106 protein-coding genes and 2 tRNA genes (1 of these 108 running past the window's edge) are annotated in these 112,134 nt (G+C 65.0%); 36 read left to right on the forward strand and 72 right to left on the reverse strand.

The window, feature by feature from the left end:
- Positions 1 to 94: 94 nt before the first annotated feature.
- From prfA to ACF8ML_RS03165, 4 genes are all read left to right on the forward strand, one after another.
- Positions 95 to 1,177, forward strand: coding sequence for a peptide chain release factor 1 (prfA, locus tag ACF8ML_RS03150; RefSeq protein WP_016445657.1), 1,083 nt, complete (start codon positions 95 to 97; stop codon positions 1,175 to 1,177).
- Positions 1,178 to 1,187: 10 nt separating this feature from the next.
- Entirely contained in the window at positions 1,188 to 2,045 is an 858-nt protein-coding gene (gene prmC, locus ACF8ML_RS03155) for a peptide chain release factor N(5)-glutamine methyltransferase (RefSeq protein WP_016445656.1), read from the forward strand.
- Between the two features lie 116 nt (positions 2,046 to 2,161).
- Entirely contained in the window at positions 2,162 to 2,485 is a 324-nt protein-coding gene (grxD, locus tag ACF8ML_RS03160) for a Grx4 family monothiol glutaredoxin (RefSeq protein WP_012207276.1), read from the forward strand.
- 212 nt (positions 2,486 to 2,697) lie between these two features.
- Positions 2,698 to 4,071, forward strand: coding sequence for a hemolysin family protein (locus ACF8ML_RS03165; protein WP_016445655.1), 1,374 nt, complete (start codon positions 2,698 to 2,700; stop codon positions 4,069 to 4,071).
- A 52-nt stretch (positions 4,072 to 4,123) separates the two neighbouring features.
- On the opposite strand, the gene ACF8ML_RS03170 is transcribed toward ACF8ML_RS03165, so the two are convergent.
- Together ACF8ML_RS03170 and ACF8ML_RS03175 are read right to left on the reverse strand one after the other, a co-directional pair.
- Positions 4,124 to 4,777: a lytic transglycosylase domain-containing protein gene (locus tag ACF8ML_RS03170; RefSeq protein ID WP_016445654.1), complete on the reverse strand. Its 654-nt coding sequence runs from the start codon at positions 4,775 to 4,777 to the stop codon at positions 4,124 to 4,126.
- Positions 4,774 to 6,519 (reverse strand): proline--tRNA ligase, encoded by a 1,746-nt coding sequence (locus ACF8ML_RS03175; protein WP_034364041.1) that lies wholly within the window; start codon positions 6,517 to 6,519, stop codon positions 4,774 to 4,776. The genes ACF8ML_RS03170 and ACF8ML_RS03175 overlap by 4 nt, the downstream gene beginning before the upstream one ends.
- A gap of 93 nt (positions 6,520 to 6,612) precedes the next feature.
- Between ACF8ML_RS03175 and ACF8ML_RS03180 the strand changes: the two genes are divergently transcribed.
- Positions 6,613 to 7,299 (forward strand): RNA pyrophosphohydrolase, encoded by a 687-nt coding sequence (locus ACF8ML_RS03180; RefSeq protein ID WP_016445652.1) that lies wholly within the window; start codon positions 6,613 to 6,615, stop codon positions 7,297 to 7,299.
- 71 nt (positions 7,300 to 7,370) lie between these two features.
- Here the strand turns inward: ACF8ML_RS03180 and proB are convergent, their stop codons facing one another.
- From proB to rplU, 4 genes are all read right to left on the reverse strand, one after another.
- Complete coding sequence (gene proB / locus ACF8ML_RS03185; RefSeq protein ID WP_016445651.1) at positions 7,371 to 8,519, reverse strand: glutamate 5-kinase; 1,149 nt, start codon at positions 8,517 to 8,519, stop codon at positions 7,371 to 7,373.
- Positions 8,520 to 8,602: 83 nt separating this feature from the next.
- On the reverse strand, positions 8,603 to 9,718 hold the full coding sequence (gene cgtA, locus ACF8ML_RS03190) for an Obg family GTPase CgtA (protein WP_016451026.1): 1,116 nt from the start codon (positions 9,716 to 9,718) through the stop codon (positions 8,603 to 8,605).
- A gap of 149 nt (positions 9,719 to 9,867) precedes the next feature.
- On the reverse strand, positions 9,868 to 10,125 hold the full coding sequence (rpmA, locus tag ACF8ML_RS03195; RefSeq protein WP_012207283.1) for a 50S ribosomal protein L27: 258 nt from the start codon (positions 10,123 to 10,125) through the stop codon (positions 9,868 to 9,870).
- 15 nt (positions 10,126 to 10,140) lie between these two features.
- The gene (gene rplU, locus ACF8ML_RS03200; protein WP_012207284.1) at positions 10,141 to 10,452 is read right to left on the reverse strand and encodes a 50S ribosomal protein L21; all 312 of its coding nucleotides are present in this window, start codon (positions 10,450 to 10,452) and stop codon (positions 10,141 to 10,143) included.
- A gap of 230 nt (positions 10,453 to 10,682) precedes the next feature.
- Here rplU and ACF8ML_RS03205 point away from each other — a divergent pair, with 230 nt between their 5' ends.
- The 8 genes from ACF8ML_RS03205 to ACF8ML_RS03240 all read left to right on the forward strand — a co-directional run bounded on the left by ACF8ML_RS03205 (position 10,683) and on the right by ACF8ML_RS03240 (position 17,492).
- Positions 10,683 to 11,612, forward strand: a complete 930-nt coding sequence (locus tag ACF8ML_RS03205) for a polyprenyl synthetase family protein (protein ID WP_043789750.1) — start codon at positions 10,683 to 10,685, stop codon at positions 11,610 to 11,612.
- Between the two features lie 31 nt (positions 11,613 to 11,643).
- Positions 11,644 to 11,720, forward strand: a tRNA-Pro gene (locus ACF8ML_RS03210).
- A 128-nt stretch (positions 11,721 to 11,848) separates the two neighbouring features.
- Positions 11,849 to 13,591 carry a type IV-A pilus assembly ATPase PilB gene (pilB, locus tag ACF8ML_RS03215; RefSeq protein ID WP_034364744.1) on the forward strand — a complete coding sequence of 581 codons (1,743 nt, stop codon included), beginning with the start codon at positions 11,849 to 11,851 and terminating at the stop codon, positions 13,589 to 13,591.
- A gap of 38 nt (positions 13,592 to 13,629) precedes the next feature.
- Complete coding sequence (locus tag ACF8ML_RS03220; RefSeq protein WP_047326532.1) at positions 13,630 to 14,847, forward strand: type II secretion system F family protein; 1,218 nt, start codon at positions 13,630 to 13,632, stop codon at positions 14,845 to 14,847.
- Entirely contained in the window at positions 14,847 to 15,740 is an 894-nt protein-coding gene (locus ACF8ML_RS03225) for a prepilin peptidase (RefSeq protein WP_392406262.1), read from the forward strand. The genes ACF8ML_RS03220 and ACF8ML_RS03225 overlap by 1 nt, the downstream gene beginning before the upstream one ends.
- A 14-nt stretch (positions 15,741 to 15,754) precedes the next feature.
- Positions 15,755 to 16,393, forward strand: a complete 639-nt coding sequence (gene coaE / locus ACF8ML_RS03230; protein ID WP_016445608.1) for a dephospho-CoA kinase — start codon at positions 15,755 to 15,757, stop codon at positions 16,391 to 16,393.
- Between the two features lie 89 nt (positions 16,394 to 16,482).
- Complete coding sequence (zapD, locus tag ACF8ML_RS03235; protein ID WP_016445607.1) at positions 16,483 to 17,238, forward strand: cell division protein ZapD; 756 nt, start codon at positions 16,483 to 16,485, stop codon at positions 17,236 to 17,238.
- Positions 17,238 to 17,492, forward strand: a complete 255-nt coding sequence (locus tag ACF8ML_RS03240) for a DNA gyrase inhibitor YacG (RefSeq protein WP_016451023.1) — start codon at positions 17,238 to 17,240, stop codon at positions 17,490 to 17,492. The genes zapD and ACF8ML_RS03240 overlap by 1 nt, the downstream gene beginning before the upstream one ends.
- A 10-nt stretch (positions 17,493 to 17,502) precedes the next feature.
- Here ACF8ML_RS03240 and ACF8ML_RS03245 read toward each other — a convergent pair whose 3' ends face one another.
- From ACF8ML_RS03245 to secA, 4 genes are all read right to left on the reverse strand, one after another.
- Positions 17,503 to 18,009 (reverse strand): (deoxy)nucleoside triphosphate pyrophosphohydrolase, encoded by a 507-nt coding sequence (locus tag ACF8ML_RS03245; protein WP_016445605.1) that lies wholly within the window; start codon positions 18,007 to 18,009, stop codon positions 17,503 to 17,505.
- A gap of 50 nt (positions 18,010 to 18,059) precedes the next feature.
- A complete protein-coding gene (locus ACF8ML_RS03250; protein WP_046238482.1) occupies positions 18,060 to 19,016 on the reverse strand; it encodes an ATP-binding protein in 957 nt (318 codons plus the stop codon).
- A 165-nt stretch (positions 19,017 to 19,181) separates the two neighbouring features.
- Entirely contained in the window at positions 19,182 to 20,414 is a 1,233-nt protein-coding gene (argJ, locus tag ACF8ML_RS03255; RefSeq protein WP_017405522.1) for a bifunctional glutamate N-acetyltransferase/amino-acid acetyltransferase ArgJ, read from the reverse strand.
- A gap of 150 nt (positions 20,415 to 20,564) precedes the next feature.
- Complete coding sequence (gene secA / locus ACF8ML_RS03260; RefSeq protein ID WP_016451020.1) at positions 20,565 to 23,312, reverse strand: preprotein translocase subunit SecA; 2,748 nt, start codon at positions 23,310 to 23,312, stop codon at positions 20,565 to 20,567.
- 310 nt (positions 23,313 to 23,622) lie between these two features.
- Between secA and ACF8ML_RS03265 the strand changes: the two genes are divergently transcribed.
- Positions 23,623 to 23,928, forward strand: a complete 306-nt coding sequence (locus ACF8ML_RS03265) for a hypothetical protein (protein ID WP_017405521.1) — start codon at positions 23,623 to 23,625, stop codon at positions 23,926 to 23,928.
- Between the two features lie 69 nt (positions 23,929 to 23,997).
- Here ACF8ML_RS03265 and ACF8ML_RS03270 read toward each other — a convergent pair.
- From ACF8ML_RS03270 to petA, 6 genes are all read right to left on the reverse strand, one after another.
- A tRNA-Thr gene (locus ACF8ML_RS03270) sits at positions 23,998 to 24,073 on the reverse strand.
- A gap of 99 nt (positions 24,074 to 24,172) precedes the next feature.
- Complete coding sequence (locus tag ACF8ML_RS03275) at positions 24,173 to 24,703, reverse strand: ClpXP protease specificity-enhancing factor (protein WP_392406264.1); 531 nt, start codon at positions 24,701 to 24,703, stop codon at positions 24,173 to 24,175.
- A gap of 110 nt (positions 24,704 to 24,813) precedes the next feature.
- Entirely contained in the window at positions 24,814 to 25,425 is a 612-nt protein-coding gene (locus tag ACF8ML_RS03280) for a glutathione S-transferase N-terminal domain-containing protein (RefSeq protein WP_012207298.1), read from the reverse strand.
- A 104-nt stretch (positions 25,426 to 25,529) separates the two neighbouring features.
- A complete protein-coding gene (locus tag ACF8ML_RS03285) occupies positions 25,530 to 26,285 on the reverse strand; it encodes a cytochrome c1 (RefSeq protein ID WP_016445599.1) in 756 nt (251 codons plus the stop codon).
- A gap of 17 nt (positions 26,286 to 26,302) precedes the next feature.
- The gene (locus tag ACF8ML_RS03290) at positions 26,303 to 27,718 is read right to left on the reverse strand and encodes a cytochrome bc complex cytochrome b subunit (protein ID WP_016451018.1); all 1,416 of its coding nucleotides are present in this window, start codon (positions 27,716 to 27,718) and stop codon (positions 26,303 to 26,305) included.
- Between the two features lie 14 nt (positions 27,719 to 27,732).
- Complete coding sequence (gene petA / locus ACF8ML_RS03295; protein ID WP_016445597.1) at positions 27,733 to 28,329, reverse strand: ubiquinol-cytochrome c reductase iron-sulfur subunit; 597 nt, start codon at positions 28,327 to 28,329, stop codon at positions 27,733 to 27,735.
- A 149-nt stretch (positions 28,330 to 28,478) separates the two neighbouring features.
- Between petA and mscL the strand changes: the two genes are divergently transcribed.
- Positions 28,479 to 28,907, forward strand: coding sequence for a large conductance mechanosensitive channel protein MscL (mscL, locus tag ACF8ML_RS03300; RefSeq protein ID WP_012207302.1), 429 nt, complete (start codon positions 28,479 to 28,481; stop codon positions 28,905 to 28,907).
- A 92-nt stretch (positions 28,908 to 28,999) separates the two neighbouring features.
- On the opposite strand, the gene pdxA is transcribed toward mscL, so the two are convergent.
- The 3 genes from pdxA to ACF8ML_RS03315 form a co-directional block, all read right to left on the reverse strand.
- Positions 29,000 to 30,061 (reverse strand): 4-hydroxythreonine-4-phosphate dehydrogenase PdxA, encoded by a 1,062-nt coding sequence (gene pdxA, locus ACF8ML_RS03305; RefSeq protein ID WP_047326529.1) that lies wholly within the window; start codon positions 30,059 to 30,061, stop codon positions 29,000 to 29,002.
- Between the two features lie 101 nt (positions 30,062 to 30,162).
- A complete protein-coding gene (locus ACF8ML_RS03310) occupies positions 30,163 to 30,924 on the reverse strand; it encodes a Nif3-like dinuclear metal center hexameric protein (protein ID WP_016445595.1) in 762 nt (253 codons plus the stop codon).
- A gap of 73 nt (positions 30,925 to 30,997) precedes the next feature.
- Positions 30,998 to 32,323 (reverse strand): MFS transporter, encoded by a 1,326-nt coding sequence (locus tag ACF8ML_RS03315; protein ID WP_016445594.1) that lies wholly within the window; start codon positions 32,321 to 32,323, stop codon positions 30,998 to 31,000.
- A gap of 299 nt (positions 32,324 to 32,622) precedes the next feature.
- On the opposite strand from ACF8ML_RS03315, the gene ACF8ML_RS03320 reads away from it, so the two are divergent.
- Positions 32,623 to 33,774: a S1C family serine protease gene (locus tag ACF8ML_RS03320; RefSeq protein WP_034364763.1), complete on the forward strand. Its 1,152-nt coding sequence runs from the start codon at positions 32,623 to 32,625 to the stop codon at positions 33,772 to 33,774.
- Between the two features lie 71 nt (positions 33,775 to 33,845).
- Here the strand turns inward: ACF8ML_RS03320 and ACF8ML_RS03325 are convergent, their stop codons facing one another.
- On the reverse strand, positions 33,846 to 34,748 hold the full coding sequence (locus ACF8ML_RS03325; RefSeq protein WP_235434586.1) for a D-hexose-6-phosphate mutarotase: 903 nt from the start codon (positions 34,746 to 34,748) through the stop codon (positions 33,846 to 33,848).
- A gap of 85 nt (positions 34,749 to 34,833) precedes the next feature.
- Here ACF8ML_RS03325 and ACF8ML_RS03330 point away from each other — a divergent pair, with 85 nt between their 5' ends.
- Positions 34,834 to 36,018: a spherulation-specific family 4 protein gene (locus ACF8ML_RS03330; protein ID WP_047326526.1), complete on the forward strand. Its 1,185-nt coding sequence runs from the start codon at positions 34,834 to 34,836 to the stop codon at positions 36,016 to 36,018.
- A gap of 85 nt (positions 36,019 to 36,103) precedes the next feature.
- Here the strand turns inward: ACF8ML_RS03330 and hisA are convergent, their stop codons facing one another.
- The 28 genes from hisA to ACF8ML_RS03470 all read right to left on the reverse strand — a co-directional run bounded on the left by hisA (position 36,104) and on the right by ACF8ML_RS03470 (position 65,077).
- On the reverse strand, positions 36,104 to 36,844 hold the full coding sequence (gene hisA, locus ACF8ML_RS03335) for a 1-(5-phosphoribosyl)-5-[(5-phosphoribosylamino)methylideneamino]imidazole-4-carboxamide isomerase (protein ID WP_016445590.1): 741 nt from the start codon (positions 36,842 to 36,844) through the stop codon (positions 36,104 to 36,106).
- A gap of 61 nt (positions 36,845 to 36,905) precedes the next feature.
- Entirely contained in the window at positions 36,906 to 37,574 is a 669-nt protein-coding gene (gene hisH / locus ACF8ML_RS03340; protein WP_017405475.1) for an imidazole glycerol phosphate synthase subunit HisH, read from the reverse strand.
- A gap of 81 nt (positions 37,575 to 37,655) precedes the next feature.
- Positions 37,656 to 38,261, reverse strand: a complete 606-nt coding sequence (gene hisB, locus ACF8ML_RS03345) for an imidazoleglycerol-phosphate dehydratase HisB (RefSeq protein ID WP_016445588.1) — start codon at positions 38,259 to 38,261, stop codon at positions 37,656 to 37,658.
- The gene (gene hisC, locus ACF8ML_RS03350; RefSeq protein ID WP_016445587.1) at positions 38,258 to 39,382 is read right to left on the reverse strand and encodes a histidinol-phosphate transaminase; all 1,125 of its coding nucleotides are present in this window, start codon (positions 39,380 to 39,382) and stop codon (positions 38,258 to 38,260) included. Before hisC ends, hisB begins: the two co-directional genes overlap by 4 nt.
- A 53-nt stretch (positions 39,383 to 39,435) precedes the next feature.
- Positions 39,436 to 39,873, reverse strand: a complete 438-nt coding sequence (locus tag ACF8ML_RS03355; RefSeq protein ID WP_017405473.1) for a PIN domain-containing protein — start codon at positions 39,871 to 39,873, stop codon at positions 39,436 to 39,438.
- Complete coding sequence (locus ACF8ML_RS03360; RefSeq protein ID WP_174538854.1) at positions 39,870 to 40,175, reverse strand: hypothetical protein; 306 nt, start codon at positions 40,173 to 40,175, stop codon at positions 39,870 to 39,872. Before ACF8ML_RS03360 ends, ACF8ML_RS03355 begins: the two co-directional genes overlap by 4 nt.
- A gap of 77 nt (positions 40,176 to 40,252) precedes the next feature.
- Positions 40,253 to 41,569 (reverse strand): histidinol dehydrogenase, encoded by a 1,317-nt coding sequence (hisD, locus tag ACF8ML_RS03365; RefSeq protein ID WP_034364866.1) that lies wholly within the window; start codon positions 41,567 to 41,569, stop codon positions 40,253 to 40,255.
- A gap of 13 nt (positions 41,570 to 41,582) precedes the next feature.
- Positions 41,583 to 42,227 carry an ATP phosphoribosyltransferase gene (gene hisG, locus ACF8ML_RS03370; RefSeq protein WP_017405470.1) on the reverse strand — a complete coding sequence of 215 codons (645 nt, stop codon included), beginning with the start codon at positions 42,225 to 42,227 and terminating at the stop codon, positions 41,583 to 41,585.
- Positions 42,224 to 43,492 (reverse strand): UDP-N-acetylglucosamine 1-carboxyvinyltransferase, encoded by a 1,269-nt coding sequence (gene murA, locus ACF8ML_RS03375; RefSeq protein ID WP_203400438.1) that lies wholly within the window; start codon positions 43,490 to 43,492, stop codon positions 42,224 to 42,226. Before murA ends, hisG begins: the two co-directional genes overlap by 4 nt.
- A gap of 104 nt (positions 43,493 to 43,596) precedes the next feature.
- Positions 43,597 to 43,845, reverse strand: coding sequence for a BolA family protein (locus tag ACF8ML_RS03380; protein ID WP_012207326.1), 249 nt, complete (start codon positions 43,843 to 43,845; stop codon positions 43,597 to 43,599).
- Positions 43,846 to 43,971: 126 nt separating this feature from the next.
- Positions 43,972 to 44,727: an ABC transporter permease gene (locus ACF8ML_RS03385; protein WP_016445581.1), complete on the reverse strand. Its 756-nt coding sequence runs from the start codon at positions 44,725 to 44,727 to the stop codon at positions 43,972 to 43,974.
- Positions 44,724 to 45,653 carry an ABC transporter ATP-binding protein gene (locus ACF8ML_RS03390; RefSeq protein ID WP_013800798.1) on the reverse strand — a complete coding sequence of 310 codons (930 nt, stop codon included), beginning with the start codon at positions 45,651 to 45,653 and terminating at the stop codon, positions 44,724 to 44,726. Before ACF8ML_RS03390 ends, ACF8ML_RS03385 begins: the two co-directional genes overlap by 4 nt.
- Positions 45,654 to 45,726: 73 nt before the next feature.
- The gene (locus ACF8ML_RS03395) at positions 45,727 to 46,014 is read right to left on the reverse strand and encodes a lipid asymmetry maintenance protein MlaB (RefSeq protein ID WP_016445580.1); all 288 of its coding nucleotides are present in this window, start codon (positions 46,012 to 46,014) and stop codon (positions 45,727 to 45,729) included.
- A gap of 20 nt (positions 46,015 to 46,034) precedes the next feature.
- A complete protein-coding gene (locus tag ACF8ML_RS03400; protein WP_392406268.1) occupies positions 46,035 to 46,676 on the reverse strand; it encodes a phospholipid-binding protein MlaC in 642 nt (213 codons plus the stop codon).
- Between the two features lie 115 nt (positions 46,677 to 46,791).
- The gene (locus ACF8ML_RS03405; RefSeq protein ID WP_047326525.1) at positions 46,792 to 47,592 is read right to left on the reverse strand and encodes a VacJ family lipoprotein; all 801 of its coding nucleotides are present in this window, start codon (positions 47,590 to 47,592) and stop codon (positions 46,792 to 46,794) included.
- Positions 47,589 to 48,074 (reverse strand): outer membrane lipid asymmetry maintenance protein MlaD, encoded by a 486-nt coding sequence (mlaD, locus tag ACF8ML_RS03410; RefSeq protein WP_016445577.1) that lies wholly within the window; start codon positions 48,072 to 48,074, stop codon positions 47,589 to 47,591. Before mlaD ends, ACF8ML_RS03405 begins: the two co-directional genes overlap by 4 nt.
- 43 nt (positions 48,075 to 48,117) lie before the next feature.
- Positions 48,118 to 48,900, reverse strand: a complete 783-nt coding sequence (mlaE, locus tag ACF8ML_RS03415) for a lipid asymmetry maintenance ABC transporter permease subunit MlaE (protein ID WP_016445576.1) — start codon at positions 48,898 to 48,900, stop codon at positions 48,118 to 48,120.
- Positions 48,897 to 49,736: an ABC transporter ATP-binding protein gene (locus tag ACF8ML_RS03420; protein ID WP_154833601.1), complete on the reverse strand. Its 840-nt coding sequence runs from the start codon at positions 49,734 to 49,736 to the stop codon at positions 48,897 to 48,899. Before ACF8ML_RS03420 ends, mlaE begins: the two co-directional genes overlap by 4 nt.
- Before the next feature lie 218 nt (positions 49,737 to 49,954).
- Positions 49,955 to 50,743 carry an amino acid ABC transporter ATP-binding protein gene (locus ACF8ML_RS03425; protein WP_392406271.1) on the reverse strand — a complete coding sequence of 263 codons (789 nt, stop codon included), beginning with the start codon at positions 50,741 to 50,743 and terminating at the stop codon, positions 49,955 to 49,957.
- A complete protein-coding gene (locus ACF8ML_RS03430; RefSeq protein WP_012207336.1) occupies positions 50,724 to 51,377 on the reverse strand; it encodes an amino acid ABC transporter permease in 654 nt (217 codons plus the stop codon). Before ACF8ML_RS03430 ends, ACF8ML_RS03425 begins: the two co-directional genes overlap by 20 nt.
- A 131-nt stretch (positions 51,378 to 51,508) precedes the next feature.
- Positions 51,509 to 52,315 (reverse strand): amino acid ABC transporter substrate-binding protein, encoded by an 807-nt coding sequence (locus tag ACF8ML_RS03435; protein ID WP_016445573.1) that lies wholly within the window; start codon positions 52,313 to 52,315, stop codon positions 51,509 to 51,511.
- 208 nt (positions 52,316 to 52,523) lie between these two features.
- Positions 52,524 to 53,897: an exopolysaccharide Pel transporter PelG gene (pelG, locus tag ACF8ML_RS03440; protein WP_016445572.1), complete on the reverse strand. Its 1,374-nt coding sequence runs from the start codon at positions 53,895 to 53,897 to the stop codon at positions 52,524 to 52,526.
- Positions 53,897 to 55,453 carry a GT4 family glycosyltransferase PelF gene (gene pelF / locus ACF8ML_RS03445; protein ID WP_203400437.1) on the reverse strand — a complete coding sequence of 519 codons (1,557 nt, stop codon included), beginning with the start codon at positions 55,451 to 55,453 and terminating at the stop codon, positions 53,897 to 53,899. Before pelF ends, pelG begins: the two co-directional genes overlap by 1 nt.
- Entirely contained in the window at positions 55,450 to 56,472 is a 1,023-nt protein-coding gene (locus ACF8ML_RS03450) for a hypothetical protein (protein ID WP_016445570.1), read from the reverse strand. The genes pelF and ACF8ML_RS03450 overlap by 4 nt, the downstream gene beginning before the upstream one ends.
- Positions 56,465 to 57,844, reverse strand: coding sequence for a PelD GGDEF domain-containing protein (locus ACF8ML_RS03455; protein WP_392406275.1), 1,380 nt, complete (start codon positions 57,842 to 57,844; stop codon positions 56,465 to 56,467). Before ACF8ML_RS03455 ends, ACF8ML_RS03450 begins: the two co-directional genes overlap by 8 nt.
- Positions 57,845 to 57,866: 22 nt before the next feature.
- Positions 57,867 to 58,418 carry a hypothetical protein gene (locus ACF8ML_RS03460; protein ID WP_016445568.1) on the reverse strand — a complete coding sequence of 184 codons (552 nt, stop codon included), beginning with the start codon at positions 58,416 to 58,418 and terminating at the stop codon, positions 57,867 to 57,869.
- 25 nt (positions 58,419 to 58,443) lie between these two features.
- Entirely contained in the window at positions 58,444 to 62,292 is a 3,849-nt protein-coding gene (locus ACF8ML_RS03465) for a tetratricopeptide repeat protein (protein WP_392406277.1), read from the reverse strand.
- Complete coding sequence (locus ACF8ML_RS03470; protein WP_392406278.1) at positions 62,258 to 65,077, reverse strand: bifunctional glycoside hydrolase 114/ polysaccharide deacetylase family protein; 2,820 nt, start codon at positions 65,075 to 65,077, stop codon at positions 62,258 to 62,260. Before ACF8ML_RS03470 ends, ACF8ML_RS03465 begins: the two co-directional genes overlap by 35 nt.
- Positions 65,078 to 65,311: 234 nt before the next feature.
- On the opposite strand from ACF8ML_RS03470, the gene galE reads away from it, so the two are divergent.
- From galE to tatC, 10 genes are all read left to right on the forward strand, one after another.
- Positions 65,312 to 66,322: a UDP-glucose 4-epimerase GalE gene (gene galE, locus ACF8ML_RS03475; RefSeq protein ID WP_392406280.1), complete on the forward strand. Its 1,011-nt coding sequence runs from the start codon at positions 65,312 to 65,314 to the stop codon at positions 66,320 to 66,322.
- A 76-nt stretch (positions 66,323 to 66,398) separates the two neighbouring features.
- Complete coding sequence (gene hisF, locus ACF8ML_RS03480; RefSeq protein WP_013800786.1) at positions 66,399 to 67,199, forward strand: imidazole glycerol phosphate synthase subunit HisF; 801 nt, start codon at positions 66,399 to 66,401, stop codon at positions 67,197 to 67,199.
- Positions 67,200 to 67,443: 244 nt separating this feature from the next.
- Positions 67,444 to 67,842: a phosphoribosyl-AMP cyclohydrolase gene (hisI, locus tag ACF8ML_RS03485; protein ID WP_174538852.1), complete on the forward strand. Its 399-nt coding sequence runs from the start codon at positions 67,444 to 67,446 to the stop codon at positions 67,840 to 67,842.
- A complete protein-coding gene (locus ACF8ML_RS03490) occupies positions 67,839 to 68,252 on the forward strand; it encodes a phosphoribosyl-ATP diphosphatase (RefSeq protein ID WP_016445563.1) in 414 nt (137 codons plus the stop codon). The genes hisI and ACF8ML_RS03490 overlap by 4 nt, the downstream gene beginning before the upstream one ends.
- Entirely contained in the window at positions 68,249 to 68,641 is a 393-nt protein-coding gene (locus ACF8ML_RS03495) for a membrane protein (RefSeq protein ID WP_013800783.1), read from the forward strand. The genes ACF8ML_RS03490 and ACF8ML_RS03495 overlap by 4 nt, the downstream gene beginning before the upstream one ends.
- Before the next feature lie 19 nt (positions 68,642 to 68,660).
- On the forward strand, positions 68,661 to 69,692 hold the full coding sequence (locus ACF8ML_RS03500) for a patatin-like phospholipase family protein (RefSeq protein WP_046239365.1): 1,032 nt from the start codon (positions 68,661 to 68,663) through the stop codon (positions 69,690 to 69,692).
- A gap of 42 nt (positions 69,693 to 69,734) precedes the next feature.
- Positions 69,735 to 70,097 carry a histidine triad nucleotide-binding protein gene (locus ACF8ML_RS03505; protein WP_016445561.1) on the forward strand — a complete coding sequence of 121 codons (363 nt, stop codon included), beginning with the start codon at positions 69,735 to 69,737 and terminating at the stop codon, positions 70,095 to 70,097.
- A gap of 155 nt (positions 70,098 to 70,252) precedes the next feature.
- A complete protein-coding gene (gene tatA / locus ACF8ML_RS03510) occupies positions 70,253 to 70,492 on the forward strand; it encodes a Sec-independent protein translocase subunit TatA (RefSeq protein ID WP_016445560.1) in 240 nt (79 codons plus the stop codon).
- Between the two features lie 21 nt (positions 70,493 to 70,513).
- A complete protein-coding gene (gene tatB / locus ACF8ML_RS03515; protein ID WP_016445559.1) occupies positions 70,514 to 71,011 on the forward strand; it encodes a Sec-independent protein translocase protein TatB in 498 nt (165 codons plus the stop codon).
- A gap of 150 nt (positions 71,012 to 71,161) precedes the next feature.
- Complete coding sequence (gene tatC, locus ACF8ML_RS03520) at positions 71,162 to 71,986, forward strand: twin-arginine translocase subunit TatC (protein WP_017406166.1); 825 nt, start codon at positions 71,162 to 71,164, stop codon at positions 71,984 to 71,986.
- A gap of 195 nt (positions 71,987 to 72,181) precedes the next feature.
- Here tatC and ACF8ML_RS03525 read toward each other — a convergent pair whose 3' ends face one another.
- From ACF8ML_RS03525 to ACF8ML_RS03540, 4 genes are all read right to left on the reverse strand, one after another.
- Positions 72,182 to 73,657, reverse strand: a complete 1,476-nt coding sequence (locus ACF8ML_RS03525; protein ID WP_016445557.1) for a glutamate synthase subunit beta — start codon at positions 73,655 to 73,657, stop codon at positions 72,182 to 72,184.
- 69 nt (positions 73,658 to 73,726) lie between these two features.
- Entirely contained in the window at positions 73,727 to 78,457 is a 4,731-nt protein-coding gene (locus ACF8ML_RS03530) for a glutamate synthase-related protein (RefSeq protein WP_392406286.1), read from the reverse strand.
- 188 nt (positions 78,458 to 78,645) lie between these two features.
- Positions 78,646 to 79,356 (reverse strand): transposase, encoded by a 711-nt coding sequence (locus ACF8ML_RS03535; protein WP_016445555.1) that lies wholly within the window; start codon positions 79,354 to 79,356, stop codon positions 78,646 to 78,648.
- Between the two features lie 90 nt (positions 79,357 to 79,446).
- The gene (locus ACF8ML_RS03540) at positions 79,447 to 80,286 is read right to left on the reverse strand and encodes an IclR family transcriptional regulator C-terminal domain-containing protein (RefSeq protein ID WP_046239363.1); all 840 of its coding nucleotides are present in this window, start codon (positions 80,284 to 80,286) and stop codon (positions 79,447 to 79,449) included.
- Positions 80,287 to 80,372: 86 nt separating this feature from the next.
- On the opposite strand from ACF8ML_RS03540, the gene ACF8ML_RS03545 reads away from it, so the two are divergent.
- The 5 genes from ACF8ML_RS03545 to ACF8ML_RS03565 all read left to right on the forward strand — a co-directional run bounded on the left by ACF8ML_RS03545 (position 80,373) and on the right by ACF8ML_RS03565 (position 84,974).
- Positions 80,373 to 81,074, forward strand: a complete 702-nt coding sequence (locus ACF8ML_RS03545) for a 3-oxoacid CoA-transferase subunit A (RefSeq protein WP_012207359.1) — start codon at positions 80,373 to 80,375, stop codon at positions 81,072 to 81,074.
- A gap of 26 nt (positions 81,075 to 81,100) precedes the next feature.
- Positions 81,101 to 81,760 (forward strand): 3-oxoacid CoA-transferase subunit B, encoded by a 660-nt coding sequence (locus ACF8ML_RS03550; protein ID WP_026062883.1) that lies wholly within the window; start codon positions 81,101 to 81,103, stop codon positions 81,758 to 81,760.
- Positions 81,761 to 81,831: 71 nt separating this feature from the next.
- On the forward strand, positions 81,832 to 83,043 hold the full coding sequence (gene pcaF / locus ACF8ML_RS03555; RefSeq protein WP_012207361.1) for a 3-oxoadipyl-CoA thiolase: 1,212 nt from the start codon (positions 81,832 to 81,834) through the stop codon (positions 83,041 to 83,043).
- Between the two features lie 7 nt (positions 83,044 to 83,050).
- On the forward strand, positions 83,051 to 83,791 hold the full coding sequence (locus tag ACF8ML_RS03560; RefSeq protein ID WP_392406289.1) for an SDR family NAD(P)-dependent oxidoreductase: 741 nt from the start codon (positions 83,051 to 83,053) through the stop codon (positions 83,789 to 83,791).
- 175 nt (positions 83,792 to 83,966) lie between these two features.
- A complete protein-coding gene (locus ACF8ML_RS03565; RefSeq protein WP_016445552.1) occupies positions 83,967 to 84,974 on the forward strand; it encodes a tripartite tricarboxylate transporter substrate binding protein in 1,008 nt (335 codons plus the stop codon).
- 196 nt (positions 84,975 to 85,170) lie between these two features.
- Here ACF8ML_RS03565 and ACF8ML_RS03570 read toward each other — a convergent pair whose 3' ends face one another.
- From ACF8ML_RS03570 to ACF8ML_RS03580, 3 genes are all read right to left on the reverse strand, one after another.
- The gene (locus tag ACF8ML_RS03570; RefSeq protein WP_392406291.1) at positions 85,171 to 85,965 is read right to left on the reverse strand and encodes a hypothetical protein; all 795 of its coding nucleotides are present in this window, start codon (positions 85,963 to 85,965) and stop codon (positions 85,171 to 85,173) included.
- 95 nt (positions 85,966 to 86,060) lie between these two features.
- Positions 86,061 to 87,578, reverse strand: a complete 1,518-nt coding sequence (locus ACF8ML_RS03575) for an alkaline phosphatase (RefSeq protein ID WP_016445550.1) — start codon at positions 87,576 to 87,578, stop codon at positions 86,061 to 86,063.
- A 38-nt stretch (positions 87,579 to 87,616) separates the two neighbouring features.
- Positions 87,617 to 89,029, reverse strand: coding sequence for an alkaline phosphatase (locus ACF8ML_RS03580; RefSeq protein ID WP_126310919.1), 1,413 nt, complete (start codon positions 89,027 to 89,029; stop codon positions 87,617 to 87,619).
- A gap of 194 nt (positions 89,030 to 89,223) precedes the next feature.
- Here ACF8ML_RS03580 and ACF8ML_RS03585 point away from each other — a divergent pair, with 194 nt between their 5' ends.
- Positions 89,224 to 90,336 carry an MBL fold metallo-hydrolase gene (locus ACF8ML_RS03585; RefSeq protein ID WP_392406292.1) on the forward strand — a complete coding sequence of 371 codons (1,113 nt, stop codon included), beginning with the start codon at positions 89,224 to 89,226 and terminating at the stop codon, positions 90,334 to 90,336.
- Positions 90,337 to 90,390: 54 nt separating this feature from the next.
- On the opposite strand, the gene ACF8ML_RS03590 is transcribed toward ACF8ML_RS03585, so the two are convergent.
- The 12 genes from ACF8ML_RS03590 to ACF8ML_RS03645 all read right to left on the reverse strand — a co-directional run bounded on the left by ACF8ML_RS03590 (position 90,391) and on the right by ACF8ML_RS03645 (position 103,468).
- Entirely contained in the window at positions 90,391 to 91,944 is a 1,554-nt protein-coding gene (locus tag ACF8ML_RS03590; RefSeq protein ID WP_080945260.1) for a PQQ-binding-like beta-propeller repeat protein, read from the reverse strand.
- A 153-nt stretch (positions 91,945 to 92,097) separates the two neighbouring features.
- The gene (locus ACF8ML_RS03595) at positions 92,098 to 92,979 is read right to left on the reverse strand and encodes a class I SAM-dependent methyltransferase (protein ID WP_392406293.1); all 882 of its coding nucleotides are present in this window, start codon (positions 92,977 to 92,979) and stop codon (positions 92,098 to 92,100) included.
- Positions 92,976 to 93,596 carry a DUF1415 domain-containing protein gene (locus tag ACF8ML_RS03600; protein ID WP_016445546.1) on the reverse strand — a complete coding sequence of 207 codons (621 nt, stop codon included), beginning with the start codon at positions 93,594 to 93,596 and terminating at the stop codon, positions 92,976 to 92,978. Before ACF8ML_RS03600 ends, ACF8ML_RS03595 begins: the two co-directional genes overlap by 4 nt.
- A gap of 138 nt (positions 93,597 to 93,734) precedes the next feature.
- Entirely contained in the window at positions 93,735 to 94,913 is a 1,179-nt protein-coding gene (locus ACF8ML_RS03605) for a deoxyguanosinetriphosphate triphosphohydrolase (protein WP_034364810.1), read from the reverse strand.
- Positions 94,914 to 94,978: 65 nt separating this feature from the next.
- Positions 94,979 to 96,097 carry a 3-dehydroquinate synthase gene (aroB, locus tag ACF8ML_RS03610; protein WP_047326517.1) on the reverse strand — a complete coding sequence of 373 codons (1,119 nt, stop codon included), beginning with the start codon at positions 96,095 to 96,097 and terminating at the stop codon, positions 94,979 to 94,981.
- Positions 96,098 to 96,226: 129 nt separating this feature from the next.
- Positions 96,227 to 96,772, reverse strand: coding sequence for a shikimate kinase (locus ACF8ML_RS03615; protein ID WP_200903729.1), 546 nt, complete (start codon positions 96,770 to 96,772; stop codon positions 96,227 to 96,229).
- An 8-nt stretch (positions 96,773 to 96,780) separates the two neighbouring features.
- Positions 96,781 to 98,211: a hypothetical protein gene (locus tag ACF8ML_RS03620; RefSeq protein WP_152683533.1), complete on the reverse strand. Its 1,431-nt coding sequence runs from the start codon at positions 98,209 to 98,211 to the stop codon at positions 96,781 to 96,783.
- A 203-nt stretch (positions 98,212 to 98,414) separates the two neighbouring features.
- Positions 98,415 to 100,562 (reverse strand): type IV pilus secretin PilQ, encoded by a 2,148-nt coding sequence (gene pilQ, locus ACF8ML_RS03625; RefSeq protein WP_080945259.1) that lies wholly within the window; start codon positions 100,560 to 100,562, stop codon positions 98,415 to 98,417.
- On the reverse strand, positions 100,559 to 101,107 hold the full coding sequence (locus ACF8ML_RS03630; RefSeq protein WP_392406297.1) for a pilus assembly protein PilP: 549 nt from the start codon (positions 101,105 to 101,107) through the stop codon (positions 100,559 to 100,561). The genes pilQ and ACF8ML_RS03630 overlap by 4 nt, the downstream gene beginning before the upstream one ends.
- Positions 101,104 to 101,781, reverse strand: a complete 678-nt coding sequence (locus ACF8ML_RS03635; protein WP_017406659.1) for a type 4a pilus biogenesis protein PilO — start codon at positions 101,779 to 101,781, stop codon at positions 101,104 to 101,106. Before ACF8ML_RS03635 ends, ACF8ML_RS03630 begins: the two co-directional genes overlap by 4 nt.
- Complete coding sequence (locus ACF8ML_RS03640) at positions 101,781 to 102,392, reverse strand: PilN domain-containing protein (protein WP_047326515.1); 612 nt, start codon at positions 102,390 to 102,392, stop codon at positions 101,781 to 101,783. The genes ACF8ML_RS03635 and ACF8ML_RS03640 overlap by 1 nt, the downstream gene beginning before the upstream one ends.
- Complete coding sequence (locus ACF8ML_RS03645; RefSeq protein WP_047473589.1) at positions 102,389 to 103,468, reverse strand: pilus assembly protein PilM; 1,080 nt, start codon at positions 103,466 to 103,468, stop codon at positions 102,389 to 102,391. Before ACF8ML_RS03645 ends, ACF8ML_RS03640 begins: the two co-directional genes overlap by 4 nt.
- Before the next feature lie 371 nt (positions 103,469 to 103,839).
- Between ACF8ML_RS03645 and ACF8ML_RS03650 the strand changes: the two genes are divergently transcribed.
- A complete protein-coding gene (locus tag ACF8ML_RS03650; protein WP_017406662.1) occupies positions 103,840 to 106,164 on the forward strand; it encodes a penicillin-binding protein 1A in 2,325 nt (774 codons plus the stop codon).
- Between the two features lie 70 nt (positions 106,165 to 106,234).
- Here ACF8ML_RS03650 and cyaY read toward each other — a convergent pair whose 3' ends face one another.
- Positions 106,235 to 106,573, reverse strand: coding sequence for an iron donor protein CyaY (cyaY, locus tag ACF8ML_RS03655; protein ID WP_017406663.1), 339 nt, complete (start codon positions 106,571 to 106,573; stop codon positions 106,235 to 106,237).
- Between the two features lie 12 nt (positions 106,574 to 106,585).
- Here cyaY and ACF8ML_RS03660 point away from each other — a divergent pair, with 12 nt between their 5' ends.
- Both ACF8ML_RS03660 and ACF8ML_RS03665 read left to right on the forward strand, forming a co-directional pair.
- Positions 106,586 to 106,867 carry a lipoprotein gene (locus ACF8ML_RS03660; RefSeq protein ID WP_082254145.1) on the forward strand — a complete coding sequence of 94 codons (282 nt, stop codon included), beginning with the start codon at positions 106,586 to 106,588 and terminating at the stop codon, positions 106,865 to 106,867.
- Positions 106,868 to 106,958: 91 nt separating this feature from the next.
- Entirely contained in the window at positions 106,959 to 107,786 is an 828-nt protein-coding gene (locus ACF8ML_RS03665; RefSeq protein WP_012207382.1) for an MBL fold metallo-hydrolase, read from the forward strand.
- On the opposite strand, the gene ACF8ML_RS03670 is transcribed toward ACF8ML_RS03665, so the two are convergent.
- From ACF8ML_RS03670 to ACF8ML_RS03685, 4 genes are all read right to left on the reverse strand, one after another.
- On the reverse strand, positions 107,783 to 108,403 hold the full coding sequence (locus tag ACF8ML_RS03670; protein ID WP_392406300.1) for a sulfite oxidase heme-binding subunit YedZ: 621 nt from the start codon (positions 108,401 to 108,403) through the stop codon (positions 107,783 to 107,785). The two genes, ACF8ML_RS03665 and ACF8ML_RS03670, sit on opposite strands and share 4 nt — an antisense overlap.
- A 13-nt stretch (positions 108,404 to 108,416) precedes the next feature.
- Positions 108,417 to 109,397 (reverse strand): protein-methionine-sulfoxide reductase catalytic subunit MsrP, encoded by a 981-nt coding sequence (gene msrP / locus ACF8ML_RS03675; protein WP_016445533.1) that lies wholly within the window; start codon positions 109,395 to 109,397, stop codon positions 108,417 to 108,419.
- A 192-nt stretch (positions 109,398 to 109,589) separates the two neighbouring features.
- Positions 109,590 to 110,927 (reverse strand): c-type cytochrome biogenesis protein CcsB, encoded by a 1,338-nt coding sequence (gene ccsB / locus ACF8ML_RS03680; protein WP_392406302.1) that lies wholly within the window; start codon positions 110,925 to 110,927, stop codon positions 109,590 to 109,592.
- Positions 110,924 to 112,134 carry the 3' portion of a cytochrome c biogenesis protein ResB gene (locus ACF8ML_RS03685; RefSeq protein WP_047326511.1) on the reverse strand. It continues 973 nt past the right edge of the window, so the window shows 1,211 of its 2,184 coding nt (coding positions 974-2,184); its start codon lies beyond the right edge, outside the window; the stop codon is at positions 110,924 to 110,926. Before ACF8ML_RS03685 ends, ccsB begins: the two co-directional genes overlap by 4 nt.

The raw sequence follows: 112,134 nt of genomic DNA on the forward strand, positions 1-112,134 counted from the left end.
CCGCGGGTCTCTGGCGCCTCGGCCCACTTCCGGCCACCTCGTTCCCCCGCCGCAGCGCTGCCCCGCGCAGCCCTTCGCACCATCGCCTCACACCATGCAAGACTTTCTGCGCCAACAACTGGAGCGCTACGCCCAGCGCCTTGAAGAACTCGACTTCCTGCTCTCGCGCGAAGACATCATGGGCGACATGAAGCAGTACCGTGCCATCTCGCGCGAGCATGCCGATGTGACGGCCATTGCCGGCCGCTATGCACGCTACCGCCAGCGCGAGGCCGATCTGGCCTCTGCCAGGGACATGCTGGATGATCCCGACATGGAGGAAATGGCGCGCGAGGAAATCTCCGGCGCAGAGATCGAACTGGTGCAGCTGGAAGATGAACTGCAGCGCCTGCTCCTGCCCAAGGACCCCGACGACGCGCGCAACGCCTACCTGGAAATCCGCGCGGGCACGGGCGGCGATGAATCTGCCCTGTTCGCAGGCGATCTGGCACGCATGTACACGCGCCACTGCGACGCCGTGGGCTGGAAGGTCGAGATCATGAGCGCCAACGAAAGCGAGCTGGGCGGCTACAAGGAAGTGGTGCTGCGCGTGGAAGGCACCGACGTCTATGGCCGCCTGCGCTTCGAATCCGGCGGCCACCGCGTGCAGCGCGTGCCTGCCACCGAGACCCAGGGCCGCATCCACACCAGTGCCTGCACCGTGGCCGTCATGCCCGAGCCCGACGAAACCCAGGCCATCACGCTCAACCCGGCCGACCTGCGCATCGACACCTTCCGTGCCAGCGGCGCCGGAGGCCAGCACATCAACAAGACCGACTCGGCCGTGCGCGTGGTCCACCTGCCCACGGGCATCGTCGCCGAGTGCCAGGACGGCCGCAGCCAGCACAGCAACAAGGCCAAGGCCCTGCAGGTGCTGCAGGCGCGCCTGCAGGAAAAAGAGCGCAGCGAGCGCGAGGCCAAGGAGGCCGCGCTGCGCAAGGGCCTGATCGGCAGCGGCGACCGCAGCGACCGCATCCGCACCTACAACTTCCCCCAGGGCCGGCTCACCGACCACCGCATCAACCTCACCATCTACAAGCTGCTGGCCGTGATGGAAGGCGACCTGGGCGACGTGCTCGACGCGCTGCAGGCCGCACGCGAGGCCGAACTGCTGGCCGAGCTGCAGGTCAACAGCTGAGGCGCGGGCCATGGCCAACCTACCCACCATCAAAGAGGCTCTGCAGCACTCCCAGGCCCAGGGGCTTGCGCGCATCGACGCGCAAATGCTGCTGCTGCATGTGCTCGGACGCCAGGCCGGCGGCCGCGCCTGGCTGCTCACCCACGACGGGGACGCGCTGACCGCGCCCCAGGCCGGCGTCTATGCCGCGCTGTGCACACGCCGACTGAGCGGGGAGCCCGTCGCCTACCTGGTGGGCCACAAGGAGTTCTACGGGCTGGATCTGGCCGTGGACGCACGCGTGCTCGACCCTCGCCCCGATACCGAAACCCTGGTGGACTGGGCGCTGGAGCTGATACCCGCCCAGGCCCCGAGCGGCCCCGCATGCCGTGTGGCGGATCTGGGCACCGGCAGCGGAGCGATTGCCCTGGCCCTGCAGAGCCAGCGTCCCGGCGCCACCGTGTGGGCCGTGGATGCCAGTGCCGACGCGCTGGCCGTGGCCAGCGCCAATGCCACGCGCCTGCAGCTGGGCGTGCGGTTTGCGCATGGCAGCTGGCTGGAGCCGCTGGCAGGCCAGGCGCCGTTCAACCTCATCGTCAGCAATCCGCCCTATATCCGCGACGACGATCCGCACTTGCTGGCGTTGGAGCATGAGCCGCTGTCGGCTCTGGCCAGCGGCGCCGATGGCCTGTCCGACATCCGCGCCATCGTCGCGCAGGCGCCTGCGCTGCTGGCCAGCGGCGGCTGGCTGCTGCTCGAGCATGGCTGGGACCAGGCCGATGCCGTGGCCACCCTGCTGCGCAGCGCCGGCTTTGAGAGCGTGCAACACCGCCACGACCTGGGCGGCATCGCCCGCTGCACGGGCGGGCAATGGACAGCGCAAGCCTGAGCTCGGGTCCGGGCGCAGCATTCCCGCATGCTTTCAAAGTCCGCGCCGAGAGTGAAATAATCCCATCCATGCCGCCGCGCCTGCGGCGCCCACCACGACCCCGGAGCACCACACAGATGAGCGACACCCAGCAACGCATCGACCAACTGGTCAAAAGCAACAACATCCTGCTGTTCATGAAGGGCAGCGCCAGCTTTCCCATGTGCGGTTTCTCGGGCCGCGCCATCCAGATTCTCAAGGCCTGCGGCGTGGAGACCAAGGACATCTCCACCGTCAACGTGCTCGAGGACCAGGAAATCCGCCAGGGCATCAAGGACTACAGCAACTGGCCCACGATCCCCCAGCTCTACGTGCAGGGCGAGTTCATCGGCGGCTCGGACATCATGATGGAGATGTACGAATCCGGCGAGTTGCAGCAGCTGCTGGCACCCAAGGCCTGAGTTCGTAGGCTTGCGACTCGCGCGCAGCAACCCGCCTGCGCCCGCTGCTGCGCAGAATCAAGCCACCTTCGGGTGGCTTTTTTTCGCCCGTGCCGGACTGCCAGCGCACTGCCCGGGCATGCCACAAGGCCAGGGGCATGTGATGTGTGGTCGAATGGACACATCTTTCACATCCGGAAAACCGCGCCTGCGCCCGCTTCTCCGCCTTGCCTATGAGTCTGTCCCAAAGTCTGCTGTTGATCGTCGCACTGATACTGACCAGTGCCTTCTTCTCCGTGGCCGAGATCTCGCTGGCCGCCTCGCGGCGCCTGCGGCTTCGGCAGATGGCGGAGGACGGGGAGCCACGCGCCGAACAGGTCATGAAGATGCAGGCCCAGCCGGGCGAGTACTTCACGGTCACGCAGATTGGGCTGAATGCCGTCGCCATCCTGGGCGGCGTGGTGGGCGAAGGGGCATTGACGCCCTATCTGGCCGAATTGCTCATGCTCTGGCTGCCCGAGAGCCGGGCACAGACCGTGGGCTTTCTGCTCTCGTTCGCCACCGTCACCTCGCTGTTCATCCTCTTTGCCGACCTGCTGCCCAAGCGCCTGAGCATGGCCGAGCCCGAAGCCCTGGCCATCCGCGTGCTGCGCCCCATGCTCTGGTGCATGGCCGTGCTCAAGCCCCTGGTCTGGTGCTTCAACCACCTGGCGGACGCCGTTGCCAAGCTCTTAGGCCTGCCCACGGTGCGCGACGACCGCATCACGCACGAAGACATCCTGGCCATGACCGAAGCTGGCGCGCGCGCCGGCGTGCTGGCCGCGAAGGAGCAGCAGGTGATCGCCAACCTGTTCGAGCTGGACTCGCGCACCATCGGCTCGGCCATGACGCAGCGCGACCGCATCGCCTACTTCCACCGTGACGACCCCGACGAACTGATCCGGGTCCGCATTGCCGAAGAACCTTTTTCCACCTACCCCGTCTGCGATGGCGACATCGACCACATCGTCGGCTATGTCGATGCCAAGGACCTTTTCCAGCGCGCGCTGAACAACCAGCCCCTGTCGCTCATGGACGACTCCCTGGTCCACAAGGTGCTGGTCGTGCCGGACCGCCTGACGCTGGCCGAGGTGCTGGAGCAGTTTCGCCAGGTGCATGAGGACTTTGCCGTCATCGTCAACGAATACAGCCTGGTGGTCGGCGTGGTCACGCTCAATGACGTGATGAGCACGGTGATGGGCGGCCTGGTCAGCCCGGGCGACGAGGAGCAGATCCTGCGCCGCGACGAGAACTCTTGGCTGATCGACGGCGTCACGCCGGTCGAGGATGTGATGCAGGCCCTGGAACTCGACGAGCTGCCCCACGCCGAGGACTACGAGACCCTGGGCGGCTTCCTCATGGTGATGCTGCGCCGCATTCCCAGGCGCACCGACACCGTGCAATGGGGCGGCTACCGTTTCGAGGTCATGGACGTGGACAGCTACCGCATCGACCAGGTGCTGGTCACGCGCATGTCCGCCAGCAGCCCGGCCGCGCCGCCCAACGCCGGCGACACGGCAGCGGCCGTGGCCAAGGTATCCAGCATGTCGTCGGAGACGTCGTCCTGACGGGCAACGCAGAACAGCAGCCGCGCAGCCGCTCGGCGGCGCTTCGCGGCCCTCAAGCCGAGCGCGAGGGCTCTATCTCCCAGCGCCGCTGCGCAGCGAACACCGCATTCGGGTACTGGGGCTGTCCCCGGCTGCCGTTGTAGCGGCCCAGCGCCATGTAGGCATCGCCTTTTTCGCGGTCCAGATAGTGGCGCAGGATCACGCAGCCAAAGCGCAGATTGGTCTGCATGTGAAACAGCTTGCCGATGTCTCCATCGCCGATCAGCCGCATCCAGAACGGCATGATCTGCATGTAGCCGCGTGCACCCACGCTGGAGATGGCGAACTTGCGGAACGCGCTCTCCACCTGCACCAGCCCCATCACCAGAGAGACTTCCAGGCCGGCACGCTTGGACTCGTACCAGACGGTTTGCAGGAACTCCAGCCTCGTCGCCAGCTCCGGCTTGCGCGAACGCAGGCGCTCGCTGCTGGCCGTGAGCCAGCGAAGGTAGTCCAGCCGGGCCTCGGTGGAGGCAAAGCGCAGCTCGGGCGGCGCCGATCCAGTGACGGCGGAACTCAGCGCAGTGCGCACCGAATCGGCCAGCGGCTCCTCCAGCTGGCCACCGGCCCAGGCGGGCGCGGCCAGCCCGCCGAGCAGCGGTGCCGAGCCCAGCGAAGCCGCCAGGCGCAGGCAATCGCGTCGCGTCACCACGGGCGCCTGGCTCACAGGCCCAGCCTTTGCTTGAGATGGCCCAGCACATCGGCGGCGGCCAGCTTGGTCGCTTCCGTGTCGCGGCGATGCTGGTACTCGAGCTGTCCTTCCTTGAGGCCCCGGTCGGACAGCACCACGCGGTGCGGCACGCCAATCAGCTCCCAGTCGGCAAACATGGCGCCCGGACGTTCGCCACGATCGTCCAGGATCACGTCCACACCCAGTGCCAGCAGCTCGGCATGCAGCTTCTCGGCAGCTTCCTTCACGGGTTCGCTGCGGTCCATGCCGATGGGACAGACCACCACGGTGAAGGGCGCAATCGCGTCGGGCCAGATGATGCCGCGCTCGTCATGGTTCTGCTCGATGGCTGCAGCGGGCAGGCGCGTCACGCCAATGCCGTAGCAGCCCATTTCAAACAGCGAGGGCTTGCCGTTCTCGGCCAGGAAGGTGGCGTTCATGGCCTGGGAGTACTTGGTACCCAGATAGAACACATGGCCCACTTCGATGCCACGCTCGATGGCCAGCTCGCCCGCACCATCGGGCGACTTGTCGCCAGCCACCACGTTGCGCAGATCCGCCACCACATCAGGCTCGGGCAGGTCGCGGCCGAAGTTCACGCCGGTGATGTGGAAGTCGGCCTCGTTCGCGCCGCAGACCCAGTCGGCCATCACGGCCACCTCGCGGTCCACGACCAGCTTCACGGGCTTCTTCAGGCCGATGGGCCCCAGATAGCCGGGCTGGCAGCCGAAGTGCTCCTCGATCTCGGCCACAGTGGCAAAGCGGAAGCCCACGTCCAGGCCCGGCACCTTGGCCACCTTGATCTCGTTCATTTCATGATCACCGCGCAGCAGCAGCAGCCAGATCTGGCTGCCTGCGACCTCGCCCTTGTCGTCGAGCTTGTCGGTGGCCAGCACCAGGGACTTCACCGTCTGCGACAGCGGCAGGCCCAGCTGGGCTGCGACAGATTCGCAGGTGCTGTTGCCGGGCGTCGCCACCTTGGTCATCGCCTGGGCCGCAGCGGGACGGGGGCCCGCAGGCGCCAGGGCCTCGGCCTTTTCGATATTGGCGGCATAGTCGCTGCTTGGGCAGTAGACGATGGCGTCCTCGCCCGTGGAAGCGATGACCTGGAATTCCTCGCTCAGATCGCCGCCGATGGCACCGCTGTCTGCACGCACGGCACGGTACTGCAGGCCGAAGCGGTCGAAGATGCGCTTGTAGGCCGCGCGCATGGTCTGGTAGCTGACCTGGGCCGCATCACGGTCCTTGTCGAAGGAATAGGCGTCCTTCATGATGAACTCGCGGCCACGCATCAGGCCAAAGCGCGGGCGGCGCTCGTCGCGGAACTTGGTCTGGATCTGGTAGAAATTCTTGGGCAGCTGCTTGTAGCTCTTGAGCTCCTGGCGCGCAATGTCCGTCACCACCTCTTCGCTGGTGGGCTGGATCACGAAGTCGCGGCCATGGCGGTCCTTGATGCGCAGCAGCTCGGGGCCCATCTTCTCGAAGCGGCCGGTCTCCTCCCACATCTCTGCAGGCTGGACCACGGGCATGGTCACCTCCACGGCACCGGCACGGTTCATTTCCTCGCGCACGATGGCCTCGACCTTGCGGATCACGCGCAGCCCCATGGGCATGTAGTTGTAGATGCCTGCACCCAGCTTCTTGATCAGGCCGGCCCGCGTCATGAGCTTGTGGCTGACCACTTCGGCGTCGGCCGGAGCTTCCTTGAGGGTGGAGATGAAAAATTGGGAGGCTTTCATGGATCAGGGGCTTCGCGGGAATCGGGGCAGCGTGCTTGCCGCTGGCAAGGCACCGTGCATAATGGACACAATTCAGAAAATTGGGGTTCGATTATGCTTGACCGGGACGGATTTCGCCCGAACGTCGGCATCATCCTGCTCAACCAAAAGAACCAGGTGTTCTGGGGCAAACGCATCCGCACCCACAGCTGGCAGTTTCCACAGGGCGGCATTGACCGGGGGGAGACACCCGAACAGGCCATGTTCCGGGAACTGCATGAGGAAGTGGGGTTGATGCCCAACCACGTTCGCGTGGTCGCCCGCACCCGGGACTGGTTGCGCTACGAGGTGCCAGACCGGTACATCCGCCGCGATGCGCGCGGACACTACAAAGGCCAGAAGCAGATCTGGTATTTGCTGCAGCTCATGGGTCACGACTGGGATTTGAACCTGCGTGCCACCGACCACCCCGAATTCGACGCCTGGCGCTGGAATGACTACTGGGTGCCATTGGACGTGGTGGTGGAGTTCAAGCGCGGCGTCTATGAGATGGCCCTGACCGAACTGGCCCGGTTCCTGCCGCGCGGCGAACAGCAACGCAACCGTTATCTGCGCAGCGGCATGCGCCCCAGGGAAGCCCATGAACAGGGTCCTGAGACATACACTGCGCCGGGTTTGCATCCAGCACGCTCAGGCAGCTTTCGCGTCAACCCCGGCATGGAGTTGCCGCCTGGCGCCTGTTTCGATCCTGATCCACAGTCGGGGCAGCAAGCCCTGCAACCCGATCCAGGCAAGGCCTGAAACCGGGCCAGAGCCATACGCAAAAGCGCACCCGAGGGTGCGCTTTTTCTTGGCCTTGAGGGTCTGGCGCCTCAGTGCCCCGCAATCACCATGTTGTCGCGGTGCACCATCTCCGGGCCTGCGGAATAGCCCAGCAGGCGCTCGATCTCCACCGAGCTTTTGCGACACAGCAGCCGCGCCTCGGCACTTGCATAGTTGGCCAGCCCACGCGCCACCTCGATACCCAGGGCATCGCGCACCGCGATCACATCGCCACGGGCGAACTCGCCATCCACATTCACCATGCCGATGGGCAGCAGGCTCTTGCCTTCGTCGCGCAGCTTGGCCACGGCGCCGGCATCCACGGACACGGAGCCGCGCAGTTGCAGATGGTCTGCAATCCACTGCTTGCGCGCCTGGTTCTTGTGCGTCTGCGCCAGGAGCAGCGTGCCGATGGACTCGCCTGCCGCCAGACGCACCAGCACGTCCTGCTCACGCCCCCAGGCGATGACGGTTGAAGCACCCGAGCCCGCCGCGCGCTTGGCCGCGAGGATCTTGGTGATCATCCCGCCCTTGCCAATGGACGAGCCCGCGCCTCCGGCCATCTCCTCCAGCGCCGGGTCGCCGGCATTGGCCACATCGATGAAACGCGCATCGGGATTGCTGCGCGGGTCGGCGCTGTAAAGGCCTCGCTGATCGGTCAGGATGACCAGGGCATCGGCCTCGATCAGATTGGCAACCAAAGCGCCCAAGGTATCGTTGTCACCGAACTTGATCTCGTCGTTGACCACGGTGTCGTTCTCGTTGATCACCGGCACGATGCCCAGCTCCAGCAGCGTCAGCAAGGTGTTGCGCGCGTTGAGATAGCGCTCGCGGTCCGCGAGGTCGGCATGCGTGAGCAGCACCTGCGCACTGCCCATGCCCTGTTCGCGCAACTTGGACTCGTACATCTGTATCAGGCCCATCTGCCCCACGGCCGCAGCGGCCTGCAGTTCATGAATCTCCTTGGGCCGTGCAATCCAGCCCAGACGCTTCATGCCTTCGGCCACCGCGCCGCTGGAGACCATGATCACCTCGCGCCGCCGGCCTCCATGGCTTTCATCCCCGCGCACCAGGGCCGCCAGCTGGCGGCTCCATTCCTGGATCGCGGCCTCATCAAGACCGCGACCTTCATTGGTCACCAGGCTGGAGCCGACCTTGACCACGATGCGATGGGCATCACGCAACAAGTTGGAAGACATGGATGGATAGTGATTCTTGCAGCGCAGGCCGAGGCAGACCCCGCCGCTGTTGTGATCAAGGCAATGGGTGGGACAGGCCGCTCTTACTCGGAATCGCGGGGAGCAAAACGCGGGTCGGTGAGATCCACGCCATCACCCTCGACTTCGACGAAGCGTGGATCGATTTCCTTGGGACCGGCCTCGATCTGCTGCTGTTCATGCACATGCTTGTAGATGGTGCGGATCAGCACTTCGCAGCCTTCGCGCGTCAGGGCGGAAATCTCGAACACCGGACCCTTCCACTTGAAGCGCTTGACGAAGTCCTTGACGCGTGCGGCGCGCTCCTCGGCCGGCACCATGTCCAGCTTGTTGAGCACCAGCCAGCGCGGCTTGTTGTACAGCTCGGCATCGTACTTCTGCAACTCGCCCACGATGGCCTTGGCCTGGGCCACGGGATCCACGCTGTCATCGAACGGCGCCAGGTCCACCACATGCAGCAGCAATCGGGTGCGCTGCAGGTGACGCAGGAACTGGTGGCCCAGGCCGGCACCTTCCGACGCGCCTTCGATCAGCCCGGGGATATCGGCCACCACAAAGCTTTGCTCGGCGGCAACACGAACCACGCCCAGATTGGGATGCAGCGTGGTGAACGGATAGTCGGCAATCTTGGGACGCGCATTGGAGACTGCGGCGATGAAGGTGGATTTGCCCGCATTGGGCATGCCCAGCAGACCCACGTCGGCCAGAACCTTGAGCTCCAGCTTGAGGTTCTTGCGCTCACCGGGCCAGCCAGGCGTCTTTTGCCGTGGCGCGCGGTTGATGGCGCTCTTGAAGCGCAGGTTGCCGTAGCCGCCATCGCCGCCCTTGGCAATGGTCACCACCTCGCCGGGCGTCAACAGTTCGTAGAGCACCTCCCCGGTTTCGGCATCGCTGATGATGGTGCCAACCGGCATGCGCAGCGTGATGTCGTTGCCTGCGGCACCGAACATGTCCGAGCCCTTGCCGTGCTCGCCGCGCGTGGCATCGTGGCGACGCGAGAAGCGGTAGTCCACCAGGGTGTTGAGATTGACGTCGGCCACCGCGTAGACATGGCCTCCACGGCCGCCATCTCCTCCATCGGGACCACCGAATTCCTTGTATTTTTCGTGCCGGAATGACACGCAGCCATTGCCGCCATCACCGGCAGCAATGTCGATATAAGCTTCGTCGACGAACTTCATGAGGCATCCAGTTTACAAAAAGCAGTGTGCACCAGACAGCCCCAGGCCACACCTCAGAGACGGAAAAGGGGACGAGCGCACGATGCACCGCCCTCCTGAAACGACAAAGCCCCGACAGGTCGGGGCTTCGAGCGTCGAAGTGACAGAGCTTAGGCAGCCGTCACGTTGACCGTGTGCTTGGACAGTGCACCCTTGACAGCAAACGACACGTGGCCGTCCACCAGAGCGTACAGGGTGTGGTCCTTGCCCACGCCGACGTTGTCGCCGGGGTGGAACTTGGTGCCACGTTGGCGCACGATGATCGAGCCGGCGGTGATCAACTCACCACCAAAAGCCTTCACGCCGAGCATTTTGGGCTTGGAATCGCGCCCGTTTCGCGTAGAGCCGCCGCCTTTTTTCTGTGCCATGACTCAGCTCCTAGATTAAGCAGCGATCGCCACGATCTGCAGCTCGGTGAACTGCTGGCGATGGCCTTGGCGCTTCTGATAATGCTTACGACGGCGCATCTTGAAGATGTGCACTTTGTCGTGCTTGCCGTGAGCAACCACGGTTGCCTTGACAGACGCACCGGACACCAGAGGTGTGCCGACCTTGATTTCAGCGCCGTTGCCGACTGCCAGAACCTGATCGATCACAACTTCTTGGCCTACGTCCGCAGCAATCTGTTCTACCTTGATCTTTTCGCCAGCTGCAACGCGATACTGCTTGCCGCCGGTTTTTATGACTGCGTACATTTAAACCTCTTGAATTTGAGAGTTCCGCGAACGAATTTCCACGGAAGCCGGAGATTCTAGCACGCACTCACATTCCTTGCATGAAGCGCTCCCCTCCTTCGCCCAAACAACCGCCAGAGCGGGTCGCAGGCAGGGTCGCTCTTCCTATAATTGACGATCCACTTGGCGCCCGCAGTACCTTGACCACAGCTCTCTCCACCCCCAATCCGCTTGCCCTGATCACTGACGACATGCGCGAGGTGGATCATGTGATTGCCCAGCGCCTGACGACCACCGTCCCGCTGATTGCCCAGATCTCCCAGTACATCATCGCTGCAGGCGGCAAGCGCCTGCGGCCCGCCCTGCTGCTCATGGTCTGCAATGCATTGGGATACGAAGGCAAGGACAGGCATGTCCTGGCTGCCGTGGTCGAACTGATTCATACAGCCACCCTGCTGCACGACGACGTCGTGGATGAATCCACGCTGCGTCGCGGCCGCCCGACGGCCAACGAGACCTTCGGCAATCCGGCCAGCGTGCTGGTCGGCGACTTCCTGCACTCGCGCTCCTTCCAGATGATGGTGGAAGTCGGCAGCATGCGCGTGCTCAAGATCCTCTCGGATGCCACCAACGTGATCGCCGAGGGCGAGGTCCAGCAGCTGATCAACACGCACGATGCCTCGCTGGACGAAGCCGGCTACCTGCACGTCATCCGCTCCAAGACCGCCCAGCTCTTCGAGGCCAGCGCCCAGCTGGGCGCCGTGCTGGCCGACGCGCCCCGCGAAATCGAGCAGGCCTGCGCCAGCTATGGCCAGGCGCTGGGCACGGCCTTCCAGATCATTGACGACGTACTCGACTACGCAGGCGATGCCCAGGAAATGGGCAAGAACCTGGGCGATGACCTGCGCGAAGGCAAATGCACCCTCCCCCTGATTGCCGCAATGCAACGCGGCACGCCTGAGCAGGCCGCCATCGTGCGCGCCGCCATCGAACAGGGCTCCACCGAGCAACTGACCGCCGTAGTGGATATCGTGCGCAGCACAGGTGCGCTGGACGTGGCACGCGAGGCCGCACATGCCGAGGCACGCCGCGCCATCGACGCAATAAATGTGCTCCCAAGCAATTTGCATACGGCAAGTTTGCTACAATTGGCGTCTCAGCTTTTGGAGCGACGCACCTGATTCAGGCTGCTCGCTTTTTCTACAAAAGCAACGGGGTGTAGCTTAGCCTGGTAGAGCGCTACGTTCGGGACGTAGAGGCCGGAGGTTCGAATCCTCTCACCCCGACCACCTGGTCATTCCATCTCCATCACACCCTTGCGCCAGGTTCAAGACCCAGGCGTGTAACAGTGTGTCTGGCATTCCAAGTGCTCAGTGATGATAGGATAAATGTCCTTTCCTCTCACACGTCTTGCTACATGGCTGTTGCTGACTCCTCGCTCAAGAATGCATCCGCTGTCGCATCGCTTCCCGGCATCGGGCGGGCTCTGATTTCAGCAGGCAAGGTATCGCAACAGGCAGCGGAAGCGGCTGCCGGCAAGGCCGCCACCAATCGCACCTCGTTCATTGCAGAACTGAGCGTCGCCGGCACCCTCTCTGCCCTGGAAGTGGCGGAGACGGTTTCCACCATGTTCAGCGCGCCGCTGCTCGATCTTGATGCGGTCGACGCCATGCGCCTGCCGCAGGATCTGCTGGACGCCAAGATCATCAGCACCTATCGCGTCCTGCCTCTGAGCAAGCGCGGCAACCGCCTCACGGTGGCCACCGCCGACCCGACGCAGCAGGAAGCCGCCGAGCAGATCAAGTTCACCACCCAGTTGGGCGTGGACTGGATCATCGTCGAAGCCGACAAGCTGGAGCGACTGATCGCGCAGCAGAACAAAAGCGCCAGCGAGGCCATGGACAGCTATGGCGGCAGCGGCGACTTCGAGTTCGGCGACCTCAAGCCTGATGAGGTGGCAGAGGAAAAGGACAACTCGGCCGCAGCAGACGTCGAAGATGCGCCCATCGTCAAGTTCCTGCACAAAATGCTGCTCGACGCCTTCAACATGCGCGCGTCGGACTTGCATTTCGAACCCTACGAGCACCAGTACCGCGTGCGCTTTCGCATTGACGGCGAGCTGCGTGAAATTGCATCGCCGCCCATTGCCATCAAGGAGAAGCTGGCCTCGCGCATCAAGGTGATCTCGCGCATGGACATCTCGGAAAAGCGTGTCCCGCAGGACGGGCGCATGAAGCTCAAGGTCGGCCCGGACCGCGTCATCGACTTTCGCGTCAGCACGCTGCCCACGCTTTTCGGCGAGAAGATCGTGATCCGTATCCTGGACCCGAGCTCGGCCAGGATGGGCATCGACGCCCTGGGCTATGAACCCGAGGAGAAGGCACGCCTGCTTGAAGCCATCAGCCGCCCCTACGGAATGATTCTGGTCACAGGCCCCACCGGCTCGGGCAAGACAGTGTCGCTGTACACCTGCCTGAACCTGCTGAACAAGGCCGGCGTGAACATCGCCACGGCGGAAGATCCTTCGGAAATCAACCTGCCCGGCGTCAACCAGGTCAATGTGAACGAAAAGGCCGGCCTCACCTTTGCCACTGCGCTCAAGGCTTTTCTACGCCAGGATCCCGACATCATCATGGTCGGTGAAATCCGCGATCTGGAAACGGCCGACATCTCGATCAAGGCAGCGCAAACCGGCCACTTGGTGCTGTCCACCCTGCACACCAATGACGCACCGACCACGTTGACGCGCATGCGCAACATGGGCATTGCGCCCTTCAACATCGCATCGAGCGTGATCCTGATCACCGCCCAGCGCCTGGCCAGGCGCCTGTGCCCTCAATGCAAGGAGCCGGCTGACATTCCGCGGGAGGCCCTGATCGATGCAGGCTACGACGATGCGGACATTGACGGCAGCTGGGTCACCTACAGGCCCGTCGGCTGTCCGGCATGCAACAACGGCTACAAGGGCCGCGTAGGCATCTATCAGGTGATGCCTATCAGCGAGGAAATCCAGCGCATCATCCTGCAGGACGGCAGTGCGCTGGAGATCGCCGCACAGGCCAAGCGCGAAGGCGTGCGGTCGCTGCGTGGCTCGGGTTTGCACAAGGCCAGACAGGGACTGACCTCACTCGAAGAAGTGCTGGCAGTCACCAATGAGTAAATAGCGCGGACAGCGCAGACAACAAACGAGGGAGCACGATGGCCACAGCCGCGTCCAAGGGAATCAAGGAATTTGTCTTCGAATGGGAAGGCAAGGATCGCAACGGCAAGATCATCCGAGGCGAGACCCGGGCCGGGGGCATCAACCAGGTCCAGGCCATGCTGCGCCGCCAGGGCGTGCTGCCCAGCAAGATCAAGAAGCGCCGCACACGCGGCGGCAAGAGGATCAAGCCCAAGGACATTGCGCTGTTCACCCGCCAGATGGCAACGATGATGAAGGCGGGCGTCCCGCTGCTTCAGGCCTTCGACATTGTCGGACGGGGCAACACCAACCCCAGCGTGACGCGCCTTCTGGCCGATATTCGCGCCGACGTGGAGACCGGCACCTCGCTGAACGCGGCCTATCGCAAGCACCCCATGTACTTCGATAGCCTCTACTGCAATCTGGTGGAGGCGGGCGAAGCGGCCGGTATCCTGGAAGCCCTGCTGGACCGCCTGGCCACGTACATGGAGAAGACCGAGGCCATCAAGTCCAAGATCAAATCGGCGCTGATGTACCCGATCTCGGTCATCGTCGTGGCCTTCATCGTCGTGACCATCATCATGATTTTCGTGATCCCGGCCTTCAAGGAAGTGTTCAGTTCGTTCGGCGCAGACCTGCCGGCGCCGACGCTTTTGGTAATGGGCATCAGCGATGTCTTTGTCCAATGGTGGTGGTTGATCTTCGGCGTGATTGGCGGCGGTCTCTACTTCTTCATGCAGGCCTGGAAGCGCAACGAGCGCATGCAGCAATTCATGGACCGTACGCTGCTGAAGGTGCCGGTCTTTGGCGTGCTGATCGAGAAATCCTGCGTCGCACGCTGGACGCGCACGCTGTCGACCATGTTTGCCGCGGGCGTCCCATTGGTCGAGGCACTGGATTCTGTCGGCGGCGCATCCGGCAATGCCGTGTATGCCAATGCCACGGAAAAGATCCAGCAGGAAGTCTCCACCGGCACCAGTCTCACCGTGGCCATGACCAATGCCAATGTCTTTCCGTCCATGGTGCTGCAGATGTGCGCCATCGGCGAGGAATCCGGCTCCATCGACCATATGCTGGGCAAGGCGGCCGATTTCTATGAAGAAGAGGTCGATGACATGGTGGCTGGCCTGTCCAGCCTGATGGAGCCCATCATCATTGTTTTCCTGGGCACCCTCATCGGCGGCATCGTGGTTTCGATGTATCTACCCATCTTCAAGCTGGGCCAGGTGGTCTGATGGTTTTGGAACTCTGGATGCAGGCTGCATTGGGCGGCCTGCTGGGCCTGTTGGTTGGCAGCTTTCTCAACGTGGTGGTGCATAGGCTGCCCCGCATGATGGAACAGCAATGGAATGCGGAATGCGCCCAATGGGCGCAAGAGCAATCTTCATCCTCCGCCACGCCATCGCCCGCCACAGCGCCGCCGCCTGCCGAGGCGCCCCTGAGCCTGAGCCGCCCCCGCTCGCGCTGCCCGCATTGCGGCCATGCCATCCACTGGTACGAGAATATTCCCGTGCTCAGTTATCTGGCGCTGCGAGGCCGGTGCTCCGAATGCAAGGCGTCGATCAGCATCCGCTATCCGCTGGTGGAATTGGCCTGCGCCGCGCTGTTTGCCTACTGTACGGCGCAATGGGGCATCACGCCCACAGGCGCTGCCTGGTGCCTTTTCAGTGCGGCCTTGCTGAGCCTGGCATTGATCGACTGGGACACCACACTGCTTCCCGACGACATCACCCTGCCCTTGCTGTGGGCCGGACTGCTGTCGTCGGCGCTGCACTGGACCGCCGTGCCTCTGGCCGACGCGGTATGGGGCGCTGCAGCGGGCTATCTCTCGCTGTGGCTGGTTTACTGGGCCTTCAAGCTGGCCACCGGCAAGGAAGGCATGGGCTACGGCGACTTCAAGCTGTTTGCCGCGCTGGGCGCCTGGTTCGGCTGGCAGGCACTCGTGCCCATCATCCTGATCTCGTCGGTGATTGGCGCCATCGTGGGCATCGCGTTGAAGATCAACAGCCGCCTGCGTGAGGGCGGCTATGTTCCCTTCGGCCCCTTTCTGGCGGGCGCCGGCTTTGCAGCCATGGTGTTCGGACCGCAGCAGATGCTGCAATCCCTATTGGCGGCCTTGGGCCTTTGATTCAACACTGCGGCATGGCCCCCAGCATCGCCCCGCCCTTGCTTGCACGCCCGTTTCGGCTGGGCCTGACGGGCGGCATTGGCAGCGGCAAGAGCACCGTCGCAGCGCAACTGGGCTTGCGCGGAGCGGCCGTGATCGATGCCGACCAGATCTCTCGCAGCCTCACCGCCCCCGAAGGTGCTGCTCTGCCCGAGATAGCGCGCGTCTTCGGGCCCGAACTGATTGACGCCAGCGGCGCCCTGGACCGCACGCGCATGCGCGAACTGGTCTTTCAGCAGCCCTCGGCACGACAGCAGCTGGAGGCCATCGTCCATCCCCTCGTGGCGCAGCAGACGTCCCGGCAAGTGGAGCAGGCCACAGTGGCTGGGTGCCGACTCATCGTGCATGACATTCCCTTGCTCGTGGAGTCCGGCCGCTGGCCTGCCATGCTTGATGCGGTGCTGGTCGTTGACTGCCGCACCGAAACGCAGATCGCTCGCGTGATCGCGCGCAACGGATTGCCACGCGAGGCGGTGCAGGCCATCATCTCGGCCCAGGCCACACGTGCGGCACGGCTGGCAGCCGCCGACTGGGTGCTCTACAACGACGAGGCCATGACGATAGAGGCTTTGCGCGCATGCACCGATCGAATCTCTGCATGGTTCGGGCTATGATGCACGCCATGGCTTGGCCTGTGCGTGTAATTCAGCATGTGCACGACGTAGACAGCTGATTCCTGTGCACCCCGAGGAGCCCAGCAAGCGTGATCCTGTACGAATATCCTTTCAATGAGCGCCTGAGGACCTACCTCCGGTTGGAACAGCTATATCGCCGCCTGAGCGAGTTGCTGTCGCGCGCTCATTCCATCGATCACCATTTTGCGCTGGTCACCATCTTCGAGATCATGGACGTGGCGGCACGTACCGACCTGAAGACGGACGTGCTCAAGGACCTTGAGCGCCACAAAAGCCTGCTCGACAGCCTGCGCGGCAATCCTGACATTGCCGAGCACATGCTTGACCAGGTCTCACGCCATGTGGAGCAGTGCTTTGCCCAGCTCAATGCCCAGAACGGCAAGGCCGGCCAGACCCTGACTGAAAACGAGTGGCTGATGGCCGTGCGCAGCCGCATCGGCATCCCCGGCGGCACCTGCGGCTTCGACCTTCCTGCCTATCACGCCTGGCAGTTCCATGATCCCCAGATACGCCTGCGCGATCTGGAGGACTGGGCCAGCACCCTGACCCCGCTGGGTCAGTCGCTGCAATTGCTGCTCAAGCTGCTGCGCGAAACCGGCGTGCCGCAATGGGTGGCTGCCGAAAAAGGCGTGTTCCAGCAGGCCATGCCGCCCGGCCGCAGCTTTCAGCTGCTGCGCCTGCGCATAGACCCGTCGTTGAATCTGGTTCCGGAGATCAGCGGCAACCGCCTGCTGGTTTCGGTGCGCCTGCTCCGCCCTGAGAACGGCGCCAAGCCTCAACCCTGCAGCGAAGATGCCTCGTTCGAGGTCACGCTTTGCAGCTGATGGACAAGACGGCCGACATGCCCTCGAGCGCCCCCGCCCCCCAGCCCGCCAGCCTCTCTTCTGCCGGCCCCACGGTGCGCTGCCCGACCTGTGCAGGCCCCAGCCTGTTCGCACCAGCCAACCGTTTCCGCCCCTTCTGCAGCGAACGCTGCCGCCAGATCGACCTGGGCGCATGGGCCAATGAGGAATTCCGCGTGCCTGCACCGATGCCGCCCGAGGATGCGCCCTTCGGCGATCCTCGCACCGAGCCTTGATCAGGCCCGATCAGGCTTTCGGCTGGCCTGCCTCGTAGAACCCGGCATCGAAAGGCAGCCCGCGTTCCTCGCTCAGCCACTGCAGCACCGGATAGGCACCTGGCAGCACCGGATGCACCTGCAGCGGAAGTTGCTGCCAGGCCATCTGCTGGCCTTCACGCATCTCGAACTCCCCGCTCCAGCGCGTGACCTTGCACCAGTGCAGGCGCACCAGGGCATGCGGATAGTCATGCTCGGTCACCTTCCAGACTTCAGCGGCCGCGATCTCTACGCCCAGTTCCTCTTGCATCTCGCGGCGCAAGGCCTGCTCCACGGTCTCACCGGCTTCGATCTTGCCGCCCGGAAACTCCCAGTAGCCTGCATACGGCTTGCCCGGCGGACGGCTGGTGATCAGCAACGCGCCATCGGACTCGCGAAGCAGCACGCCAACGGCGACTTCGGTGTGCTTGCGCCGCACTGGCGCCTGCGACTCGGCCGCCTCAGCGCGGGCCTTGGGGGAGATTTCTTTTTCAGTCACTTGATCTTTCGCAAAAAAGTCTGCCCAGCCCAGGGCCAGGCAGCAGGTGCTCAGAGTTCAGCCTCTTCAGCCAACCCCTGGACATCGGCGATGCCGGTCTGGCGCTGACTCGGGCGCTCGGCACGGCCCGCATAGTCGCGCGCAAACTGGTGGGCCACGCGACCGCTGCGTGAACCGCGCTCCAGCGCCCAGACCAGGGCCTCCGGGCGTGCCGCCTCGATCGTGGCCTGGTCCAGGCCCAGGGCCTCCAGCCACTGTGCCACCACGCGCAGGTACTCGTCCTGGCTGAACGGGTAGAAGCTCACCCACAGGCCGAAACGCTCGGACAGCGAGATTTTTTCCTCGATCACCTCTCCGGGATGCAGCTCCCCATCCTCGCCGCGCTGGTAGGTCAGATTCTCGGACTGGTACTCCGGCAGCAGGTGGCGGCGATTGCTGGTCGCATAGACCAGCACGTTCGGGCTGGCGGCGCTGACCGATCCATCCAGAATGGACTTCATGGCCTTGTAGCCAGGCTCGCCTTCCTCAAAGCTCAGATCGTCGCAATAGATGACGAACTTCTCGGGCCGGCCGGCCACCACATCGACGATGTCGGGCAGGTCGGTCAGATCGGCCTTGTCCACCTCGATCAGGCGCAGGCCCTGCGAAGCAAAAGCATGCAGGCAGGCACGGATCAGCGAGGATTTGCCCGTGCCGCGCGCGCCGGTGAGCAGCACGTTGTTGGCCGTGCGGCCGGTCACGAACTGCTCAGTGTTGCGCGCGATCTTGTCCTTTTGCACATCGATGTTCTGCAGGTCGGACAGCTGCATGGCGCCGACATGGCGCACGGGCTCCAGCAAACCGCAGCCGTTGGCGCGCTTGCGGTAGCGCCAGGCGATGGAGGCACTCCAGTCGGCGGGGGATTGCAGCGGCTGGGGCAGGATGGCCTCGATGCGCTGCATCAGCTGCTCGGCGCGCTGCACAAGTTGCAGCAAGGGGGCGGCGACGGCTTCTGTGGGCAATGTCATGGATGTCTCTCGAATACGGATCTCACGGCCACCGACGCTGGATATGCCCGGGAATCGAGATGGATCTCATGCCAACGCCAGAGCTTTTGCGCGCCGGCCGCCATTGAAAGCTGGCAGCAGCCAGGCACAAGGCCTGCGGCTGCCGGCGGCACGGTGGGTGGAGAGTCAGGAGCGGTAGTCGGCGTTGATGCTCACGTAGTCGTGGCTCAGATCGCAGGTCCACACGGTCTGCTCGGCCTGCCCTCGGCCCAGTAGCACGCGCACGATGATCTCCTGCTGCTTCATCACGCGCTGGCCGTCTTCCTCCTGATAGGCAGGGTTGCGGCCGCCATTGACTGCGACATGCACATCGTTCAGGTACAGGTCGATCTTGGTCTGGTCCAGATCGTCGATGCTAGCATAGCCCACCGCCGCAAGGATGCGGCCCAGGTTCGGATCGCTGGCAAAGAAGGCCGTCTTGACCAGGGGTGAATGCGCGATGGAATAGGCCACGAGGCGGCACTCAGCCTCGGTCTTGCCGCCCTCCACCTTGACGGTGATGAACTTGGTGGCGCCTTCGCCGTCGCGCACGATGGCCTGGGCCAGCAGGCGCGACACATCCAGCAATGCAGCCTTCAGGGCCAGGCCTTCGGCACTGGTCAGCGAAGTGATCTGCGCATTGCCGGCCTTGTGCGTGGCCACCAGCACGAAGGAGTCGTTGGTCGACGTGTCGCCGTCGATGGTCACGCGGTTGAACGATCCGTCGGCCAGTTCCTTGACCAGAGGCTGCAGCAGTTCGGGTGCGATGGCGGCGTCGGTGGCCAGAAAGCCCAGCATGGTCGCCATGTTGGGGCGAATCATGCCTGCACCCTTGCTGATGCCGGTGATGCTCACACGCTTGCCGCCAATGTCCACGGCGCGGCTGAAGGCCTTGGGCAGGGTGTCGGTGGTCATGATGCCTTCGGCGGCCGTGCCCCAGTTGTCGGCCTTGGCTGCTGCGATGGCAGCTGGCAGGCCGGCGGCGATGCGATCCACGGGCAGCTCTTCCATGATCACGCCAGTGGAGAACGGCAGGATCTGCTCGGGCTTGAGCTGCAGCAGCGCAGCCAGATCCGCACAGGTGCGGCGCGCGCGCGCCAGTCCGTCAGCGCCGGTGCCGGCATTGGCATTGCCTGTGTTGATGACCATGGCACGGATGGCGCCGGACGTCTGAGCCAGGTGCTCGCGGCTGACCTGCACGGGCGCTGCGCAGAAACGGTTCTGCGTGAACACACCCGCCACCGAAGCGCCCTCGTCGAGCAGGAACACGGACAGGTCCTTGCGGTTGGCCTTGCGCACACCGGCTTCGGTGACGCCGATGCGAACGCCGTTGATCGCCAACAGGTCGGCGTGCACGGGAGCGGAGAGATTCACAGGCATTGAGGGGCTTCCTACAGTGAAAGAAAAACGCGCTCCATTATCGGAACAAACCGGGGCGGCACGTATTTCATCGACCTTAAAAAAGAAAACGGCACGGAGTGCATCCGTGCCGTTTTCCGTGTCTTGCGGCGTCTTACGACGCCGGCCGCATCACGACAGCTTGCCGTGGCACTGCTTGTACTTCTTGCCGCTGCCGCAGGGGCAGGGATCATTGCGGCCCACGCGAGCGCCTTCGGGCAACTCCAGCGGCTCGTCTTCGACGGAGCCACCGATGTCGCCATCCGAGGGAGCGCCATAGGTCATGTGCTCCAGGCTGTGGGCGCTGCGCTGCTCCATGGCCTCGGTGGCCTGCTCCACCTGTTCGCGCGACTGCACCTGCACGGTCATCAGCACGCGCGTGACTTCGGTCTTGACCTGGTCGATGAGCTGGCGGAACAGCTCGAAAGCCTCGCGCTTGTATTCCTGCTTGGGCTGCTTCTGGGCATAGCCACGCAGGTGGATGCCCTGGCGCAGATAGTCCAGCGCGGACAGGTGGTCACGCCAGTTGGTATCAAAGCTTTGCAGCAGCACGGCGCGCTGGAATTGAGTGAAGTTCTCGCGTCCGATCAGCTCGACCTTGGCCTCGAACACTTCACGGGCAGCCTGCAGCACCTTCTCGAGGATCTCCTCGTCGGTGATGGCATGCGCGGACTGCACTTGCGATTGCAGCGGCAGCTGGATGCGCCATTCGCTTTCCAGCGCCTTTTCCAGGCCGGCCAGGTCCCATTGCTCTTCCATGGACTCGGCGGGCACGTACTGGCGCACCAGGTCGGACACCACGTCATCGCGCATCACCGTGATCATCTCGTGCAGGTCCGAGGCGTCGAGGATCTCGTTGCGCTGCTGGTAGATCACCTTGCGCTGGTCGTTGGACACGTCGTCGTATTCGAGCAGCTGCTTGCGGATGTCGAAGTTGCGGGCCTCGACCTTGCGCTGAGCGCCTTCGATGGAGCGGGTCACGATGCCGGCTTCGATGGCTTCGCCATCGGGCATCTTCAGGCGGTCCATGATGGCGCGCACACGGTCGCCCGCGAAGATGCGCATCAGCGCATCGTCCAGGCTCAGGTAAAAGCGCGAGGAGCCGGGGTCGCCCTGGCGGCCCGAACGGCCACGCAGCTGGTTGTCGATACGGCGAGATTCATGGCGCTCGGTGGCGATGATGCGCAGGCCACCCAGGGCCGAGACCTTGTCATGCTCGATCTTCCAGTCGGCGCGCATTTGTTCGATGCGCTGCTGGCGTTCGGCTTCGGACAGGGATTCATCAGCCTCGACAGCAGCCACCTGCTTTTCGATGTTGCCGCCCAGCACGATGTCGGTACCACGACCGGCCATGTTGGTGGCGATGGTGATCATGCCGGGACGGCCAGCCTGGGCCACGATGTCGGCCTCGCGCTCGTGCTGCTTGGCGTTGAGCACCTGGTGGGGCAGGTTTTCCTTGTTGAGCAGCTCGTCGATGATTTCCGAGTTCTCGATCGAGGTCGTACCCACCAGCACGGGCTGGCCGCGCTCATGGCATTCGCGGATGTCGCGGATCGCCGCCTCGTACTTCTCGCGCGTGGTTTTGTAGACGCGGTCGAGCTGGTCGTCGCGCTTGCTGGGACGGTTGGGCGGAATCACCACGGTTTCGAGGCCGTAGATTTCCTGGAATTCGTAGGCTTCGGTATCGGCCGTACCCGTCATGCCCGCCAGCTTGCCGTAGAGACGGAAGTAGTTCTGGAAGGTGATCGAGGCCATGGTCTGGTTCTCGGCCTGGATGGTCACACCTTCCTTGGCCTCGACAGCCTGGTGCAGGCCATCGCTCCAGCGCCGGCCCGCCATCAGGCGGCCCGTGAACTCGTCGACGATGACGATCTCGCCGTTCTGCACCACGTAGTGCTGGTCACGGTGGTAGAGATTGTTGGCGCGCAGCGCCGCATACAGATGGTGGACCAGGGTGATGTTGGCCGGGTCGTAGAGCGAGGCGCCCTCGGCAATCATGCCGGCATGGCCCAGCAGGCGCTCGGCGGCTTCGTAGCCCTGGTCGGTCAGGAATACCTGGTGGCTCTTTTCGTCCACCGTGAAGTCGCCGGGCTTGGTCACGCCTTCGCCCGTGCGGGGATCGGCCTCGCCTTCCTGGCGCACCAGGTTGGGCACGATCTTGTTCATGGCCACGTACATGGCCGTGTGGTCCTCTGCCTGACCGCTGATGATCAGCGGCGTGCGGGCCTCATCGATCAGGATGGAGTCCACCTCGTCAACGATGGCGTAGTTGAGCACGCGCTGCACGCGGTCGCCCGACTCGTAGACCATGTTGTCGCGCAGGTAGTCGAAGCCGTATTCGTTGTTTGTGCCGTAGGTGATGTCGCTGTTGTAGGCGGCCTGCTTTTCCTCGCGCGGCATGTTGGGCAGGTTGATGCCCACCGACAGGCCGAGGAAGTTGTACAGCTTGGCCATCCAGGTGGCATCGCGGTTGGCCAGATAGTCGTTCACCGTCACCACGTGAACGCCATTGCCCGACAGTGCGTTCAGGTAGACCGGCAGCGTGGCGGTCAGCGTCTTGCCTTCGCCGGTGCGCATTTCCGCGATCTTGCCGTAGTGCAGTGCCATGCCGCCCAGCAACTGGACGTCGAAGTGGCGCATCTTCATGACACGCTTGGACCCTTCGCGCACCACGGCGAAGGCTTCGGGCAGCAGGTCGTCCAGCGACTCTCCCTTGGCCACACGCTCCTTGAATTCCTGCGTCTTTGCGCGCAGATCCTCGTCGCTGAGCTTCTCGTAGTCGGGCTCCATCGCATTGATGCGAACGACCGTCTTGCGGTATTGCTTGAGAAGCCGATCGTTTCGGCTGCCGAATAGTTTGGTGAGGAAGTTGGTGGCCATGCGAAAAAGACACACCGCCACCCGCTGAAGCGGACTGCGGTGTGCCTGGAATCCCTAGATTGTTGGATTTCAGATGGGGCCGCTCCACCTGCCTGCAAGTACCCTGCTGGAGAACACATGCGGCCGGGCTGAAGCGAGAACCGAACAATTGATTCTAACTGTCTCTGTCCAACCCTCTTCCAGGCAGGCCGACGCATGCGGCAGCAGAGCCCTGAACCCGAATTCCCGGACCCGCGCCGCCCTGCAGATGCTGCTATAACGAGGGTCCCGGCTGGCGCATGCCTACGCTGCCTGACCAGCCTTCAAGCCCATGAACTTCACACGCCGCAATCACGCCGTCACCGCCCTGCACGCTGTCGAGAACTCGCCGACACTGGCCCGGCTCGCCCAGCTCACACGCGACTCCAGCAATCGCCTGACGGCCATCCTGCCCCTGGTGCCGCCGCTGCTGCGCGACAGCCTGCAGGCAGGCCCCATCGAGGGCAGCACCTGGTGCCTGCTGGTGCGCAACAACGCGGCAGCGGCCAAGATACGCCAGCTGCTGCCGGCCATGGCCGCCCACTTGCGCACCAAGGGCTGGGATGTGGCCGAGATCCGCCTCAAGGTCCAGGCCTGACCGGCCACTGAAGAGCGGCTGCTGAAATCGGGGCACGGAAATGAAAAAAGGCCTCCTGAGGAGACCTTCTGGTGCCGGTTGTCGGATTCGAACTGACGACCTACCGCTTACAAGGCGGGTGCTCTACCAACTGAGCTAAACCGGCGAAGCACGCATTCTAGCGCAGAAAAATGCTGCCTCGGACTTTCCCGATGGGGCCAAGCACGCTTGCGGGAGCAACGGCATGTGCGCCGATGCGAAAAACCTACTTGACCAGCTTCAGCGAAGGCCGCGTGCCCGAAGGCGGCGGCGTACGCGGGGGCTCTTCGTCATCACCTTCGCTGTGGATGCTCACCAGCTGCACCACGCGCTCGTCGGATGCAGGCTCGGCCGACACCTCAGCGGCGGCGTCCTGTGGCACAGGCTCATCGGACGCCTGCCCGGGCGAAACATCGTTGTCGGCTTCGGCCTCGGGCTCCGGCGCCGGGAAAGCCATGCCTTGCCCGGTCTCGCGTGCGTAGATGGCCATCACCTGCTCCACGGGCACCATGATTTCGCGGGGCTTGCCGCCAAAGCGGGCCGTGAAGCTGATGAAATCATTGCCCATCTGCAGGCCGCTGGTGGCGTCGTAGCTGACGTTGAGCACGATCTCGCCGTCGCGCACGAACTCGCGCGGCACCTGCACATTGCGGTCCACACGCACGGCGATGTGGGGCGTGAAGCCGTTGTCGGTGCACCACTCGTACAGTGCCCGGATCAGGTAGGGGCGGGTGGAAGTTGCTTCGGGGGCAGTCATGACGATCCCAGGAAATGAGTGGTCTGAGTGGTCGGAACACGAAAACGGGCAGGATGGCGACCGGTTGACCGCCTTCCCTGCCCGCGCAATCAGTCGTCAACCGATGCGAATTACTTGCGCATCACCTTCTCGGAAGGCGTCAGCGCTTCGATGTAGGCAGGGCGCGAGAAGATGCGCTCGGCGTACTTGAGCAGCGGGGCGGCGTTCTTGGACACCTCGATGCCGTAGTAGTCCAGGCGCCACAGCAGCGGGGCGATGGCCACGTCCAGCATGGAGAAGTTCTCGCCCAGCATGTACTTGTTCTTGAGGAACACGGGAGCCAGCTGCGTCAGGCGGTCGCGGATGTGGGCGCGGGCCTTCTCGATGGCCTTTTCGTTGCCCTTGACGTTGCGCTCCTCGAGCGTGCTCACGTGGACGAACAGTTCCTTTTCGAAATTCAGCAGGAACAGGCGCACGCGGGCGCGGTCCACCGGGTCGCCGGGCATCAGCTGGGGGTGCGGGAAGCGCTCGTCGATGTACTCGTTGATGATGTTCGATTCGTACAGGATCAGGTCGCGCTCGACCAGGATGGGCACCTGGCCGTACGGATTCATCACGCTGATGTCTTCAGGCTTGCTGAACAGGTCCACATCGCGGATCTCGAAGTCCATGCCTTTTTCGAACAGGACGAAGCGGCAACGGTGTGAAAAGGGGCAGGTCGTTCCCGAATAAAGCACCATCATGGTGGAGGCTCCTAAAAATCAAAAAGAGTGGGTCGCTCGCGGCGCCCACTCTGCACACAGTTCAGCCGCAGCAATTGCTTGCACGGCCTTCTGCAGTCACGGTTTTATTTGACGTCTTTCCAGAACGCGGCGTTGAGGCGCCATGCGATGAAGATGAAGACCGCCAGGAAAAGCAGCACACCCACGCCAATGCGGGTGCGGCTGTTCTGTGCCGGCTCACCCATCCATTGCAGGTAGTTCACCAGATCGCCAACTGCCTGATCGTACTGCACTGCGCTCATGCTGCCAGGAGAGACCTGCTCCCACCCCTTGAAAACCTGGGTCTTCACACCGTGCTCCTCGGCTTCTTCGAAGATGGCGCGGCGCTCGCCCTGCAGTTGCCACAGCGCATGGGGCATGCCCACGCTGGGGAAGGCCAGATTGTTCCAGCCCGTGGCCTTGGTGTCGTCGCGGTAGAAGGTGCGCAGGAAGGTGTAGAGGTAGTCGGCGCCCGTGCCGTTGTGGCCGGCACGCGAACGTGCGATCACCGTCAGGTCCGGAGGATTGGCGCCGAACCACTCCTTGGCTTCCTTGGGGTTGATGGCCGCCTTCATGGTCTCGCCGACCTTGTCGGTGGTGAAAAGCAGGTTGTCCTTGATTTCCTGCTCGGTCAGCCCGATGTCCTGCAGCCGGTTGAAGCGCATGAATGCGGCCGAGTGGCAGCTCAGGCAGTAGTTGACGAACAGCTTGGCGCCGTTTTGCAGCGATGCCGTGTCATTCGTCTTGCCCGGGGCCTTGTCCCAGGCGATGCCGCCTTCAGCAGCCTGTGCACCGGTCACGATGCCCAGGGCCGCGATCAACGTGAGAATCAGTTTCTTCATTGTTGTTCTCTCCAGCTTCAGTGCGGCTTGAACGTCACACGATCGGGAACGGGTTTGGTCTTGCCCAGACGGCTCCACCAGGGCATCAGCAGGAAGAAGCCGAAGTAGAACAGCGTTCCGACCTGGGACACGCGCTCGCCGATGGGCGAAGGCGGCTGCACGCCGAGATAGGCCAGGATCACGAAGTTGATCACGAAGATGCCGTAGAGATACTTGTGCCAGCTCGGGCGGTAGCGGATGGACTTGACCGGGCTGCAATCGAGCCAGGGCAGCGCGAACAGGATGATCACGGCACCGCCCATCACCACCACACCCCAGAACTTGGCATCGATGGACAGCATCATGGCGATGACACCCAGGGCCACGATGGCGACCACGCCCTTGACGGCGGCCGGCAGGCGCGACTTGAGCACGCCAAAGCCCGCGCCCAGCACCACGCAGGCGATGAGCACATACATCATCTCGCTGGTGATGGCACGCAGCATCGAGTAGAACGGCGTGAAGTACCAGACCGGCGCAATGTGCGAAGGCGTCTTCAGCGGATCGGCCGGGATGAAGTTGTTGTACTCCAGGAAGTAGCCGCCGAACTCGGGCGCGAAGAACACCACGGCCGAGAACAGGAACAGGAACACCGTCACGCCGAAGATGTCGTGCACCGTGTAGTAGGGATGGAAGGGAATGCCGTCCAGCGGATGGCCCTTGGCGTCCTTGGGCGCGTTGGGGCCCTTGATCTCGATGCCATCCGGGTTGTTGGAGCCCACATCGTGCAGCGCCAGCAAGTGGGCCACGACCAGGCCCAGCAGCACCAGGGGCACGGCGATCACGTGGAAGCTGAAGAAGCGGTTGAGCGTGGCATCGCCCACCACGTAGTCGCCACGGATCAGCAGCGCCAGGTCAGGGCCGATGAAGGGAATCGCCGAGAACAGGTTCACGATCACCTGGGCGCCCCAGTACGACATCTGGCCCCAGGGCAGCAGGTAGCCCATGAAGGCCTCGGCCATCAGCACCAGGAAGATGGCGCAGCCGAAGATCCAGACCAGTTCGCGCGGCTTGCGGTACGAACCGTACAGAAGACCGCGGAACATGTGCAGATAGACGACGACGAAGAAGGCCGACGCACCCGTGGAGTGCATGTAGCGGATCAACCAGCCCCAGGGCACATCGCGCATGATGTACTCCACCGAGGCGAACGCCTTCTCGGCGTCCGGCTTGTAGTGCATCACCAGGAAGATGCCGGTGACGATCTGGATCACCAGCACCAGCAGCGCCAGCGAGCCGAAGATGTACCAGAAGTTGAAATTCTTCGGAGCGTAGTACTCCGACATGTGCACGCGATAGGCGTCGAAAGCCGTGGGAAAACGGTTCTCAAACCAGTTCGTGAGCTTGGCGCCGGCGGGCGCATTCGGATCGATGTCCTTGAATTCGTGGGCCATTGTTCTTGTCTCCCTCAAGCCTTGTCTTCACCAATGAGGAGCTTGGTCTCCGACAGGTACATGTGCGGCGGCACCTGCAGGTTATCGGGAGCCGGCTTGTTCTTGAAGACACGGCCAGCCATGTCGAAGGTCGAGCCATGGCAGGGGCACAGGAAGCCGCCCTTCCAGTCGCTGGGCAGCGAGGGCTGGGCGCCCGGCTGGAACTTGTCGGAAGGCGAGCAGCCCAGATGCGTGCAGATGCCGACGACGACCAGCACTTCGGGCTTGATCGAGCGGGCCTCGTTCATCGCATAGGGCGGCGTGAACTCTTCAGGGTGGCGCTTGGATTGGGGATCGGCCAACTGGCTGTCCAGTTCGGGCAGCTCCTTGATCTGGTCAGGCGTGCGCTTGATGATCCAGACGGGCTTGCCGCGCCACTCGACCGTGAGCTTCTCGCCGTCCTTGAGGGCGGAGATATCGACCTCCACTGCAGCCCCGGCGGCTTTGGCCTTCTCGGATGGCTGGAAGGTGCTCACGAACGGGACGGCTGTCGCCACGCCGCCCACCGCACCAGCGCACGCCGACGTGATGATCCACGTCCGCTTGCTGGAGTCGATTGGAGTGTCACTCATGGGGTTCCTCGAACTACGTCGCTTGAGTTGGGGTCAACAATAAATTGTAGCGGGGCGAGTATGGTTATTCCATGCTGCTTGTGCCGTTGACAGGCTCCAAAGCCGCGCAATACTGCGCTATCTCAAACTCTTTCCAGATGGAGCCAGCCATGGGCATGATGCAGGAATTTCGTGAGTTCGCAGTTAAGGGAAACGTGGTAGATCTCGCCGTTGGCGTCATCATTGGTGGAGCGTTTGGCAAAATCGTCGATTCCGTGGTAAACGACCTGATCATGCCGGTCGTGGGCCTGGTTTTCGGCAAGCTGGACTTCTCCAATCTGTTCGTCGTGCTGGGCAGCGTACCCCCCGGAACGGCGATGACGCTCGATGCGCTCAAGAAGGCCGGCGTCCCCGTATTTGCCTATGGAAACTTCATCACGGTGGCAGTGAACTTCATCATCCTGGCCTTCATCATTTTCATGATGGTCAAGCAGATCAACCGCCTGCGCCGCGAGGCGCCGGCAGCCCCCGCTCCCGCGCCCGTCACCCCCGAAGACATCGTGCTGCTGCGCGAGATTCGCGACAGCCTCAAGCGCTGAAATCCGTGTTTTGACGCAAATCAAAACGCCCGTGGCATGGTTGCCACGGGCGTTTTCCATTACTGCGAATTCCCGATGCTTGGGCTAGCCATTCAAGCCGCCAATTTGCGCGCCATTCGCACGGCCTCAATCAGGCTTCCGGCCTCTGCAACACCCTGCCCCGCAATATCGAAAGCCGTGCCGTGGTCCGGGCTGGTGCGCACCAGCGGCAGCCCCAATGTGACATTCACGCCCTTTTCCACGCCCAGGTACTTCACGGGAATCAGTCCCTGGTCGTGGTACATGGCCAGCACCGCGTCGAACTCGCCGGGATGGCCAGGAGCATTGCGGGCGCGCATGAACACCGTATCGGGCGCAAAAGGTCCGTGGGCGTCCAGGCCCTCGGCGCGCGCCTGGGCGATGGCCGGGGCAATGATCTCCACCTCCTCGCTGCCGAACAGGCCGCCCTCGCCCGCATGCGGGTTCAGCCCTGCCACACCGATCCGCGGCGGGCGGCCCAGGCTGCGAGACAGGGCCTCATGCGTGATGCGCAAGGTCTGCAGCAGGTTGTCCTTCGTTACCGCATCGATCGCCTTGCGCAGCGAGGTATGGATGCTGACCAGCACCGTGCGCAGCTCATCGTTGGCCAGCATCATGCGCACCGGCATGCGGTCAAGGCCCACACCCGCATGCTGCGCAGCCTCGAACTGCAGCAGCTCGGTATGACCAGGAAAGTCCACGCCCGCAGCATGCAGCGCCTCTTTGTGCAGGGGCGCCGTCACCAGAGCCGCGATTTCGCCGCGCAAGGCAGCCCGCGCGGCCCAGACCACGCAGCGCGCGGCCGCGTCACCCGCGCTGGCGCTCACCTGCCCCCAGGGCGCAGGACCGGGCAGCCCGGGCAGCTCCAGCAAAGGGATGCAATGGGGCGGCACCTGCCACAGTTGCCCAGCCGACTCGATGACGGCCACGGGCATGGGAATGGCGTTGTCGCCATCGCGCGCACGCGCCGCCACGGCGGCTGCCCGGCGCAGCGTCTGCAACTCGCCGACGACGAAGCAGCCGCGCATCTGCTCGGGCGCGTCCATGAACGCCTTGGCAATGGTCTCGGGCCCCACCCCGGCAGAGTCGCCCTGGGTGATGGCCATCAAGGCCGTGGACTGTGTGGAATCAGGCATTTTCAGTATCCGGATCAGGCAAGCCGGGCATTCGCGCCGCGCTTGCAGCAAAAGGCCTCGCCCCCTGGGCGGGCCAATAGTGGGCCACTAACAGGCCAGCATCAGGCCGGATTGTCGATCTCGATGAAACGGTGCTCCAGCCCCAGCTCCAATGCCACCTGGCCCGCCAGGGCCGGCGCGCCGTAGCGCTCCGTGGCATGGTGGCCTGCCGCCAGGAAGGCCACGCCCGTCTCGCGCGCCAGGTGCGCCTGCGGCTCGGAAATCTCGCCCGTGATGAAGGCATCGGCCCCAGCGGCAATCGCGGCCTCGAAGAAACCTTGCGCGCCGCCCGTGCACCAGGCAATGCGGCGAATGGGGTGATTGGGGCGCAGGCGCTCTCCCCCCACGCAGACAGGCGTGCGCCCCAGCGCCTGCTCCACATGCCTGCCCAACGCAGCCGCATCGGCAAAATCCGCTGCCGCCATCCAGCCCAGGTTCTGCTCGCCAAACGTTGCCTGGCCCTCAAGCCCTAGCTGCACGCCCAACTGCGCGTTGTTGCCCCATTGCGGATGGGCATCCAGCGGCAGATGGTAGGCAAAGAGATTGATGTCGTGGGCCAGCAGCAGGCGGATGCGTTCCTTGAGCCAGCCCGTGATGCGGCCATCCATGCCGCGCCAGAACAGGCCGTGGTGCACGAAGATGGCATCGGCCTGCGCCTCGATGGCCGCCTCGATCAGCGCGCGGCTGGCCGTCACCCCGCTGACGATGCGGCGGATCTCGCCGCGCCCCTCCACCTGCAGGCCGTTGGGACCATAGTCCTTGAAGCGCTCGGGCTGCAGCAAACCGTCGAAGTGGGCCAGGAGTTCTTGTCGCGTGGTGCTCATGAAAGGATTGTCAGCGATCCATGCGGCGCCCAGGAAAAAGGGCAGCCATGCTGCCCTCATTCCACTGCCAAGCTCAGCCGCGCCTGGGTTGCCAACCACGGCAGGCCAGGGGCCAGAAGCCGATGGCCGCGCCCAGGATGCCCATGGCCGCCACATAGTGCGCAGGCGCCATCACATCAACCTGCTGCCACACGGACACCAGCATGGGCGTCATGCCGCCGAACACCGCATAGGCCATGTTGTATGCAAAGGACAGGCCCGTGAAACGCACCTCGGCCGGGAAAGCGCGCACGCCCACCACCGGCAGCAGCGCAATGCTGCCCACGAAAAAGCCCACCAGCGCATAGCTCCACACCAGCGAGGACGCCGTGCCCGGCAGGTTCAGATAGAACGCATAGGCCGTCACCGTCATGCCCAGCCAGCCCGTGACCATGGCCACACGCGTGCCCATCCGGTCGGACAGCCAGCCCCAGAACACGCAGCCCAGCGTCAGCGTCACCGTGGCCACGGCATTGGCCTTCATGGCCAGGGCCGCGTCGATGTGGAAGACCTTCTGCAGATAGGCCGGCGTGAACAGCACCACCACCACGATGGCCGTGGACAGCACCCAGGTCATCAGCGCCACCAGCACACAGGCCTGACGATGGTCGCGCACGATGGTCTTGAGCGGCAGCTCGCGGTCGGCCTGCTTGCGCGCCATCAGCTCCTGGAAGATGGGTGTCTCGTGCAGGAACTTGCGCAGGTAGACCGACACCAGGCCGAACACGCCGCCCAGGATGAAGGGCATGCGCCAGGCCCAGTCATGGATCTCCTCGGCGCTGTAGGTGCTGTTGAGCCAGACACCAATGATGGAGCCCAGGAAAATGCCGCCCGTGATGCCCGAAGTCAGCGAGCCGATGGCAAAGCCGTAGTGGCGCGCCGGCGCATGCTCGGCCACGAAGACCCAGGCGCCCGGCATCTCGCCGCCAATGGCCGCGCCCTGCAGCACGCGCATGGCCAGCAGCAAAATCGGCGCGGCAATGCCGATGGAGGCATAGGTGGGAAGCAGGCCGATCACCAGCGTGGGCACGGCCATCAGGAAGATGGACAGCGTGAACATCTTCTTGCGGCCCAGGATGTCGCCAAAGTGCGCAATCAGAATGCCGCCGATGGGCCGGGCCAGGTAGCCCGCCGCAAAAATGCCCAGCGTCTGCAGCTGGCGCAGCCAGTCCGGCATCTCGGCCGGGAAGAACAGCTTGCCGATGACATTGGCGAAGAAAACGAAAACGACGAAGTCGTAGAACTCCAGGGTGCCACCCAGGGCCGACAGGCCCAGGGTCTTGTAGTCCTGTCGGTTGAGAGGACGTGCGGTCGCAACAGCAGGGGCCATGCCCGGCTGCGCTTGGTCAAGCGTAGTCATGGTTTTTTTCCAGGGATCGAACAGCAGGACGGCGCGGTGGATGCCACGGCAACGGATGGGCGTGCGGCGGCAGATCGTTCTGCAAGACTTCGGGATCGGAGGACTTGGCTCTCTCTTGGGGCCGGCTTGTGGGCCAGCGCAACAGCGAACGCGGCGTGGCGCAGTCGTCCGGGGATTCTAGGGTTTGTACTGTAGCTGTGTGGGGAGCGCGGCTTTGGTGCTCGCCCGCCGGCCCACCGCCCCGCTCACGACATGCCTCACAATGGGGCCTTGTCCTCCCGCACAGAACACCACACTTCATGAAACGCACCTGGCTGCTGTTTTCGCAGGCGGTCACCATCCTGGTGGCTGCCTACTTCGTCGTTGCCACCCTGCAGCCGGACTGGCTGCGCCGCGGCGCCGTGCGCAGCAACGCGGGCATTGCGTTGCTGGAGGCGCCGGCCACGCCCGTCGGAGAAGTCAGCCCGGGCAGCTTTGCACCTGCGGCCAAGAAGGCAGCGCCGGCCGTGGTGAGCATCAACACCAGCAAGGCGGTACGGCATCCGCGCAGCAACGATCCGTGGTTCCAGTTCTTCTTCGGCGACCAGGGCACGCAGGAGCAGGCAGGCCTGGGCAGCGGCGTGATCATCAGCCCGGACGGCTACATCCTGACCAACAACCACGTGGTCGAGGGCGCCGATGACATCGAGGTCACGCTGACCGACAGCCGCCAGGCCAAGGCCCAGGTGATCGGTACCGATCCCGAGACCGACCTGGCCGTGCTCAAGATCGCCCTGGACAAGCTGCCCGTCATCGTTCTGGGCAATTCCGACCAGATCGACGTGGGCGACCGCGTGCTGGCCATCGGCAACCCCTTCGGCGTGGGCCAGACGGTGACCAGCGGCATCGTCAGTGCCCTGGGCCGCAGCCAGCTGGGCATCAATACCTTCGAGAACTTCATCCAGACCGATGCGGCCATCAACCCCGGCAATTCGGGCGGCGCGCTGGTGGATGCCAGCGGCAATCTGCTGGGCATCAATACCGCCATCTATTCGCGCTCGGGCGGCAGCATGGGCATCGGCTTTGCGATTCCCGTGTCCACGGCCAAGCTGGTGCTGGACGGCATCGTCAAGGACGGCCGCGTGGTGCGCGGCTGGATCGGCGTGGAGCCCAATGAGCTGTCGCCGGAGCTGGCAGAGACCTTTGGCGTGAAGGCCGACTCCGGCGTGATCATCACCGGCGTGCTGCAGGCAGGCCCCGCTGCCCAGGCCGGCATGCGCCCGGGCGATGTGATCGTGCAGGTGGGCGACAAGCCCATCCGCAATGTGTCCGAGCTGCTGACCGCCGTGGCCGCGCTCAAGCCCGGCGAGGCCGCGAAATTCGATGTGCGCCGGGGCGAAGGCCCCGTGGAGCTGCAGATCACCCCGGGCCTGCGCCCTTCGCAGTCGGCACAGCGCATGCAGCGCCGCTGACCCGGCCCCCCGCCCCAACGAAAAAAGCGCCTGTTCACAGGCGCTTTTTCCATTGCAGGGCCGGTGCTGAGCTACAGCTTGTGCAGGCGCTGGGCCGCGCGCCATTGCGCGCCGGGCGCCACATGCACGGGCGCATCGATGGCGGCGGCCTCCACGCACAGCATCTGCCGCCACCCCTGCGGCGGCATGTCGGGCAGACGTTCACACAGCGCGGGGCCGGGGTTCCAGACCACGGTCTCGGTCCAGGCGGCATCCTGCGAGATCCGCAAGCCGCCGCCAGGTGCGGCCAGCTCCATGGCGTTCCCGGGCCGGGGGTAGACGCGATCGAGCTCTTCGCCAAAGCGCACGTCACCGTGCTGCGTGGGATGGGTGTCGGCCACGGCATCCCAGTAAGGCAGGCCGTCAAGGCCTTGCAGCCGGCATTGCTCCACGTCCGCCACGCGCAGGTAGCTGTGCAAGGCGGCAGTGAAAGCCAAAGGCGTGTCGCCCCGGTTGTGCACTACCAGCTCCACGTCAAGCCGGCCGGGCAACAGCGTCACCTCCAGCCAGGTCTCGAAGGAAGGCGGCCAGACGGCGCGCGTCTGCGGCGTGTCGGCGAGCCTGAGCCGCAGGAACAAGCCATCGCCGGCAAGAACCTCGGCCTGTGCTGCATCAGCCTGCCACGGCAGGGTGCGCGCAAAGCCGTGCTTGACCAGCGGGCCGCGTTGGTTGAACTGGGGAAAGCAGACCGGAATGCCGCCGCGTATGGGTGTGTGGCCGTCATGGGCCGCATGAGGGCTCAGGAACAGTTGCTCCTCGCCACCTGCCTGCCAGGACAGCAGTTGCGCCCCCTGCAAGGCCACCAGGGCAGCATCGCCGCAGGCCAGGCGCAGGCGGATGGCGGGCAGGCCCTGCCATGCATCAGCGCAGGCGCCGGGAGCTTGCGCGGCCGCAGGTAAAGCTGTTACTGCGGGAAAGGAAGATGTAACTTTCATGCTTGAATATAGCCTTTCCCCCGCCCAGCCTTCCTCTGTCATGCAACGCTCCCACGCTCCCTCTCCTCTTGTCCTGCGACTCGGCATGCTCGCCCTGGCCGCCTCCTTGGCTTCCTGCGGCGGAGGCGGTGGTGGTGACAGCAGCGCTGGCGGCGGCACCGGGGGCGATGGCGGCGGCACCGGCCAGCCCGGAGTGACCTCGGTCACCGTGCAATGGACGGCCCCGGCCGCCAGGGATGTGGTGACTGCAGGCTCGGCACTGACCCTGCGCGCAGGTGTTCTCGCAGATGGCGTGAATGCCGCCGATGGAACCGTGGTGAGCTTCAGCGCAGCCACAGGCGTCAGCACCTCGGCGCTGACCAGCTCCGGCGTGGCAACTGCCTCCCTGACCGGCGCCACGCCGGGCCGCCAGCAGGTGCAGGCCAGCGCCACCGTGGGAAGCCGCACGGGCAGCGCTTCGCAGACCTTCTATCTGCGCCCGGCTCCTGCGCCGCTGCGGGTGCTGGTGCCTGCGTATTTCTATCCCACGGGCGCGGGGGCCACGGCCTGGAATGCGCTGACGGCCAGCGCACAGGCGAATCCGAACGTGCAGATGACGGCCATCCTGAACCCGGCCAACGGCATTTTCAGTGGCCCGGATGCGAACATCACGCGCGCCGCAACCGCTTTTGCCAACGCCGGCGGGCAGTTGGTGGGCTATGTGAGCTCCAGCTATGGCACGGGCACGCGATCGCTGGCCAGCATCCAGGCCAATATCGACAACTATTTCACGCACTACGGCGCAGGCCTGGTCAAGGGCTTCTTCATTGACGAGATGGCGGCCACCGCCAACCGGCTGGACTTCTACCGCAGCATCTACCAGTACATCAAGGCCAAGAATCCCGACCTGATCGTGATCGGCAATCCGGGCCTCGTGCCCGTGGCCGGTTATGCCGATGTGGCCGATGTGCTGACCACGTTCGAGGGCAAGGGCTCCACGTACGCCACCTACGATCCGCGCACGACCAGTTTCGATTGGCTGTACGGGCTGGCCAATAGCCACCAGGCCTCGCTGGTGCACAACGTGTCGGGCTGCGCGGCCATGCAGACGGCCGTGCAGTCGGCCGCCTCGGCACGCTACCAGGCGGGATGGATCTATGTGACCCAGCTGGAGTTCGAGCCCAGCACCGGCGTGGGCAACCCCTGGGCCGGGCTGCCGAATTACTGGGATGCCTTTGTGCAGACCGTGCGCGCCACCAATGCCGGGCAAGCCCTTCCCGCCTGCTCGTAGAGGCCGCTTGAAACCCCGGCGCTGAATGCAGCGCGGGCGCCTGTCAGGGACAGGCGCCCGCGAATATCGAGAAGGCGCAGGCCGCTCAGGCCGTGAGTTCGTCGGCGCGAGCCTGCGCTGCGGCGAAGTCGAGATCGCCCGAGTAGATGGCGCGACCGCAGATCACGCCCTCGATGCCTTCGTCCTCGACCTTGCACAGCGCCTCGATGTCGGCCATGCCCGCCAGGCCACCCGAGGCGATGACGGGGATCTTCAGCGATTGGGCAAGATTGACGGTGGCATCGATGTTGATGCCCGTGAGCATGCCGTCGCGGCCGATGTCGGTGTAGATGATGGACTCCACGCCCCAGTCCTCGAAGCGCTTGGCCACCGAATGCACGTCCTGGCCCGTGAGCTTGCTCCAGCCGTCGATGGCGACCTTGCCGTCCTTGGCGTCGAGCCCGACGATCACATGGCCGCCGAAGGCGCTGCAGGCGTCCTGCAGAAAGCCGGGGTTCTTCACGGCAGCGGTGCCGATGATCACGTAGCTGATGCCGGCATCTATGTATTTCTCGATGGTGTCCAGATCGCGGATGCCTCCGCCGAGCTGCACCGGAATCCGGCCGTCCACCTCTTTGAGGATGGCCTTGATGGCCGCAAGGTTCTTGGGCTGGCCCGCAAACGCGCCATTGAGGTCCACCAGGTGCAGGCGGCGCGCGCCGGCGTCGAGCCAGCGGCGGGCGATGATGGCCGGGTCTTCGCCGAACGTGGTCGACTGGTCCATATCACCCTGGATGAGGCGTACGCAGTGGCCGTCCTTGAGGTCGATGGCAGGAATGAGCAGCATGATGGTTTGCGAGCAATGAAGGCCTGGGATTCAGCGGCCGGTGCGGGGAAGAAAAGGGGATTCAGGGCTTCCAGCCCAGAAAGTTGCGGAACAGGGCCAGGCCCTGGTCAGCGCTTTTTTCGGGGTGAAACTGCGTGGCGAAAATATTATCGCGCGCGATGGCGCAGGCAAAGCGCCCGCCGTAGTCGGCCTGCGCAGCGCAATGCTGCGGCTGCTGCACCACGGCATAGAAACTGTGCACGAAGTAGTAGAAACTGTCTTCGGGAATTCCACGCCACAGCGGGTGGGCATGGCCGGCGTTGTGCGTCTGGTGCACGCGGTTCCAGCCCATCTGCGGAACCTTGAAGCGGCTGCCATCGGCCTGGGTGCGGCCCGCCAGATCGAACTTGCGCACGTTGCCGGGGATGAGGCCCAGGCCGGGCACGTCACCCTCGTCGCTGTGGTCCAGCAGCATCTGCATGCCCACGCAGACGCCGAACAGGGGCTTGTTGGCAGCGGCATGCAGCACGGCTTCCTGCAGGCCGGATTCGCGCAGCTCGCGCATGCAGTCGGGCATGGCGCCCTGGCCCGGCAGCACGACGCGGTCGGCGGCCAGGACCACCTCGGGATCGGAGGTCACCACGACCTGCCAGCCGGAATCGGCGGCGGCCGTGCGCACGGCCTGTGAAACCGAGCGCAGATTGCCCATGCCGTAATCGACGACGGCGACGGTGTTGTCAGTCAAACTCATAGCGTGTGGCGCGTGTTCTGTCGGATTTTCGGCGGGATTGCCCGGTCAGATCAAGTTCTGGCCGATGCCAATCGCTTCTCTTTACAGAGCGCCCTTGGTCGAGGGGATGACGCCGGCCATGCGCTCGTCATGCTCCAGCGCAAAGCGCAGGGCGCGTGCGAAGGCCTTGAAGATGGTCTCGCACTGGTGGTGGGCATTGAAGCCCTTGAGGTTGTCGATGTGCAGGGTCACGCCCGCATGGTTGACGAAGCCCTGGAAGAATTCGTAGACCAGCTGGGTGTCGAGCTGGCCGATGCTGCCGGCCGTGAATTTCACGTCCATGTGCAGCCCGGGACGGCCCGAGAAATCGATGACCACGCGGCTCAGGGCCTCGTCCAGCGGCACATAGGCGTGGCCGTAGCGGCGGATGCCCTTCTTGTCGCCCACGGCCTTGGCAAAGGCTTGGCCCAGGGTGATGCCGATGTCCTCCACCGTGTGGTGGCCGTCGATGTGCAGGTCGCCCTCGCACTCGATGTCCAGGTCGATCAGGCCATGGCGCGCGATCTGGTCGAGCATGTGGTCCAGAAAGCCGATGCCCGAGTGCAGGCTGGCCTTGCCCGTGCCGTCCAGGTTGATGGCGACCTTGATCCGGGTCTCGGCGGTGTTGCGCTGCACTTCGGCGGTGCGTGCGGGGACTGCATTGCTCATAGGGATTCCTTCAGGGCCGCCAGCATCTGGGCGTTTTCTTCGTGGGTGCCCACGGTCAGGCGCAGGCAATTGGCCAGCAGCGGGTGCATGGCACTGACGTTCTTCACCAGCACGCCCCGGGCCTTCATCTCGGCCTGGGCACGCGCGGCATCGCGCACGCGCAGCAAGACCATGTTGGCCTCGGATGGCCAAGTCTTTTCCACACCCGGCAGCGCGGTCAGCGCGTCGATCAGCGGCTGGCGCTCGGCGCGGATGGCCACGGCCTGCTGCGCATACAGCGCCTCGTGCTCCAGCGCGAAGATGGCCGTCTCGCAGTTGAGCACGCTGATGTTGTAGGGCGGGCGCACCTTGTCGATCTCGCCGACGATGGCGGCCGGGCCGATCAGATAGCCCAGGCGCGCGCCGGCCAGGCCGAACTTGCTGAGCGTGCGCATCAGCAGCACATGGGCGTTGCGGGCCGGGTCGGCGCGCATGTTCTCTGCCCAGCTGCGGCGGGCGAAGGGCTGGTAGGCCTCGTCCATGACGACCAGGCCGCCGATGGCGCCGACCGCGTCGATCACGGCCTGCACATCGGCCTCGGCCCAGAGCGTGGCCGTGGGATTGTTGGGATAGGCGATATAGGTGATGGCGGGGCGGTGCTCGGCAATGGCGGCGCGCATGGCGGGCACGTCCAGCTCGAAGTCGGCCGTCAGGTCGACCCCCACAAAGTCCAGGCCCTGCAGCCTGGCGCTCATGGGATACATGACGAAGCCCGGCATGGGCGCCAGCATGGTGGCGCGGCCCTCGGCGTGGGGCTGGGCACAGGCCAGGGCCAGCAGCGTGATGATCTCGTCCGAGCCATTGCCCAGCAGCACGGCGCTGCCGGCCGGCGCCTGCGCGTAGCGGGCCAGCATGTCCTTGAGCACTTCCTGGCGCTCGCCAGGGTAGCGGTTGATCTCCAGCCGGCCCAGGCGCTCGCCCAGCGCGGCCTGCAGCTCGGGTGGCAGTCGGAAGGGGTTCTCCATCGTGTCCATCTTGAGCAGGCCTTGCGAGGGCTGCACATGGTAGGCATGCATGGAGCGGACATCGGCGCGGATGCGCTCCAGGGCCAGGGCCTGAACCTGCGGAATGGAAGCTGTCATGGCATGCACACTTTCACGAGTCAGTGGGGGAAGAAATCCATCAGCGAAGCCGCTCAGGCCTGCTGCTGCGGCGGCACCTGGTGCAGCGGGTGCACCATGGCGACGCCGCCAAACTGGGCGCCGTGCGGCAGGTGCAGGGTCAGCATCTGCTCGCAGCCGCTGTGCTGGGCGCAGGCCACGGCCAGGCAGTCGCCAAAGGCCAGCTGGTGGCGCGATTGCACGGCCCAGGCGGTCTCCAGCGTGGCGGCATCGGTCTTCCAGGGCGTCCAGGTCTGGTAGCGGCGGATGGCGGCGCGCGCATCGCCCTGCGGCAAAGGCTGGGCGGCCGTGGTGACCTGTTCATAGAACTCGCACAGCGACTGACTGCCGGTGCGCCCGCTGCGCGTGCGCCACAGCAGGTCCAGCCACTGCAGCACGGCGGCATGCAAGGCGCCCTGCCCCGTGTCTTCGGCAGCGACCAGCACGGAGGTATCGACGAAGACGGTGTTCATGCCTGGCCCTCGCGGCGCAGCGCGGCACTGCGCTGGGCGGGCTGCGTGGATGACGGCTGGCCGCCGTCCCAGCCGCGCTCGTCGGTGCGCCAGGCCAAGTAGGCGCGCTCGTAGGCGTCCTCGCGGCGCTGCATCTCGGCCATGAAGTCGCCCACCATGCGCGAGACGCTGGTGCCGCGGCGCGCGGCCTCGATGCGCGCCCATTCGAGCACGCTGTCTTCGACGGTGATGGTGAGGTTCTTCACAGGGTGCAAGTCTACACGAAATTCGTGCTCCACTGATTTCGTGTCGATTCTTGACATACTTGTTCTAGCGTTCAGGCAGCAAAAAGCGCCGCCCCTTTCGGTGACGGCGCCTTCGTCCAATAGGAAGCGAGTGTCTACTTCAGGCGCATTTCGGCAGCGCGCGCATGGCCTTGCAGGCCTTCGCCATGCGCCAGCACCGAGGCGATGCGGCCCAGGGTCTGGGCGCCCTGCTCGCTGACCTCGATGAGGCTGGATCGTTTCTGGAAGTCATAGACCCCCAGCGGCGAGGAAAAGCGCGCCGTGCCGCTGGTGGGCAGCACATGGTTGGGGCCGGCACAGTAGTCGCCCAGGCTTTCGCTGGTGTAGGCCCCCAGGAAGATGGCGCCTGCATGGCGCAGCAGCGGCTCCCACTGGTGGGGATCGTTGCTGGAGACTTCCAGGTGCTCGGGCGCGATGCGGTTGCTGATGGCGCAGGCCTCCTGCATGTCGCGCGTGAGGATGAGGGCACCCCGGTCGCTCAGGCTCTTGGCGATGATGGCGCGCCGCGGCATCTCGGGCAGCAGGCGGTCGATCTCGCGCTGGACGGCGGCGATGTAGTCGGCATCCGGGCACAGCAGGATGCTCTGCGCCAGCTCGTCATGCTCGGCCTGGCTGAACAGGTCCATGGCCACCCAGTCGGGCGGTGTGCTGCCGTCGGCCAGCACCAGGATTTCACTGGGGCCGGCAATCATGTCGATGCCCACGGTGCCGAACACACGCTTCTTGGCGCTGGCCACATAGGCATTGCCGGGGCCGGTGATCTTGTCCACCTTCGGGATGGTGGCCGTGCCGTAGGCCAGGGCCGCCACGGCCTGGGCACCGCCGATGGTGAAGCCGCGCGTGACGCCAGCCACATAGGCGGCGGCCAGCACCAGGGCATTCTTCTCGCCGCGTGGCGTGGGCACGACCATGATGATTTCCTGCACGCCAGCCACGTGGGCGGGAATGGCATTCATCAGCACGCTGGACGGATAAGCCGCCTTGCCGCCGGGCACATAGATGCCCACGCGGTCCAGCGGCGTGACCTTCTGGCCCAGCAGGGTGCCATCGGCGTCACGGTAGCTCCAGCTCTCGCCGCTGGCGCGCTTTTGTGCCTCGTGGTAGGTGCGCACGCGCTGGGCAGCGGCCGTCAGCGCATCGCGCTGCTCGTCGCCCAGGCTGTCGAAGGCGGCCTTGAGCTCGGCCTGCGTCAGCTCCAGCGCTGCCATGCCGTCCACCTGCAATCCGTCGAAGCGCGCCGTGTACTCCAGCACGGCCGCATCGCCACGCTTTTGCACATCGGCCAGGATGTCGGCCACGCGCTGCTCGATGGCCGCGTCCGTGTCTGCCGACCAATGCAGGCGCTGCGCAAAATCGTGTTCGAAGTTGGCGTCAAGCGTGGACAGGCGGGCGGGAGCGGCTTGGTATTCCATGGTGCAGAGGGCTTCAGTCTTGGGGAATGGCCGATGCGAAGGCATCGATGATCTTGCGCAGAGGGGCCTGCTTGAGCTTGAGCGAGGCCTGGTTGACCACCAGGCGCGAGCTGATCTCCATGATGGGCTCGACCTCGACCAGGTCATTGGCCCTGAGCGTGTTGCCGGTGGACACCAGGTCGACGATGGCGTCGGCCATGCCGGTCAGCGGGGCCAGTTCCATGGAGCCGTAGAGCTTGACCATGTCCACGTGCACGCCCTTGGTGGCGAAGAAGTTGCGCGCGATCTCGGGATACTTGGTGGCGATGCGCAGACGGGCGCCCTGCTTGACGGCCAGCGCGTAGTCGAAGCCGTTGCGCACGGCGACGCTGACGCGGCAGCGCGCGATCTTCAGGTCCAGGGGCTGGTACAGGCCCTGGGCACCATGCTCGATCAGCGAGTCCAGGCCGGCCACGCCGAGGTCGGCGCCGCCGTACTGCACGTAGACCGGCACGTCGGAGGCGCGCACCAGCACCACGCGCACGTGGCTCTGGTTGGTCTCGAAGATCAGCTTGCGCGACTTTTCAATGTCTTCGGTGACCGAGATGCCGGCAGCGGCCAGCAGCGGCACGGTTTCGTCGTAGATGCGGCCCTTGGACAGGGCAATCGTGATGGTCATTGGGAAACTCTTTCGATGTCGGCACCCAGGCCGCGCAGCTTGTCTTCCATGCGATCGTAGCCGCGGTCCAGATGATAGATGCGATCGACCAGGGTCTCGCCCTTGGCCACGAGGCCGGCGATGACCAGGCTGGCCGAAGCGCGCAGGTCGGTGGCCATGACGGCCGCGCCCGACAGCGACTGGCTGCCGGTGATGGTGGCCACGCGTCCGTCGGTGGTGATCTGCGCGCCCAGGCGCAGCATCTCGTCGACGTGCATGAAGCGGTTCTCGAAGATGGTCTCGGTGACCATGCTGCAGCCTTCGGCCACCAGGTTCAGCGCCATGAACTGCGCCTGCATGTCGGTGGGAAAGCCCGGGTACTCGGTGGTGCGGAAACTCTGGGCCTTGAGCTTGCCGGCGGCGCGCACGCGGATGCCGCCCTCCTCGGCGGACACTTCGGCCCCAGCGTCCTTGAGCTTGTCGATGACCGCGCCCAGGTGGTCGGCACGGCCATTGCGCAGCAGCGCCTCGCCGCCCGTGGCCGCCACGGCGCACAGGAAGGTGCCGGCCTCGATGCGGTCGGCCACCACCTGGTGCTCGCAGCCGCTCAGCCGCTCCACACCCTGGATGACGATGCGGCTGGTGCCGTGCCCTTCGATCCTTGCGCCCATCTTGATGAGCATTTCGGCCAGGTCGCCGATCTCGGGCTCCATGGCGGCGTTTTCCAGCACCGTCTCGCCTTCGGCCAGCACGGCGGCCATCAGGAAGTTCTCGGTGCCCGTGACCGTCACCATGTCGGTGGTGATGCTGGCGCCCTGCAGGCGCTTGAGATGCCCGGGCAGGCACGCGTGCATGTAGCCGTTCTCGACAACGATCTCGGCACCCATGGCCTGCAGGCCCTTGATGTGCTGGTCCACGGGGCGCGAGCCGATGGCGCAGCCGCCGGGCAGCGACACGCGGGCCTGGCCGAATCGGGCCAGCAGCGGGCCCAGGGCCAGGACCGAGGCGCGCATGGTCTTGACCAGTTCGTAGGGTGCCTCGGGGTTGGACAGCGAGCCGGCGTGGATGCGCACGGTGCCGCTGTCATCGTGCTCGGCGCCGACACCCATGTTGCGGATGAGCTTGAGCATGGTGGCCACGTCCTGCAGGCGCGGCACATTGCGCAGGGTGACGGGCTCGGACGACAGCAGCGCGGCGCACAGCTCGGGCAGGGCGGCATTCTTGGCGCCGGAGACCGTCACCTCGCCATGCAGCGCTCGGCCACCGCGAATCAGGAGTTTGTCCATGGCTGACAGACTTGAATCTGGAAATCGGGAAAAAGGAGATGCCGCACGGGCCGTATCGACCAGTTGCGGCAGAAAGTCTGAGGCGTCGTGACCGGGCTGTGCGCTCAGGCCTGGCCGGCCTGGGCAGCCCACTCGGCGGGCGTGTAGGTCTTCATGGACAGCGCATGGACCTCGTCGGTATGCATGCGCTGGCCCAGCGTGGCGTAGACCAGGCGCTGGCGCTGCAGCAGGCGCTGGCCCTCGAATTGGGCCGAGACGATGGTGGCAAACCAGTGCCGTCCGTCGCCTTCCAGCGCAATGTGTTCGCAAGGCAGGCCGGTGGCGATCAGTTCCTTGAGTTGGTCTGCAGTCATGGGGAAGCTTTCCTGCCATGCATCGCGGCATGGCCTTGGTTGGCGGCGGCGCCGGGCGCCGGCCGCCTGTTCATGGGTGGGTTCGAAAATGCCGGCACAGCGCCCGCCGCAGCCTGAGAAAAAACCTCAGCCGCGGATCTTGTAGCCGATGCGCAGCAGATGCACGGCCAGGGCACTCACTGCCAGCCAGGCCGAGCCGACGATGGCCAGGCTGACCCAGGGCGATACGTCGCTCTGGCCGAAGAAGCCGTAGCGGAAACCGTCGATCATGTAGAAAAACGGGTTCAGATGGCTGACTTTTTGCCAAAAAGGCGGCAGGGACTGGATCGAATAGAACACGCCCGACAGGAACGTCATGGGCATGATCAGGAAGTTCTGAAAGGCCGCCATCTGGTCGAACTTGTCGGCCCACAGGCCGGCGATCACGCCCAGCGTGCCCAGCAGCGCCGCGCCCAGCAGGCCGAAGACCAGAATCCACAGCGGTGCCGTGAACTCGGGAATGGCGAAGTACAGCGTGACGACGAACACGCCCGCGCCCACCAGCAGCCCGCGCAGCACCGACGCTCCCACATAGGCCCCGAACCAGGCCCAGTGCGACAGCGGCGTGAGCAGCACGAAGACCATGGAGCCCATGATCTTGCTCTGCACCAGGCTGGAGGAGCTGTTGGCGAAGGCGTTCTGCAGCACGCTCATCATCACCAGGCCAGGGATCAGGAAGGCCGTGTAGCTGATGCGGTCATACACCAGCACCCGGCCTTCGAGCACATGGCCGAAGATCAGCAGATAGAGCACGGCCGTGAGCACGGGTGCGGCCACGGTCTGGAAGCTGACCTTCCAAAAGCGCAGCACTTCCTTCTTGAGCAGGGTCTGCCAGCCGTTCATGCCGAAGCTCCCTGCGAAGTCTGTCCCTGCTCGTTCATCACATGGATGAAGACGTCCTCCAGATCGGCGCGGCGGATTTCCACGTCCTCGGGCACGACGGAGCCCTCGCGCAGCGCGGCGAGCAGGCGTTCCACATCGCTGGCGTCGTTGGCGGGTATCTGCACGATGCGGCCGGTCACCCGCGCACGCGCGGCCAGGGCCGGCGGCAAGGCGGTATCGGTCTTGAACTGCAGCACGTTGGAGGAGGCGGACTTGAGCAGATCCGACATGGTCGAGAGCTTGACGATGTTGCCCTGCTTGAGCATGGCCACGCGGCTGCACAGCGCCTCGGCCTCTTCCAGGTAGTGGGTGGTGAGCAGCACGGTATGGCCTTCGCGGTTCAGGCGTGCGATGAAGTGCCACAGCGTCTGGCGCAGCTCCACGTCCACGCCAGCCGTGGGCTCGTCGAGCACGATGATGGGCGGCTTGTGCACCAGCGCCTGGGCCACCAGCACGCGGCGCTTCATGCCGCCGGACAGCTGGCGCATGTTGGAATTGGCCTTGTCGGTCAGCCCCAGGCTGTGCAGCAGCTCGTCGATCCAGTCGTCATTGTTCCTGACGCCGAAATAGCCGGACTGAAAGCGCAGCGCCTCGCGCACATTGAAGAAGGGATCGAAGACCAGCTCCTGCGGCACGATGCCCAGCTTGCGCCGGGCAGCCGAGTAGTCGGCATGCACGTCGCTGCCCTGGACCAGCACGCGGCCGCTGGTGGCGCGCGACAGGCCGGCCAAGATGCTGATCATCGTGGTCTTGCCAGCGCCATTGGGACCGAGCAGGCCGAAGAACTCGCCCTCCTCAATGTCCAGACTCACGTGATTGAGCGCCTGGAAGGCCCCCTTGGGGGTCTGGTAGGTCTTGGAGATGGATTGGAATGAGACGGCAGACATGCGAGGCGCGATTCTAGGCCCTTGCAGCCAAACCTGCCTTGCAGGGCTCTTTGCAGCGGCGCGCTGCGCCGGCTCAAGAGGGGGAGGATGCGGCCGTGTCGGCCAGCAGCCCGTCGACGCCATACAGCGCCGCCATGGACTGCAGGCCCTGCGGCAGGCCCACGACCACCAATTGCTTGTCTGCCGCCTTCGCGGTGCGGCGGCAGGCCAGCAGCACGGCCAGTGCGGACGAGTCGAAGACCTCGACACCGCTGGCATCGACACGCACCTGGGCGCCATCGAAGGCCTGCACCTGGGGCCGCAGCTGCACGAGACAGCTGCGCGCCTGGCGGTAGGTCAGTTCACGGGGGAGCTGCAGCATGGCGCGTGCGTCCGCGGCTGTCAGCCCTTGGAGGGCGGCGTGGCCGGCATCTTGCTGCGCGTGGCCAGGGTCTCGATCAGGCCGTCGATGCCGCGGGCATTGATTTCCTGGCTGAACTGGTTGCGGTAGGTTTCCACCAGCCACACGCCCAGCACGTTCAGGTTGTAGATCTTCCAGCCGTCGCCGGACTTCTCGAGCCGGTAGTCCAGCTGCACGGGCTCGCCGCGGCCCAGCACCTCGGTGCGCACCAGCACATCGGTGTCGCCGGCTGCCGCGCGCAGGGGCTTGACGTTGATGGTCTGGTTGCTGACCTGCGTCAGCGCGCCCGAATAGGTGCGGATCAGCAGGGCCTTGAACTCGGTCTCCAGCTTCTCGCGCTGCGCAGGCGTGGCCTGGCGCCAGGCCGGCCCCACCGAGGCGGAGGTCATGCGGCGGAAATTCACATACGGCATGACCTTGTCATTGACCAGCGCATTGACCTTGGAGACATCGCCCTCGCGCAGCGAGGGGTCCTTCTTGATGGTTTCCAGCACGTCGGTGGAGACACGCTTGATCAGCGCATCGGGGGTCTCGCCGGCTGCGCGGGCCGGCAGTGCCGCACCAAGGGTTCCCATGGCCAGCACGGCTGCAGCGGCAGCACTCCAGGCACGTCGATTGATCATCACTCTTCCTTTCCCAGCAGGGCCTCATGCCCCGGACCGGGTTGATATTGCACATTTTTCCGGCCGCGCCATGTCAGGCAGCGGCCGTTTTTCATCTCGGGATGTTACGAACTGCTTACTTCGCGCCGTCTTCGGGCGGCAGCTTGCCGGCATCGTCGTCGTAATCCTCGATGCGACCGTCATCACCCGACTTGCCACGCCGCAGGTTCAGGTAGACATCGCGCGTCAGGCTGTAGCGGTCGAGCGCGACGGAGTCCAGCGTGTCGGAGGCATTGAGCAGGCGGGCACGTGTATCCACCAGTCGCAGCACATACAGGCTGTTGCGAACCGGGATGTCGTTGATCGCCGACATGGGGTTGCCCCAGGCATCCACCGGAAGAGCCGCAGTGTCACGCACCGTGGACGGGCCCAGCAGCGGCAGCACCAGGTACGGCCCGGTGGGCACGCCCCAGCGACCCAGGGTCTGGCCGAAGTCCTGCTTTTGGCGCTCGATGCCGGCCTCGCTGGCGATGTCGAGCAAGCCGCCCAGGCCGAAGACCGTATTCACCGAGAACCGCACGACGGAGTTGTAGGCGCCTTCGGCCTGGCCCTGCAGCGCGTTGTTCACGAAGGACCAGACATCGCTGAGGTTGGAGAAGAAATTGCTCACGCCATCGCGGGCCAGACGCGGAGTGACGTCGCGGTAGACCGTGGCCACCGGCTTCAGGACGGCACGGTCCAGGCCGTCGTTGAACGAGTAGACGCTGCGGTTGAACGGCTCGAACGGGTCCTGGGGATTGCGGGCCTCGCCCGGCGCGGTGGCGCAGCCGCTGAGCAGCGAAGCGGCGGCCAATGTGCCCAGCATGGCTGTGCGCTGCCAGGATGCTGCCTGGACTGCAGGGCGACCCGCGGTCGCCTGTTCATGGTTGGTTGTCATTCTTTGCCTCCTGCACCGGAGCTGCCACCCTGCTCGGCCTTGCCGTAGAGGAACTGTCCGATCAGATTTTCCAGCACAACGGCCGACTGGGTTGCGACGACGCGGTCGCCATCCTTGAGGTTGTGGTCATCTGCGCCGGCTTCGATGCCGATGTACTGGTCGCCGAGCAGGCCGCTGGTCAGGATCTTCAGGGAACTGTCCTTGGGAAACGCGTAGCGGTTTTCCATGGCCATGGTCACGCTGGCCTGAAAGACCTGATCGTCGAAGGTGATGGATTCCACGCGGCCCACGACGACGCCCGCGCTGCGCACGGCCGCCTTGGGCTTGAGTCCGCCGATGTTGTCGAAGCGCGCGGTCAGCGTGTAGGTTTTCTGGAAGCTCAGGCTCAGCAGGTTGGCCGACTGCAGCGCCAGGAACACCAGCGCCGCAGCGCCGATCAGCACGAACAGTCCGACCCAGACATCACTCTTGGATTGCTGCATGGTTTGTTTTTCCTTGTTTTGCGGGGGTGGCTTCGGCGCCGGGTCAAAGGCTGAACATCGTGGCCGTGAGCAGGAAGTCCAGCCCCAGCACGGCCAGCGAGGCCATCACCACCGTGCGCGTGGTCGCGCGGGACACGCCTTCGGGCGTGGGCTTGGCTGCATAGCCCTGCAGCAGCGCGATGAAGGTCACCGCCACGCCGAACACCAGGCTCTTGAGAACGCCGTTGCCCAGGTCATACCACCAGTCCACGCCGTTTTGCATCTGGCCCCAGAAGGCACCGCCATCGACGCCGATCATGACCACGCCCACCAGCCAGCCGCCGATCACGCCGACGGCGCTGAAGACAGCGGCCAGCAGCGGCATGGCGATCAGGCCGGCCACGAAGCGCGGCGCCAGGATGCGGCGCACGGGGTCCACGGCCATCATTTCCATGGCCGACAACTGCTCGCCGGCCTTCATGAGGCCGATCTCGGCCGTCAGCGCCGTGCCGGCACGGCCGGCAAACAGCAGCGCCGTGACGACGGGGCCGAGCTCGCGCACCAGGGACAGCGCCACCAGCAGGCCCAGCGCCTCGGCCGAGCCGTAGCGCTGCAGGGTGTAGTAGCCCTGCAGGCCCAGCACGAAACCGACGAACAGGCCGGACACGCCGATGATGGCCAGCGAATAGTTGCCCAGGAAATGGATCTGGTCGCCAATCAGCCGCGGCCTGCCCAGCGCCGGCCCCATCAGCGCGAGCAGGCGGCCGAACAGGCGGGTGCCCATGCCCAGCTGGGTCAACTGGTGGCGCACGGCCGCGCCTATGCGAGCGGGATGCAGCCGGTTCATGCGCGCCTCCGGCCGCTGGCCTTGACCGGGCTTTCAGGCGTGCCGAAATCCTCTTCGGCACTCACGCCGGGGTAATGGAAGGGTACGGGGCCGGTGGCGCGTGCGTGGATGAACTGCTGCACCAGCGGATCGGGATTGGCCTTGACTTCCTCGGGCGAGCCCTGGGCGGCGACACCGCCGTTGCCCAGGATGACCACATGGTCGGCCACATGGAAGGTTTCCTCCACGTCATGGGACACCAGGATGGAGGTCAGGCCCATGGCGTCGTTGAGTTCTCGGATCAGTTGGGCAGCGGTGCCCAGGGAAATGGGGTCCAGCCCGGCGAAGGGCTCGTCGTACATGACCAGTTCGGGGTCCAGTGCAATGGCCCGCGCCAGCGCCACGCGGCGGGCCATGCCGCCCGATATCTCGCTGGGCATGAGGTCGCGCGCACCGCGCAGACCCACGGCATGCAGCTTCATGAGCACGATGTCGCGCACCAGTTCGTCGGGAAGGTCGGTGTGCTCGCGCAGCGGGAAGGCCACGTTGTCGAACACGCTCATGTCGGTGAACAGGGCGCCGAACTGGAACAGCATGCCCATGCGCCGGCGCGCAGCGTACAGGCCCGCGGCGTCCATGGTGGTGACGTCCTTGCCATCGAACAGCACCTGCCCCTGCTGGGCATGCTGCTGGCCGCCGATCAGGCGCAGCACGGTGGTCTTGCCCCCGCCCGATGCGCCCATCAGGGCCGTGACTTTGCCGCGCGGCACCTGCAGCGACAGGTCGCGCAGGATCACACGCTCGCCATAGCCGAAGGTGACGTTGCGCAACTCCACGAAAGAGGCGGTTGGGATCATGCTGTGGTGCGGTCGATAAATGTTCGCAGGCAAGCCCGCTATTGTGCAGACAGGTGCCGCTGCTTGCTCACCACCGACCGAGATAAACATACATCCGTGTATGTTTCTCAAAAAGTCATGGCAGAAACCGCCATAAAAAAAAGAGCATGCTTTGCTTGCTACACAAGCGTTGCACGCTCTCTGGACCTGGGGAAAATCCGGACTGGACAGATGTTTTTTTACAACATGTTCTGCAGGAATGCCTGGGTCCGTGTGTGCTGCGGCGCCGCAAAGAATGCTTCCGCAGGGCCTTGCTCGACGATCTCCCCCTTGTCCATGAAGATCACGCGATTGGCCACTTCACGGGCAAAGCCCATCTCGTGGGTCACGACCAGCATGGTCATGTGCTCCTGCGCCAGCTCGCGCATGGTGCGCAGCACCTCGCCGGTCAGCTCGGGGTCCAGTGCGGAGGTGGGCTCGTCGAACAGCAGGATGTCGGGCTCCATGGCCAGGGCCCGGGCAATGGCCACGCGCTGCTTTTGCCCGCCCGACAGACGGTTGGGATAGGCATCGCGCTTTTCCAGCAGGCCCACCTTGTGCAGCAGCGCCTCGGCCTTGGGCACGATCTGCTCGCGCCTGAGGCCCTTGACGACGATCGGCGCCTCGATGACGTTCTCCAGCACCGTGAGGTGCGGGAACAGGTTGAAGGACTGGAACACCATGCCCATCTTGCGGCCGATCTGGCGGATCTGCGCCTCGGGCACGTAGTGGGCACGGCCGTCCGCGCCGCTGTCCACCAGCACTTCGCCTTCAACGGCGACACGGCCGCTGTCAATGGTTTCCAGGTGGTTGAGGCAGCGCAAAAAGGTGCTTTTGCCCGATCCCGAGGGACCGATGATGGCCACCACCTCGCCACGCGCCAGCTCCAGCGAAACGCCGCGCAGCACCGGCACGCCGCCAAAGCCCTTGCAGATGTTCTGCGCCGAGATCATGGTCTCGGGCGCGTTATCACGCGTCGTATTTGGCATGGCGTTTTTCTAGGTATTGGAAGATCCAGGTCAACACGAGAGTCATGACCAGATAGAAGCCTGCGGCCACCACGAAGGGCGTGATGGTGAAGTCGCGCTGCACGATGCCGCGCGCCGCGCGCAGCAGATCGTTCAGGGCCAGCACGTAGATCAGCGAGGTGTCCTTGACCAGGGTGATGGTCTCGTTGCTCACGGGCGGGATGATGCGCGCCCACATCTGCGGCAGGATGATGCGGCGCATGGTCTGGCCGTAGCTCATGCCCAGCACCTTGGCGCCCTCGTACTGGCCGCGGTCCACGGACTGGATGCCCGCGCGGAAGATTTCGGCGAAGTAGGCGGCGTAGTTCAGCGCGAAGGCGACCACGGCGGCCGGGAAATCGGGCAGGCGCACGCCGATCACGGGCACGAAGGGCAGCGCGAAGTAGATGAACAGCATCTGCAGCATCAGCGGCGTGCCGCGCATCAGCCAGATGTAGCCGCCGACCAGCCGGCTCAGGGCGGGAAAGCGGGAGATGCGCATCAGCGCCAGCGACAGTCCCAGGGGAATGGACAGCGCCAGGGTGATGACGAAGAGCTTGAGGGTGACCAGGGCGCCGGCGGACAGCGGCCCCATGAGCGAGATTACATATTCCATCGAATGGCCTCAGTGCGGTGCGCGGCCCCGCCGGCATCGGCAGGATCCGGGCAGCCACGGGCGCGTGCGTCCCAGAACGCAAAAGACCGGCAATGCCAGGCTGGCCTTGCCGGTCGCATGGTGTGCCGGATTTACTTGATGATGTCCTTGCCGAACCACTTGGAGGCGATTTCGGCGGCCTTGCCGTCCTTCTTCATCTCGGCCAGCGCGGCTTCGAGCTTGCCCAGAACTTCGGTGTCTTCCTTGCGCAGGCCCACGCCGTAGTCCTCGGTGCCGAAGTTGTCCTCGAGCACCAGGTACTCGCCAGCCTTCTTGGCCACGTGGAAGCGCCCCACGACCTCGTCGACCACGACGGCGTCCAGGCGGCCGGCCGACAGGTCCATCAGCGCGGTGATGTTGTCGCCGAAGGTCTTCAGGTCCTTGAAGCTGGCGGCCACGGCGGCGTCCTTCTTGATGGCGTCCACGGCCGAGCTGCCATCCTGCGCGCCCACGACCTTGCCGGCCAGGCCAGCCTTGTCCTTGATGTCGGAGTCGGCGCGCACGATGATGATCTGGTGGTTCTCCATGTAGGGCGCGGTGAAGGCGATGTTCTTCTTGCGCTCTTCGGTGATGGTCAGGCCGTTCCACAGCGCGTCGACGCGCTTGCCGACCAGCTCGGCCTCCTTGGCGCTCCAGTCGATGGGCTTGAAGTCCACCTCCACGTTCATGCGCTTGGCGGCTTCACGCGCCATGTCGATGTCGAAGCCGACGATCTCGTTCTTGTCGTCACGAAAGCCCATGGGCGGGAAGTTGTCGTCCAGGCCGATCACCAACTTGGTCATGGCTGCCGGCACGGGGGCGGCAACCGGCGCGGCGGCGGTCGATGCGGACTCGTTCTTGCCGCAGGCTGCCAGCAGTGCAGACAGGGCCACCATGGCCAAGAGGGTGCGTTTTTTCATGGCTTAAAGCTTTGGAGTGGAAAAAGCGAAAGGCGGCGGCCGCTGCACGCAAGGTGCACAATCGTTGTAATGAATGGTTCCTTGGCGGAACCTTTGTCTCGGTTGGGTGCCGGCGCCGAATCCCGTATTGTCGCGCAGACCGGCGCCCCCCGCCAACACGCTGGATCAAGACCGTGCAAATCGGCAAAGGGCGAGAGATGCCTGCCGGTCACTGCAGCATGAAGGTCTTGTACTCGAGCCGGTTGAGTTCGCGCGAGAGCATGAACAGGCCCACGCACAGCGTCACCAGCATGGCCAGGCAAAAGCCGTAGCCATAGAACGCGGCGCCCAGCGCCAGCGAAATGCCCGTGAAGGCGATGTTCAGCACCACCAGAAGCAGGCACAGCATGAAGACGATGCGCCGCTCGTCCAGATAGAAGAACACGTTGAGCACGGCCATCACGCCCACCTGCAGCCCGGCGCCGACCACCTGCACATGCAGCAGCGGCAGGTACAGCTGGGAGATGCCCAGCAACTGCAGGATGGCCGGTCCGGCAACCAGGGTGACGAGAACGGCCAGCGTCTGCACCTTGGCGATCTCGCCCAGGCCCGCCTGGATGGCGTAGACCATCTCGTTGCGCATGGACTCGATGTACTCGAGCGATCCGCCGCCGCGCACGGCATCGAAGAACTTGTCGTAGTACTCGACGAAGTCGGTCTCGATGCGCACCAGAAAGACCGCCATGCCCGGAATGATGGACAGGTAGGACAGGAACACCGGCAGGTCGTAGATCAGCGAGGCCCTGAGCCCACCGATGATCTGCTGCGAGGTCGGCGGGTAGTACCAGAACATGAACTTGTCGATCCAGATGCCCAGGTTGTAGAGCACGCCGATGGCGATCAGCGCCGGAAAGATCAGCGAGCGCTGCGTGAAGTCGAAGGCGATCCAGCGCTTTTGCAGCGGAAAGCTGCGCAGCACGATCAGCCACATGCCGGCCAGCAGCAGCACGTGGCCGATCACGAAGCTGGCCAGCAGCCCTTCCAGCCCCCAGTACCGCAGCGGCAGCGCCAGCAGCACGATGAGCAGGTAGGTGGCGCCGAACAGCCCGGCAATGGCCCGGTAGTGCTTGAGGCCCGACAGCAGCACGGTCATGACCCAGACCACGCACATCAGCGTGAAGCCCGCCAGCATCAGCACGCGGTACAGCAGGCCCTGGCCCGGCAGCACCACGAAAAGCGCCAGCGTGCCCAGCGCGCTGGCCGTGGCCACGACCACCAGCAGCAGGCCATGCAGGTTGGGCAGGATGCTCTCGTCCTTCTTGAGGAACAGCTGGTCCGAGACAAAGCGCGTGAAGGCCAGCTGCGCCGCCCCGGTCAGGATCAGGCTGCTGGCCACCAGGTAGGTGACCGAGGTCTGGAACTGCGTGACCAGCAGCGGCGGCGCCACTACGCTGACGCTGAACACCCCCACCAGCAGGATGCCGATGATGGAGAACACCCACGGCCCCGAGCCGATCACGCCCGCATAGGCGTAGGCCTGGAGCACGCTGGTCAGCGTGTTCTTTCGCAGCAGGTGGCGCAGTTCGAATCCAATGCCGGCCATCAGTGTTTTTCCTCGGACTGTTGCAGCGCCCTGTCATAGACCTGCCTGTAGCGCTCGAACAGCAGCCGGTCGGAGTAGTAGCGCTCCACGCGCGCAATCCCGGCCGCGCTGGCGGCCTGCCATTGCCCGGGCGATGCCAGCAGCTCCAGGCAGGCATCGGCCAGTGCCTCGGGGTTGGCAATGCCGACCACGCGCCCGCACGAGCCCAGGGCCTGGTCCTCGGGTCCCAGCCCGTCGATGAGCTGGCGGCACGAGCCCACGTCGGTGCTGACCACGGGCACGCCGGCGGCCTGTGCTTCGAGAATCACCAGGGGCAGCGCCTCGCTGATGGACGACAGCACGACCACGCCCACCTTGGGCAGCAACTCCTCCACCTTCTGCATGCCCAGAAAGCGTACGTTGGCCTGCAGGCCCAGGCTGTCCACGAGGTTCTGGCATTCATCGGCATAGGCCGGGTCTTCGGCCGTGGGGCCGGCCACCCAGGCCTGGGCCTGGGGCATCCGGTTGACCACGCGGCGCATGGCGCGGATGAAGGTCTTGATGTCCTTGATGGGCACCACGCGGCCGATCAGGCACAGCACGGGCGGCGTCTCGGCCGGCCGCTGGGCGCGCAGCGGCGCAAAGCGCTCTATGCGGATGCCGTTGGGAATGCTGACCGTGCGCTCTGCCGCCGCGCCATCGGCCACCTGGCGCAGGCGGTTGTTCTCGTACAGCGCAATGATGGGGTCGGCCGCGCCATAGCAAAAGCGTCCCATCCAGTCGAAAAACCGTATCCACATCTGCCGGAAGAACGACACCTCCATGGGGTCGCGCTGGAAGATGTTGCGGTTGTCGCGGATCCAGGTGCTCTGCAGCAGGTCGATCTGCCGCTCCTTGGTATAGATGCCATGCTCGGACAGCACCAGCGGCAGGCCGCGCGAATGGTGCAGCAGCCCCCCCAGAAACCCCGCATAGCCCGTGGAGACCGTATGCAGCACGCGCACCGGAATCAGCCCGTGGGCGATGCGCGCCATCAGCCACAGCGGCTGCAGCATGATGCGCACGGTCCAGAAGAAGTCCACGAAGGATGGATCGGTGCAGTGGCGCCGGTAGCTGTCGCGGATCAGGTCCCAGGCGAATTCGCTGTGCAGGAAATCCTCCAGCGGCAGGCTGCCGCCGGGCTGCAGTTCCAGCGCAATCGAGCGCATGGCCGCCAGCACCTTGGCCCGGCTTTCGTCACTGCCGTCATGTGCCTCCAGCGCTTGCAGGAACTCCCGGGCCTTGGCCAGGGCTTCGGGATGGCCGCGCGAGGGCGCAGGCTGGATGTTGGAGTGCAGGGCGTCAAAGAGGAAATGCTGCTCGAAGTGCACCACGTTGGGCGGCAGCGCGTAGCGGAAATCGCCATAGTCCTCGCGCCGGCTTCCCAGGAAGACGATGGCGAAGCGGTGCTCGGGATAGGCCTGCAGGATCTGGTTGACCCAGCTGGACACGCCGCCGCTGACATAGGGAAACGTGCCCTCCAGCAGCAGCGCGATGTCCGCACTGGCCGCCGTGGGGAACTGGCTCGCACGGCTCATGAGGCACTCCAGTAGCGGATGCTGGGCTTCAGGCGCGGCAGGGCATGCTCGATGTCCAGCGATCGCATCAGCGCCTGCGCCTTGGCGAACTCGCGCCGCTCGAACAGCAGCTCGGCCTGGTAGGGCACGACGCGCGCGGGCTCCATGCCCAGCGCCAGCGAGCGCTCGTAGCAGGCCAGCGACTCCACCTGCCTGCCCTGCAGATGCAACAGCCGGCCACGGCGCAACAGCAGCAGCGCGTTGTCGGGCCGCTGGGCCAGCACCAGGTCGCAGTAGTGCAGGGATTGCTGGATGGCGTGGTCACGCACATCGCCCTGCGCCACGCCCTGGTAGACCAGCTCCGCATACAGGTCGGTGAGCGCCCGAGCCGCCTGCAGTCCGCGCGGCCCGCAGGGCGCATCGCCCTCGGACTGGCGGGCATGCTCGAACAGCTGAAGCTCCTGATGGATGGTCTTGCTGATCTCGCGCTCCTTGGCGTCCAGCATGCTGTAGGCCAGCAGGCGCAGGTCCTCGCTGGAATCGCCCAGCGCCGTGCGCAGCATGGGCGAGGCAATGCGCCCCGGCACGCTGCCCAGCGCCACCATGGCCCGCATGCGCGAGGCGACGGGCACATTGGGATTGGCCAGGAAGGACTGCAGGCCCGCCTGGCGGCGGCTGGTGCCGGACTGCTGGTGCGGGTCGAAATCGGGCAGGGGCATCACCGGAAAGCGCTGGCCACCGCGCGGGCCGCGCTGCGTGTGCAGCGCAATGGTGGCCACGACGGCGCCCAGGATGCCGGCCACCGGCACGGCATAGGCAAACAGCCCCATCAGCGCCACCAGGGCCAGGCGCTGGCGCACCGACCTGGCCGAGGTGGCCAGGAACGGCGCCAGGCACAGCGCCAGCAGGCCACTGGCCAATCCATGGGCCATGAGATAGCCCAGCAGGGCGGCATCCGACTGGCTGCGCAGCAGCCACAGGCTGCTCCAGGAGGCGATCTCCGCGGCCAGCGCGCCCAGGGCCAGCTTGAGGTTAAGCATGGCCCTGCCCCATCTGGTGCAGCCGCTCCAGCACGCTGATGGCCGAGCAGCGGTCCAGCAAGATGGTGCGCGGGAAGATGCCCGCATCGGCCAGCGAGGCCACGCCGCGCTGGGCCAGCCAGGCCTCGATGCGGTTCAGGTAGCCCTCGGCCGTGGCGTTGGTGCCCAGCGGCATGAAGATGGCCAGCAGCTGCCGGCCATCGCGTTCCTGCAGCCAGGAACGGTCCAGCATGCGCTCCAGCCGCATGATCTGCTGGGCCATCTGCGCCTGGACGGCCGATGGCGACAGCTCCAGCGCCACCACCACGCTGCTCAGGCGCGCGCTGCGGTTCACATGCTCCATGCGCTGCACCTCGAAGGCGAAGTGCGGCGGGCAGTCGGGATAGGCCTGCAGCAGCGGTGCGGCCAGGCTGTTGGCAGCCACGCTGTCGGTGTAGTAGCCCAGCAGCAGGTTGATGGTCTGCAGCGCTTCTTCCTGCAGTGCGAAGAAAGGCATTTCCTCGACCAGCAGCAGGCCGTAGATCTCGCCTTCCAGGTCCAGCATGGGCGCCACGACGATGTACTGCGTCTGCTGGCCTTGCGCCATGCTTTGCGAGATATGGCACAGCACATGGCTGTCCAGCGCCTGGCGCACCAGCGGGTCATGGACATGGATGGGCCGCTCGCCGCCCAGCTGGGCAATGGGCGTGGAGTCCAGCACATCGTTGCGCACGGGCACCAGGCTGGCCACGCTGATCTGGCTGAAGCGCGCCAGCAGGTTGAGCAGGCTTTGCGCATCGCCCTCGGCGCCGCTGAGGCCGCTGAGCACGTTGATGGCGTCGCGCATGGACACGGGACGGCCTATGAGCTCCTGCTCGAGGCGGTCATGCGACAGGCGCAGCAGGTAGTGCTGGCGGATCAGCTGCTCGGTGCGCTGGTCCATGTAGTTCTGCGCCGTGCGCGCACGGCGTATGCGCGCGCGCCACAGGCTGGAGATCTCGCCCACGACCATGACCAGGATCAGGCCGCCCAGGAAATACTGTTCGGGAAACAGCGACAGATCCCGCTGGTTGACGCCCAGCCATGCCAGCAGCAGCACACCGGACGCCGACAGGCCGGCAACGGGCCCGTAGCGCAGGGCCACGACCACGGGCGCCAGCCAGGCCCAGGGAAACTCCGCCTCCACCCACAGGGGATTGGCGGGGTTGGCCCACATGCCGGCCAACAGGGCCAGCAACGGCAAAAGCAGCGTCTCTCCCACCACCACCCAGGGCTTGGCGCTTGTCTGCACAAGCAGGCCCAGGGGCGAACCCCTGAATTCCGCGGCAATGCCGGCTCGGCGCGGTGCATCGGGATGCGGTGCCGCCTTGGGCGTGGTGGCTTGGTCTGGCATGGAAAATCGTTCCTCGATGCGCTTATCGGGCGTTGGCCAGGCCCGTGCCCAGCAGATTGCGGATCAGCTTCTGGCCCACGGCGGCCAGGGCCTCGCGGCTCCAGCCGCTTTGCGCGCCCGCGCCGCTCCACACGGTGGCGCCGGTGCCCACGTCCACGATCTCCAGCGTCACGCCCACGGCCGGTTCGCCATCCACTCCGACCTTGTAGCGCCATTCGTCCACCGCGCCCGTCAGCGCATAGCGCACGCCTTCGCCGCGCGCCCAGGCCAGGGCGTCCTCGCGGCGCTTGGCGTCGCGGCCGTCGAACAGCGTCTCCTGCAGCGCATCGCCCGTGTAGCGCTTGACCTGGCCCACGCCGCGCGCATTGATCAGCGCCGTGGCGATGGCGGCGGCGCGGTTGCCGGCCATGGGTGTCTCGGTGTGGTTCTCGAAGGGCAGCACGGCCCAGCTGGCGTTCGTCTCCAGCGCGGGCGCCGTGCCCCGGTCGATGGTCGAGCAGGCAGACAGCAGGCCGACAAGGGCCATACCCGTGAGCACGCGAAGGCGGGAGGCAAAAGAAGTGCGGTGTGTCATGGAAAGGCTCCTTGAAGTCTTCGGATCAGTAGTGGAGGCGGTAGGTGAGCAACAGCTCGCGGGTATTGCCCACAGTGTTGATGCCCGACTTGGACAGGTTCAGGCCCAGCGCGAGGTGGTCCGCGCCGAACAGGCTGGTGGCCAGGCCCATGCCCAGCTCGTAGCCCGCGCCGTTGATGCTGTGGTGCGTCAGGGCCAGGCTGGCATAGGGCCGCAGCGCGCGCGTGTATTGCTGCTCGTAGCCCGTGTTGAACATCATCTGCAGGCCCGAGAAGCGGAAGCTGCGCGGCAACAGATAGTCGATGGTGGGATCGTTGAACGCAGGCAGGTAGCCCAGGATGGCCGCATCCCTGCCCTGCAGCAGCGCCGGGTCGGTGCGGCTGTAGCGGTGCCAGGAGGTGAAGGCGCCGAACTGCAGGGTGGGTGCCTCGCTGCGATAGGTGTGCAGGTATTGCAGCATCGCATGGTTGCCGGAGCCCACGCGGGCGCCGCTTTGCACGCGGTAGCGCTCCGATGCCAGCTCCAGCGTGATCTGGTCCAGGCGCGAGAGCTGGTAGCTGCTGCCCAGCGACACGCGGTCCTTCATGCCGCCCATGCGCATGGCCAGCGTTTCCTGCGTGGCCAGGTGTCGGCCCAGCGATGCCTGCAGGCTCCAGCGGCTGTCCACGTTGTAGGTCTGCGTGAACTGCATCGGCGTGTAGCTCTCCAGGCTTTCGCGCCGGCCCAGCATGAACTCGCTGGAGGCCGACTGCGTCTTGCGCGTCAGGCGCAGGCCGATGCCCCGCTCCTGGGAGGGTCCGCGCACCAGGGTGCTTTTGTTGACCGTGCGGCGCACGTCCTCGGCATCCAGGTCCAGCGCCCAGCGGGGGTTGAGACCCACATGCCAGCGCAGCCGCGAGACCTGCTCGTCGATGGCGTCCATGCGGCGATTGCGCAACTGCAGGCCGCCGTAGTCGCTGAAGGCCAGCAACTGCTCGGTCAGCCCCAGGTGAAGGGGATCGTCGTCGGGCTGGTAGGCCATGCTCTCGAAGCCCGCGGTCTGCGCCAGCCGCACATCGCCCACCATGGCCGCCGCGTTGATGCGGTCGTAGCGCGGCAGTGCCTCGTCATGGCGCTGCAGCAGCTGCCCGGCCTGGGCCACATCCTTTTCCGCCAGGGCCACCGTGATCTCGGCCCACAGCGGTGCGCTGGCACTCTTGCTGCGGCTGCGCGCGTACTGCTGCCAAAGGTAGCCGCGCTCGGCCTGGTATTCGCCGCGCTCCTGCAGCCAGGCGATGGCCAGCTCGGCCGCAGCGGCGGAATGCTCGCGGCGCCCGCCTTGCAGGTCCATGCGCAGCAGCTCGCGCATCAGGGCGAATTCGGCATCGCCCTGGGTATGAAAGAGCATGAGCCGGCTGCGTGCCTGGCGCTGGACCTCGTCCAGGCCCTCGGCGGTCAGCCAGCGGCGGGCCGCATCGGCCGAAGGGCCCTGCTGCGCACGCGTGCGCGCCTTCTCGCGCTGCCACAGCTGCTGCCTCAGGTTCCAGGCCTGGTCCGCCTGCTGGTTCTGCTCCAGCGCGTCCGCGTACTGCATCATCCACAGGAAGTCGTCGGCATGCTCCGTGCGGTGCGGCTTCAGATACCGCTCCAGCGCAACGGCCGGGCGCGACAGCGTCATGTAGGCCGCCGCCAGGGCGCCGTGCATGTCGGCATCACGTGCCCACACGGGCTCGGCCGCCGCCAGCAGCAGCTTGAGGGCCGCCGCGTTCTGCGTGTCGATCAGCAGCCACATCAGGCCCTGGCGCAGCGGCGTGGAGCCGGGGTCCAGCGCCAGGCCCTTCTCGAAGGCTTCCATGGCCTTTTTCGGCTGCGCAGTGCGCTGGTAGTAGGCGCCCAGGATCTGGAAGAAGGTGGGCTGGCCCATCAGGCGCTTGAGCAAGGCCGGGTCGGCCATGATGCGCTCGACCTGGCGGCCGATCTGCGTCCAGTCCTCCTGGTCCTCCAGCAGGTAGAAGGCCTGTGTCAGATGGCGCACGTCCTGGAACTGCTCCCAGGCATGCAGGGACATCTGGGCCGCCTCGCGCCGGTCGGTGCGCTGCAGCAGGCGGATCACTTCGTCGTAGTCGCTGATGCCGGCGTGCGGCGTCTGCAGCAGGCGGCGGTAGGCCTTGAGCGTCAGCGCCTCCTGGCGCTGGTCCTGGGCCAGGTCGCCCAGCAGGCGCCAGTACTCGCCTTCGTCCTGCATGCCGGCCGGAACGCGCGTCTGTGCGTCTTCCAGCCAGCGCAGGCCCAGCGCCGGCTCGCCCTGCAGCAGCGCGAGCACGGCGGCGGGCATGACATGGGCCGGCGTGCGCTGCTCGGGATCGCTGAGCACGCGCTTCCATGCCTGCAGCGCCAGCGGCGAACGGCCTGCGCGCTCGGCCAGCTGGGCCAGCAGAATCTGCGACTGCGGCGTGCTGCCGTGCTTTTGCAGATAGTCGATGGCCGCGCCCGGCTCGGCCTGGCGCTCATAGGCCTGGACCAGCGCCTGCAGCAGCGCGGCATCCTGGGGACGGCGGCTCAACTGGTGGCGCAGGCCGGCAATCAGGGCGCGGTCGTCGAACAGGCCCGGCGCCAGGCGCATCACCGTCTTCCAGGCATCTTCACGGCCCGTGTTCTGCGCAATGACCAGCCAGTTGTCCAGGGCCTGCTGCTGCTGCCCCATCCATTCGGACACCTGGGCCAGGCGCTCGCGCCAGGCCATGTCCTGCGGCGCCTGGCGCACGGCGGCCGTGGCCACGCGCCAGGCATCTTCCAGGTTGCGGTTTTCGAGGAACACCTCGTAGCCCAGCTGGTAGGTCTTGTCGTCAAAGGGCAGGCCCGGCGGCGGCTTGCGCGCGGGGTCGGCCGTGCGCAGCATGCGCCAGCCCGGGGCGGTCCAGGCCACGGGCTGCAGTGCCCAGGCGCCGTCATCGGCCACTGTGGACGCTACGGCCGGGCCGGCTCCCGAAGCGCCTGCCACCTGCACCTGCCATTGCTGCAGCAGGGACAGCTGCAGCAGCCGCTTGGCATAGCGCTCGGCCTCGGCCCGGTTGCCGGCCGCACGCGCCAGGCCGATGAGCCTTCGCAGCGTTTCCGGGTCGCTGCCCAACAGTTCTTCCTGCTGGCGCGCCAGCGCCAGCGCTTCGCTGGCACGGTTGCCGGACTGCAGCACCTGCAGGGCCTGCCAGAGATAGGCGCGCGACTGCGGGACATCGTCGGTGGTGGCACTGGCCTGGCGCAGCAGCCGAGCCGATTCCTCGTACAGCGACATGCCCAGCGCCTGCCGCGCTGCGGACTCATAGACCTGCGCCTTGCGCGCGGGATCGCCCTGGCGGGCGGCCACATCGTCGTAGATGCCCAGGGCCAGCGGTGCGTCCTTGAGTACCAGCGCCGAAGAGGCCAGGTACAGCGCCTGCTCCTGGGTCAGACCCGCCAGCGGGACCTCCTTGAGCGCCTGCATCACCTGGAGCGCCAGGGCATCGGCCTGCCCTCCGGCGCGATGGTCCTGCTTTTGCGCCTCCAGATAGTTCTGGTAGGCGGCCTGCCAGCGCTCCCAGGCCTGGACGGCGGCGCTGGGCAGCGCCTGCTTGGCTGCCTCTTCACGCGCCAGCTTGATGGCTTTCAGGCGCTCCTCCTTGGCCTTGAGCAGGGCGCGCAGGTTTTCATTGCCCGGGTCGCTCTTGAGCAGGTTGCTCAGGTAGTTGTAGGACAGCTCGGAATCATCTCCGGTGACGGAGAGCCGGCGCTCCAGATCCTGCTTGGGAAACAGCATCCACAGGGCACCACCGATCAGTACCGCCAGCAGCACGATCAGCCAGAAGGGAACCGTGACGGGGCGCTCAGAGCCCCCGGCATTGCGCTTGGAGTTCAACACTGTTTTGGGTACTTCTGAAGGAACGGAGGTTGGAGCTGCCCGTATCGGCACCCGCCACGGCAATGAGGGGATTGGCGGCATTCAGGGAACTCAGCGCACAGCCGGACGGCAGGTGCATGCGCAGCTCCAGCGGCACATGGCCCTGCAGGGTCAAGCGCACGCCGCCATCGGCCTGGGGCAGCCATTGCGTGAGCCGGGCATTGGCATCCACCAGATAGGGACGCGCCGCGGAGGCGGCCGCGCCTGCGGCATCCTGCTGCACCAGGTATCCGGCGCCGCCGGCCAGGTGAAGGTAGTTGCCGTCCGTGCCCTTGGCATAGCCGGCGATGCCGCGGCTGGCAGCCATGGACGGCAGGGCCATGCCGGGCGGCATGCGCAGCGTGCGCAACTGGCCCGGGCCCCGCAGGCGCCAGCCCTGCGCGTCACGGCCGATGGCGAATTCGTAGAAATCCTGCACCTTGCGGATGTACTCGGAGCTGTAGACCGGGTTCAGCCGCTGCGCCAGCGCCCACTGGTAGACCTTGTGCAGGGCCTTGATGCTGGCCTGCTTGCTGGCGGAGTAGGAGTGGTAGTAGATGTCCACGGCCTTCATGCGCCGGGGCGCGTCGGTCATCTCGAAGGTTTCGATGACGCGCTCGAAGCCGTAGAACGGCCCGTGCCAGAGGTTGGTGTAGATGTTCTCGTTGGTGACGGGCGCATAGATCTGCAGATGGCCGCCCTTGCGCAGGCCCCAGCTGCGCACCTCCGTCAGCGAGGGATTGCTGCGCGTGATGGCCGTGTCGCCGCCATTCATGTTGAGCAGTCCCGCCGCGTCGGAGATGGCCAGGGCCTCGGCGCTGGGCGCCGTGTTGCCGGTCCACAGAAACACGTCCACCGGCTTGCCGGGCGGCGCCAGGCGCTTGCGGATGTAGTCGATCGAGCCATTGATCTCCCGGTTCATGTCCATCTGGTAGCCGGGGATGTGGAGGTTGAGGTTCACCTCCTTGCTGTCATCCCCGTCGGGCGCTGCCCCGGGCTCCCAGAAGAAGGGATGGGAATAGGAATGGCTGGCGATCTCGACATGGGGCATGGCGAAGATGCGCTTGGCAATGCCCTCCAGCTGGTCAGCCCACTGCGGATACAGGCCCTGCGGCGAGACTTCGGCCTCGATGACCGAGATGGTGTGCGGAATCCTGTAGCGCTCCAGGATCTCGCGGCGCAGCACTTCGCCCGCGAAGGGCGTGCCCGGCAGCTCGGCCTTGGAAGGAAAGCCGTCCCCGTCCACATGGGCCAGCAGCAGGCGGCGGCCGTTCTCGGTGGTGACGTCGGGCACCGGAAAGTCCTGCAGGCGCAGCGCCTCGCGCAACAGCGCGAAGGGGTCGATCACCCAGCGCGACTGGTCGGTGCCCGGCATGCCGACCACCACATAGGGCATGAGTGCAAAGCCGCCCCAGGGCGTGATGGCGGCCGACACGAAGCGGCGCCCCCGCTTGTCGTCGAAGGACAGCAACTCGCTGCTGCCCCTGGCCATCTGCGGCGTGAACTCCCAGCCCTCGTAATCGTGCGCTGGCTCGGCCGGCTGTATCTCGAAACCCATGACCGGCGCCTTTTCGGCGCGCCGCAGCGGGAACACGGGTGCCGCTTCCGTGCTGCGCGTGCCCAGGGCGGCCGACATGGTGCGGTCCTGGGACAGGCCCAGCGTATTGAGCACCAGCAGCGGCATGCCCTGCTGCACCTGGTTGGCCAGCCACTGCCGCACGCTTTTGGCCCGCATCTCGGGCACCGCGCCGCCGAACCAGCTCACCACGCCGGCATAGCGGTCGCGCGACACGCCTTCAGGCAGGGGCTCGCGCACATCGGCGTAGTCGGCGACGTAGCCCATGTAGTTCAGGGGCATTTCCAGGAAGCGGTGCGCCGATGCGCCGTTGATGGACGGATAGTCGGCACCGTTGTAGAGAATCAACACCCTGCGCGCCACCGCCTCCACCTGGCCTATGCCCAGGGTCTGCAGCCCGGCATCGGAAACCCAGGGGATGATGCCCAGCTGCGCAATGCGGCGGGCGGTCTCGCGCGTGGCGTCGCGGTCATGCGGGGCCACGTAGTCGATGGACAGCACCGGCAGGCGGTCGCGCTCGCGGATGGTCTGCAGTTGCTGCAGCAGCCATTCGCGGTCTTTCTCGGGCACGTTCACATAGCGCTTGAGGCTGGCATCCCAGCCCCGCAACAGCGACTCGGCCGCCACCATCTGTACCTTGTCCTTCACGCGCGGCACGATCTCGAAGCCCCGGTTCAGGATCAGGCGGATGCCGGGATAGCGCTGGTGCAGCGTCTCGATGACGCGCACCAGACCGTCCTGCTGGGCCTTTTCGTCGAAATTCGCGGCCAGGCGGTAGGAGTCCAGCGTGTCCAGGAAGAAGCCGCGAAAGCCCTGCTTCCACAGCGGCGCGATCACCTCGTCGGCAAAGAAGGCGGGCCACTGCGCAGGTGTCTGGTCCAGGACGATGGACTGCCAGGCGCCGTTGCGCGCCATCTTCCAGGCCTCGGGAATCTTGCCGAAGTAGGCGCGCTCGGGCAGCACCTCGGCCACGGAAGCGTAGGCATACAGCTCGCTGCCCGGGGCCTGCTTGCGAAACCGGACCGGGTCATAGCCATGGCCCGGCTCCACGACGGCAATGTCGTAGAGGCTCAATTCACTGAGCGATGCCTTGTTCCCGTAATAGACAGCCACCGCGGGTTCGGCAGCCTGCACCACCCAGCCGCACAGCAACCCCCAGCAGACCAGGCAGCTTCGCAGGAAACCGTTCATGGCCTTCTCCTCAGGGCGTGGTGATGCCCCATCAATTCATAGTTTTTATGCATCAAATTTCTTAACAATTTGATGAAAGCTATCGTCAATCCGACGAAAAGCGGGCCGAGCATAACGTTGTTTGTCTACAAATGTGTTTTCTCCCTACTTTTGTGCTCAGCCCACTTGAACCCGGGGAGAAGCTGGGTTATTGCGATACTAGGCACGCCAAAAAATCACCAATGAGAGGTATTCATGATCCTGGTCACAGGCGGCGCCGGCTTCATCGGCTCCCACACCTGCGTGGAGCTGGCCGCCGCAGGCGAGCCCTACCTGATCTACGACAACTTCAGCAACAGCAGCGCCGACGTGCTCGACCGCATGGAACGCATCACGGGCCGGCGCCCACTGTGCGTGGAAGGCGATGTGCGCGACCGCGCCGCGCTGGACCAGCTGTTTGCCGAGCACTCCATCCGCGAGGTGATCCACTTCGCCGCACTCAAGGCCGTGGGCGAATCCGTGGCCCAGCCACTGCGCTACTACGAACACAACGTGGGCGGCACGGTCGCCCTGCTGCAGGCCATGCAGGCGGCGGACGTGCACAGCCTGGTGTTCTCCTCCTCGGCCACGGTCTACGGCGACCCGGCCAGCCTGCCGATCCGCGAGGATTTCCCGCTGTCTGCCACCAACCCCTACGGCCGCAGCAAGCTGTGGATCGAGGAAATGCTGGCCGACCTGGACCGCGCCGAGCCCGGCCAGTGGCGCCTGGCACGGCTGCGCTACTTCAATCCCGTGGGCGCCCATGAAAGCGGCCTGATCGGCGAGGACCCGCGCGACATCCCCAACAACCTCATGCCCTATGTGTCGCAGGTCGCCATCGGCCAGCGCCAGCAGCTCAGTGTCTATGGGGATGACTACGCCACGCCGGACGGCACAGGCGTGCGTGACTACATCCACGTCACCGACCTGGCGCGCGGCCACCTGGCGGCGCTGCGCCATCTGCGTGAACAGCAAGGCCTGCTGACGGTGAACCTGGGCACGGGGCGCCCGGTCTCGGTGCTGGAGATGGTCAAGGCCTTCGAGCGCGCCAGCGGCCGCCCCGTGCCCTACCAGATCGTGGCGCGCCGCCCCGGCGACGTGGCCCAGTGCTGGGCCGACCCCGCCGAGGCCGAGCGCCTGCTGGGCTGGAAGGCCATGCTGGACCTGGACCGCATGTGCGAGGACGCATGGCGCTGGCAAAGCCAGGCCGCAGGTCTCAAGCGCTGAACCCCGCAGCGCCTGCGGACGCCGAGGGCGTGGTATCTTTTCGCCCTTGTTTCACGCCCTAGCCACGAGTCTGCCCATGCTTGCCAAACGCATCATCCCCTGTCTTGACGTCACGGGAGGGCGCGTCGTCAAAGGCGTGAACTTCGTGGAGCTGCGCGATGCGGGCGACCCGGTGGAGATCGCCGCGCGCTACAACGCCCAGGGCGCGGACGAGCTTACCTTCCTGGACATCACGGCCACCAGCGATGGCCGAGACCTGATCCTGCCCATCATCGAATCGGTGGCCAGCCAGGTCTTCATTCCGCTGACCGTGGGCGGTGGCGTGCGCACCGTCGAGGACGTGCGCCGCCTGCTCAACGCGGGCGCCGACAAGACCAGCTTCAACTCGGCCGCCATCGCCAACCCCGATGTGATCAATGCCGCCTCCGACAAGTACGGCGCGCAGTGCATCGTCGTGGCCATCGACGCCAAGCGCCGCACCGCCGAAGACGAGCAGCGCATCGGCGCCGACGGCCGCGCCGCCGGCCCCGGCTGGGATGTCTACAGCCACGGCGGACGCAAGAACACCGGCCTGGACGCCGTGCAGTGGGCCGCCGAGATGGCGCGCCGCGGCGCGGGCGAGATCCTGCTGACCAGCATGGACCGCGACGGCACCAAGTCCGGGTTCGACCTGAAGCTCACGCGCGCCGTCAGCGACGCCGTGCCCGTGCCCGTGATCGCCTCCGGCGGCGTGGGCTCGCTGGACGACCTGGCCGATGGCGTGACCCTGGGCGGCGCCGACGCCGTGCTGGCCGCCAGCATCTTCCACTATGGCGAATTCACCGTGGGCCAGGCCAAGCAGCGCATGGCCGAGCGCGGCGTGCCCGTGCGCCTCTGATACGGCGCGTCGGCGGACTCCTTCATTTCAGTTTTCCATGGCGCTCGCGCCGCCCACAACCCATGAAACCGGCGCGGCCCAAGGGACCAGGGACAGCGAGCAAGGGCCGCCCCGCAGCAAGGCTGTCGTCTCCCTCCCGCGCAGCGAGAGAGGGGGAAGGCGCGAAGCGACTCAGGGGGTGTATTTTCAATCCAGGCAATTCCTGACAATGCTGTCACAGGGATTCCAACCCAGGATATTCACAATGCAGGCAATGAACTGGCTAGATCAAGTCAAATGGGATGCGCAGGGCCTGGTGCCCGTGATCGCGCAGGAAAAGGACACGGGCGACGTGCTGATGTTCGCCTGGATGAACCGCGAGGCCCTGGCCAAGACGGCCGAGCTGGGCCGCGCCGTCTATTTCAGCCGCTCGCGCAACAAGCTGTGGTTCAAGGGCGAGGAATCGGGCCACGTGCAGACCGTGCACGAGGTGCGCATCGACTGCGACAACGACGTGGTCCTGCTCAAGATCACCCAGACCGGCCACGAGCCCGGCATTGCCTGCCACACGGGGCGCCACAGCTGCTTCTACAGCGTGCTGCGCGATGGCCAGTGGCAGGCCGTCGATCCGGTCTTGAAAGACCCCGAATCGATCTACAAATGAATTCCACGAACATGAACGACACCGCAAGCACTTCCTCGCAGGACGCCCTGGCGCGCCTGGCCGCCGTCATCGAAAGCCGCAAGCCCGCCAACGGCGGCGACCCCGACAAGAGCTACGTCGCCCGCCTGCTGCACAAGGGCCCGGATGCCTTTTTGAAGAAGATCGGCGAAGAGGCCACCGAAGTGGTCATGGCCGCCAAGGACGCAGACCATGGCGGGGACGCCGGCAAAATCCTCTACGAAGTGGCCGATCTGTGGTTCCATAGCATGATCGCCCTGGCCCACTATGGCCTGACGCCCGCCCAGGTCGTTGCCGAGCTGGAGCGCCGCGAAGGCACCAGCGGCATCGAGGAAAAGGCGCTGCGCAAGGCCCAGGAACGTGATGTGAACGAGAAAGGACCGCTGCCATGAATGACGATTACATCGAAGTCCGTGCCCTGGACCAGTCCCGCATCGAAGGCCTCAAGGCCTGGGGCTGGGTCAGCTACCTGCTGCACCTGGTGGTGGCCGTGGCCGCCGTCGTGCCCGGCGCCCAGCCCAGCATCGCGCTGCTGGTGATCGCCCTGATCATCGACCTGGTCAAGCGCGGCGACGCCGAAGGCAGCTGGATGGCCAACCATTTCTCGTGGCGCATCCGCAGCGTGATCTGGGCCGGCATCCTGTACCTGGTCACGGCCCCGCTGTGGCTGCTGTTCTTCGTGCCCGGCTGGATCGCCTGGACGGTGATCTCCATCTGGTTCCTGTACCGCATCGTGCGCGGCATGGTCGCCATGAACCGCAACCAGGCCGTGGACCGCTGAAGCCGCCGGCCCGCCCGCCATGTCCTTCACCCCGACCTGCAAGATCAACCTCGCCCTGCAGGGCGGGGGCTCGCACGGCGCCCTGACCTGGGGCGTGCTGGACGCACTGCTGGAAGACGGCAGCCTTGTCTTCGACGGCATCAGCGGCACCAGCGCCGGCGCCATGAATGCCGTGGCCCTGGCACAGGGCTTTGCCCAGGCCGCGCGCCAGGAAAGCGACCCTGTGGCCGCCCAGGCGCTGGGCGCCCAATTGGCCCGCGCCTCGCTGACCGAACTGTGGGAAGGCGTGGGCACCATGGGCAGCCTGATGTGGGGCGCGCCATTGCCGGGCAGCCCCTTCATGGGCGTGCTCAACCAGTTCTTCTCGCCCTACCAGACCAACCCGCTGGACATCAACCCGCTGCGCAAGCTGCTCGAACGGGTCGTGGATTTCGAGGCGCTGACGCGTCCGCCCGTGGAGGGCGTGGTGCCCAAGGTCTTTGTCTGCGCCACCAATGTGCGCACGGGCCGGGGAAGCATCTTTTCGGGCAGAAGGCTCAGTGCCGACGCGGTCATGGCCTCGGCCTGCCTGCCCCAGCTGTTCAAGGCCGTGGAAATCGATGGCGAGCCTTACTGGGACGGCGGTTTCTCGGGCAATCCCGCCCTGTATCCCCTGATCTACGGCACGGCGTCCAGCGACATCCTGCTGGTGCAGATCAATCCCATCGAGCACACCGACCTGCCCAACACGGCGGCCGACATCATGGACCGCATGAACGAGGTCACCTTCAACGCCGGCCTGCTGTCCGAGCTGCGCGCCATCGAATTCGTCAAGCGCCTGCTGGAGCAGGGCAAGCTGGACCCGGCACGCTACAAAAAGGTGCTGCTGCACCGCGTGGACGGCGGCGCGGTGCTCAAGGGCTACGGCGCCTCGACCAAGACGCGCTCGGACATGCGTTTCGTGCGCGAGCTGTTCGAGCTGGGGCGCGAGCAGGGGCAGCACTGGCTCCAGCAGCACCGCAGCGACATCGGCGTGCGCCAGACACTGCACATCAACGACAATTCACCCTGATTTTTCGATCCACCGCCAGCTTCCCAGGACTCCCGTAGCGCCATGCACGACCACGACCCGAACTGCCTGTTTTGCCGCATCATCAAAGGCGAGATCCCTTCCCGCAAGGTCTATGAGGACGATGAAGTCTTCGCCTTCCACGACATCCATCCCGGCGCGCCCATCCACTTTCTGATGGTGCCCAAGAAGCACATCCCCTCCATGGCCCAGGTCCAGGCCGACGACGCTGCGCTGCTGGGCCGCATGATGGTGCTGGCGCCCCGCCTGGCCGCCGAGCAAGGCTGCAATCCGTATCCCGACGGCGGTTTCCGTCTGGTGGTCAACACGGGCACCGAGGGCGGACAGGAAGTCCACCATCTGCACATCCATGTCATGGGCGGCCCCCGCCCCTGGCTGAAGGGCTGAAGCCTTTGCTGGACGCAGGCTTGCGCGCAAGATGGCCCGCCTCTTGCTTGCGACTTCTGCGTACATGCGCCGGCCGAACGGCTTTTGTGGGGCCTTGCGAACTGCCGCCATGGCCCGGCGTCTAAAATGATCTGCAATTCTTAGGAGAGATTCTCATGGGCTCGTTTTCCATCTGGCATTGGCTGATCGTCCTGGCCATCGTGGTTCTGGTGTTCGGAACCAAGAAGCTGAAGAACATCGGTTCCGACCTTGGCGGTGCAGTCAAGGGCTTCAAGGACGGTGTGAAGGACGGCTCGACCTCCACCGACACCCCCGCAGCTGCCCCTGGCCAGGTTGCAGGCCAGACAGCCACCGACAAGGCCACCATCGACGTCGAAGCCAAGCAAAAGAGCTGATGCTCCGCACGCCAAGCCTCCATGTTTGATATCGGTCTGTCCAAGATGGCGCTGATCGGCGCCGTGGCTCTCGTGGTCATCGGCCCCGAGAAGCTGCCGCGCGTGGCGCGCACCGTCGGTACCCTGCTGGGCAAGGCCCAGCGCTACGTCTCCGATGTGAAGGCCGAGGTCAACCGTTCGATGGAACTCGACGAGTTGCGCAAGATGAAGGACACGGTGGAAGGCGCGGCGCGCGACGTCGAGCAGTCCATCCACACTTCGGCCGCCAATTTCGAGAAGGACTGGAACGAGTCCACGGCATCGCTCAACGGCACGTCTTCCTCGTACGACTCCTCTTCCTACGATTCAGGCAGCGATACGTACAGCGCCGTGGCGCCGGCCTACCGCCACCCGGGCAAGAACTGGCGCCTCAAGCGTGCCGCCGTGCCCCAGTGGTACAAGGCCCGGGCCGGCGTGCGCACCAAGGCGCAGTCGGGCGCGGCGCGCGTGGCGCGCTTTCGTCCCCAGAAGTCCCGCTGAAGATGCTGGCGCGCAGCGGGCCACGAGGCAACCGGCCCAGCCTCTGCCACCCGGGCACTCGCCATCGCCCCACCCTGCCCGATCCGTCGGGCTTTCTGCTTTTCATACCAGGTCCGTGGACGCCCTTGCGGCCCGCCGCGGTTTCGCACCATGTCCGACATTCCACCTAAAGACGACGAGCTGGCAGGCACCGAGCAGCCTTTCGTCCAGCACCTGATGGAGCTGCGCGACCGCCTGCTCTACTGCATCTACGGCATCGGTCTGGCGATCGCCGTGCTGGCCATATGGCCCGGCCCCAACGGGCTCATCGACTTCATCGCCCACCCGATCAAGGCCCACATGCCGCCCGATGCCAAGCTCATCGCAGTCGGCGTGTTCACCCCCTTCTTCGTGCCGCTCAAGGTACTGATGATGGTGGGCATCTTGGCCGTGCTGCCCTGGATCATGTACCAGATGTGGGCCTTCGTGGCGCCCGGCCTGTACAGCCATGAAAAGCGCTTTGCGCTGCCGCTGATCATCTTCGGCAGCCTGCTGGCCTATATCGGCATCGCCTTCGTGCAGTTCTTCGTGCTCGACAAGATGTTCGCCTTCATCCAGGGCTTCACCCCGGACAGCGTGGCGGCCACGCCGGACATTGCATCGTATGTGGAGGCCATCCTGTCGCTGTACCTGGCCTTTGGCCTGGCCTTCCAGGTGCCCATCGTGGTCATGCTGCTGGTGCGCTTCGGCCTGGTGGACATCGCCAAGCTCAAGTCCTTCCGCGGCTATTTCATCGTGGTGGCCTTCATCATCGCCGCCGTGGTCACGCCGCCCGACGTGATCTCCCAGCTGGCCCTGGCCGTGCCCATGTGCATTCTTTACGAGATCGGCATCCTGGGCGCCGGCTGGTTCAGCCGCGTCTCCAAGGCGCCGGAAGAAGAAGCCGAGCCCGGCACCGCAGTGGACAAGCCCGCAGAGGATAAACCCTCCCCCTGAGTCGCTTCGCGCCTTCCCCCAGAGGGGGACGACACCCTCGGTGCGGGGCGGCCCTTCCTCGGTGTCCCTCGCTTTAGGGCGCGCCAGTTTCAAGGGCCTACGCTGAAACACGAGGAATTTGTAATAAAAAGCCCTTGGTTCATCACCAAGGGCTTTTTCTTTGTCTATGGCCAAGCCCCTTCCGGGGTTGGCATCTCACCGAGGCAGGTCGGACGTGCCCATGAGGAACTCGTCAATGGAGCGAGCGGCCTGGCGGCCTTCGCGGATGGCCCAGACCACCAGAGACTGGCCGCGGCGCACGTCGCCGGCGGCGAAGAGCTTGGGCACGCTGGTGGCGTAGCCGCCCGTGAAGTCGGTGGTGGCCTTGGCGTTGCCGCGTGCGTCCTTGTCCACGCCAAAGGCATCGAGCACGGCCTGCACGGGGCTGACGAAGCCCATGGCCAGCAGCACCAGGTCGGCCTTGAGCACCTGCTCGCTGCCGGGCACCTCGACCATCTTGCCGTCCTTCATTTCGATGCGTACGGTCTTGACGGCCGTGACTTGGCCCTTCTCGCCGATGAACTCCTTGGTGGCGATGGCGAACTCGCGCTCGCAGCCTTCCTCGTGGCTGGAGCTGGTGCGCAGCTTGATCGGCCAGTAGGGCCAGACCAGGGGCTTGTTCTCCTGCTCGGGCGGCATGGGCATCAGCTCGAACTGGGTCACGCTGACGGCGCCGTGGCGGTTGCTGGTGCCCACGCAGTCGGAGCCCGTGTCGCCGCCACCGATGACGATGACATGCTTGCCATCGGCACGCAGCTGGCCCTTGAGCTTGTCGCCGGCGTTGACCTTGTTTTGCTGCGGCAGGAACTCCATGGCGAAATGGATGCCCTTGAGTTCACGGCCGGGCACGGGCAGGTCGCGCGACTGCTCGGCACCGCCGGTCAGCAGCACGGCGTCGAACTCGGCCATGAGCTGCTCGGGGCTGACGGTTTCCTTGGCCCAGTTGGTGACCTTGGAGTCTTCGCCCAGGCCGTCCTTGCCCGCCACCAGCACGCCGGTGCGGATCTTGACGCCTTCGGCCACGAGCTGCTCGACACGGCGGTCGATGTGCGACTTCTCCATCTTGAAGTCGGGAATGCCGTAGCGCAGCAGGCCGCCGACGCGGTCGTTCTTCTCGAACAGCGTGACATCGTGGCCGGCGCGGGCCAGTTGCTGCGATGCGGCCAGGCCTGCGGGGCCGGCGCCGACCACGGCCACCTTCTTGCCGGTCTTGCGGCTGCTGGGCAGCGGCTTGACCCAGCCTTCGGCCCAGGCACGGTCGATGATGGCGTGCTCGATGGACTTGATGCCCACGGCGTCGTCGTTGATGTTCAGGGTGCAGGCGGCCTCGCAGGGTGCGGGGCAGATGCGGCCGGTGAACTCGGGGAAGTTGTTGGTGCTGTGCAGCACGGCGCTGGCGCTCTTCCAGCCGCCGTGGAAGACCAAGTCGTTGAAGTCCGGAATGATGTTGTTGACCGGGCAGCCGTTGTTGCAGAACGGCGTGCCGCAGTCCATGCAGCGCGCGCCCTGGATCTTGGCCTGGCTGTCATCGAGGCCGATGACGAATTCCTTGTAGTGCTTCACGCGCTCGGCGACGGGCGCATAGCCCTCCTCGAGGCGCTCATATTCCATGAAGCCGGTGGTCTTTCCCATGATTCGTTGTCCTGATGTGTGGGGTGCAGGGATGGGTGCGGGCTGCTGCCCGCATCCTTCGCTTCCTTGTTATTTGGCGGCCACCGCCTCCTTGGCGTGTTCCTCGACCTCGGGCGTGGCGGGCTCTTCCATCACCTGGCGCTCGTACATCTCGGACAGGGCACGCTTGTACTCGCTGGGGAAGACCTTGACGAACTTGGAGCGGGCCGCCGCCCAGTTGTCCAGCAGATCGCGGGCGCGCTTGGAGCCCGTCCAGCGGCTGTGCGCCTCGATCAGCGCGCGCAGTTGACGCTCGTCGGTCTCGCGGCGGTGCCAGACGGCAGGCGAGACCTGGGCCAGGTGCTCGTCATGGGGCAGCACCTGGTCCAGCGAGACGGACGCCTTGTTGCAGCGCTCGGCGAAGCGGCCATCCTCGTCATACACATAGGCCACGCCGCCGCTCATGCCGGCCGCGAAGTTGCGGCCGGTCTTGCCCAACACCACCACGGTGCCGCCGGTCATGTATTCGCAGCCGTGGTCGCCCACGCCTTCGACCACGGCGGTGGCGCCAGACAAGCGGACCGCGAAACGCTCGCCGGCCACGCCGCCGAAGAAGGCCTCGCCGCTGGTGGCGCCGAACATCACGGTGTTGCCCACGATGGTGTTGCTGGTGGTATCGCCACGGAACTCATGGCTGGCGTGCACCACCACGCGGCCGCCGGACAGGCCCTTGCCCGTGTAGTCGTTGGCGTCGCCGCGCAGGTTCAGCGTGATGCCGTTGCACAGGAAGGCGCCGAAGGACTGGCCGCCAGTTCCCTCGAAGTGGATGCGGATGGTGTCATCGGGCAGTCCTTCGGGATGCACGCGCGTCACGGCACCGGAGAGCATGGCGCCCACGGAGCGGTTGACGTTGCGCGCCACTTCCATGATGCGCACACGCTCGCCGTTCTCGATGGCGGGCTTGCAGCGCTCGATGAGCTTCACGTCCAGCGCCTTGTCCAGCAGGTGGTCCTGCTTTTCGACATGGAAGCGTGCCACGTCTGCGGGCACTTCGGGCTGGGCGAACAGGCGCGAGAAGTCCAGGCCCTGAGCCTTCCAGTGCTGCAGGCCCTTGCGGGTGTCCAGCAGGTCGGAGCGGCCGATCAGGTCGTCGAACTTCGCCACGCCGAGCTGGGCCATGATCTGGCGCACTTCCTCGGCGATGAAGAAGAAGTAGTTCACCACATGCTCGGGCTTGCCCGAGAACTTGGCGCGCAGCACCGGGTCCTGCGTGGCCACGCCCACGGGGCAGGTGTTCAGGTGGCACTTGCGCATCATGATGCAGCCCTCGACGACCAGGGGCGCCGTGGCGAAGCCGAACTCGTCGGCGCCCAGCAGCGCGCCGATGACGACGTCGCGGCCGGTCTTCATCTGGCCGTCGGCCTGCACGCGGATGCGGCCGCGCAGGCGGTTGAGCACCAGGGTCTGCTGGGTCTCGGCCAGGCCGATTTCCCAGGGCGAGCCCGCATGCTTGATGGACGACCAGGGCGATGCGCCCGTGCCGCCGTCATGGCCTGCGATGACCACGTGGTCGCTCTTGCACTTGGCCACGCCGGCCGCGATGGTGCCCACGCCCACTTCGGACACGAGCTTGACCGAGATGTCGGCGTGCGGCGCCACGTTCTTCAGGTCGTGGATCAGCTGGGCCAGATCCTCGATGGAGTAGATGTCGTGGTGGGGCGGGGGCGAGATCAGACCGACGCCGGGCACGGCGTGGCGCAGCTTGCCGATGTAGTCGGACACCTTGCCGCCGGGCAGCTGGCCGCCCTCGCCGGGCTTGGCGCCCTGGGCCATCTTGATCTGCACCTGGTCCGAGGACGACAGGTACTCGGCCGTGACGCCGAAGCGGCCCGATGCCACCTGCTTGATCCTGGAGCGCAGCGAGTCGCCGTCCTGCAGCTCGATGTCGGCCTCGACCTTGTCGGCGCCGATGATGGAGCCCAGGGTCTCGCCCTTCCTGATCGGGATGCCCTTGAGCTCGTTGCGGTAGCGCTGAGGATCTTCCCCGCCTTCGCCGGTGTTGCTCTTGCCGCCGATGCGGTTCATGGCCACGGCCAGCGTGGCATGGGCCTCGGTGCTGATCGAGCCCAGGGACATGGCGCCCGTGGCAAAGCGCTTGACGATCTCCTTGGCCGGCTCGACCTGGTCCAGCGGGATGGCCTTGGCCGGGTCGAACTTGAACTCGAACAGGCCGCGCAGCGTCATGTGGCGCTTGCTCTGGTCGTTGATCAGCTGGGCGTATTCCTTGTACGTGCTCCAGTTGTTGGAGCGCGTGGAATGCTGCAGCTTGGCGATGGCGTCGGGCGACCACATGTGCTCTTCGCCACGGGCGCGCCAGGCGTATTCGCCACCGGCGTCCAGCATGGTCTCCAGCACGGGATCGTCACCGAAGGCCGCGCGGTGGTTGCGGATGGTTTCCTCGGCGATCTCGAAGACGCCGATGCCCTCGACGCGGCTGGCCGTGCCGGTGAAGTACTTGTCCACGGTGTCGCTGTTCAGGCCGATCACCTCGAACAGCTGGGCGCCGCAATAGGACATGTAGGTGGACACGCCCATCTTGGACATGATCTTGGACAGGCCCTTGCCGATGGCCTTGACGTAGTTGTAGATGGCCTTGTCGGCCGACAGGTCGCCGCCCAGCTCCTTGTGCATGTCGGCCAGGGTTTCCATGGCCAGGTAGGGGTGCACGGCCTCGGCGCCGTAGCCTGCCAGCACGGCGAAGTGGTGCACTTCGCGCGCCGTGCCCGTTTCCACGACCAGGCCGGCCGTGGTACGCAGGCCCTCGCGTACCAGGTGCTGGTGGATGGCCGACAGCGCCAGCAGCGCGGGGATGGCCACCTGGGTGGCGCTCACATGGCGGTCGCTGATGATCAGGATGTTGGCGCCGCCCTTGATGGCGTCCACGGCCTGCGCGCACAGCGATGCCAGCTTGGCTTCCACGCCCTGCTTGCCCCAGGACAGCGGGTAGGTGATGTCGATCGTTGCGCTCTTGAACTTGCCCTGCGTGTGGCGTTCGATGTCGCGCAGCTTGGCCATGTCGGCGAAGTCCAGCACGGGCTGGTGCACTTCCAGGCGCATGGGCGGGTTGACCTGGTTGATGTCCAGCAGGTTGGGCTTGGGTCCGATGAAGGACACCAGCGACATCACGATGGCTTCGCGGATGGGGTCGATCGGCGGGTTGGTCACCTGCGCGAACATCTGGCGGAAGTAGTTGTACAGCGGCTTGTTCTTGTCCGACAGCACGGCCAGCGGGCTGTCGTTGCCCATGGAGCCGATGCCTTCCTCGCCGTTCTTGGCCATGGGGGCCAGCAGGAACTTGATGTCTTCCTGCGTGAAGCCGAAGGCCTGCTGGCGCTCGAGCAGCGGCAGGCTGGCGGCCTCGGGGCCGGCATGGGTGTCACCGCCCACGCTGCCCAGCTTGATGCGCAGGTTCTCGATCCACTGCTTGTAGGGCTTGGTGTTGACGATGTTGGCCTTGAGCTCGTCGTCCTCGATCAGGCGGCCCTGCTCCAGGTCGATCAGCAGCATCTTGCCGGGCTGCAGGCGCCACTTGCGCACGATGGCGCTGTCGGGCACGGGCAGCACGCCGGCTTCGGACGCCAGGATGACCAGGTCGTCATCGGTGATCACGTAGCGCGAGGGGCGCAGGCCGTTGCGGTCCAGCGTGGCGCCGATCTGGCGGCCGTCGGTGAACACGATGGAGGCCGGGCCGTCCCAGGGCTCCATCATGGCGGCGTGGTATTCATAGAAGGCGCGGCGGCGCTCGTCCATGGACTCGTGCTGTTCCCAGGGCTCGGGAATCATCATCATCACGGCCTGGCTGATGGGGTAGCCGGCCATGGTCAGCAGTTCCAGGCAGTTGTCGAACGTTGCCGTGTCGGACTGGCCGGCGAAGCTGATGGGATAGAGCTTCTTGAGGTCCTCGGCCAGCACGGGCGAGGCCATCACGCCCTCGCGCGCCAGCATCCAGTTGTAGTTGCCGCGCACGGTGTTGATTTCACCGTTGTGGGCCACGTAGCGGTAGGGGTGGGCCAGCGGCCACTCGGGGAAGGTGTTGGTCGAAAAGCGCTGGTGCACCAGGCCGATGGCCGAAACGCAGCGCTCGTCGGACAGGTCGTTGTAGTACACGCCCACCTGGTCGGCCAGCAGCAGGCCCTTGTAGACCACGGTGCGGCTGCTCATGCTGGGAACGTAGTATTCCTTGCTGTGCTTGAGCTTGAGGTTCTGGATGGCGGCGCTGGCCGTCTTGCGGATCACGTACAGCTTGCGCTCCAGCGCGTCCTGCACGATCACGTCGGCGCCGCGGCCGATGAAGACCTGGCGCAGGATGGGTTCCTTTTCCTGGACCGTGGGCGACATGGGCATGTCGCGGTTCACGGGCACATCGCGCCAGCCCAGCAGGACCTGGCCTTCGGCCTTGATGGCGCGTTCCATCTCCTGCTCGCAGGCCAGGCGCGAGGCGTGCTCCTTGGGCAGGAAGATCATGCCCACGCCGTACTCGCCCGCGGGCGGCAGGGCCACGCCCTGCTTTGCCATCTCTTCGCGGTAGAGCTGGTCGGGAATCTGGATCAGAATGCCCGCGCCATCGCCCATGAGCTTGTCGGCACCCACGGCACCGCGATGGTCGATGTTTTCGAGGATCTTGAGCGCGCCGGTGACGATGTCATGGCGCTTGACGCCCTTGATATGTGCAACAAAGCCGAGGCCGCAGGCGTCGTGCTCGTTGCTCTTGGAGTACAGACCGTGGTCTTGGAGATGCTTGATCTCGGCAGCCGTCGTCATGGCGGAATCCTCAAATTTTTCGCAGGGAACGCAAGATTAAGACAAGGCATCACCTCATGCAATAAATTTATATAAGGGTCAGATCCCAATTAATTCCAGAACAAAAAAATCGGAAATTAATAAGGGACATATTTATTTTACAGAGGCCTGCGATGAGGAATCAAGCACTTGCAGTCCATCATTGGGTACTAACGCACTGTTGTGGTGCGCTCATTGGTCCGTCCTGGCGGACGGCCGGCGCGCTGGCGGGTCACGCGGCGCTCGGTGCGCTGTTGTAAATCGGCAATGAATTGCTCATCGCCCAGCGCCCAGCCCCGCAGCGCCGACTGGCTGATGCGTTCGCCGTCATCGCTGCTGACGCCCTCTTCCACGGCCGACACATACGCCGCGTCGCGCGCAAACGGGGTGTTGCCCAGTTCCCAGAACACGGCATGCGGCTGGATCAGCGCGTCGCTGCGCAGGCCGGCGTTGTGCGCGTAGCTGGACCAGGGCCAGTCGGCCGGCCGCTGGACCAGGCCGGCGCGCACGGGGCTGTCGTCCATGAAGACCATGGTGGGCAGCAGCCAGCTGGGCTGCAGCACCGTGCCGCGATAGCGGCCCTCCCACAGCGTGCCGCTGCGGCCGTGGCGGTCGTTGAAGTAGCGCACATAGCGCCGGCCCACGGCCTGCATGAACCTGGGCAGGCCATCGTCGGTGCGCGGCGTGGCCAGCAGGTGGAACTGGCTGGGCAGGAGCACGTAGGCATGCACGGCCAGCTCGCAGCTGCGCGCCATCTCGCGCAGCAGCCCCAGCATGGTCTCCCGGTCCTGGGCATCGATGAAGATGTCCGCGCCGTTGTTGCCGAGCTGGATGATGTGGTGCGGCAGATCCGCAATGGTGAGTCTGGGCAGGCGGGCCATGGTGCTGGATGCAGGCAAGCGGGTGCAGGGCGTGGAGCGGCAATTATGGAGCGCCCCGCCCCGCACTGCCGCACTGCGCCACACTCCGCTTTACAGGGAAAGACGCGACGAGGCCCTCAGCAGCTGGCTCACCAGCTGCGTGGCGGCCAGCAGCCGGGGCAGCAGTTGCACGCGCATCATCTCGGCGCTGTTGCGGTTGGCCTGGCCGCTGATGTTGAGCGCGGCCACGGTGCGCCCTGCCGCGTTCTTCACGGGCGCCGCGATGGAGATCAGGCCTTCGGCCAATTCCTGGTCCACCAGGGCCCAGCCCTGGGCGCGCACCTCCAGAATGCGCTGGCGCAGGCGCTCGTCGTCCTGCTCGGTCAGCGCCGTGAACTGGCGGCGCTCGCGCGCATCCAGCAGGGCCTGCAGGGATTCATCGCTCTCGCCGGCCAGCAGCACGCGCCCCATCGAAGTCCAGCAGGCCGGCAGGCGCGAGCCCACGCTGAGGTTGGTGCTCATGATCTTGTGGGTGTGCACGCGCAGCACATAGACGATGTCGCCCCCATCGAGCACGGCGGCCGAGCAGGACTCCTTGACCTCGTCGACCAGGTTCTCCATCACGGGCTCGGCCAGGTTCCAGACCGGGGTGGAACTGAGGTAGGCAAAGCCCAGTTCCATGATGCGCGGCGTGAGCTGGAACAGCTTGCCATCGCTCTTCACATAGCCCAGCGTCTGCAGCGTCAGCAGGATGCGCCGGGCCCCGGCGCGCGTGAGCCCCGTGCGCGCCGCCACCTCGCTGAGCGTCTGCGCAGGCGCCTCGGCGCTGAACGAGCGGATCACGCCCAGGCCGCGCGCAAAGGACTGCACATAGCTGTCGCCGGGGCGCGGCGTGCCGCCCTCTTCTTCAACCCCACCTGTGGAAATTACGGAAGCGGCTTTTTTTTCCATGGCCCTATAATTCTTTCTGCGAACTTTTGTTCTACATACGAACATTTTAGCGCAGCGCCAGCGGCCTGCATACCGGAGACAAGCAAGTGATCAACAAAATCACCGACACCATCGCCGAGGCGTTGTCGGGCGTCCAGGACGGCTCCACCGTGCTGATCGGGGGCTTCGGCACCTCGGGCAATCCCACCGAACTCATCGACGGCCTGATCGCCCAGGGCGCACGCGAGCTGACCGTGGTCAACAACAACGCGGGCAACGGCGACCAGGGCCTGGCCGCGCTGCTCAAGAGCGGCCAGGTGCGCAAGATCATCTGCAGCTTCCCCCGCCAGGTGGACAGCTGGGTGTTCGACGACCTGTACCGCAGCGGCAAGATCGAGCTGGAACTCGTGCCCCAGGGCAACCTGGCCGAGCGCCTGCGCGCCGCCGGCGCCGGCATCGGCGGCTTCTTCTGTCCCACGGCCTATGGCACGGAGCTGGCCAACGGCAAGGAAACGCGCGAGATCAACGGCAAGCACTATGTGCTGGAGCATCCCATCCACGGCGACGTGGCACTGGTCAAGGCCGAGAAGGGCGACCGCTGGGGCAACCTGACCTACCGCATGTCGGCCCGCAACTTCGGGCCCGTGATGGCCACGGCGGCCAAGCACACGATCGCCACCGTGCACGAGATCGTGGAGCTGGGCGCGCTGGACCCCGAGGCCGTGGTCACGCCCGGCATCTACGTGAGCCAGATCGTGAAGATCGACCGCGTGGCCACCCAGGCCGGCGGCTTCAAGAAAACCGCATGAGCGCCCCAACCGCCGAAAGCAAGAGCATGAGCAGCTACCAGAAACGCAGCAAGCAAGAGCTGGCCCGGCGCGTGGCCGAAGACATCTTCGACGGCGCCTATGTCAACCTGGGCATCGGCATGCCCACCCAGGTGGCCAACCACATCCCGGCCGGCCGCGAGGTCATCCTGCAAAGCGAGAACGGCATCCTGGGCATGGGCCCGGCGCCCGCCGAAGGCCAGGAGGACTATGACCTGACCAATGCCGGCAAGCAGCCCGTCACCCTGCTGCCGGGCGGCTGCTACTTCCACCATGCCGACAGCTTCGCCATGATGCGCGGCGGCCACCTGGACATCTGCGTGCTGGGCGCCTTCCAGGTCTCGGCCACGGGCGACCTGGCCAACTGGAGCACGGGCGAGGCCGGTGCCATTCCCGCCGTGGGCGGCGCCATGGACCTGGCCGTGGGTGCACGCCAGACCTGGGTGATGATGGACCTGCTGACCAAGACCGGCGAATGCAAGGTCGTCGAGGCCTGCAGCTATCCGCTCACGGGCCTGTCCTGCGTCAAGCGCATCTACACCGACCTGTGCACGCTGGAATGCACGCCCGAGGGCCTGCGCCTGATCGACACCGTGCCCGGCCTCTCGCACGCCGAGCTGCAGTCCATCGTGGGCCTGCCCATCAAGGACGCGACGGCCACGGCCTGATCCCTCCGCTCCCCCAGTGGGTGCGCTGCGGCGCACCCCGGCACCTCTTCATTCTTTTCCCAGGAGACACCATGAGCCAGTCCAACCAGGCCTTCATCTGCGACGCCATCCGCACCCCCTTCGGCCGCTACGGCGGCGCCCTGTCCCCGGTGCGTGCCGATGACCTCGGCGCCGTGCCGATCAAGGCGCTGATGGAGCGCAACCCCGGCGTGGACTGGACGGCCGTGGCCGACGTGCTCTACGGCTGCGCCAACCAGGCCGGCGAAGACAACCGCAACGTGGCGCGCATGTCCGCCCTGCTGGCCGGCCTGCCCATCGATGTGCCGGGCGCCACCATCAACCGCCTGTGCGGTTCGGGCCTGGACGCCGTGGGCACGGCCGCGCGCGCCATCAAGGCGGGCGAGGCCCGCCTGATGATCGCGGGCGGCGTGGAAAGCATGAGCCGCGCCCCCTTCGTCATGCCCAAGGCCGAAAGCGCCTTCAGCCGCAGCAACGCCGTGTACGACACCACCATCGGCTGGCGCTTCGTCAACAAGCTGATGAAGCAGCAGTACGGCGTGGACTCCATGCCCGAGACGGCCGAGAACGTGGCCGACGACTTCAAGATCGAGCGCGAAGCCCAGGACCGCATGGCCCTGGCCAGCCAGCAAAAGGCGGCCGCCGCCATCGCGGCCGGCTACCTGGCCAAGGAAATCGTGTCCGTGTCCATTGCCCAGAAGAAGGGCGACGCCATCGTGGTGAGCCAGGACGAACATCCGCGCGCCACCACCATCGAGGCGCTGGCCAAGCTCAAGGGCGTGGTGCGCCCGGATGGCACGGTGACGGCCGGCAATGCCAGCGGCGTGAACGACGGCGCCTGCGCCCTGCTGCTGGCCAACGAGGAAGCCGCCAGGCAATACAACCTGGTGCCCCGCGCCCGCGTGGTCGGCATGGCCGTGGCCGGCGTGGCCCCGCGCATCATGGGCTTCGGCCCCGCGCCTGCCGTGCGCAAGGTGCTGGCCCTGACCGGCCTGACGCTGGAGCAGATGGACGTGATCGAGCTGAACGAAGCCTTCGCCGCGCAGGGCCTGGCCGTGCTGCGCGATCTGGGTATTGCCGACGATGACCGCCGCGTCAACCAATGGGGCGGCGCCATTGCGCTGGGCCATCCGCTGGGCGCCTCCGGTGCCCGCCTGGCCACCACCGCCGTGAACCAGCTGCACACGCTGGGCGGCCGCTACGCGCTGTGCACCATGTGCATCGGCGTGGGCCAGGGCATTGCCGTGATCCTGGAAAAGGTCTGAGACAGCGATGAGCACCGTGGACAACAAGACACCCGTCACCGTGGTCAGCGGCGCCAGCAACGGCATCGGCCGCGCCATCGCCGAGGCCCTGCTGGCCCAGGGCCGCACCGTGGTCAATCTCGACTACGTGCTGCCCGACTGGAGCCATCCGCTGCTGGTGAGCTACCAGGCCGACCTGACCAGCGAGCAGGCCACGGCCGAGGCGGCGGCCCGCATTGCCACCGCGCACAACGTGGTGGCCCTGGTCAACAACGCGGGCGCCACGCGTCCCGGCACCATCGACAACGCCAGCACCCAGCATCTGGACGATGTGGTGGGACTGCACCTGCGCGCGCCCATGCTGCTGGTGCAGGCTTTCCTGCCCACGCTGCGTGCCTGCGGCGAGGGCCGCATCGTGAACATGTCCTCGCGCGCCGCGCTGGGCAAGCCCGACCGCATCGTCTACTCGGCGACCAAGGCCGGCCTGATCGGCCTGACGCGCACCCTGGCGATGGAGCTGGGCCGCGATCGCATCACGGTCAATGCCCTGGGCCCCGGCCCCATCGCCACCGAGCTGTTCACCAAGAGCAACCCCGAAGGCGCGCCGCAGACCCAGCGCATCCTCAACAGCATTGCCGTGGGCCGCATGGGTACACCGGAAGACGTGGCGCGCGCCGCGCTGTTCTTCCTGTCGCCCGACAACGGCTTCGTCACCGGCCAGGTGCTCTACATCTGCGGCGGCACCACGCTGGGCGTGGCGCCCGTCTGAAAGAACGTCGGACCAACCGTTTGACCGAACGCCTTCCCAGGCACAACCCCCTTCAAGAAGAACCACTGGAAGCGCCCGCCTGCACAGGCGTGCGCCACACAGGGCATTGCCCTGGCCCAGCCCGGCGTTGCCGGGCCCGGCCATCCACCTTATTGCCGAATCAGGAGACCTCTCGATGTTTGATCAAACCACCCGTTTCACCCGCCGCCGTGGCCTGCAGGCGCTGGCCGCCGCATCCCTGACCGCGCTCGGCGCCCTGTCCGGCCCCGCCGCCCTGGCCCAGGACGGCTTCCCCAGCAAGCCCATCACCATCCTCGTGCCCTTCGCCGCTGGCGGCACCACCGACATCCTGGCGCGCATCGTCGCCCAGGCGCTGCAGCAGGAGCTGGGCCAGACCGTGATCGTGGACAACAAGCCCGGCGCGGGCGGCAACATCGGCGCCGTGGCCGCCGCACGTGCGCCGGCCGATGGCTACACGCTGTTCATGGGCACCGTGGGCACGCATGCCATCAATGCCGCGCTCTACGCCAAGCCCGGCTTCGACCCCATCAAGGACTTCTCGCCCCTGACGCGCGTGGCCAACGTGCCCAACCTGCTGGTGGCCCACCCCAGCCAGCCGTTCAAGACCGTCAAGGAAATGATCGCCTATGCGCGTGCCAACCCCGGCAAGCTGAACTACGGCTCCTCGGGCAGCGGCAGCTCCATCCACCTGTCGGGCGAGCTGTTCCGCTCCATGACGGGCCTGGACATGGTGCACGTGCCCTACAAGGGCAGCGCCCCGGCCATCACCGACCTGCTGGGCAACCAGATCGCCATCATGTTCGACAACATGCCCTCGGCCATCCAGCATGTGCGCTCGGGCAAGCTGCGTCCCATCGCCGTGACCACGGCCAAGCGCTCGCCCGAACTGCCCGATGTGCCCACCGTGGCCGAAGCTGGCGTGCCCGGCTACGAGGCCACCTCCTGGTTCGGCCTGTGGACCCAGGCCAAGACGCCCGCCGCCGTGCAGCAGCGCCTGTACACGGCCATTGCCAAGGTGCTCAAGGATCCGGCCGTGGTCAAGAAGATCAACGACCAGGGAGGTGATGTCGTGATCGATACGCCGGCCGAATTCCTCGCCTACATCAAGGCCGAATCGACGAAGTGGAGCAAGGTCGTAAAAGACTCTGGAGCGCAGGTGTAACTGGCCTCCCCCTGAGCCGCTGCGCGGCTTCCCCCTGAGGGGGACGACACCCTCGGTGCGGGGCGGCGCGGCCGGCCCAGGCCCTTCCTCGGTGTCTCCCGCTTTAGGCTGCGCCGGTTTCCTGCGCCGTGCGCTTGAGCGTTGGAATGAAAAAAGAGCTGCCTTCGGGCAGCTCTTTTGCGTTGGGGGCTGGGGTTCAATCCAGCAAGTCGGAGTAGTCACCCTTGTCGTAGCCTTCGATGGCCTTCCAGGGCTGGGCCAGCGGTGCGGGCAGCTTGGTGGCGGTGACGACGATGCGCTCGGTGCCGTGGGAGTCGCTGCGCTCCACGCGGCGGGCGAACTGGTTGGCCACGTCCCAGTCGATGACAGTGGTCTGCTCGCCTGCCTTGCCGCGGTAGCGCTGCACGCCGTTGTGCGGCTTGCCCACGCGCTCCATGCCCTGCAGCGCGGTGGGAGGCACGATCCAGTAGACGTTGTCGAAGGAGCCGCCGTAGCCCACGTTGCCGTGGTGGGCCAGGTCCACGCTGATGACGCGGCGCAGCTTGGCCAGGATGACTTCCACGCCCACCTTGCCGTCATCGGCACGGCGGATGGACAGGGGTGCGGCGCGGGCTTCGTCATGGGCGTGGCCGGCGTGCGGGCCGTGGGCGTGGTCATGGCCGTGCTCCTGGCTCTGGCGCAGGGCGGCGGGCATTTCGCGCTCTATCCACAGCTGGGCCTTGCGGCGGTAGACACGGTTGGTATAGACGCTGCTGCGCTGCACGCCGTCGCTGCCCACGCTCATGGCTTCATAGGTGATGCGCAGGTCGGCTTCGGGCGTGGCCTGCACGGCGTCCGTGGTGCGCGCCACGGAATCCGCAGGGACTGCGGCCGTGGGTGCGGGTGCCGGCTTGGGCGGCTCGGCGGCCCATGCTGCGGAGACGGAGCAGGCCAGCAGCGCGGCCGCGTAGATGTGGCGCGCCGCGCGCGGCGCCGGAAGGGAGAGCGTCATGGAATCCAGCCAATGCGAAAAAACCGGGGCCGGGCACACGCATGCGCCACGGCTCCGGCCAGGGGTTGGCAAGCAGCCAACGAAGGAAGAAACAATTACAGGCCAGCGGCTTCGCGGACCTTGGAGAACACCTTGGTGTTGTCCATCGTGCCCTTGAAGATCCTGGCGCCCGCGCCGCCGGCGAACAGCATCACGTCGCCGCCGCCATGGGTCTCGGAGCCCGGCGTGCCCAGGTTCAGGCCCACCTCCTGCAGGTAGTTGTCGTCCGTGGTGTCCACGCCGCTGAGGTCCTGGCGCTCCGCGCCGCGCGTGGGCGCGATCCAGGGCTTGTTGCCATCTTCGGCATTGACCTGGCTGGAGGCCGTGGCGTTGGGACGTCCGCCATTGCCGAAGGCCAGCGTGGTGTAGGGCTTGCCGTCCTGGGCCTTGGCCATCTGGCCGCTCTGGTAGTCCTGCACCTTGCCCAGGATGGGGTTGCCGATCCTGGAGTAGCCGTTGAACACCATGTTGTGGTCGTGATCGGCGGTGACGACGATCAGCGTGTTCTTCAGGCCCGGATCCTTCTTTTCCATGTAGGCCATGGCGGTCTCGATGGCGCGGTCGAAGGCCAGCGTGTCTTCCAGCGCACGCTTGGCATTGGTGCCGTGCAGTGCGTGGTCGATGCGGCCGCCTTCCACCATCAGGAAGAAGCCCTTGTCATTGCGGCTGAGCACGTCCAGCGCCTTGCCGGTCATGTCGGACAGGCTGGGCTCGTCCAGCCTTTGCTTGACGCGGTCCAGCTCGTAGGCCATTTCGCTTTGCGTGAACAGGCCCAGCAGCTTGGGCGCCTTGGTCGCGTCCAGGGCCGCCAGCTCGCTGCCCTTGGCAACATAGGCGTAGCCCTTGGCCTTCATCATGTCCACGAGGTTGGCCGTGTCCGTGCGCTTGCTGCTGGGGTTGACCGACTTGGGCAGGTAGTTGCGCTGGCCGCCACCCATGAGCACGTCGATGCCGTCGCCCAGCCTGGCGTTGTAGTTGGCATGGCCGGGCACGGACTGCTCGGCAATGCTGTTGTAGCCATTGCGGTTGCAGATATGGGCATAGGTGGCCGCAGGCGTCGCATGGCCCACGCGCGTGGTGGAGATGGCGCCCACGGCGCGGCCCTTGGCCTTGGACAGCTCCAGCAGGGTCTGCGCGGGTTGGCCGTTGCCGGCCGGGCAGGTGGTGTCCTCGCCGTTGATGTACTGCTGGCCGTTGGCCGCGTAGGCCATGGTCTCGGCCGACATGGAGATGACTTCGTTGTTCATCTTCACGCCGGTCATGTAGGCCGCCATCGAGGGCGCGCTGTCCGTGGTCTGGCCATCGCGCGAGAAGGTCTTGATGCGGCTGGCGTAGGGCAGGGACTGCATGGTCAGCGTGGCGCGTTCGCTACTGGCCAGGGAGCCGGCCTTTTCGGCCAGCTGCTTTTCACCCTTGTAGATGCGCGCGGCGGTCACGGTGACCGGGCCCATGCCGTCGCCGAGGAAGAAGATGACGTTCTTGGCCTCGCCAGCCGCATGGGCTGCAGGCGCCAGCAGCGCCAGCGCGCCGGCCGCCGCCAGGGCGAGGGAGGTCTTTTGGAGGATCGGATGCATGTGGAATTCCTTGAGTGCCTTGAATGCAGCGTGCGGCATCACAAGCCGATGCTCTTCTTGATCAGGTTGAACACGGCCGTGTTGTCGATCACGCCCGAGAACGTATCGGCACCCATGCCTTGAGCCCCCAGGAACACGTCGCCACCGCCGTGGGTTTCGGAGGCCAGGGGCACCACGGCCTCCTGCAGGTAGTCGGGGCTCTCCAGCGTGGCCGCGTCGATGGGGCCGCGCGTGGCCAGGCGCTTGGGACCGTTGCCGAAGCCCAGGATGGTGTAGGGATTGCCATCCACATCGGTGGAGGCCTTGCCGTCCACGTAGTTCTTGACCAGGCCCAGCACGCCGGGCTTGCCGGCCTCGGTCTTGCCGGTGCGCGCGGCATAGCCGTTCAGGTGCAGCGTGTGGTCATGGTCGGCTGTGACGACGATCAGCGTGTTCTTCAGGCCCGGATCGAGCTTGGCCATCTTGTCCAAAGCGGTCTGGATGGCGTTGTCGAAGGCCACGGTATCCTGCAGCGCGCGGCGCGCGTTGGTGGCGTGCAGTGCATGGTCGATGCGGCCGCCTTCCACCATCAGGAAGAAGCCCTTCTTCTTGGCCGACAGTGCGTCGATGGCCTTGCCCGTCATCTCGGCCAGGCTCGGTTCCTTGGTCGCATCGCGGTCCAGGTCATAGGCCATGTGGTCCTTGGTGAACAGGCCGGCAATCTTGCTGCCGTCCACGGGCAGCTTGTCGAACTCGCTCTTGTTGGCGGCGTAGCTGTACTTTTGCGTCTTGAACTCGGCGATCAGGTTGCGGCTGTCGTTGCGGCGGCCGCCGTCGGCCTTGGGCGTGAAGTAGTACGAGCCACCGCCCAGGATCACGTCCACGCCGTCGCCGAGCTTGCTGTTGTAGCCGGAGCCGCCGGGCACCAGGGCCGCGGCAATGGTGTTCTCCGCATCGCGGTGGCAGACATGCGAATAGGTGGTTGCCGGCGTGGCATGCGTGATGCGCGCGGTGGAGACCACGCCCGTGCCGTAGCCGGCGGACTTCATCTGCTCGAGCAGCGTGGGAACGGCCTGGCCGTTGCCGCTGGGGCAGGTGCTGTCGTAGTTGGTGTGATAGGCCTTGCCGCTGGCATCCGTGGCCTTGGTGTCGGGCGTCATGGAGATGACTTCGTTGTTCATCTTCACGCCGGTCATGTAGGCGGCCATCGAGGGTGCGCTGTCCGTCACCTGGGCGTCGTTCGAGAAGGTGTGGACGAAGGCCGTCTCGGGCAGCTTGTCCATGGTCAGCTCACCGTCTTCGCCCACGCTGTAGATGCGCGCGGCGGTCATGGTGGTGATGCCCATGCCGTCACCCAGGAAGAACAGCACGTTCTTGGTCGGGGTGGCAGCGGACGATCCATCGCTGCCGCCACAGGCGCTCAACAGCAGCGACGCACCGGCCAGCGCGCTGCACAACATCTTCAGTTTCATGCGGATATCCCTCTGTAGGCAGGGGACCCCGCGGCAAGGCCGCGCCCTCCCCCTGTTGATTGATTTGTGCACTGTAGGAACAGCCCGTGACGAGCCAGTGACAGTCAGCCCAGGCCGGCAGGCGTATCGTTGCAGGCAAGGCGCTGAGGGCCGGATAGCATTGCGGCCAACCCAGCGACGGAACAAGGAACCCCATGAACCAGACAGCCCAAGACCCGATCGCCTCGCAGGCCCCGGAAGCGCCGCCCAGGCCGGTGCTCGACTACCCGTTCGAGGCGCCACCGCAGCGCGGGCAGACGCTGGAGGTGGCGCCCGGCGTGCTCTGGCTGCGCATGCCCCTGCCCTATGCGCTGGACCACATCAATCTCTGGGCCATCGATGACGGCCAGGGCTGGGCCATCGTCGATACGGGTGCGCGCACCGACGAAGGCGTGGCCACCTGGCGCGCGCTGTTCTCCCAATCCACCGATGGCCGCTCGCTGACGCGCGTCTTCGTCACCCACATGCACCCCGACCATGTGGGCCTGGCCGGATGGCTGACGCGCAAGTTCCATGTGCCCCTGTACATGACGCGCCTGGAGTACCTCAACTGCCGCGTCGTGGTCTCGGACTGCAGCCGCGAGGCCCCGCCCGACGCCATCGCCTTCTACCGCCGCGCAGGCTGGAGCGACAGCGCACTGGAGTCCTACCGCGCCCGCTTCGGCAACTTCGGCAAGCACATCCATGCCCTGCCCGACAGCTACCGCCGCCTGCACGATGGAGAGGAACTGCGCATAGGAAAACACCTGTGGCGCGTGGTGGTCGGCAGCGGCCACTCGCCCGAGCACGCCAGCCTGTACTGCCCCGATCTCAAGCTGCTGATCTCGGGCGACCAGGTGCTGCCGCGCATCTCGTCCAACGTCTCGGTCCACCCCATGGAACCCGACGCCAACCCCATGGCCGACTGGATGGAATCTCTGGAAAAGGTCAGGCGCGAAGTGCCCGACGATGTGCTCGTCCTGCCCGCGCACGGCGATTGCTTTCGCGGCCTGCATGCGCGCATCGATTCGCTGGTTACAGGCCAGGAGCGTGCCAGCGACCGGCTGCTGGCCGCCCTGGCCGAGCCGCGTCGCGCTGTCGATGTCTTCGGCGCCCTCTTCTCACGCCCGATCAGCGAATCCAGCCCCGCCCTGCTGGGCATGGCCACGGGCGAAAGCCTGGCCTGCCTGAATCATTTGATGCATGCGGGGCAGGTGCAGCGCAGCATCGACGGGGAGGGAATTGCCTGGTATCAGGCAGTGAAGACTGCCGGTCAACCCGCGCAGTGACCCCAGACGAAGTGGAGCTAGCAAAGAGGGACGACGCGCCCCTCTTTGAGGATTTCATTGAAGATTGACAGCAAACAAGCCGCCGTCCGCGGGACGACCGATATACAGGATGCCCTTGTCGGACGCCATGAGATTTCCATTGACGGGGAAGCGCCAGTTGATCGCATGACTCGTACGGCTGATTGCGTAGGTTGCCGAACCACTCTGGCGATTGGATGACACGAAAACCAAGTCACCGACGACGATAACCTCATAGACCGGCTCGGCTGTTGGAAAAAATGGCGCATCTGGCAGAGGTGTTGACCACAACAGTTCGCCGGTCACAGAAGACCTGGCTTCCAAGGCTGCCGTCCCATAGTCATTCCGAGGCGCGTTGACAACATAGACCGTTGCATCAGCGAGCGCAGGAGTGCTGCGAAAGCCGGAGAGAACCGACCAGAGTTTCTTTCCCTGCGTAACCGAGAAGCTGCTCAGCGATGAACCTGCATAGTTGAAATGCGATGCCAGAACCCTTTCAGAGCCATCTGCAACAGTGGTGAATGGCCGGCTGGCTCCCTTGCTTTCCTGCGTGGCAAGGCTCACCAACTTGCTGCCGTCTACCGTACTCACAATATGCAAGTTCTCGCCATCCAAAACATGGATGCGACCCGCAGCCATGGACGGGGTGAAGAACTCGACCGATGCAATAGCAGGCGCAGCCCATTGCTGCACCCCGGTTGCCATCGCGAATTTGCGACGGCTGCCCTGGTAGATGAACGCATCGTCACTCAGCAGTTGGTCACTCAAGGGGCGCGCACCCGGCTCACCAAGGCGAGCGAGCAAATCCCCATTCTCCGCATCAAATGCACTCAACGTGCTGCCTCCGTTGCCATCCTGAACATGGGCAAACACTTTGCCTTGGCTGATTACAGGAGTATCTGCTGTGGCAGGGCCCTGCCACAGCAACGCGCCATCGTTCTCGTCCAGTACTCTGAGCTTGCTATACAGCCTGCCGCGAGCGGCAATCAGTGGCTCCTGATATTGCCCTTGCTGGCGCCAACGCAGAGAAAACTTCGCAGGATCCATCACAGAGGTGGTCGCCAAATATGCGGTGCGCTGAGCATTCGCACGCAGACCGGACCAAGCAACAGCCCCTGGGAGGTCCGCCAGCGGCTTCAAATTCGGCGTATTTGAAACAACTTCGATCTGGTAGGACAGCGCCCACGGAGACCCCGGATAAGGAGATTTGCAAGAACGGGGCTCGTCCTTGCACAGCGAGATTTTCAGCACGCCCTCATGCTTGCCCGCTGGCAACCCCCGTGACGTCTCCAGATGGAGCTGAAACTCAGCCGTGCCGCCGATTTGTGCCACCGCATCCTCAGCGAAGGCCGAGGTGGACTGCACCAAAACGTTCAGAGGATCTGCAATGATTTTGGAAGACTTGGCCTTGACCACCACCTGCGTCGACTCCCCTTCAAGCACAGCAATGTCAGGCTGCTCGAAAGAGAATGCAATCTCGCCGCTGCCCGGATCAGGAGTCGGGTCCGTGGGCGTAGTTGGAGCAGGAGAGCCCGACCCACCACCACAGGCGGAGAGCAATAGCGCGAGACAAACAGAATACTTCAGCATGTTTTCTTGAGATTGAATGGAATAACGAAACGCTGGGTCATAGGCCCAGCCTCCTCCCCCGCCATTATTCTCAAGAACAATCAACCAAACAAATCGAAAGCAGCTCGCTACCCTAAAAATTCTGACGACCAACCGCCAATAAGTTGGACAGGCTCACACGATTTCCAGCCTCGGATAGCGGTGCGCCAGCGTCTGCTCCAGCCCGAACTGCGCCAGCAGGGCACGGAGCCGCTCGACCGCACTGCGCTTTTTCTGCCCCGTGTAGCGCGCAATGATCAGCTCGTTCTTCATGCTGTGCTCCCAGCCCACCAGCTCGGTCACGGTGACCTGGTAGCCGCAGGCCTCCAGGTACAGGCAGCGCAGCACGTTGGTGAGCTGGCTGCCCATTTCGCGGGTGTGTATGGGATGGCGCCACAGTTCGGCCAGCGGCGTGCGCGTCAGGCTCAGCGCCTTGGTCTGGCGCAGGCAGGCTGCGACCTCGGCCTGGCAGCAGGGCACCAGCACCATGGCCTTGGCCTTCTTCTCCAGGCCGAAGGCGATGGCATCGTCGGTGGCGGTGTCGCAGGCGTGCAGGGCCGTGACCACGTCGAATTGCGCAGGCATGAAGTCGGCATGCGTGGACTCGGCCACCGACATGTTCAGAAAGCCCATGCGCTCGAAGCCCAGCTCGGCAGCCAGCTTCTGCGAAGCCTCCACCAGCGGCGCGCGCGTTTCTATGCCGTAGATATGGCCGCGCCCCAGCGGCTTGAAATACAGGTCGTAGAGGATGAATCCCAGGTAGGACTTGCCGGCGCCGTGGTCGGCCAGGGTGACCGCATGGCCGTCGGCCGACAGTTCTTCGAGGATGGGCGCGATGAACTGGTAGAGGTGGTAGACCTGCTTGAGCTTGCGGCGCGAATCCTGGTTGATCTTGCCTTCGCGCGTGAGGATGTGCAGTGCCTTGAGCAGTTCAATGGACTGGCCGGGCTTGAGGCCCAGCTGCGCGGTCACATCCTGCTCGGGCTTTGCGGCAGGCTTGCCCTGGCGCGCCTTCATTCGGCAGCGCCCGGCTTGGCTGCGTGCGCCATAGGGCAGCGCGCGCCCACACCCAGGTCCAGCCAGCCTTCGATGCCGATCTTCTCCAGCGTCTCCATGTTGCGCTCGTAGATGGATTCGGCTTCGGGGAACACCTCGACCGCCTTGTCTATGCTGTCCTCGCGCAGCAGGTGCAGCGTGGGATAGGGCGAGCGGTTGGTGCAGTTGGTGACGTCGTCGGCTTCGGTGCCCTCGAACTGGAACTGCGGGTGGAACGAGGCCACCTGCAGTATGCCGCCCAGGTCCAGCTCCTCGACCATGGCGTCGGCCACTTCGAGAAAGTCGTTGAAGTCCAGGAAGTCCTGCAATGCGTGCGGCAGGATCAGCAGCGTGGTGTCGCGCTTGTCCGGGGAGGCCTCGGCCAGGGCTTCCAGCTCGCGGTGCAGGTCTGCCGCCACGCCCTCCGCGTCGGTTGCCTGGCTGACCGTGTAGTGGATCTGGCCCTTGATGTGCACGCCCTTGGCGAAGGGGCACAGGTTCAGGCCGATCACGGCCTTTTCGAGCCAGTGCACCGTATCCTCGATCACGGTGACAGGCGGAAACTCGGCCGCGCGAATCTCGTGGTTGGTATCGGTCATGGCTGTGCCCTTCAAAAATGCGAACGGGGGCACTGCGCCCCCAGACATTGCGAAACCGTCCAGGAACCCTTCCCTGCCCTGTCACGCAGGGTCCGCATTCTAGCCGCGCCGCCCCGGCGACGCCGTTGCTCGGATTTCTCAGCCCAGCAGGCGCAGGCCTGTCAGCAGCTCATGCTCGCGGGCCGCGTAGCGGTCCGTCATCCCGGCGATGAAGTCGGCCACCACCCGCGCACGCGCCGATACGTCCTCGGCCAGCATGGCCCGCTGCACGAAGCGCGGCTTCATGCGGTCGGGCTCGACCATGTAGGCCGCAAACAGCTCGGCCACCACCTGCTGCGCGCCTTCCATGGTCTTCACCACCTGCTCATGGCGGTAGAGATTGCGGAACAGGAACTGCTTGAGCTGCTGCGACTGCTGCCTCATGGTATCGCTGAAGCCCACCAGAGGGCCAGGCTGGGCGCGCACCTCGTCCACCGAACAGGGCCGCGCCTGCGCAATGCGCTGCTGCGTGGCGGCGATCACGTCATAGACCTGATCGCTGAGCATGCGGCGGATGCTTTCGTACAGCAGGCGCCGCTCGGCCAGTGGCATGCCCAGTTGAGGATGCTCGGCCAGTGTTGCGTCGTGATAGCGCGCGAACAGGGGAACAGCCTCGCACAGCTGGGGCATGGTGATCAGGCCGGAGCGCACGCCATCGTCCACGTCATGGGCGTTGTAGGCAATGGCATCGGCCAGGTTGCACAGCTGGGCCTCCAGCGAAGGCTGCCGGCCCAGCAGAAAACGCTGCGCCACCCCGCCGGGCTCGCGCGCCTCCAGGTGCTCGGCATTGGTGCGCGAGCAATGCTTGAGAACGCCCTCGCGCGTCTCGAAGCTCAGGTTCAGGCCGTCAAAGGCTGGATAGCGCTCTTCCAGCCGGTCCACCACGCGCAGGCTTTGCAGGTTGTGCTCGAAGCCGCCATGCGGCTGCATGCAGGCATTGAGCGCATCCTGGCCCGCATGGCCGAAGGGGGTGTGGCCCAGGTCGTGGGCCAGGCAGATGGCTTCGACCAGATCCTCGTCGAGCTGCAGGGACCGGGCGACCGAGCGGCCCAGTTGGGCAACCTCCAGCGAGTGCGTCAGCCGTGTGCGGAACAGGTCGCCTTCATGGTTGACGAAGACCTGGGTCTTGTAGACCAGCCGCCGGAAGGCCGAGGAATGGACGATGCGGTCCCGGTCGCGCTGGAAGTCGCTGCGCGTGGGCGCAGGCGCCTCCGGGAAACGCCGCCCCCGGCTGAACGCCGGGTTGCAGGCATAGGGGGCCAGGGCCTGTTTCTGCATTCGATCGCCTCATCATGCTGACGAGGCCACTCTAGCAGTTCCGGCTTGCCCCCCAGCGCCGCGCGTCAGGCGCAGCAGGCGTCTATGACTTCGCGCACCAAGGCATCGGGCGCCGAGCACATGACGGCCTTTCCCGGCCCGTCAATGAGAACGAAGCGGATCTCGCCCGCCTCGGACTTCTTGTCCACGCGCATCAGCTCCAGATAGCGGCCAGCGTTGTCACGCTCATCCAGCACGGCGCCGCGCACCGGCAGGCCCGCACGTTCGATCAGCACGCGTAGCCTTTGCACAAAGGCGGCATCCACCAGGCCAAGGCGCTGCGACAGCTCGGCCGCCATGACCATGCCGGCGCCCACGCCTTCGCCGTGCAGCCAGTTGCCGTAGCCCATGCCGGCCTCGATCGCATGCCCGAAGGTGTGGCCGAAATTGAGAATGGCGCGTAGCCCAGCCTCTTTCTCGTCCTGCCCCACGACCCAGGCCTTGATCTCCACGCTGCGCTTGATCGCGTGCGCCAGTGCAGTGCGGTCGCGGGCAAGCAAGGCGTCCATGTTCTCCTCCAGCCAGGCCAGGAAGTCCATGTCGGCGATGGGCCCGTACTTGATGACCTCGGCCAGGCCGGCGCTCAGCTCGCGCGCGGGCAGCGTGTCCAGCGAGGCCAGATCGCAAACCACCAGCTGCGGCTGGTAGAAGGCGCCGATCATGTTCTTGCCCAGCGGATGGTTGATGGCGGTCTTGCCGCCCACCGACGAGTCCACCTGCGACAACAGCGTGGTGGGCACTTGCACGAAGGGCACGCCGCGCATGTAGCTGGCGGCAGCAAAGCCCGTCATGTCGCCAATGACGCCGCCGCCCAGCGCGAACAGCACGGTCTTGCGGTCGCAACCACCGGACAGCAGGTCATCGAAGATCAGATTCAGCGTCTGCCAGTCCTTGTGGGCTTCGCCATCGGGCAGCACCACGGTCCGCACGCTGCGGTAGCGCTGCTCCAGCACGCGGCGCAGTGCGGGCTCATAGAGCGGTGCGACCACATCGTTGCTGACGATGACGGCCTGTGCCGCAGAAGGCAGCGCGGCATAGGTGGCTGCCTGGACCAGCAGGCCGGTGCCGATGGCAATCGGATAGGAGCGCTCACCCAGGTCAATGGTCACGACCTGGGCAGCAGGCGAGGAGGAGGCGTGGGGCAAGATGATGTCGCTCCAGGGGAGAAAGAATGAAAAGGTTTCCGCGACACGGCAGCGCGCCCGGCAACTGCCGATCTTAAAGAAAAAGGCCCCGGCAAGTGCCGAGGCCTTTGGTGTTCCAGTGGGCAGCGTTCAGGCCAGTTCCGCCTGCATGCGTATGCGCTGGGCGGCCTGCGCCACAGACAGGCCGGATGTCTGGATCACGAAGTGCGCCGTCTCCAGATACAGGGGCTCGCGCTGCAGCAGCAACTCGCGCAGGCGCAACGCCGGATCCTCCACCTGCAGCAAGGGCCGCGTCACATCGTTGCGCAGCCGTGCGGCGATATCCTCTGGCGTGCAATCCAGGTAGAAGACCTGGGTGCGCTCACGCAGATGGCGGCGGTTTTGCTCCCGCAGCACCACGCCGCCGCCCGTGGACAACAGCAGGCTGGATGTGGAGGCCGACAGCTCATCAATGACCTGCGACTCCATGTCGCGAAAAGCCTGCTCGCCCTCACGCTCGAAAAACTCCCGGATGCTGCAGCCCAGGCGCTGCTCGATCACATGGTCCGAATCCACAAAACGCATCGACCACAGGCGCGCCAACTGGCGCCCTATGGTCGATTTGCCGGAGCCGGGCAGGCCGATCAGGGCCACCACCGGCGCACGGAGCGAGGCAGGACCTTGATCGGGATTCACCGACTTGTTCACTCGGGCAGGCAGACGGATGTCACTCCGTAAGGCGAGGTCAGGAAGGAGCCGTTCTTCTGGTCGCCCTCGACGAACGAGGTCACAAAGAGGCGCTCGGCACGACCTTCGGAACCAGCCGCATTGGAGCTCACCGTCAGCTTGTAGATCAGCCAGGTGGCTACGTTCTGCGGATATTCCGTCTGCACGATCACGCGGCCATTGGCTCCCGTTTTGCGGCCATTGAAATAGGAAACCACGATGTCTGCCTTGGGCGGCGTCAAGCGGCCATCGCCATTGGCGTCTTCACCGCTGTCCAGATTTCCATTGCGATTGATGTCCTCATTCAAGCAAAAACCGGATCCAGCGACGTGTGAATTCTTGACGTTGTCATAGCTACCAAATCCGTATCGCAGAATATCCACGCTTACTGAAACATCCGCATCCGCAACGGCCTCACCAGCAGCATTGGCAACGGCCACATCAAACTTCTTGATATAGGTAAGGTTATTGGCACCTTTTTCCAACTCATTGTTGTCGCCGATAGTGATGGAGACAGGTTCGCTGGCAACAGTCAGCGTACTGATACGCGAATTGGGGCATTTCCCATTGGACACAGCTGCGTCAGAACTGCCATAGCACATGCGGATGCTGACCCCATCTGTCGGGCTGATACGCGCGCCAGGAATATATTGCGCCAAGGCAACTCCGCTGGCATTGGATATCACGGATTGACTACCTGTCGAGATAGCTTCCCCAGAGCCCAGTCCAGGCGGAACGATCTCAAAGCGGACTCGCATATTTGGAATCGCGCGATTGTCCTTATCCAGGAACAGGGCTCGCAATTGCGCCATATTGGTGCGACCGCCATCCAGATTTGGCTTGACGGTATTCGGCACAATGGACAGGCTCGCCGCACTGACCACGCCCACCGCGTCAGGAACTTGGGCAGCGCCGCCTGCCACAGTGATCTGCTCGTTCGAGACTACTCCTGAAGCCTTGGCTTGCAGAGAGTAGATCTGGGCAGTGCCTGGTGCATTGAATGCTGCAAACTTCGCCACGCCAGATGTGTCCGTCTGGGCCGTCACCGCAGCACTGAGAACCGATCCGGAAAGCACAACAGGAATGCCAGAAATTCCTGCGCCATTCGCATCCGAGATTTTTGCCGTGACCTCCACTGGTTGTCCCGGAGAAGGAGCAGAGGGAACCACAGTCAAGGCGATCTGGCTGCCGGTGACAGCCACAACACCTGTCCCTGACTGATTACCAGCCTTCAGGTTGAAGCGGATATCCCGATTGGAACGATCACCACCGATCTCTATCTTTCCAGTAACACGGCCAGAGGCATCCGTCACATTGGCGTTGGGTGTAAAAACACCCGAATCCAGTACAACGGAGACAGGCGCATTGGCTACAGGATTCCTGCTCGCGGACAATGCTGTGACCGTCAAGGTAGCGGAGTCGCTTCCCGAATTGGCGACAACAGTCTTGTCGAGAAGGAACTCGACACTGGCTACATCCGGTGTCGTACCGCCCCCCGTACCGCCTCCAGGTGTCCCCGGGTTCCCTCCTCCCCCCCCGCACCCAACCAGAGCAAAGGCCGTCAAAGTAGCCAACCATATTTTCTTCATCAAATATCTCCCTAAATTTTCACTCAGCGTTTTGCAGAGCCATCAGAAATCATTTTTGGCGTAATGAATACCAGCATTTCTCTCTTGGAAGAGGCCCTGGAGCGGCTCTTGAAAAGATTACCCAGAACAGGTACATCACCCAACAAAGGAATCTTGTTTTCCTGATTGGTTTCTTCCAACTCAAAAATACCGCCAATCACCACAGTGCCACCGTTTTGCACCAGGATCTGCGTCTTGATATGCTTGGTATCAATAGCAACCCCCTGGGTCGTTGTTTCACCGCGAGAATCCTTGTTGATATCCAGATCCAGGATGATATCGCCTTCAGGAGTTATTTGCGGCGTAACTTCCAGTTTCAACACCGCCTTCTTGAAGGCTATGGTGGTCGCTCCGTTGGGTGCAGTGACTGAATATGGGTATTCAGTACCCTGCTCGATCAGCGCCTTGGTCTGGTCAGCGGTCATGAGACGAGGGCTTGAAATGATCTTGCCTTGTCCATCGGCCTCCATTGCCGAAAGCTCCAGCGTAAGGAAGCGATTGGCTGCAGCATTGAAGATGGACATGGCAAACGTGCCAGACCCTGCAACACCTGCCACAGAGGCAGGAAGATTCACGAAGCTGCCCGAAGTGTTGACCGTGCCTCCAGCACCGGCGGAAGCATTTGCGTTATCGAACCCCGTACCGAAGACAACACGATTGTCACCGCCGATGCTGTAGCCACCATCACCACCACGCTGGGCACGCAAGTCCCCGCCGCCGAGGCGTACCCCCAGGGCACGACCGAACGTGTCACGGGCTTCCACAATACGCGCTTCAATGAGCACTTGCCGCACTGGCACATCCAGCGTGGCCAGCAATGCCTTCATCGCCTCAAGCTTTGCAGGGGTGTCCGTCACAAAGAGTTGGTTGGTTCGAGGCTCGGAGATTGCGGACCCGCGCTCGGACAGAAATCTCGTCGCAGTTCCGCCAGCCCCGGCAGAGCTGGTGTTCGTCGTAATTTGCAACAGGATATCGGCCGCCTTCGCATAGTTCAGCTGAAAGCCCTGGGTGCGCAGCGGCTCCAGTTTCTGGATTTCCATCGCGGCTTCATAGTCACGCTTGGTGCGCGCATCGATCTCATCCTTGGGCGCAATCCAGAGCACCGAGCCCGACTTGCGCATGCCCAGGCCCTTGGCATCCATGATGATCTGCAGCGCCTGGTCCCAGGGAACATCCTTCAGACGCAGGGTCAGCGCCCCGGAAACCGTATCCGAGGTCACGATGTTGAAGTTCGTGAAGTCGGCAATCACCTGCAGCAGGGAGCGCACTTCGATGTTCTGGAAATTCAGGGAAAGCTTTTCACCGCTGTAGCCGGGGCCCTGTGTGAGCTTGCTCACATCCACCTTTTTCTGACGGACCTCGATCACAAACTGGCTGTCGCTTTGGTAGGCGCTGTGCTCCCAGTCGCCGACGGGAGCGATACGCATGCGCACGGATTCCCCCTGCTGCACCGAAGAGATTGTCTGCACCGGGGTTCCGAAATCCGCAACATCCAGCTTGCGGCGCAAGCCTTCAGGCAGGGAAGAACGCAGAAAATCGACGACAAGTTCCTTGCCTTCGCGGCGCAGATCCACGCCAACCTGGCTATTGCTCAATCCCACGACGATGCGGCCCGAGCCATCGCTGCCACGACGGAAATCAACATCCCGAATGGGTTGGACATCGCTACCGACGGCTGTCTTGGCTTCAAACACACCCTGCTGTGCAGAAGGCTTCACCGCAGCAGATGCAGCCACAGGATCCAGCAGGATCAGCAACGCCTTGCCTTGGCGTTCAGTGCGGTAGGAAGTCGCCGATTTCAAATTCAGCACCAGCCGGGAACGGCCAGAGGCTTCCACGATATTGATGGAACGCAGGTTGCCCTGGTTGAGTTCGACCATCGATTTGCCCGTGGCATTGGTTGCGCCAGGAAAATCCAGTGCGATCCGCGCAGGCGACTGGATCGCAAATCCGGTCGGGTCCGCAGCCAGCGCTTCGGAAAGCTCGATGCGCACCACCTCAGTGCCCCCCTGGATGGAACCGGAGACCGACTCTATCGCGGACTGCGCCCATGCAAAGGAGCCCAGCAACCAACCGCCCAAGGCGATTCCCCAGCGAGCTTTGTGAGACATGCTGCGATGTGTGCCCATCATTTCCTTCCCTCCTGCAACTCCAGTGTGCTATTTCTTTCTATCCAGTCGCCGCTGCCATCCTGGACGATTTCGCGCAACTGGATGGAAGTCTCCGTGATCCGGGTGATCTTTCCGTAGTTCTGGCCCAGGTAATTTCCTGCACGGACCTGATACAGCAATGTTCCGACTCTGATCAAGGCCGTGGGCACACCCTTCTTGTCCAGGCTGCCCACCATGGTCATTGCATCCAGGGGCTCTGCTTCCAGCGGCTCCTTGCGGCGGTTGAGCTCTGCAGCCATCAAGCTGGTATTCGCGTTGGACTGCACGGACTCTCTGCGCAACACCTGCATCAGCTTCAGAGGGTTGAAGGGATCCATCCCCTCCGAACCCAGGTAGGCCTGAGGCGTGAATAACTTCGGCTCTTCCAATGGTTTGACGCGAGGCCTTGCATTGGCACGCTCCTGCGCCATCCAGGTCTGCAATTCCTCATGCTCGGATGAAGTGCATGCCACCAGCGACAGACAGGCGGCCAGCACAAGCCAGCCGCGAAAACGCATTTGCCTCATTTCTTGCCCTTCCCAGCGGCCGCACGTTGCGCCTGCACTTCCTCGGCATCCAGGTAGCGGAAGGTTCGCGCCGTCGCCTCCATGCTCAAGACCTCGCTGCCCTCCTTGCCCACAGGGACAATCGACAAGTTGTTCAAGGTCACGATGCGAGACAGGTAGGCCACGTCGGAAGCGAATGAGCCGATGTCATGAAATCGCCCTGTGACCTTCAAAGCAATGGGCAGCTCGGCGTAGTACTCCTTGACCACCATCGCCCCGGGGCGGAACGTTTCAAACTGCAGGCTGCGCCCCAGTCCGGCCTGGTTGATGTCCGAGAGCAGCGCAGCCATTTCCGCCTTGCTGGGCAACTGCTTTTCCAGCTGTGTCACATATTGCTGCACCTGTTCACGCTGCTTCTTCAGGCCATCCAGGCTGACCGCCTTGGACAGCTTCTGGCTGAAGTCCTGGCGCAGCGTGACTTCGGTGTTGCGCTCTTGCTCCAGCATGTCCTCATAGTCCTTGATCAGTACGTACCAGAGCAAGGCGGCGACGCCCAACGCAATGGCAACGCACAACAGAAAACGCGGCAGCAAGGGCCACCGCGAAGGATCATTGGGATCAAGACCACGGAATTGGCGCTGGATGTTCTCCTGCAGTGCGGAGAAGTCGATGTCGTTCTTTTTCTTCTTGGCCATCACTGGGACTTTCCTGAGTTGGCCGCCGTCGGAAGGCCTTTCTCCGCAACGCTGGCGCGCGTGAGCTGGAAGCGCAGATTGAACGCTGCAGCACGGCGCTGGTCCTTGGGCGTGACGTTGACCGTCTTGGCCACGATCTCCACCAGTTCCGGCTTGGAGATCCAGGGCGTTCCCTCGGATAGATTGCGCAGCATCTCGGACACCCGCTCATTGGACTGCGCCGTGCCCTGCATGGTCACGGCCAGACCTTCCTGCTTGATGCTGGTGATGTAGACGCCATCGGGCAGTTGGGCCACCAGCTCGTTGAGCATGTGCACCGGCAGATTGCGATCGGACTGCAGGTCTTCCACGGCCTTTTGCCGGGCGCGCAGGGCCGTGATTTCATCCTCCAGCCCGGCGATTTCCTTGATCTGGGACTCCAGCACCGTGATCTCGGCGCGCAGCATGCTGTTCTTCGCCTGCTGGGCTTCGATCATCGTCTGATACCACCAGTAGACAGCACCAATGATCAAAAGCCCTATCAGGGCCGAGAGGACCATCGTGGCCTGGAATGCTTCCTTGCGTCGCTTGCGTGTGGCTTCTCTGTGAGGAAGCAGATTGATCAGGATCACGACACAAACCTCCGCATGGCCAGACCGCAGGCGGTCAGGTAGGCGGGGGCCTCGCGCGACATGCGCTTGAGGCGCACGCCGCTGCCGACTTCCATGCCATCGAAGGGGTTGGCAAGGCTGCAGGCAAATCCGGTCTGCTGCGTGATGGCCTCGGACAGGCCGGAAAGCGGTGCCGAGCCGCCAGCCAGCAGGATGTGGTCTATGCGGTTGTGGGGCGTGCTGGTGAAAAAGAACTGCAGTGCGCGCGACACTTCCTGCGTCATGCTCTGCACGAAGGGCTTGAGCACGGCGGAAGCGTAGTCCTCCGGCAGTTCGCCGTTGCGCTTCTTGGACTCGGCCTCTTCGAGGGAAAAACCATATTGGCGCGCGATCAGCTGCGTCAGCTGGGCGCCGCCAAAGGCCTGGTCACGGTCGTACAGCACCTCGTCGTCACGCAGGATCTGCATGCTGGTCGTCATGGCGCCTACCTCGAACAGCGCCACCAAAGCGTTGTTGCCCTGATTGGGCAGGCGCTCGATCAACCGTCCGGCGGCCATGCGGGAGGCATGGGGCTCGATGTCGATGACCATCGGCTTGAGGCCGGCCGCCTCGGCCAGGCCCTGGCGGTCCTGCACCTTCTCGCGGCGGGAGGCGGCAATGAGCACATCCACGTCGCCAGGCGAATTCAATGACGGGCCTATGACACAGAAGTCCAGACTCACTTCGTCGAGCGAAAAAGGAATGTACTGATTGGCCTCGGATTCGACCTGGACCTCCAGTTCCTGCTCGCTCATGCCGTCGGGCAGCGAAATCTTCTTGGTGATCACGGCCGAAGCCGGCAATGCCATGGCCACGTTCTTGGTCCGCGTGCCGCTTTTTTTGACCAGCCGCCGTACAGCCTCTGCCACTTCGTCGAACTTTTCGATGTTGCCATCCGTGATCCATCCCCGCTCCAGCGGCTCGATGGCACAGCGCTCCAGCAACAGTTCGCCCGACCTGGCACGAGACAACTCAACGAGCTTGGCGCTCGAAGAACTGATGTCGATGCCTAGCAAAGGTGCGGGCTGGCGACTGAATAAGGATCCCATAGCAATCAACTTGCCCTCCCTCTTCTTGTGTATGTAAAGAACGCAACAAACCTTCACATATAGGTTGAATGCTATCAGCAAGACTGCGCGCAACTCACCATGCCTGCCGGAGCATGGTTGACGGTAGTGGCCAAAAACAGACATTGTTGCGGGCCATCAAATGCGACAGGAATGCACCCCTGCTTGCATGTCGGCCTGTACGCCTGGCTTAGGATGCGAGGCTTGCGGCCATGCTGGCAACCGTGTGCAGCCGCCTCCTACCGACCCCCTGGGGAACGCATTTTTATAATGCAGCACTCCTCAGCACTCCCTGCGACATGCCGTCCTCAGACTCCCGAGAACCCCAGGCTGGAAAGCCTCGCTCCGCTCCGTCCAAGCCCATGCATTGGTTTCCCAAGGCCTTGCTATGGCTGGCGGGCATCGCCGTCGCCGGCGCGCTGGCCCTGATGCTGACCGTGGCCGTGGCCCTGGCCATGGCCTACCCCAACCTGCCCGACGTGTCCGAGCTGGCCGACTACCGGCCCAAGCTGCCGCTGCGCGTGTACTCCAGCGAAGGCGCCCTGCTAGGCGAGTTCGGCGAGGAGCGGCGCACGCTGACGCCCATCCAGGACATCCCCAAAGTGATGACCGACGCGGTGCTGGCCATTGAAGACACCCGCTTTTTCGAGCACGGTGGCGTCGACTACAAGGGCATGGCCCGCGCCGCGCTGGCCAATCTGGGCCGCGTGAAAAGCCAGGGCGCATCGACCATCACCATGCAGGTGGCACGCAATGTCTATCTGTCTTCCGAGAAAACTTTTACACGCAAAATTTACGAAGTCTTACTGACTTTCAAGCTAGAGCATCTGCTGAGCAAAAACCAGATTCTCGAGATCTACATGAACCAGATTTATCTGGGAAATCGGGCCTATGGCTTTGCCGCCGCCTGTGAAGCCTATTTCGGCAAACCGCTCAAGGACATCACCGTCGCCGAAGCGGCCATGCTGGCCGGCCTGCCCAAGGCGCCCTCGGCCTACAACCCGATCAGCAACCCCAAGCGCGCCCGCTCGCGCCAGCTCTACATCATCGAGCGCATGGAGGAAAACGGCTTCATCACGGCGGCCCAGGCCACTGAAGCCAAGGCCGAGCCGCTGAAGATCCGCACAGGCTCCTTCAACACCCGGGTGCATGCCGAGTACGTGGCCGAAATGGCGCGCCAGCTGATCTTTGCCCAGTACGGCAACGAGGCCTACACGCGCGGCCTGAACGTCTACACCACCATCAATGCCGGCGAACAGGAAGCCGCCTACGCCGCGCTGCGCCGCGGCATCATGGACTACGAGCGCCGCCAGAAGTACCGCGGCCCCGAGAAGTTCGTGGCCCTGCCCGCCGACGCCGAGGACCGTGAAGACGCCATTGACGACACCCTGGCCAACCACCCCGACAACGGAGACGTGCTCGCCGCCGTGGTGCTGGATGCCAACCCGCGCAAGATCCTGGCGGCCCGTGCCGACGGCGAGCAGATCGAGATCACGGGCGAAGGCCTCAAGCCTGCCGAATCGGGACTGAACCCCAAGGCACCGCCCAACATCAAGATCCGTCCCGGCGCCGTGATCCGGGTGGTCAAGACGCCCAAGAACACCTGGGAAATCACGCAGCTGCCCGAGGTGGAAGGCGCCTTCGTGGCCCTGGTTCCCCAGACGGGCGCCTTGCGCGCCCTGATCGGCGGCTTCGACTTCCAGAAGAACAAGTTCAATCATGTGACCCAGGCCTGGCGCCAGCCCGGCTCGGCCTTCAAGCCCTTCATCTACTCCGCGGCGCTGGAAAAGGGCTTCTCGCCCTCCACCATGATCAATGACGCGCCGCTGTTCTTCAGTGCGGGCGTGACGGGGGGGCAGCCCTGGGAGCCCAAGAACTACGACAGCCGCTACGACGGGCCGATGACCATGCGCACGGGCCTGAACAAGTCCAAGAACATGATCTCCATCCGGCTGCTGCAAGCCGTGGGCCCCAAGCAGGGCCAGGAGTGGGTCACGCGCTTCGGCTTTGACGCCGCCAAGCACCCGGCCTACCTGACCATGGCTTTGGGCGCAGGTGCCGTCACGCCGCTGCAGCTGGCGGCCGGCTACTCCGTGTTCGCCAACGGCGGCCACCGCGTCAATCCCTGGCTGATTTCCCGCGTCACCGATCACAAGGGCCGCATCCTGTCCGAATTCACACCGCCCCCGGTGCAGGAACTGCCCCAGGCCATCGACGCGCGCAACGCCTTCATCATGGACAGCCTGCTGCAGGACGTGGCGCGCGTGGGCACGGCAGCGCGCGCGCAGTCCACGCTCAAGCGCCCCGACCTGTATGGCAAGACCGGCACGACCAACGATTCGGTGGATGCCTGGTTTGCGGGCTTCCAGCCCACGCTGGCCGCCGTATCCTGGATCGGCTACGACACGCCGCGCAACCTGGGCAGCCGCGAGACCGGCGGCGGCCTGAGCCTGCCGATCTGGATCAGCTTCATGCAGCACGCGCTCAAGGGCGTTCCCGTGGCCGAGATGCCCGTGCCGCCCGGCGTCGTGAACATGGGCGGCGAGTGGTACTACGAGGAAAACGCGCGCAACGGCGGCGTCAGCAGCCTGGGCATGGACAGTGCATCCACGGGCAGCGCCGCAGGCGCCACGCCCCCGCCCGCCACCGAGGAGCGCAACCGCATCCTCGACCTGTTCCGCAACTGAGGCGGTCGACCACGCAAGAAAGCCCGGCCATGCCGGGCTTTTCTTTTGGAGCCAGCCGAAAGCCGGGGTCTCAGCGCGCCGAGAACTGCAGCGCCAGGCCCGATTGCTCGGTGGCGTAGCGGCTCAGGTTGGCGAAGAACTCGCCCGCGCCCTTGGTATCGAGCCAGGCGCCCTGCGACGCGTCGTAGCGGTAGTGGAAGCCGCCGGCCTTGGCGGCCAGCCAGATCTCATGCAGCGGCTTTTGCTGGTTGATCACGATCTGGCTGCGGTTGGCAAAGACCAGGGTCACCATGCCTCCCACGCGCTGGGCATCGAGGTCGGCATCGGTTTCATCGTTGATGCGATCGCAGTCTTGCTCCACCGCCAGCAGCAGTCGTTCGGCAAGGTCCAGAAATTCTTGGTCGGTCATTACAATTCGCTTATGTTGAAAGCCTCGCAAATTCTAGTCAGGTGCATTGCCCTTGGGGCCTGTGCGGCGTCCCTTGCGGCCTGTGGGCAGAAGGGGCCTCTGTTCCTGCCCAGCTCGCCAGCCGCCAGCCACCGCGCCACGCTGCCGCAGACCCTGGGCATCTCCAGCCCGGCCGAGCGGGCAACGCCCGCACCGGCGCCCACCACCTTGCCGACCGGCCCCTCCAATGCAGCCGTCGAGGAAAGCTCCACGCCCACGGGCGCCTCGGACTCCCGCAGGCCACAGGCCGACTGACGCGGCAGCCGCACTGCGGCTTGATGCACGTCAACCCCGCTGCATGGCATGGCGCTTAGAGTGACCGCATCTTGTCCCTCGACAACCCGCCATGCCCGTAGAGCTTTACCGAGACAAAAACCACGCCTGCCTGATGTTCACCGACCTCATCGAGGAAGATGGACAGGCCATCCAGGCCAACCAGTTCCTCATCGTCGATGACGACACGGGCGCCATCATCGATCCGGGCGGCAATCTCGCGTTCAACGAGCTGTTCATGGGCATGTCTCGGCATTTCGCGCCGCACAAGCTTTCCTATCTGATTGCCTCCCACGCCGATCCCGACATCATTGCCTCGCTGGATCGCTGGATGACCAGCACCAAGGCCCAGCTGGTGATCTCGCGCATCTGGGAGCGCTTTGCGCCCCACTTCACCAAGGTCGGCAAGACCGAGAACCGCGTGATCGGCGTGCCGGACGCCGGCGGCCGGCTGCCGCTGGGCCGCCATGAGCTGCACCTGCTGCCCGCCCACTTCCTGCATGCCGAGGGCAACTTCCACTTCTACGATCCCGTCAGCCGCATCCTGTTTACGGGCGACCTGGGCGTGTCCCTGATGAACGGCATCGAGGCACAGGTGCCGGTGACCGATCTGGTGCCGCACATCGCGCGCATGGAAGGCTTTCACCGCCGCTACATGGTCTCCAACAAGATCCTGCGGCTGTGGGTGCAGATGGCGCGCCAGCTGCCCATCGACATGATCGTGCCCCAGCACGGCGCGCCCATCATGGGCGCCAAGGCGATTGCCGACCTGTTCAACTGGCTGGAAGGCCTGCAGTGCGGCATTGATCTGTTCGACCAGCGCAACTACCAGTTGCCCATGGCGGACATCGACCCCGTCACCCGCCAGCTGCGCCCTGCCCTGCGCGCCGTCGCGGGCTAGCTTCTGGCGGGCCGGCGGCGCAGTGCATGGGCCACACGCCAGCCCAGCAGCAGCGCAAGAATGGCGGCGTATACGCCGACCTCGGCGAAGTTGTTCTTGCCCGCGCGCATCCAGAAGAAATGCAGCAGGGCCAGCGGCGCCACCGCATAAATGCAGCGGTGCAGCCATTGCCAGCGCTTTGCGCCCATGGCCCGGAGCACACGGTGCGGCGATGTGGCGGCAAGCGCGGTCAGCAAGAGCAGGGCCGCAAAGCCCACGAGGATGAACGGGCGTTTGGGGATGTCGAGCACGATCTCGCCCCAGTCCAGCCCCATGTCGAACCACGCATAGCACAGCAGATGCAGCACGGCGTAGAAGAACACATACAGGCCCAGCATGCGCCGAAAGCGCGCCAGCGCCGTCAGCCCCAGCGCCTGGCGCAGCGGTGTCACGGCCAGCACCACGCAAAGAAAGCGCAGCGTCCAGTCGCCCGTGGAGCGCAGCAGGGCCTCGGCCGGATTGGCGCCAAGAGTGCTCAGGATGGCTCCGGCCAGCAGCCACGCAAACGGCAGCAGGCACACAAGAAACACCAGCGGCTTGGCCGCCCGGTGCAGCAAAAGGCGCTGTAACACCGTCATTGCATGGGCCGCATCAATAGAACTTCTTCAGATCCATGCCCGTGTAGAGCTGGCCGACCTGGGCTTCGTAGCCGTTGAACAGCAGCGTCTTGCGCTTCTTGGCGAACAGGCCATCCTCGCCAATGCGCCGCTCCGTGGCCTGGCTCCAGCGCGGGTGCGGCACGTCCGGGTTCACATTGGAATAAAAGCCGTACTCGTTGCGCGCCGCCTTGTTCCAGGCCGTGCCCGGCTCCTTGTCGGTCAGGCGGATGGCGACGATGCTCTTGGCGCTCTTGAAGCCGTATTTCCACGGCACGACCAGCCGCACGGGCGCGCCATTCTGGTTGGGCAGCACTTCGCCATACATGCCGAAGGCCAGCAGGGTCAGCGGGTGCATGGCCTCATCCAGGCGAAGCCCTTCCGTGTACGGCCAGTCGAGCACGCCGCTGCGCAGGCCCGGCATCTGCGCCTTGTCGGCCAGGGTGACAAATTCCACGTATTTCGCGCTGCCCAGCGGCTGCACCTTGCGCAGCAGTTCGGCCAGGGAATAGCCGACCCAGGGAATCACCATGGACCAGCCTTCCACGCAGCGCAGCCGGTAGATGCGCTCTTCCAGCGGTGCGAGCTTGAGCAGCGCATCCAGGTCCAGTGTCTGCGGCTGCTGGACCAGGCCTTCGATCTTCACTGTCCACGGCCGCGTCTTGAGCGTGTGGGCGTTCTTGGCAGGATCGTCCTTGTCCAGGCCGAATTCGTAGAAGTTGTTGTACTGCGACGCATCGGCATAGGCGGTGACGCGCTCCATGGAGTTCGCGCCCGGCACCTGCGAAGGCACGGAAGCCAGCGCCGCCAGCTTGCCGGGGCGCTGCACGCCTGCCGCCCAGCCCGGCAAGGCGGCACCGGCCGAACCTGCGGCCAGGTACTGCAGCCAGGCCCGGCGCTGCAGGTAGCTCGCCCGGGGCGTGATTTCGCTGCCTTGCGGATGTTGGAAGCCGTTGTCGTGGGAGCGGATCAGCATGGGAATCTCCGAAAGTGCCTGCTGCGGCAGGGGCGCCGGGCGGCATGACGATTGGGAGCCTTGCAGGCCCGCGCAAGTTCCATGCTACGCCCCAGCCTCAACTGCCATGAAAAAGAGCCGGATACAAAAAGGGCTGCATGCGCGCCGGCGCATGCAGCCCTTTGTTCGGCGGCGGTCCGAATCAGCAGCGGATCACAGCTCGCCGTAGCTGTGCAGTCCCGACAGGAACATGTTCACGCCCAGGAAGGCGAAGGTGGTGATGGCCAGCCCGCCCAGCGCCCACCAGGCGGACACGGTGCCGCGCAGCCCCTTGACCAGGCGCATGTGCAGCCAGGCCGCGTAGTTGAGCCAGACGATCAGCGCCCAGGTCTCCTTGGGGTCCCAGCTCCAGTAGCCGCCCCAGGCCTCGGCCGCCCACAGCGCGCCCAGCACGGTGGCGATGGTGAAGAAGGCAAAGCCCACGGCGATGGACTTGTACATCACATCGTCCAGCAGCTCGAAGCTGGGCAGCCGCTCGGCGATGCGCTTGCGCGCCAGCAGGATGCCGGCCACGATCAGCGCCGAGACGCCGAAGTACACCATCCAGTAGCTGCCGCCGTTGTCGGTCGCACCCTTGCGGAAAACGATGGGCTCGAAGCACAGCACCACGCCCAGCATCCACAGCGGCGCGAGCTTGTACCAGCGCGTCTCCGTGGCCTGCTGCTTGATCAGGTAGGCGAAGGAGACCATGGCCGCCAGCGCGAAGGTGCCGTAGCCGATGAAGTTGGCCGGCACATGCAGCTTCATCCACCAGCTCTTGAGCGCCGGCACCAGGGGCTGGATCTCGTGCGCCTCGCGCACCAGCGTGTACCACAGCAAAAAGCCCACGGCCGCGCTGACCACCAGCATCACGAAGCCACCCAGGGCGCGCGTGTCGTAGTGCTGTTCGTAGTACAGATAGAACAGCGCCGTCATCCAGCAGAACATGACGAACACTTCATAGAGATTGCTGACCGGGATGTGGCCCACATCGGGGCCGATCAGATAGCTCTCGTACCAGCGCACCATGGTGCCCACCAGCGCCAGCGTCACGGCCAGCCAGGCCAGGCGCGAGCCCAGCAGCGACAGCGCCGTGCCCTCGCCCCGCGCAAACATGCCGATCCAGTAGAAGACGGTGCTGATGAAGAACACCATGCTCATCCAGAGGATGGCCGACTGGCTGGACAGGAAGTACTTGAGGCCGAACACCGTGTCCGAGCGCGCCAGCTGCGCCCCCTCCGGCCCCTGGTACAGCGCAATGGCCAGCAGCGACATCCCGGCCACCACCAGCATCAGCGCCCGCAGCGAGCGCCAGAACCAGCCCAGCCAGATGGCCGCGGGAATGGTGCCGACCAGGATGCACTTCTCGTAGACATCCATGTACTCGCCATAGCGCTGCAGCGCATAGAGCAGCCCCGCCGCCACGAGGGCCGCAAACACCCAGTCGAACCAGTTGCGGCGGGCGAAGAAGCCCTCGTTGAGCGTCAAAGTCGTCGTGGTGGCGGTGTTCATGCGGAACCTCCGGGGGGTTTCTTGTGGATGGGCTCGGCGCCTATCAGCTTGCCGGCCAGCATGGCGAATTCTCTATCACCATCGAGCGTTTTTCGATTGGTGGACAAGGCCATTTCGGCATGGCTTTGGCCATCGCGAGGCGTGAGCCAGATCCAGATGCGGCGGTCGCGCACGTACAGCATGCAGAACACGCCGATGATGAGAAACAGGCAGCCCAGATACACCACGTTCTTGCCCGGCGCACGCGCCACCTGGAACACGCTGGCCTGCACCTGCTTGAAGTCCTGCAGCATGAAGACCATGGGCACGGGGTAGAACTGCGCGTCGCTGAGCGAGAACACGGCCTGTGTCATGAAGGACTGCGTCTGCTCGCTGGGCTCCAGCGGTGCCTGGCCGGCCTGGGCCCGCACGATCTGGGCCATCTCGAACAGCACGCCATTGAGAATGCGCACCAGCACCTCGCCCGCGCGTTCACGCTCGGCCGCGGGCACATTGCTTTCCATGAAATCGGAGATGGCCTGCAGCCCGCCCAGCGGCTTGCCATCGGGACCCTTCTTGTCGGTCTGTCCCGCGAACAGCTCCAGCGCCTTGGTGGCCGACTGCGCCAGCGCACCGCTCAGTTCGGAGCGCGAGGAATCGATGGCCTTGGCCACATAGGCCCGGGCCGCCTGCTCGCGCAGTTTGGGATCCTGCAGCGCGCTGCGCAGGCGCAGGAAGGTGTCCATTTCGCTTTCGGGGTCGGCGGGAATGCGCAGATAGCGCATGGCGTCGGCCTGGTTGTCGCGCACGCCCAGCAGGAACACGCGCTGGCCGTCGCCCGTGTCCACGGGCAGCATGTAGTTCTGGAACTCGCGCGCCTGGCCCGCGGCATCGCGCAGCTTGTAGCGGATGCTGGGGCCGATGTTGCGCAGCTCCTTCTTGGTCACGGTCTTGTGGGCCGCGCCCAGGCGCTCGTCGATGGCCTGCTTCAGGTCCACCTTGCGCACATCGGTGGCGCTGCCACTGGCGCCGCCCGCACCGCCGAAGTTCTCGACGTTGATGGTGCGCAGCTCGGCAAACTCCAGCGTCAGCGCCTCGTCCTTGCCGTCGGCGAGCTTGCGCGTGAACTGGCTGGAGCCGCCAATCACGCCTTCGACATCGAAGGGCTTGGTCCCGGCCTCCAGCGGCACGGCATGCAGCTTCACCGACGAGCCGCCGTCATCAAAGC

The organism is Delftia sp. WSY_10 (assembly GCF_043104705.1).
Lineage (GTDB): Bacteria > Pseudomonadota > Gammaproteobacteria > Burkholderiales > Burkholderiaceae_C > Comamonas > Comamonas tsuruhatensis.

Bases quoted from the DNA above. Each gene is read 5' to 3' on its own strand.
- ACF8ML_RS03330 (WP_047326526.1), top strand. From the start codon at position 34,834: ATGCTCGCCCTGGCCGCCTCCTTGGCTTCCTGCGGCGGAGGCGGTGGT.
- ACF8ML_RS03455 (WP_392406275.1), bottom strand. From the start codon at position 57,844: ATGCCAGACCAAGCCACCACGCCCAAGGCGGCACCGCATCCCGATGCA.
- ACF8ML_RS03565 (WP_016445552.1), top strand. From the start codon at position 83,967: ATGTTTGATCAAACCACCCGTTTCACCCGCCGCCGTGGCCTGCAGGCG.
- mlaE (WP_016445576.1), bottom strand. From the start codon at position 48,900: ATGAACCGGCTGCATCCCGCTCGCATAGGCGCGGCCGTGCGCCACCAG.
- tatC (WP_017406166.1), top strand. From the start codon at position 71,162: ATGTCCGACATTCCACCTAAAGACGACGAGCTGGCAGGCACCGAGCAG.
- argJ (WP_017405522.1), bottom strand. From the start codon at position 20,414: ATGCCTGTGAATCTCTCCGCTCCCGTGCACGCCGACCTGTTGGCGATC.
- ACF8ML_RS03490 (WP_016445563.1), top strand. From the start codon at position 67,839: ATGAATTCCACGAACATGAACGACACCGCAAGCACTTCCTCGCAGGAC.
- ACF8ML_RS03175 (WP_034364041.1), bottom strand. From the start codon at position 6,519: ATGAAAGCCTCCCAATTTTTCATCTCCACCCTCAAGGAAGCTCCGGCC.
- ACF8ML_RS03360 (WP_174538854.1), bottom strand. From the start codon at position 40,175: ATGTCAAGAATCGACACGAAATCAGTGGAGCACGAATTTCGTGTAGAC.
- ACF8ML_RS03205 (WP_043789750.1), top strand. From the start codon at position 10,683: ATGCGCGAGGTGGATCATGTGATTGCCCAGCGCCTGACGACCACCGTC.
- ACF8ML_RS03630 (WP_392406297.1), bottom strand. From the start codon at position 101,107: ATGAGGCAAATGCGTTTTCGCGGCTGGCTTGTGCTGGCCGCCTGTCTG.
- ACF8ML_RS03590 (WP_080945260.1), bottom strand. From the start codon at position 91,944: ATGCTGAAGTATTCTGTTTGTCTCGCGCTATTGCTCTCCGCCTGTGGT.
- hisI (WP_174538852.1), top strand. From the start codon at position 67,444: ATGCAGGCAATGAACTGGCTAGATCAAGTCAAATGGGATGCGCAGGGC.
- ACF8ML_RS03285 (WP_016445599.1), bottom strand. From the start codon at position 26,285: ATGAAGAAACTGATTCTCACGTTGATCGCGGCCCTGGGCATCGTGACC.
- ACF8ML_RS03435 (WP_016445573.1), bottom strand. From the start codon at position 52,315: ATGAAAAAACGCACCCTCTTGGCCATGGTGGCCCTGTCTGCACTGCTG.
- ACF8ML_RS03400 (WP_392406268.1), bottom strand. From the start codon at position 46,676: ATGATCAATCGACGTGCCTGGAGTGCTGCCGCTGCAGCCGTGCTGGCC.
- ACF8ML_RS03280 (WP_012207298.1), bottom strand. From the start codon at position 25,425: ATGATGGTGCTTTATTCGGGAACGACCTGCCCCTTTTCACACCGTTGC.
- ACF8ML_RS03470 (WP_392406278.1), bottom strand. From the start codon at position 65,077: ATGAACGGTTTCCTGCGAAGCTGCCTGGTCTGCTGGGGGTTGCTGTGC.
- ACF8ML_RS03430 (WP_012207336.1), bottom strand. From the start codon at position 51,377: ATGGAATATGTAATCTCGCTCATGGGGCCGCTGTCCGCCGGCGCCCTG.
- ACF8ML_RS03585 (WP_392406292.1), top strand. From the start codon at position 89,224: ATGAACCAGACAGCCCAAGACCCGATCGCCTCGCAGGCCCCGGAAGCG.
- tatB (WP_016445559.1), top strand. From the start codon at position 70,514: ATGTTTGATATCGGTCTGTCCAAGATGGCGCTGATCGGCGCCGTGGCT.
- hisA (WP_016445590.1), bottom strand. From the start codon at position 36,844: ATGCTGCTCATTCCTGCCATCGACCTCAAGGACGGCCACTGCGTACGC.
- pelF (WP_203400437.1), bottom strand. From the start codon at position 55,453: ATGAGCCGTGCGAGCCAGTTCCCCACGGCGGCCAGTGCGGACATCGCG.
- ACF8ML_RS03660 (WP_082254145.1), top strand. From the start codon at position 106,586: ATGTTGAAAGCCTCGCAAATTCTAGTCAGGTGCATTGCCCTTGGGGCC.
- ACF8ML_RS03320 (WP_034364763.1), top strand. From the start codon at position 32,623: ATGAAACGCACCTGGCTGCTGTTTTCGCAGGCGGTCACCATCCTGGTG.
- rpmA (WP_012207283.1), bottom strand. From the start codon at position 10,125: ATGGCACAGAAAAAAGGCGGCGGCTCTACGCGAAACGGGCGCGATTCC.
- ACF8ML_RS03290 (WP_016451018.1), bottom strand. From the start codon at position 27,718: ATGGCCCACGAATTCAAGGACATCGATCCGAATGCGCCCGCCGGCGCC.
- ACF8ML_RS03575 (WP_016445550.1), bottom strand. From the start codon at position 87,578: ATGCATCCGATCCTCCAAAAGACCTCCCTCGCCCTGGCGGCGGCCGGC.
- pilQ (WP_080945259.1), bottom strand. From the start codon at position 100,562: ATGATGGGCACACATCGCAGCATGTCTCACAAAGCTCGCTGGGGAATC.
- ACF8ML_RS03265 (WP_017405521.1), top strand. From the start codon at position 23,623: ATGAACTTCACACGCCGCAATCACGCCGTCACCGCCCTGCACGCTGTC.
- ACF8ML_RS03535 (WP_016445555.1), bottom strand. From the start codon at position 79,356: ATGGCCCGCCTGCCCAGACTCACCATTGCGGATCTGCCGCACCACATC.
- ACF8ML_RS03325 (WP_235434586.1), bottom strand. From the start codon at position 34,748: ATGAAAGTTACATCTTCCTTTCCCGCAGTAACAGCTTTACCTGCGGCC.
- hisB (WP_016445588.1), bottom strand. From the start codon at position 38,261: ATGAGCAATGCAGTCCCCGCACGCACCGCCGAAGTGCAGCGCAACACC.
- pelG (WP_016445572.1), bottom strand. From the start codon at position 53,897: ATGGCCGGCATTGGATTCGAACTGCGCCACCTGCTGCGAAAGAACACG.
- ACF8ML_RS03540 (WP_046239363.1), bottom strand. From the start codon at position 80,286: ATGGAAAAAAAAGCCGCTTCCGTAATTTCCACAGGTGGGGTTGAAGAA.
- ACF8ML_RS03450 (WP_016445570.1), bottom strand. From the start codon at position 56,472: ATGCTTAACCTCAAGCTGGCCCTGGGCGCGCTGGCCGCGGAGATCGCC.
- ACF8ML_RS03165 (WP_016445655.1), top strand. From the start codon at position 2,698: ATGAGTCTGTCCCAAAGTCTGCTGTTGATCGTCGCACTGATACTGACC.
- ACF8ML_RS03560 (WP_392406289.1), top strand. From the start codon at position 83,051: ATGAGCACCGTGGACAACAAGACACCCGTCACCGTGGTCAGCGGCGCC.
- ACF8ML_RS03355 (WP_017405473.1), bottom strand. From the start codon at position 39,873: ATGAACACCGTCTTCGTCGATACCTCCGTGCTGGTCGCTGCCGAAGAC.
- cgtA (WP_016451026.1), bottom strand. From the start codon at position 9,718: ATGAAGTTCGTCGACGAAGCTTATATCGACATTGCTGCCGGTGATGGC.
- ACF8ML_RS03460 (WP_016445568.1), bottom strand. From the start codon at position 58,418: ATGACACACCGCACTTCTTTTGCCTCCCGCCTTCGCGTGCTCACGGGT.
- ACF8ML_RS03420 (WP_154833601.1), bottom strand. From the start codon at position 49,736: ATGATCCCAACCGCCTCTTTCGTGGAGTTGCGCAACGTCACCTTCGGC.
- ACF8ML_RS03550 (WP_026062883.1), top strand. From the start codon at position 81,101: ATGAGCAGCTACCAGAAACGCAGCAAGCAAGAGCTGGCCCGGCGCGTG.
- ACF8ML_RS03665 (WP_012207382.1), top strand. From the start codon at position 106,959: ATGCCCGTAGAGCTTTACCGAGACAAAAACCACGCCTGCCTGATGTTC.
- hisF (WP_013800786.1), top strand. From the start codon at position 66,399: ATGCTTGCCAAACGCATCATCCCCTGTCTTGACGTCACGGGAGGGCGC.
- hisD (WP_034364866.1), bottom strand. From the start codon at position 41,569: ATGGAATACCAAGCCGCTCCCGCCCGCCTGTCCACGCTTGACGCCAAC.
- ACF8ML_RS03650 (WP_017406662.1), top strand. From the start codon at position 103,840: ATGCATTGGTTTCCCAAGGCCTTGCTATGGCTGGCGGGCATCGCCGTC.
- mscL (WP_012207302.1), top strand. From the start codon at position 28,479: ATGGGCATGATGCAGGAATTTCGTGAGTTCGCAGTTAAGGGAAACGTG.
- pilB (WP_034364744.1), top strand. From the start codon at position 11,849: ATGGCTGTTGCTGACTCCTCGCTCAAGAATGCATCCGCTGTCGCATCG.
- petA (WP_016445597.1), bottom strand. From the start codon at position 28,329: ATGAGTGACACTCCAATCGACTCCAGCAAGCGGACGTGGATCATCACG.
- ACF8ML_RS03380 (WP_012207326.1), bottom strand. From the start codon at position 43,845: ATGACTGCAGACCAACTCAAGGAACTGATCGCCACCGGCCTGCCTTGC.
- mlaD (WP_016445577.1), bottom strand. From the start codon at position 48,074: ATGCAGCAATCCAAGAGTGATGTCTGGGTCGGACTGTTCGTGCTGATC.
- ACF8ML_RS03405 (WP_047326525.1), bottom strand. From the start codon at position 47,592: ATGACAACCAACCATGAACAGGCGACCGCGGGTCGCCCTGCAGTCCAG.
- hisH (WP_017405475.1), bottom strand. From the start codon at position 37,574: ATGAGTTTGACTGACAACACCGTCGCCGTCGTCGATTACGGCATGGGC.
- ACF8ML_RS03580 (WP_126310919.1), bottom strand. From the start codon at position 89,029: ATGAAACTGAAGATGTTGTGCAGCGCGCTGGCCGGTGCGTCGCTGCTG.
- ACF8ML_RS03225 (WP_392406262.1), top strand. From the start codon at position 14,847: ATGGTTTTGGAACTCTGGATGCAGGCTGCATTGGGCGGCCTGCTGGGC.
- grxD (WP_012207276.1), top strand. From the start codon at position 2,162: ATGAGCGACACCCAGCAACGCATCGACCAACTGGTCAAAAGCAACAAC.
- ACF8ML_RS03250 (WP_046238482.1), bottom strand. From the start codon at position 19,016: ATGACATTGCCCACAGAAGCCGTCGCCGCCCCCTTGCTGCAACTTGTG.
- ACF8ML_RS03240 (WP_016451023.1), top strand. From the start codon at position 17,238: ATGGACAAGACGGCCGACATGCCCTCGAGCGCCCCCGCCCCCCAGCCC.
- secA (WP_016451020.1), bottom strand. From the start codon at position 23,312: ATGGCCACCAACTTCCTCACCAAACTATTCGGCAGCCGAAACGATCGG.
- hisC (WP_016445587.1), bottom strand. From the start codon at position 39,382: ATGACAGCTTCCATTCCGCAGGTTCAGGCCCTGGCCCTGGAGCGCATC.
- ACF8ML_RS03395 (WP_016445580.1), bottom strand. From the start codon at position 46,014: ATGCTGCAGCTCCCCCGTGAACTGACCTACCGCCAGGCGCGCAGCTGT.
- ACF8ML_RS03670 (WP_392406300.1), bottom strand. From the start codon at position 108,403: ATGACGGTGTTACAGCGCCTTTTGCTGCACCGGGCGGCCAAGCCGCTG.
- rplU (WP_012207284.1), bottom strand. From the start codon at position 10,452: ATGTACGCAGTCATAAAAACCGGCGGCAAGCAGTATCGCGTTGCAGCT.
- ACF8ML_RS03500 (WP_046239365.1), top strand. From the start codon at position 68,661: ATGTCCTTCACCCCGACCTGCAAGATCAACCTCGCCCTGCAGGGCGGG.
- msrP (WP_016445533.1), bottom strand. From the start codon at position 109,397: ATGCTGATCCGCTCCCACGACAACGGCTTCCAACATCCGCAAGGCAGC.
- ACF8ML_RS03595 (WP_392406293.1), bottom strand. From the start codon at position 92,979: ATGAAGGCGCGCCAGGGCAAGCCTGCCGCAAAGCCCGAGCAGGATGTG.
- proB (WP_016445651.1), bottom strand. From the start codon at position 8,519: ATGTCTTCCAACTTGTTGCGTGATGCCCATCGCATCGTGGTCAAGGTC.
- ccsB (WP_392406302.1), bottom strand. From the start codon at position 110,927: ATGAACACCGCCACCACGACGACTTTGACGCTCAACGAGGGCTTCTTC.
- ACF8ML_RS03635 (WP_017406659.1), bottom strand. From the start codon at position 101,781: ATGGCCAAGAAGAAAAAGAACGACATCGACTTCTCCGCACTGCAGGAG.
- ACF8ML_RS03425 (WP_392406271.1), bottom strand. From the start codon at position 50,743: ATGCCAAATACGACGCGTGATAACGCGCCCGAGACCATGATCTCGGCG.
- tatA (WP_016445560.1), top strand. From the start codon at position 70,253: ATGGGCTCGTTTTCCATCTGGCATTGGCTGATCGTCCTGGCCATCGTG.
- ACF8ML_RS03505 (WP_016445561.1), top strand. From the start codon at position 69,735: ATGCACGACCACGACCCGAACTGCCTGTTTTGCCGCATCATCAAAGGC.
- pcaF (WP_012207361.1), top strand. From the start codon at position 81,832: ATGAGCCAGTCCAACCAGGCCTTCATCTGCGACGCCATCCGCACCCCC.
- hisG (WP_017405470.1), bottom strand. From the start codon at position 42,227: ATGACCATCACGATTGCCCTGTCCAAGGGCCGCATCTACGACGAAACC.
- ACF8ML_RS03390 (WP_013800798.1), bottom strand. From the start codon at position 45,653: ATGTCTGCCGTCTCATTCCAATCCATCTCCAAGACCTACCAGACCCCC.
- ACF8ML_RS03220 (WP_047326532.1), top strand. From the start codon at position 13,630: ATGGCCACAGCCGCGTCCAAGGGAATCAAGGAATTTGTCTTCGAATGG.
- ACF8ML_RS03530 (WP_392406286.1), bottom strand. From the start codon at position 78,457: ATGACGACGGCTGCCGAGATCAAGCATCTCCAAGACCACGGTCTGTAC.
- ACF8ML_RS03495 (WP_013800783.1), top strand. From the start codon at position 68,249: ATGAATGACGATTACATCGAAGTCCGTGCCCTGGACCAGTCCCGCATC.
- cyaY (WP_017406663.1), bottom strand. From the start codon at position 106,573: ATGACCGACCAAGAATTTCTGGACCTTGCCGAACGACTGCTGCTGGCG.
- pdxA (WP_047326529.1), bottom strand. From the start codon at position 30,061: ATGCCTGATTCCACACAGTCCACGGCCTTGATGGCCATCACCCAGGGC.
- ACF8ML_RS03605 (WP_034364810.1), bottom strand. From the start codon at position 94,913: ATGCAGAAACAGGCCCTGGCCCCCTATGCCTGCAACCCGGCGTTCAGC.
- ACF8ML_RS03180 (WP_016445652.1), top strand. From the start codon at position 6,613: ATGCTTGACCGGGACGGATTTCGCCCGAACGTCGGCATCATCCTGCTC.
- ACF8ML_RS03525 (WP_016445557.1), bottom strand. From the start codon at position 73,657: ATGGGAAAGACCACCGGCTTCATGGAATATGAGCGCCTCGAGGAGGGC.
- prfA (WP_016445657.1), top strand. From the start codon at position 95: ATGCAAGACTTTCTGCGCCAACAACTGGAGCGCTACGCCCAGCGCCTT.
- ACF8ML_RS03600 (WP_016445546.1), bottom strand. From the start codon at position 93,596: ATGACCGATACCAACCACGAGATTCGCGCGGCCGAGTTTCCGCCTGTC.
- murA (WP_203400438.1), bottom strand. From the start codon at position 43,492: ATGGACAAACTCCTGATTCGCGGTGGCCGAGCGCTGCATGGCGAGGTG.
- galE (WP_392406280.1), top strand. From the start codon at position 65,312: ATGATCCTGGTCACAGGCGGCGCCGGCTTCATCGGCTCCCACACCTGC.
- coaE (WP_016445608.1), top strand. From the start codon at position 15,755: ATGGCCCCCAGCATCGCCCCGCCCTTGCTTGCACGCCCGTTTCGGCTG.
- ACF8ML_RS03310 (WP_016445595.1), bottom strand. From the start codon at position 30,924: ATGAGCACCACGCGACAAGAACTCCTGGCCCACTTCGACGGTTTGCTG.
- prmC (WP_016445656.1), top strand. From the start codon at position 1,188: ATGGCCAACCTACCCACCATCAAAGAGGCTCTGCAGCACTCCCAGGCC.
- ACF8ML_RS03385 (WP_016445581.1), bottom strand. From the start codon at position 44,727: ATGAACGGCTGGCAGACCCTGCTCAAGAAGGAAGTGCTGCGCTTTTGG.
- ACF8ML_RS03275 (WP_392406264.1), bottom strand. From the start codon at position 24,703: ATGACTGCCCCCGAAGCAACTTCCACCCGCCCCTACCTGATCCGGGCA.
- ACF8ML_RS03315 (WP_016445594.1), bottom strand. From the start codon at position 32,323: ATGACTACGCTTGACCAAGCGCAGCCGGGCATGGCCCCTGCTGTTGCG.
- ACF8ML_RS03570 (WP_392406291.1), bottom strand. From the start codon at position 85,965: ATGACGCTCTCCCTTCCGGCGCCGCGCGCGGCGCGCCACATCTACGCG.